Annotated in this window: 82 protein-coding genes, 2 pseudogenes and 1 riboswitch; of the genes and pseudogenes, 41 read left to right on the top strand and 43 right to left on the bottom strand. The window is 64.6% G+C overall.

What is annotated here, in order from left to right; all coding sequences use genetic code 11:
- Window positions 1–121: 121 nt before the first annotated feature.
- The 5 genes from DU490_RS09855 (at window position 122) to DU490_RS09830 (ending at window position 5182) form a co-directional block, all read left to right on the top strand.
- Entirely contained in the window at window positions 122–1693 is a 1572-nt protein-coding gene (locus DU490_RS09855) for a DUF2235 domain-containing protein (protein WP_258801570.1), read from the top strand.
- Window positions 1694–1941: 248 nt separating this feature from the next.
- The gene (locus tag DU490_RS17180; RefSeq protein WP_181870007.1) at window positions 1942–2634 is read left to right on the top strand and encodes a hypothetical protein; all 693 of its coding nucleotides are present in this window, start codon (window positions 1942–1944) and stop codon (window positions 2632–2634) included.
- A gap of 300 nt (window positions 2635–2934) precedes the next feature.
- Window positions 2935–4119 carry a Fic family protein gene (locus tag DU490_RS09840; RefSeq protein WP_114574121.1) on the top strand — a complete coding sequence of 395 codons (1185 nt, stop codon included), beginning with the start codon at window positions 2935–2937 and terminating at the stop codon, window positions 4117–4119.
- 18 nt (window positions 4120–4137) lie between these two features.
- On the top strand, window positions 4138–4479 hold the full coding sequence (locus DU490_RS09835) for a cupin domain-containing protein (protein ID WP_220270478.1): 342 nt from the start codon (window positions 4138–4140) through the stop codon (window positions 4477–4479).
- A 163-nt stretch (window positions 4480–4642) separates the two neighbouring features.
- Window positions 4643–5182: a superoxide dismutase family protein gene (locus DU490_RS09830; RefSeq protein WP_220270477.1), complete on the top strand. Its 540-nt coding sequence runs from the start codon at window positions 4643–4645 to the stop codon at window positions 5180–5182.
- Window positions 5183–5191: 9 nt separating this feature from the next.
- Here the strand turns inward: DU490_RS09830 and DU490_RS09825 are convergent, their stop codons facing one another.
- A complete protein-coding gene (locus DU490_RS09825; RefSeq protein ID WP_114574119.1) occupies window positions 5192–5845 on the bottom strand; it encodes a 5'-methylthioadenosine/S-adenosylhomocysteine nucleosidase in 654 nt (217 codons plus the stop codon).
- Window positions 5846–5866: 21 nt separating this feature from the next.
- Window positions 5867–6199: an antibiotic biosynthesis monooxygenase gene (locus tag DU490_RS09820; RefSeq protein WP_066444243.1), complete on the bottom strand. Its 333-nt coding sequence runs from the start codon at window positions 6197–6199 to the stop codon at window positions 5867–5869.
- A gap of 152 nt (window positions 6200–6351) precedes the next feature.
- Between DU490_RS09820 and DU490_RS09815 the strand changes: the two genes are divergently transcribed.
- The gene (locus DU490_RS09815; protein ID WP_181870006.1) at window positions 6352–6549 is read left to right on the top strand and encodes a GFA family protein; all 198 of its coding nucleotides are present in this window, start codon (window positions 6352–6354) and stop codon (window positions 6547–6549) included.
- A gap of 132 nt (window positions 6550–6681) precedes the next feature.
- On the opposite strand, the gene DU490_RS17625 is transcribed toward DU490_RS09815, so the two are convergent.
- The 6 genes from DU490_RS17625 to recC form a co-directional block, all read right to left on the bottom strand.
- Entirely contained in the window at window positions 6682–6771 is a 90-nt protein-coding gene (locus DU490_RS17625; RefSeq protein WP_404872843.1) for a hypothetical protein, read from the bottom strand.
- Entirely contained in the window at window positions 6768–7130 is a 363-nt protein-coding gene (locus DU490_RS09805) for a type II toxin-antitoxin system HicB family antitoxin (protein WP_114574118.1), read from the bottom strand. The genes DU490_RS17625 and DU490_RS09805 overlap by 4 nt, the downstream gene beginning before the upstream one ends.
- Window positions 7127–7381, bottom strand: a complete 255-nt coding sequence (locus DU490_RS09800) for a type II toxin-antitoxin system HicA family toxin (RefSeq protein WP_066444310.1) — start codon at window positions 7379–7381, stop codon at window positions 7127–7129. The genes DU490_RS09805 and DU490_RS09800 overlap by 4 nt, the downstream gene beginning before the upstream one ends.
- Before the next feature lie 107 nt (window positions 7382–7488).
- Window positions 7489–9954 carry an exodeoxyribonuclease V subunit alpha gene (gene recD / locus DU490_RS09795; RefSeq protein ID WP_114574117.1) on the bottom strand — a complete coding sequence of 822 codons (2466 nt, stop codon included), beginning with the start codon at window positions 9952–9954 and terminating at the stop codon, window positions 7489–7491.
- The gene (recB, locus tag DU490_RS09790) at window positions 9951–13985 is read right to left on the bottom strand and encodes an exodeoxyribonuclease V subunit beta (protein ID WP_114574116.1); all 4035 of its coding nucleotides are present in this window, start codon (window positions 13983–13985) and stop codon (window positions 9951–9953) included. Before recB ends, recD begins: the two co-directional genes overlap by 4 nt.
- Window positions 13982–17755: an exodeoxyribonuclease V subunit gamma gene (gene recC, locus DU490_RS09785; protein WP_114574115.1), complete on the bottom strand. Its 3774-nt coding sequence runs from the start codon at window positions 17753–17755 to the stop codon at window positions 13982–13984. Before recC ends, recB begins: the two co-directional genes overlap by 4 nt.
- A 168-nt stretch (window positions 17756–17923) precedes the next feature.
- On the opposite strand from recC, the gene DU490_RS09780 reads away from it, so the two are divergent.
- The gene (locus tag DU490_RS09780; RefSeq protein WP_114574114.1) at window positions 17924–18538 is read left to right on the top strand and encodes a flavin reductase family protein; all 615 of its coding nucleotides are present in this window, start codon (window positions 17924–17926) and stop codon (window positions 18536–18538) included.
- Between the two features lie 253 nt (window positions 18539–18791).
- On the top strand, window positions 18792–20219 hold the full coding sequence (locus DU490_RS09775; protein WP_114574113.1) for an amidase: 1428 nt from the start codon (window positions 18792–18794) through the stop codon (window positions 20217–20219).
- 22 nt (window positions 20220–20241) lie between these two features.
- On the opposite strand, the gene DU490_RS09770 is transcribed toward DU490_RS09775, so the two are convergent.
- The 7 genes from DU490_RS09770 to dctP all read right to left on the bottom strand — a co-directional run bounded on the left by DU490_RS09770 (window position 20242) and on the right by dctP (window position 27314).
- Window positions 20242–20829: an SHOCT domain-containing protein gene (locus DU490_RS09770; RefSeq protein ID WP_114574112.1), complete on the bottom strand. Its 588-nt coding sequence runs from the start codon at window positions 20827–20829 to the stop codon at window positions 20242–20244.
- A gap of 11 nt (window positions 20830–20840) precedes the next feature.
- A complete protein-coding gene (locus DU490_RS09765; protein WP_114574111.1) occupies window positions 20841–21443 on the bottom strand; it encodes a 2-hydroxychromene-2-carboxylate isomerase in 603 nt (200 codons plus the stop codon).
- A 35-nt stretch (window positions 21444–21478) separates the two neighbouring features.
- Window positions 21479–22996 carry a malonyl-CoA synthase gene (locus tag DU490_RS09760; protein WP_114574110.1) on the bottom strand — a complete coding sequence of 506 codons (1518 nt, stop codon included), beginning with the start codon at window positions 22994–22996 and terminating at the stop codon, window positions 21479–21481.
- Window positions 22993–24369 (bottom strand): malonyl-CoA decarboxylase, encoded by a 1377-nt coding sequence (locus tag DU490_RS09755; protein ID WP_114574109.1) that lies wholly within the window; start codon window positions 24367–24369, stop codon window positions 22993–22995. The genes DU490_RS09760 and DU490_RS09755 overlap by 4 nt, the downstream gene beginning before the upstream one ends.
- Window positions 24370–24382: 13 nt before the next feature.
- Window positions 24383–25717: a TRAP transporter large permease gene (locus DU490_RS09750; RefSeq protein WP_114574108.1), complete on the bottom strand. Its 1335-nt coding sequence runs from the start codon at window positions 25715–25717 to the stop codon at window positions 24383–24385.
- A gap of 2 nt (window positions 25718–25719) precedes the next feature.
- Window positions 25720–26235: a TRAP transporter small permease subunit gene (locus tag DU490_RS09745; protein ID WP_114574107.1), complete on the bottom strand. Its 516-nt coding sequence runs from the start codon at window positions 26233–26235 to the stop codon at window positions 25720–25722.
- Between the two features lie 77 nt (window positions 26236–26312).
- Complete coding sequence (dctP, locus tag DU490_RS09740; RefSeq protein WP_114574106.1) at window positions 26313–27314, bottom strand: TRAP transporter substrate-binding protein DctP; 1002 nt, start codon at window positions 27312–27314, stop codon at window positions 26313–26315.
- Window positions 27315–27514: 200 nt separating this feature from the next.
- Between dctP and DU490_RS09735 the strand changes: the two genes are divergently transcribed.
- Both DU490_RS09735 and DU490_RS09730 read left to right on the top strand, forming a co-directional pair.
- A complete protein-coding gene (locus tag DU490_RS09735) occupies window positions 27515–28222 on the top strand; it encodes a GntR family transcriptional regulator (RefSeq protein ID WP_114574105.1) in 708 nt (235 codons plus the stop codon).
- Window position 28223: 1 nt separating this feature from the next.
- Entirely contained in the window at window positions 28224–28874 is a 651-nt protein-coding gene (locus tag DU490_RS09730; protein WP_114574104.1) for a flavin reductase family protein, read from the top strand.
- 79 nt (window positions 28875–28953) lie between these two features.
- Here DU490_RS09730 and DU490_RS09725 read toward each other — a convergent pair whose 3' ends face one another.
- Window positions 28954–29901, bottom strand: coding sequence for a D-2-hydroxyacid dehydrogenase family protein (locus tag DU490_RS09725; RefSeq protein ID WP_114574103.1), 948 nt, complete (start codon window positions 29899–29901; stop codon window positions 28954–28956).
- 27 nt (window positions 29902–29928) lie between these two features.
- Window positions 29929–30690 carry a haloacid dehalogenase type II gene (locus DU490_RS09720; protein ID WP_114574102.1) on the bottom strand — a complete coding sequence of 254 codons (762 nt, stop codon included), beginning with the start codon at window positions 30688–30690 and terminating at the stop codon, window positions 29929–29931.
- Between the two features lie 194 nt (window positions 30691–30884).
- Between DU490_RS09720 and DU490_RS09715 the strand changes: the two genes are divergently transcribed.
- Complete coding sequence (locus DU490_RS09715) at window positions 30885–32363, top strand: YdiU family protein (RefSeq protein WP_114574101.1); 1479 nt, start codon at window positions 30885–30887, stop codon at window positions 32361–32363.
- A gap of 29 nt (window positions 32364–32392) precedes the next feature.
- On the opposite strand, the gene DU490_RS09710 is transcribed toward DU490_RS09715, so the two are convergent.
- On the bottom strand, window positions 32393–33376 hold the full coding sequence (locus tag DU490_RS09710) for a LysR family transcriptional regulator (protein WP_114574100.1): 984 nt from the start codon (window positions 33374–33376) through the stop codon (window positions 32393–32395).
- A gap of 236 nt (window positions 33377–33612) precedes the next feature.
- Between DU490_RS09710 and DU490_RS09705 the strand changes: the two genes are divergently transcribed.
- The 3 genes from DU490_RS09705 (at window position 33613) to DU490_RS09695 (ending at window position 37781) form a co-directional block, all read left to right on the top strand.
- Window positions 33613–35112: a CoA-acylating methylmalonate-semialdehyde dehydrogenase gene (locus DU490_RS09705; RefSeq protein ID WP_114574099.1), complete on the top strand. Its 1500-nt coding sequence runs from the start codon at window positions 33613–33615 to the stop codon at window positions 35110–35112.
- Between the two features lie 145 nt (window positions 35113–35257).
- Window positions 35258–37114, top strand: coding sequence for a diguanylate cyclase (locus DU490_RS09700; protein WP_114574098.1), 1857 nt, complete (start codon window positions 35258–35260; stop codon window positions 37112–37114).
- A 76-nt stretch (window positions 37115–37190) separates the two neighbouring features.
- Window positions 37191–37781, top strand: coding sequence for a peroxidase-related enzyme (locus DU490_RS09695; RefSeq protein ID WP_114574097.1), 591 nt, complete (start codon window positions 37191–37193; stop codon window positions 37779–37781).
- 46 nt (window positions 37782–37827) lie between these two features.
- On the opposite strand, the gene DU490_RS09690 is transcribed toward DU490_RS09695, so the two are convergent.
- Window positions 37828–38508 carry a hypothetical protein gene (locus DU490_RS09690; protein WP_114574096.1) on the bottom strand — a complete coding sequence of 227 codons (681 nt, stop codon included), beginning with the start codon at window positions 38506–38508 and terminating at the stop codon, window positions 37828–37830.
- 131 nt (window positions 38509–38639) lie between these two features.
- Window positions 38640–38766, top strand: a riboswitch (TPP riboswitch).
- On the opposite strand from DU490_RS09690, the gene DU490_RS09685 reads away from it, so the two are divergent.
- Both DU490_RS09685 and DU490_RS09680 read left to right on the top strand, forming a co-directional pair.
- On the top strand, window positions 38756–40159 hold the full coding sequence (locus tag DU490_RS09685; RefSeq protein WP_114574095.1) for a sodium:solute symporter family transporter: 1404 nt from the start codon (window positions 38756–38758) through the stop codon (window positions 40157–40159). (Overlaps the previous riboswitch by 11 nt.)
- The gene (locus DU490_RS09680) at window positions 40159–40854 is read left to right on the top strand and encodes a TenA family protein (RefSeq protein ID WP_114574094.1); all 696 of its coding nucleotides are present in this window, start codon (window positions 40159–40161) and stop codon (window positions 40852–40854) included. The genes DU490_RS09685 and DU490_RS09680 overlap by 1 nt, the downstream gene beginning before the upstream one ends.
- A gap of 61 nt (window positions 40855–40915) precedes the next feature.
- Here DU490_RS09680 and DU490_RS09675 read toward each other — a convergent pair whose 3' ends face one another.
- The gene (locus DU490_RS09675) at window positions 40916–41320 is read right to left on the bottom strand and encodes a type II toxin-antitoxin system HigA family antitoxin (RefSeq protein ID WP_114574093.1); all 405 of its coding nucleotides are present in this window, start codon (window positions 41318–41320) and stop codon (window positions 40916–40918) included.
- A 2-nt stretch (window positions 41321–41322) separates the two neighbouring features.
- A complete protein-coding gene (locus DU490_RS09670; RefSeq protein ID WP_114574092.1) occupies window positions 41323–41610 on the bottom strand; it encodes a type II toxin-antitoxin system HigB family toxin in 288 nt (95 codons plus the stop codon).
- Between the two features lie 144 nt (window positions 41611–41754).
- On the opposite strand from DU490_RS09670, the gene ilvD reads away from it, so the two are divergent.
- Window positions 41755–43443 carry a dihydroxy-acid dehydratase gene (ilvD, locus tag DU490_RS09665; RefSeq protein ID WP_114574091.1) on the top strand — a complete coding sequence of 563 codons (1689 nt, stop codon included), beginning with the start codon at window positions 41755–41757 and terminating at the stop codon, window positions 43441–43443.
- 85 nt (window positions 43444–43528) lie between these two features.
- Here the strand turns inward: ilvD and DU490_RS09660 are convergent, their stop codons facing one another.
- From DU490_RS09660 to senA, 4 genes are all read right to left on the bottom strand, one after another.
- Window positions 43529–45016 (bottom strand): ABC transporter permease, encoded by a 1488-nt coding sequence (locus DU490_RS09660; protein WP_114574090.1) that lies wholly within the window; start codon window positions 45014–45016, stop codon window positions 43529–43531.
- Complete coding sequence (locus DU490_RS09655) at window positions 45016–45669, bottom strand: ATP-binding cassette domain-containing protein (protein ID WP_114574089.1); 654 nt, start codon at window positions 45667–45669, stop codon at window positions 45016–45018. The genes DU490_RS09660 and DU490_RS09655 overlap by 1 nt, the downstream gene beginning before the upstream one ends.
- Window positions 45669–46541, bottom strand: coding sequence for a putative selenate ABC transporter substrate-binding protein (locus DU490_RS09650; protein WP_114574088.1), 873 nt, complete (start codon window positions 46539–46541; stop codon window positions 45669–45671). The genes DU490_RS09655 and DU490_RS09650 overlap by 1 nt, the downstream gene beginning before the upstream one ends.
- Window positions 46542–46654: 113 nt before the next feature.
- Window positions 46655–48004: a selenoneine synthase SenA gene (gene senA, locus DU490_RS09645; protein ID WP_114574087.1), complete on the bottom strand. Its 1350-nt coding sequence runs from the start codon at window positions 48002–48004 to the stop codon at window positions 46655–46657.
- A 125-nt stretch (window positions 48005–48129) separates the two neighbouring features.
- On the opposite strand from senA, the gene senB reads away from it, so the two are divergent.
- Window positions 48130–49125: a selenoneine biosynthesis selenosugar synthase SenB gene (gene senB / locus DU490_RS09640; protein WP_220270476.1), complete on the top strand. Its 996-nt coding sequence runs from the start codon at window positions 48130–48132 to the stop codon at window positions 49123–49125.
- A gap of 149 nt (window positions 49126–49274) precedes the next feature.
- Here the strand turns inward: senB and selD are convergent, their stop codons facing one another.
- Window positions 49275–51584, bottom strand: coding sequence for a selenide, water dikinase SelD (gene selD / locus DU490_RS09635; RefSeq protein WP_114574086.1), 2310 nt, complete (start codon window positions 51582–51584; stop codon window positions 49275–49277).
- A gap of 149 nt (window positions 51585–51733) precedes the next feature.
- On the opposite strand from selD, the gene egtD reads away from it, so the two are divergent.
- Complete coding sequence (gene egtD, locus DU490_RS09630; protein WP_114574085.1) at window positions 51734–52696, top strand: L-histidine N(alpha)-methyltransferase; 963 nt, start codon at window positions 51734–51736, stop codon at window positions 52694–52696.
- Between the two features lie 152 nt (window positions 52697–52848).
- On the opposite strand, the gene DU490_RS09625 is transcribed toward egtD, so the two are convergent.
- Window positions 52849–53127 (bottom strand): XRE family transcriptional regulator, encoded by a 279-nt coding sequence (locus tag DU490_RS09625; protein ID WP_114574084.1) that lies wholly within the window; start codon window positions 53125–53127, stop codon window positions 52849–52851.
- Between the two features lie 308 nt (window positions 53128–53435).
- On the opposite strand from DU490_RS09625, the gene DU490_RS09620 reads away from it, so the two are divergent.
- The 5 genes from DU490_RS09620 (at window position 53436) to DU490_RS09600 (ending at window position 58727) form a co-directional block, all read left to right on the top strand.
- Window positions 53436–54398, top strand: coding sequence for a TAXI family TRAP transporter solute-binding subunit (locus DU490_RS09620; protein ID WP_114574083.1), 963 nt, complete (start codon window positions 53436–53438; stop codon window positions 54396–54398).
- 34 nt (window positions 54399–54432) lie between these two features.
- Window positions 54433–54954: a DUF1850 domain-containing protein gene (locus tag DU490_RS09615; protein WP_258801563.1), complete on the top strand. Its 522-nt coding sequence runs from the start codon at window positions 54433–54435 to the stop codon at window positions 54952–54954.
- Window positions 54955–54961: 7 nt separating this feature from the next.
- Window positions 54962–56983: a TRAP transporter permease gene (locus DU490_RS09610; protein WP_114574081.1), complete on the top strand. Its 2022-nt coding sequence runs from the start codon at window positions 54962–54964 to the stop codon at window positions 56981–56983.
- A gap of 105 nt (window positions 56984–57088) precedes the next feature.
- Window positions 57089–57592 carry a 5-(carboxyamino)imidazole ribonucleotide mutase gene (purE, locus tag DU490_RS09605; protein WP_114574080.1) on the top strand — a complete coding sequence of 168 codons (504 nt, stop codon included), beginning with the start codon at window positions 57089–57091 and terminating at the stop codon, window positions 57590–57592.
- A gap of 22 nt (window positions 57593–57614) precedes the next feature.
- Window positions 57615–58727, top strand: a complete 1113-nt coding sequence (locus DU490_RS09600; protein WP_114574079.1) for a 5-(carboxyamino)imidazole ribonucleotide synthase — start codon at window positions 57615–57617, stop codon at window positions 58725–58727.
- Window positions 58728–58828: 101 nt separating this feature from the next.
- Here the strand turns inward: DU490_RS09600 and DU490_RS09595 are convergent, their stop codons facing one another.
- Together DU490_RS09595 and DU490_RS09590 are read right to left on the bottom strand one after the other, a co-directional pair.
- Entirely contained in the window at window positions 58829–59380 is a 552-nt protein-coding gene (locus DU490_RS09595) for a heme ABC transporter permease (RefSeq protein WP_114574078.1), read from the bottom strand.
- Entirely contained in the window at window positions 59377–60771 is a 1395-nt protein-coding gene (locus DU490_RS09590; protein ID WP_114574077.1) for an ethylbenzene dehydrogenase-related protein, read from the bottom strand. Before DU490_RS09590 ends, DU490_RS09595 begins: the two co-directional genes overlap by 4 nt.
- 165 nt (window positions 60772–60936) lie before the next feature.
- Between DU490_RS09590 and DU490_RS09585 the strand changes: the two genes are divergently transcribed.
- From DU490_RS09585 to DU490_RS09575, 3 genes are all read left to right on the top strand, one after another.
- Window positions 60937–62235 carry a ferredoxin reductase family protein gene (locus DU490_RS09585; RefSeq protein ID WP_258801561.1) on the top strand — a complete coding sequence of 433 codons (1299 nt, stop codon included), beginning with the start codon at window positions 60937–60939 and terminating at the stop codon, window positions 62233–62235.
- Complete coding sequence (locus DU490_RS09580; protein WP_114574076.1) at window positions 62232–63071, top strand: cytochrome b5 domain-containing protein; 840 nt, start codon at window positions 62232–62234, stop codon at window positions 63069–63071. Before DU490_RS09585 ends, DU490_RS09580 begins: the two co-directional genes overlap by 4 nt.
- A 136-nt stretch (window positions 63072–63207) precedes the next feature.
- Window positions 63208–63939 carry a glutamine amidotransferase-related protein gene (locus DU490_RS09575; RefSeq protein ID WP_114574075.1) on the top strand — a complete coding sequence of 244 codons (732 nt, stop codon included), beginning with the start codon at window positions 63208–63210 and terminating at the stop codon, window positions 63937–63939.
- Between the two features lie 183 nt (window positions 63940–64122).
- Here the strand turns inward: DU490_RS09575 and DU490_RS09570 are convergent, their stop codons facing one another.
- From DU490_RS09570 to DU490_RS09550, 5 genes are all read right to left on the bottom strand, one after another.
- Window positions 64123–64890, bottom strand: a complete 768-nt coding sequence (locus tag DU490_RS09570) for a transporter substrate-binding domain-containing protein (RefSeq protein ID WP_114574074.1) — start codon at window positions 64888–64890, stop codon at window positions 64123–64125.
- Window positions 64891–65014: 124 nt separating this feature from the next.
- The gene (locus DU490_RS09565; RefSeq protein WP_114574073.1) at window positions 65015–65734 is read right to left on the bottom strand and encodes an ABC transporter permease; all 720 of its coding nucleotides are present in this window, start codon (window positions 65732–65734) and stop codon (window positions 65015–65017) included.
- A 1-nt stretch (window position 65735) separates the two neighbouring features.
- On the bottom strand, window positions 65736–66437 hold the full coding sequence (locus DU490_RS09560) for an ABC transporter permease (protein ID WP_114574072.1): 702 nt from the start codon (window positions 66435–66437) through the stop codon (window positions 65736–65738).
- A gap of 12 nt (window positions 66438–66449) precedes the next feature.
- Complete coding sequence (locus DU490_RS09555; protein ID WP_114574071.1) at window positions 66450–67220, bottom strand: ABC transporter ATP-binding protein; 771 nt, start codon at window positions 67218–67220, stop codon at window positions 66450–66452.
- 244 nt (window positions 67221–67464) lie between these two features.
- Window positions 67465–68451, bottom strand: a complete 987-nt coding sequence (locus DU490_RS09550; protein WP_114574126.1) for a succinylglutamate desuccinylase — start codon at window positions 68449–68451, stop codon at window positions 67465–67467.
- A gap of 249 nt (window positions 68452–68700) precedes the next feature.
- Between DU490_RS09550 and DU490_RS09545 the strand changes: the two genes are divergently transcribed.
- The gene (locus DU490_RS09545; protein ID WP_114574070.1) at window positions 68701–69594 is read left to right on the top strand and encodes a class I SAM-dependent methyltransferase; all 894 of its coding nucleotides are present in this window, start codon (window positions 68701–68703) and stop codon (window positions 69592–69594) included.
- Between the two features lie 109 nt (window positions 69595–69703).
- Here the strand turns inward: DU490_RS09545 and DU490_RS09540 are convergent, their stop codons facing one another.
- The 3 genes from DU490_RS09540 to DU490_RS09530 all read right to left on the bottom strand — a co-directional run bounded on the left by DU490_RS09540 (window position 69704) and on the right by DU490_RS09530 (window position 72620).
- Window positions 69704–70492, bottom strand: coding sequence for a PRC-barrel domain-containing protein (locus DU490_RS09540; protein WP_181870005.1), 789 nt, complete (start codon window positions 70490–70492; stop codon window positions 69704–69706).
- Window positions 70493–70645: 153 nt separating this feature from the next.
- Window positions 70646–71728, bottom strand: coding sequence for a tartrate dehydrogenase (locus tag DU490_RS09535; RefSeq protein WP_114574068.1), 1083 nt, complete (start codon window positions 71726–71728; stop codon window positions 70646–70648).
- A 10-nt stretch (window positions 71729–71738) separates the two neighbouring features.
- Window positions 71739–72620, bottom strand: a complete 882-nt coding sequence (locus DU490_RS09530; protein ID WP_114574067.1) for an alpha/beta fold hydrolase — start codon at window positions 72618–72620, stop codon at window positions 71739–71741.
- A gap of 98 nt (window positions 72621–72718) precedes the next feature.
- On the opposite strand from DU490_RS09530, the pseudogene DU490_RS09525 reads away from it, so the two are divergent.
- Window positions 72719–72880: pseudogene (locus DU490_RS09525) on the top strand (LysR family transcriptional regulator); the annotation flags it as partial.
- A gap of 55 nt (window positions 72881–72935) precedes the next feature.
- Here DU490_RS09525 and DU490_RS09520 read toward each other — a convergent pair.
- Window positions 72936–73619: a TVP38/TMEM64 family protein gene (locus tag DU490_RS09520; protein WP_114574066.1), complete on the bottom strand. Its 684-nt coding sequence runs from the start codon at window positions 73617–73619 to the stop codon at window positions 72936–72938.
- Window positions 73620–73700: 81 nt separating this feature from the next.
- Entirely contained in the window at window positions 73701–74732 is a 1032-nt protein-coding gene (locus tag DU490_RS09515; protein WP_114574065.1) for a LacI family DNA-binding transcriptional regulator, read from the bottom strand.
- A 184-nt stretch (window positions 74733–74916) separates the two neighbouring features.
- Here DU490_RS09515 and ltnD point away from each other — a divergent pair, with 184 nt between their 5' ends.
- From ltnD to DU490_RS09460, 11 genes are all read left to right on the top strand, one after another.
- Entirely contained in the window at window positions 74917–75852 is a 936-nt protein-coding gene (gene ltnD, locus DU490_RS09510) for an L-threonate dehydrogenase (RefSeq protein ID WP_258801560.1), read from the top strand.
- A 2-nt stretch (window positions 75853–75854) separates the two neighbouring features.
- Window positions 75855–77165, top strand: coding sequence for a 3-oxo-tetronate kinase (otnK, locus tag DU490_RS09505; protein WP_114574064.1), 1311 nt, complete (start codon window positions 75855–75857; stop codon window positions 77163–77165).
- Window positions 77162–77809 carry a 3-oxo-tetronate 4-phosphate decarboxylase gene (gene otnC, locus DU490_RS09500; RefSeq protein WP_114476985.1) on the top strand — a complete coding sequence of 216 codons (648 nt, stop codon included), beginning with the start codon at window positions 77162–77164 and terminating at the stop codon, window positions 77807–77809. The genes otnK and otnC overlap by 4 nt, the downstream gene beginning before the upstream one ends.
- Window positions 77810–77858: 49 nt before the next feature.
- Window positions 77859–78659, top strand: coding sequence for a 2-oxo-tetronate isomerase (gene otnI / locus DU490_RS09495; RefSeq protein ID WP_114574063.1), 801 nt, complete (start codon window positions 77859–77861; stop codon window positions 78657–78659).
- Window positions 78660–78890: 231 nt separating this feature from the next.
- Complete coding sequence (denD, locus tag DU490_RS09490; RefSeq protein ID WP_114574062.1) at window positions 78891–79853, top strand: D-erythronate dehydrogenase; 963 nt, start codon at window positions 78891–78893, stop codon at window positions 79851–79853.
- Window positions 79854–79923: 70 nt separating this feature from the next.
- Window positions 79924–80931 carry a TRAP transporter substrate-binding protein gene (locus DU490_RS09485; protein ID WP_114574061.1) on the top strand — a complete coding sequence of 336 codons (1008 nt, stop codon included), beginning with the start codon at window positions 79924–79926 and terminating at the stop codon, window positions 80929–80931.
- Between the two features lie 61 nt (window positions 80932–80992).
- The gene (locus DU490_RS09480) at window positions 80993–81595 is read left to right on the top strand and encodes a TRAP transporter small permease (protein WP_114574060.1); all 603 of its coding nucleotides are present in this window, start codon (window positions 80993–80995) and stop codon (window positions 81593–81595) included.
- Complete coding sequence (locus DU490_RS09475) at window positions 81592–82866, top strand: TRAP transporter large permease (RefSeq protein WP_114574059.1); 1275 nt, start codon at window positions 81592–81594, stop codon at window positions 82864–82866. Before DU490_RS09480 ends, DU490_RS09475 begins: the two co-directional genes overlap by 4 nt.
- 27 nt (window positions 82867–82893) lie before the next feature.
- Entirely contained in the window at window positions 82894–84354 is a 1461-nt protein-coding gene (locus DU490_RS09470; RefSeq protein ID WP_114574058.1) for an aldehyde dehydrogenase family protein, read from the top strand.
- A gap of 66 nt (window positions 84355–84420) precedes the next feature.
- Window positions 84421–85308 carry an NAD(P)-dependent oxidoreductase gene (locus DU490_RS09465; RefSeq protein ID WP_114574057.1) on the top strand — a complete coding sequence of 296 codons (888 nt, stop codon included), beginning with the start codon at window positions 84421–84423 and terminating at the stop codon, window positions 85306–85308.
- A gap of 79 nt (window positions 85309–85387) precedes the next feature.
- Window positions 85388–86155, top strand: a complete 768-nt coding sequence (locus DU490_RS09460; protein WP_114574056.1) for a 2-keto-4-pentenoate hydratase — start codon at window positions 85388–85390, stop codon at window positions 86153–86155.
- An 80-nt stretch (window positions 86156–86235) separates the two neighbouring features.
- On the opposite strand, the gene DU490_RS09455 is transcribed toward DU490_RS09460, so the two are convergent.
- From DU490_RS09455 to DU490_RS17580, 3 genes and pseudogenes are all read right to left on the bottom strand, one after another.
- A complete protein-coding gene (locus DU490_RS09455) occupies window positions 86236–87060 on the bottom strand; it encodes a zinc-dependent peptidase (RefSeq protein WP_114574055.1) in 825 nt (274 codons plus the stop codon).
- A gap of 4 nt (window positions 87061–87064) precedes the next feature.
- Window positions 87065–88648 carry a bifunctional GNAT family N-acetyltransferase/carbon-nitrogen hydrolase family protein gene (locus DU490_RS09450; RefSeq protein WP_114574054.1) on the bottom strand — a complete coding sequence of 528 codons (1584 nt, stop codon included), beginning with the start codon at window positions 88646–88648 and terminating at the stop codon, window positions 87065–87067.
- A gap of 110 nt (window positions 88649–88758) precedes the next feature.
- A pseudogene (locus DU490_RS17580) lies at window positions 88759–88836 on the bottom strand (carbohydrate ABC transporter permease); the annotation flags it as partial.
- A 131-nt stretch (window positions 88837–88967) separates the two neighbouring features.
- Between DU490_RS17580 and DU490_RS09440 the strand changes: the two are divergent.
- Window positions 88968–89735, top strand: coding sequence for a MauE/DoxX family redox-associated membrane protein (locus DU490_RS09440; protein WP_220270475.1), 768 nt, complete (start codon window positions 88968–88970; stop codon window positions 89733–89735).
- 65 nt (window positions 89736–89800) lie between these two features.
- Here the strand turns inward: DU490_RS09440 and DU490_RS09435 are convergent, their stop codons facing one another.
- The gene (locus DU490_RS09435; protein WP_114574053.1) at window positions 89801–90355 is read right to left on the bottom strand and encodes a hypothetical protein; all 555 of its coding nucleotides are present in this window, start codon (window positions 90353–90355) and stop codon (window positions 89801–89803) included.
- Between the last annotated feature and the right edge of the window lie 80 nt (window positions 90356–90435).

The following is a 90435-nucleotide window of genomic DNA, read 5'->3' as shown; positions in this document are numbered from 1 at the left end:
CGTAAGTCAGATGAGGAATAGATTGCCTGGTGATCAAGCGGCTCGATGACGTTGCAGTGGATCGGTGTCGGCAACACCTCGGTTCAGCCCCCGCATTCGACACCCTGATGAATTAGGAGGGATGATGGGTGCCGTCCATCGCACCCCTAGCGAGGCAGAGACTACCCGGGATGGCCAGCTGCGGGATAGCGCAGTCGAAGCAGCCAAAGACGTTGCTTCCGGAAGCCAAAAAGGCCGTTGGTGGGAAGTATTCGGCCGCTCGTTCAAGGTCTCAATCACTCGCCCTTGGAACTGGTTCAAGCAGGCACGAGACTCAGCGGTGCGCACTGGAGCCGAAGCCTTCGCGCCCATCCGAGATAACTCTATCATTGCCAGCCTGTTGATGAGCGGTTCCCATACGCGCCAGTCGACCGCCATTCGCGACTTTCAACAAAGCGTCAACGACGTCAAGCAGGGAAGCCAATTACCTCTGGCTCAGATTAGAGTATCCGTCTTCGGCTTCGACTTCGGCGCTGCTATGGCCAAGGCCTTTGTGCGCGAGCTGCTGGAAGACGTGTGCGAGAAGGTGGGGAGCGGCTATCGCTATGGAGATGCCGAGGTCAAGGTGGTGTTCGTCGGCTTGCTCGACTGCGTGGACCGTACCCATCCTGAGATGGGGCCGTTGGACTGGTTCCACCCATTGACTCCGGTACTCGACGACAGCGGCCCCTTGCATCCGGGGTGCCGACGCGCCCTGCACCTGATCGCTGCCCATGAGCGACGCTTTTATCGCCGCTGTCGTCCCTTGGGCGGACAGAACGCCAACTGGCGTGAAGAGCTCTGTCCTGGAATCAGCGAAGATATCGGCGGCGGCCTGGTTGCTGATGAACAAAAGGCCAGCGCCGAGCTGTCGCGAGCCGCGCTCCATCGCATGTATCGACAAGCGACTAGAGCGGGAGTGCCATTTCCCCCTCTGGATAGCCTTGCAACACGCGGCCGGCAATTTGCTCGCATGTTCGAGCTCAATGACCGGATCGAAGGCTACTCGCTAATTACAATGGCCAGACATTACCAACGGCAGACTTCGAACTACCGAAACCCGACAGCGGAGAGTTTTCGCTTCCATACGCTGATCTACCTGGCCTGGTTGGCTCAGCGATATCGTGATTACCGAGAGGCGTTGGCAATACTAGAAAATCGGGAGGATGCGCTGCCCAACCGCTACTACAATCGCACTTTGGGGGCAGTAACGGCCTCTCTCACTGAGAGTCGCGAGCAATGGGAGCTGGAAGAATCGGAGCGTGACGACATCAAGGCTGGGCTCGCCGATTTGAATGCGGCATGGGGATGGCTCGAGCAGGTAGATCGCGAAGCCCAGCACATACGCAATCGCTTCACGTCGCCTCACAATGACACGCGGCGTCATGCCCGAGCCGTGCTGCGTGAAAACCTCATTTTGGCTGAAAACTGGCACCGATGGACTCGAGAAGAATCCCCACCCGCACTTCCCGAGCCTATCGAGTTGCTATTCGCGTATGGACTGCACGACAAGCAGCCAGAGGAAATGAACTACCGTAATCGTCAACCCAGCCAGATTAGTGGTGGATACCGGTTCATGACGTATCGTGGTATTGACCAGCCGGGGGAGGAATCCATCACTCAGGTAACGGAGCCACACCCCCGCGAGCAGATGCCCGCCTGGACCATGCGCTAGACCATGCAAAGCATCAAGGCGTACTTCGCCAACCTTTCACAGCGATTCGGCTTGGCCGACGAGCTGATTGTGCTCGACACCGTCGCCAAGGGCTTCGCCGGCGCCAGCCTGGCGCTGGTCATTAAAATGGGGTTTTCCTTCGATAGGATGGGCTTAGCGTTTCCGGCATCGACTGGGTCAAGCGCGAAGCGACAGGCGCTACCCTCGAGGCCTACGCCGCCGGGGTGCGCCTTGCGCTACGAGCTGCATTGGGAGCCGCCGAGAACCTGCAGCCCACTATCCCTTACGGGCTGCAATGGCCAGCATGGGCAGGGCAAGTCAATGGCCGCGGCTGGTTGGCTGTTCGCCATATTGCTCCTGATGAAGAGGGACGAGGCTTATGTCACTCAGTACCAGACCTTGAGCCAGAAAAAGGGTGGGCTATCTTACTTGCCATCCATCAAGCAGTATCCGGTAGTTTTTTCGAAAATACACTGAATTACATTTTGATTTTAATCAAAAATCACGAGGTGGAAATGGAAATTATTAGTTCATACAAAGCCAAGTCTATCGATCGATATATCCAACCAGTCGGCAGCGTGGTTTTGATTATTTACGCACTGCTGATGTCTGCCATGTCGGCAGAGATGCGATTCTTTCTTATCGTGATTGGCGCTATCGCAATAGTGTTTGGACTTCTTAATCACTTTCACCGTGCATACAAATTTTACGAAGATTTTTTAGAAATGCAAAAGACGCCTATTTCATCCACCCATCGGTTCCATTACTCGAATATTGAGTGCATGGAAAAAAACGGGAGTGCCAAGCTCTCTATCCAGTATAGGCGCAAGGGAGAGATCAATAATCACACGCTTTATCTTGGGATGTTAAGTAAAAGTGACCGCGAAAAAATTACAGCAGAACTAGAGTCGAGAACATCATCACCCTCGCTTAAAGAATAAGTAATTTCTGATATTGCTTATCACTTTCAGCTCTACTCACAGCGCAGCGCTTGTCCGTGGCCGAGCCAGCAAGAGAGCGAAGCGTCGGTACCAGATGTTCACGGCGAGTGGCTGGCGGTGAGGTTCGGGCGGTGCAAGCCGAGGCCGCGCTCGCGGCGACGGTCGGTGGAAGCGGTCCTTGTCCTGACAACTCCGGCAAATGGCCTCGCTTGACCCGTGAGCCGAATCGGCTGAAAATTCGGCTCATATAATGAGCCGAATAATTCGGTTATTCGGCTCACCGAACACTCAGGTATCGCGATGAATGCTTCCACGACGCGGCCGACCTGGATCTGGCAGCAGCCCGACTGGCCCACTTTTCAGTGGCGGGCCGCCGTGATACAGCCTCGCCTTCAGGAAGCGTGGCGATCTCTCGGGATGCTGCTGGGCAGGGTAGATTCCCTCCCGGCCGACGATGATCCGGCTGTAACGCTGGATACGCTGTTGCAGAACATCATTACCTCTTCGGCCATCGAAGGAGAACGCTTGAATGCCGCCTCGGTACGCTCCTCCCTGGCACGACGCCTCGGTGTGGAGGGTGTGGCGACGGCTGTTTCATCGCGTTCGGAAGGCCTGGCCGACATGATGATGGATGCCATCGGCTCGCCGGATACGGCACTGACCCGCGAGCGGCTCTTCCAGTGGCATCGTTGGCTATTCCCTGATGCCGATGCCTCGTTGGTCAAGCTGCGGGTAGGCGAGTGGCGGGGCGAGGAGCCGATGCAGGTTGTCTCTGGCCGTCTCGACAAGCCGAAGGTGCATTTCGAGGCCCCGCCTCGCCAGGTGCTGGAGAACGAAATGGGCGCCTTCCTGGCGTGGTTCGAGGCGAGCCGCCACGATCCAGCCCTGGACCCCTTGCTGCGTGCCGGTATCGCTCACTTCTGGTTCGTCACCCTGCATCCCTTCGAGGACGGTAACGGTCGTCTGGCCCGTGCCATTGCCGATCGGGCCTTGGCCCAGACAGACCAACAAAGCATTCGCCTCTATACCATGTCCGCCGCAATCCTGGCCGAGCGCCAGGACTACTACCGGGTGCTCGAAGCCAGCCATCGCGGCTCAACGGATCTCAGCGACTGGCTGGTCTGGTTTCTCGATATCCTGGTGCAGACTTTGGCGGATGCCCAAGCCGGCATCGAGCGTACCCTGGCCAAAACACGCTTCTGGCAGCGCTTCGCCGAGGCTGGCCTGTTGCCGGAGCAGATCAAGGTGCTCAATCGGTTGCTGGATGGGGGAGAACAGAACTTCGAGAATGGTTTCGAAGGTGGCATCAGTGCTGCCCAGTACCAAAAGTTCGCCAAGGTCAGCAAGGCCACTGCGACCCGCCATCTTTCCGATCTACTGGCCAAGGGTTGCTTGGAGAAACTGCCGGGGGGAGGGCGAAGCACGCGCTACCGAGTGGTGGGCTCCGGCCTGCCGCCTGCCCTGGGGGCGGACATAGACCTTTAAACCTACTGAGGAGAGACCATGATGGGGCGCCTGATCCCATCGGCGGCATTGAAGACGCTGCAGGACAATAACGGTGCGCCCTTTGCCGAGGTATTCCGACACGGCTCGCTCCAGGTCGAGGTCTACAAGCCGGAAGGTGTGGATCGCCAAATGCCCCATACCCGAGACGAGGTGTACGTCGTCATCTCCGGCTCGGGCCATTTCGTCAACGGAGACACCCGGCAGCCCTTCGAGGCCGGTGAGGTACTGTTTGTGCCAGCGGGCGTCGTCCACCGCTTCGAAGACTTCACCGATGACTTCGCCACTTGGGTGTTCTTCTACGGCCCGGAAGGTGGCGAAGCCGTGTCGAACACTCCCTGATCCGGCAACCCCGAGCGTCAGCGCGCCAACAGGCCCTCGGCAAGCGCCTCCAGCGAAATTGGGTGGGATTTCACGCACCTTACCATCCCCAGGTCGTAATTTGCTGTCTGCATACTATGCTGGGGGGGCCAACAAGGGTCGTTCAATCTATATGGAGGATTTGATGAAAAAGGGACATGCAGTAATGATTGGTTTGGCACTCGGGGCTTTTTCCCTTTCGAGCATGGCCGAGGAGGGCAACGGCCCGACGGCCAGCGTTGAATTCATCGATAACGACGGTGAGGTGGTGGGGGAAGGCACGATCAATCAGGGCCCGGCCGGGGTGCTGATCAACTTCAGCATCGATGGCCTGGACGAGGGCTGGAAGGCCATTCACATCCATAGCGTCGGTACTTGCGAGGATCACGAGGAGGGGTTCCAGGCCTCGGGTGGCCACCTCAATCCCGATGACTCAGAGCATGGTTTCCTCAATCCAGAAGGCCCGGATGCCGGCGACCTGCCCAACTTCTATGTCCACAGCGACGGCAGCGCGATGGTGGAAATGTTCAATGAACGGGCAAGCCTCGACGGTAGCGTCGGTGGCAACATGCTCGATGATGACGGCAGCGCGCTGGTCATCCACGAAAACCCCGATGACCACATGAGTCAGCCCATCGGCGGCGCCGGCGATCGTGTTGCCTGCGGGGTCGTGCAGGCAGACTGACTCCAGCCGTCAGCGCGCCAACAGGCCCTCGGCTATCGCCTCGCCGAGGCGGTCGACGGCGGCGGCCAGCTTCTCGTCGATGACATGCAGATACTCCGTCCAGTCGTCGACGTGATGCAGCTCCGCCTTGCCGTCCGAAATGCCGCGCAGCACGACCAGCGGCACGTCGAAGCGCATGCAGGCGCGCAGGCAGGCGTAGCTCTCCATGTCCACCATCTCGGCGGCGATGGCGTCATAGGCCGAGCCCGAGACGATATTGGCGCCGGTCGAGAGCGTGGCCTCGCGAATGCCGGGAATGCGCAGCGGCAGCGGAAGGGTCGCCGGCAGGTCGAGAAAGGGCGTGGCGCCCTTCTCGAAGCCCAGCGGCGTGGCGTCCATGTCGCGGTAGGACACAGAAGTCGCCTGATAGATCTCGGCCTGCTCCAGCACCCGGCTGCCCGCCGAGCCCAGCGACACCACCAGATCCGGCAGGCGGCTGTGCAGTGCCAGGGCGGCAAGGGCAGTGGTAAGCTCGACGGCCGCCTCGACAGGGCCAACGCCGGTCATGAACGAGGTAAAACGCTGCTTGAGATGCGGGCCGTATTCGGCGTCGGCAGCCATCGCGAAGAGGACGTTGTGGCCGCCCAGTTGCGTCAGTGGCGGCGTGTGCTGAGCCGTGCTCATGCTTCGATCCTCATCTGTGCCTCAGGCATCGCTCGCGTTGCCGACCGTCTGGATAACCTCGAACCCTTCGAAGTTCGGCGGGCCCAGGTAGAGCCCCTCGCGCTTGCTCTGACCGGCGTTGGCGTGTGCTGCGCGGAACGCCTCGGAGTGCGTCCAGGCCTCGAAGTCCTCGCGCGAGCGCCAGATGGTGTGAGAGGCGTAGAGCACGTGGTCCTCCTTCTCGGGGCCGCGCAGCATATGGAACTCGACGAAACCGGGCAGGCCTTGCAGGTGGCTCTCCCGCTCCAGCCAGATCTGCTCGAACTCCTCCACTCTCTCGGGGTTGACCCGAAAACGGTTCATGGCGATGAACACGATAATGCTCCTTGCGGTCAGGCGGCTGATGGTGACCGTTTGACGATGACACCGACGTCGACAGGGGGCAAGGGCATCGGCATTCACCGCGAAAGTAGCGCTCGATACCGAAACGGGTATCGTAAGCGAAAGCCACCGGGGAGAAGAGGCCGATGCTCAAGGGAAGCTGCCTGTGCGGCAGTCCGCTCTACAGCGCCCGAGACGACCGGCCCGAAGCCAAGCGGCTGCGGCTGGGCACCCTGGATACGCCCGTATCGCCGAGCAAGCGCTACCACGCCTGGGTCTCGGCCAAGGCCGAGTGGTTCGAGCTTGCCGATGAGTTGCCCAGGTTTTCCGGGTTTGCCCGCTAAACGGTCAACGTCCAACACACACAAGAAGGGCGATAGAGTGAAGCGCAGGAGAAACCGCATGGCGTATGTGGGAGTGGCCGCTGGCCACTCACCATAGAAATATTTGATCCCGCCATGGTCGAAGGCCTGCCCTTACCCGCTCCTGCGGCTCTCGTTGACATCATCCGCAAGCCAGGCCTTGATCAAGGATTGATAGGGCATGTCGCGCTTGTTGGCTTCTATCTTGATGCGGTCGAGTAACTATTGTCGACCGAGAGTTCGTGCTCGATGGCGGTGGCCACGAACTGATTGAGGCTCTGCCCCTTGGCCATGGCGGCATCGACGGCGCTTTTGTGCAGCTCCTCAGGCAGGCGCACCTGGAACTTGCCGGAATAGGACTTGGTGGGCTCGATGCCACGCTCCCGGCATTCCTCGAGGAAGACCCGCAGCGACACCTGGCCTTCCTCACGCAGCTTGGCCACGCTGTCGGCGTAGAAGTCGGCACCGCCGTTCAGTCCGGTGAACTCGCCGCGGAACAGCTCGATATCCGGGTCGTACTGAATGACGGCGCGATAGCCATCGATGATCATGATGTTGTTCACGGTGTCTCTCCGTTCTCTTCCAACCACTTGCGGATGCTGGCCACCGCGCCCTTATCGGTATCCGGTGAAGGGTGGGGCCGATGGAACACACGCACCTCGCCAAACAGCACCACGGCGATACGCGAGCCCTCCCGCTCCTGGATGTCAGCGCCCAGCGCCCTAAACAGCGATTCGATGTCGCTCCAGGGGATCGATCCCGGCGTGGGTCGGCTGAAGATGGCGGCCAGCGTCTTGGCGTGTTTTCGTTTCATGCTCAAACGGTACTATATTTTAGTATCACAAGCCAGGATGCGCCAACCGGCTGGCCCATGGCGGGGCGATGGTGCGCGGAGCGGCAAAATCATGATTATGGCGCTAATCATGCCTGTCTTAAGCCTCCCAACCCACTCACCCTAACCACCGCCCTTGTCACCGCCTCATCCAGCATCCCGCGGCCCGTCTCCACCAGCGTGAGCCAGTCCCTTGCGCGGGTGATGCCGGTGTAGACCAGCTCGCGGGTGAGGATGGGGTTGGGGGCGTCGGGGAGCAGCAGGGCGGTGTGGGTGAATTCCGAGCCCTGGGATTTGTGTACGGTCATGGCGAAGACGGTTTCCACCGCCTGCAGGCGGCTGGGCAGCACCCACTTGATGTCGCCGCTGCCATCGCTTGCCGGGAAGGCGACGCGCAGCAGCGTACGACCGGGCGTTTCGGTGTTACTGCGGGCCTCGGGTACGGCGAGAGTGATGCCGATATCGCCATTCATCAGCCCCAGGCCATAGTCGTTGCGGGTGACGAGCACCGGGCGGCCTTCGAACCAGCCCTGTTCCAACTCCAGGTCGCTGGCCTTGAGCCAGCCGGCGCGGCGCAGCGAGCGACCGATGCGCGGGTTCAGTCCTTCAATGCCCCAGGTGCCTTTCCTGAGGGCGCACAGTAACTGGAAGTGGCCATGGGCGGCGAGTACCTGGCGGGCCCAGTCGTCATAGGGCTGGCGCGCTTCGCCTTCGCCGAAGAAGGGCTGCGCGGGGCGCGCTGATTTCATTACTTCAAGGTAGTGGCCGTAGCCGACCGGCGGCTCGATGGGCTCGCCATGGCGGTCGTGGCGGCCTTCGCCGCTGTTGGTGAAGCCGGCCGGGTTGCCGTTCACTACCAGGCGATCCAGCGCCGGGTCGTCGGCGTCCGTCAGGGCGAGGCGGGCGATATCGGCGTAGCCCTGCTGAAATATCTCGCGCACGGCGCGTTTCTTTGCCTTCTGATCATGTTCGGGACCAAGCGGGCGGTTGACAGCTTCGGCGAGCTGGCCGATGCCGCTTTTCGCGTCGAAGCGATGGCTTACCCGCAGCATGGCAATGGCCTGGTCCAGCGGCTGGCCGCCTGCGTCCCGGTACCGTTCAGGAATCGGCGTGCCGACCACCCGCTCCAGCCAGTCGCAGGTGGCCGGGGTGTAGTGGCCGCCTTCGGCGCGCTGGCACAGGTCGCCGAGCACGGCGCCGGCTTCCACCGAGGCGAGCTGGTCCTTGTCGCCGAGCAGGATCAGCCGCGCCCTGGGCGGCAGGGCGGTGAGCACGGCGGCCATCATCTCGATATCCACCATCGAGGCTTCGTCGATCACCAGGGCGTCCAGCGCCAGCGGGTTGCCGGCGTGGTGGCGGAAGTGGCGCGTGTCCGGCCGCGAGCCCAGCAGGCGATGCAGCGTGGTCACTTCCGTCGAGATGCTGTCGCGCAGGGTTGAGATGTCCACACCCTGTTGGCCCACGGCGGCGGCCAGTTCCACCAGCGAAAGCCCCTGCACCTGCTTGGCGATGGATTCGTTGAGCCGCGCGGCGGCCTTGCCGGTGGGGGCGGCCAGGCGAATGCGCAGCGGGCGCGGAGCGCCTGAGCCTGCTTGTACAGGCTCGCCCAGGGCTAGCGCCTGGAGCAGGGCGAGCAATTTAACCACGGTGGTGGTCTTGCCGGTGCCGGGGCCGCCGGTGATGACGGCGAAGTGGGCCTGGGCGGCGAGGGCACAGGCGATTTTTTGCCAGTCGATGTCCACGCTGCTGGGGAAGAGGGAATCAAGAGCAGTGGCGAAGCGGTTAGTGTCGGTGGCTGTATCGGGGCGCCTGGCGGCGCCAGTCGTGAGCTGAAGCTTCCTCCTACAGATTTTATCGCTTGTGTTGGAGGGTAGGACATCGTCGCTTGTGCTGGAGGGTAAGGCGTCGCCGATTGTGCCCAGTCTTGCTGAGATGTGGTGGCGGATATGCTGCTCGTACTGCCAGTAGCGGCGCAGGTAGAGCCGCACGTTATCGTCGCGCGCGCTGCGCACCAGCGGCGTATTGCCTGGGATTGAGCCTGGGCCACTACCGTCCGCCACCAGGGCGGGATGGTTCAGGGCGTCGCGCCAGTTGGCGAGTTCGAGCCCTTCCAGCACGTCGCTGGGCAGCGGCGGCGGGTCGCTCAGGTCGTCGCCTTCCGGCGGCAGCGAGAGTGCCAGGTCGGGGGCGGCCAGGGTCTGGGCGAGGTCGAGGCACACGTGGCCGCGGCCGAGCTGGTGGCTGGCAAGGGCGGCTGCGAGCAGCAGCAGGGGAGGGGCGTCGCTCACCTCGCGCTGGAAGAAGCTGGCGAGCGCCCGGTCCAGCGCGCGCAGCCAGCCGCGCTCCACCCAGCGGTCGAGCAGGGCGAACAGCGCCTGGGTGTCGTTGAGCGCGGCCTTGGGCGTTTCCGGCCTGGTGGGTTCGCTCTTGCCTGGTGCGTCGCTAATGCCTGCTTCGTTGCCAATACCGACTTCGTTATCGGCGCCTGATTCCTCGCCGAGATCGGCGAACAGGTCCGGGGTGGCGTCGTCGTGGTTCTTGCTGCGCTTGCTCATGCCGGCGCCTCCGTTGCCTGGGTGGCGGCGCTTGCCGCTTGGGTATCGCCCTGGAACAGCGCATCCATCGCTTCGATCAGTTGGCGCGGGGGGCGCTCGGCGTGTACGCCGCGGCTCTCCGCATTGGTGCCCCTGAGAAAGACGGTGAGCGAGCCGCCGATGTGTTGGTCGTAGTCGTAGCCCGGCAAGCGCGCCTTGAGCAGCCGGTGCAGGGCCAGCAGGTAGAGCGCGTACTGCAGGTCGTAGCGCTTCTCGGCGATGGCAAGCTGCATGGCCTGGGGGGCATAGGCGCTGTCGTCCGGCCCCAGGTGGTTCGACTTCCAGTCGGCCACGTAGTAGCGCCCTTCATGCTCGAACACCAGGTCGATGAAGCCCTTGAGCATGCCGTTGAGGGTGTCGGCATCCAACGCGAGGCGCGGATGGTTCGCGCCTGGTCTGTCATCTGGGTTGGGGAGTGTGTAAGCACTTACGAGGGCGTCCAGTCGGCGGGTGTCGACTTTGCTGGCGGCGAACCAGAACTCCATTTCCACCTGGTAGCTCGTCAGCGTTTCGAGCGTAAGGCTGCCCGCGCCATTGGGCAGCGGCAGCGGGGCGGCGAGCATTGTGCCGAACCATGAGTGCAGGGTGGGCAGCCACTGCTGCCAACCGCGCACCTGGCAGCGCCGGGCCAGGGTCTCCTCGCGGAGTGCCGGGTCGCGGGCCACGCGGGCGAAGCCCAACTCCCCCGCCCATTCGAGAATGCCGTGTAGGAAGGTGCCGGGGCCAGGGCCACGGGGGAAGCGATGCAGGGAAGGTAAACGCTCGCTGGTACCGCTGTCATGCGGTTCGCTAATTACTTCCAGCGCGGTGGCTTCCATTGCGGTGGCCGGCTCGGCGAGCGGGGCGCCGGTTGTTCCAGTGGGCGAGGGAGTCTGTGTGCTAAATGGTAAGTCTGTGCTTACTGGGGCGGTCGTAGTTTCAATGGACAGGATGTCCCCCGAGAGGCGCAGCGCCGAGTAGCTGGCGATCCACCAGTGCTCGCGGGCGGGGCGCGTGGGCGTGCGTGCTTCGCCCAGGCTTTCGTCGCGCTCGGTCTGGCTGATGATCTGGGCGTGGGCCGGCGGCGCCGGGGCGATCTCGATGGCCGCGCAGTCGCCCTTGAGCCGCTTCAGCACCTCTCCAAATACGCTGGGTCCGATCGGTTCGCCGTTGGCCAGCAGTTGGCCGATGGCGCCGCCTTCGCCGCCCTTGAGCGGGGCCATGCCTAGCCAGGTGGCGTGGCGCGCGCGGGTCAGCGCCACGTAGAGTTTGCGCAGGTCTTCGCCCAGGCGCTCGCGGTCGACGGTGGCCAGGGTCTCCTCGTCGGCCTCCAGGCTGATGCGCAGGCGCCCCTCGGCGTCATGCCAGCGCAGTGGCGAGTCGTCTTTCTTCGTCGGGCGATGGCTACAGATGAAGGGCAGGAACACCAGCGGGTACTCCAGCCCCTTGGACTTGTGAATGGTGATGACCTGCACCAGGTCGGCGTCGCTCTCCAGGCGCAGCTTGTGGGTGTCGCCCTGGCCTTCGGGATGAGCGATGGATTCGGCGAGAAAGCGGATCAGCGCGTGTTCGCCGTCGAGCTCCTGGCTGGCGTGCTGCAGCAATTCCCCCAAGTGCAGCAGATCCGTTAGGAAGCGCTCACCCTCGCTGGCGGGCCCGCTCGAAAGCAGCCGCGTCGCCACGTCGAAATCGTGGATGATCTTGCGCACCAGCGGCAGCACGCCCTGGCGTTGCCACAGGCGGTGGTAGTCACGGAACTGCAGCACCCGGCTTTCCCAGGCCAACTCATCCTCGTTCAAACTATCCAGCGTGGCGATATCGAGCCCCAGTACCGGGGTGGCCAGGGCGGTGCGCAGCAGCCGGTCGTCTTCGGGCGCCGCACAGGCGCGCAGCCAGGCGTCGAGCTGGGGGGCGACCGGCGAGGCGAACACCTTGTCCTTGTCGGAGAGGTAGACGCTCTTCACGCCGCGCCGGGCCAGCGCCTGGCGGATCGCCCGCGCCTCGCCCAGGCCGTTGACCAGCACTGCCATATCGGAGGGCTTGAGCGGCTGCAAGCGCTCGCCTTCCTGGAAGCCTGCTTGGCCGCTTTGACCCTCGTTGAGCAGCTCGACCATATAGGAGGCGCAGCGCTCGGCCATCACGCCGTGGTAGGCGGTCTTGGAAAGCGGCTCGTCGCTGTCGAGCTGCCACAGGGTCATGGCTGGCAGCGGCTGACCCTGGCGGGTAAGTGAGTCCTTGCGTCCCTTGGCGGCAACCGCATTGAAAGGAACGGGGTTCCCCTCGGGGGAATTGAACAGGAAGGCACCGGGCGGGTGCGCTTCGGCGAATTCGAAGCAGCGGTTCACCGACTCGACCATCGCCTCGCTGGAGCGGAAGTTGGTGCCCAAGGTGACGTGGCGGCCTTGGGTGTCGCGGCGTGCGCGCAGGTAGGTATGGATGTCGGCGCCGCGGAAGGCGTAGATCGCCTGCTTGGGGTCGCCGATCAGGAATACTCCACTCTCGCGGCGGTTCTCGCGGATGCGGTACACGCAGTCGAAGATGCGGTACTGCACCGGGTCGGTGTCCTGGAATTCGTCGACCAGGGCGACCGGGAACTGGCGGCGGATCTGCGCGCCGAGTGTCTCGCAGTTGGGGCCGGCCAACGCCCGGTCAAGATGGGTCAGCAGCTCGTTGGGGCCCATCTGGGCGCGGCGCTCCTGCTCGCGGTCGAGCCGCGCGCGGCACCAGTGCACGGCGTGGGTGAGCAGGTCGGCGTAGGGATCGGGCAGGGCGTTGAGTTCGTCCTGGAGCGCTTCCAGTGCGGCCAGTGCCGGGTGGTCTGGCGGCTCGCCCTTGAGCCAGATATCGGCCATGCCCTGGGGCGTGAGACGCTTCCAGGCGGCATCGGTCAGGCCGGGCCAGGTGGCATCCCCCTGGGACCAGTCGCGCAGTGCGCCGAGCCAGCTGGCACGGCTTCGGGCATTGAAGCTCTGGCCCTTGAAGGCCTTCTGCTGGGCGGCCTCTTCGAACACATCGCGCAATTGCTCGATCCACGTGGCCCACGGCGCTTTGAGCTGGGCGAGGCACTCGGCGGTCTCGCGTTGGGCGTTGGCGACCGTTTCGGCCGGGGGCGGGGCGCCTTTGTCGAGCGCATCACATTCGGGCATCAGCCCGCGCACGGCAGCGTGCAGTTGCTTGGGCGTGCTCCAGTGGCGTACCACGCTTGCCAGTTCGTCGGTGTTGAGCGGGTAGTAGAAGCTTCGCCAGTAGTCGCGAACCACTTCGAGCTCCAGCTCGGTCTGGTCGTTTTCCAGGTCGAGGGAGAACAGGCTGCCGCTGTCGAAGGCGTGCTCGCGCAGCATGCGGTAGCACCAGCTGTGGATGGTGGAGACGGCGGCCTCGTCCATCCACTCTGCGGCGAGCTGCAGGCGACGGGCGCAGGCGGGCCAGGTGGCGGGATCGTATTCATTGCGGAGGGCGATGAGCAGCGGATCTGCTTGGCTCTTCGTAGCCGGGGCTGATCCGGCGTCAGGCCTGCGAGGAGGCGCTGTGAACCCATCCCTGGGCGCTACCGATTCCTTCCCTGGAATCGGACCTCCTCTTCGGCCTGACCCCGGCGCCCCGTGTTCAGCTTCGTCAGCAGAACTCCGCGGAGGCGCTGTAAACCCGTTCCTGGGCGCTACATTCTGCATCCCTGCAGAATGACCTCCGCTATGTTCTGCTCCCGAAGCGTCGGGAATCTCGGACGCGGTTTCGGGCGTTTGTAAAAAGACTTCTGCTGCTTCCACCAGCCGCGCACGAATACGCTCGCGCAGCTCCTGGGTGGCGGCGTTGGTGAAGGTCAGCACCAGGATTTCCGGCGGCGTCAGCGGGCGCTTGAAGGTGGCCTCGTCGGTTTCCGAGCGGGCACCGAGCACCAGGCGCACGTAGAGCAGAGCGATGGTGAAGGTCTTGCCGGTGCCCGCGCTGGCTTCGATTAAGCGGCTGCCGTGCAGGGGAAAGTCGAGCGGATTTAACTGCGTGACCTCGCTCATGCCTTGCCCCCCGCTTTCTTCTCATCTGTCTTCTTCCCGCCCTCTTTCTTGTCCCCTTTGACGGCCAGGTGCACCGGGGCGAGTAGCCGTTCGGTGAGTTCCGCAAAACCGAGTCTGTCCTGGCGGGCTTCGTAGAGCCGGGTGAAGGTTGGCCAGCGATGGGCGAGGTAGGCGTTGCGGCCCACTTCGCCGGCGTTGTAGTCGTCACCCTCGTAGGTCTTGCGGGCAGCGTGCCAGGCGTCGCTGTCGCGCTCACTCTCTGGTGGGTGTTGTGAAGAGCCAAGCTTGCTCAGCCAGACGAAGGCGGTGTCGCAGGCCAGTGGCAGCGGCTCGCGCATGCCGGCCTGCCAGGATTTGACGATCTCGCGCAGGTGGCCGCGGGCGAGTTCCGGGTCGAGGGGCGGCAGTGTCACGTGGCCCGCCTTGGAGAGTAACCGTGTGGTCAAAGGGTGGCCTTCCAGATGACCGGCCAGGTGCGCCACCCAGTGGCGCAGGATGTGCTGCCAGTGGTACTTGCCCTTCTTGATCAAGCTGCTGCTGACCAGCACCAGGCGGCAGCGGTTGCCCTCTGAGTCGCGGCGCAGCTCGTCGAGCCAGTCTTCAATAGGCGGTGCGCCGGGCACGTTGAGCTGCACCGGCTCCGGCTCTTCGATGGCGTGGGGCCACTCGTCCAGCGCGGCTTCATAGGCTTCGAACAGTTCCGGCATCGGTTCGGTGAGCTGCTCGCGCATGCGCTCGCCGAAGGCGCCCATGGCCAGCACGCCCTGGCCCTGCAGGCGGTCGAGGGTGTCGAGCATGGCGGGCATGCGCTCGCGGCCTTCGTCCACGGCGCGGCGTTGCTCGCGGATCAGCCGGTCCTGCAGCTGCCAGTTAGCGAGGCCGTCCAGGTCGAAGGGCTCGTGATCGAGGCTGACGATGTCCTCGCGTTCCAGGAAGACCTTGAGCCGGGTAGTAAAGAAGGCGCGGGCCGGGTCGCGCAGGAAGTTGCCGAGCTGGGCCAGTGTAAGCGGCGTGTCCTGCTTATATGGTGCCAAAGCTACTGCGCTCGACGATACGGCGTTAAAGCCCTTCTCAAACTGCTCATTTACAGCTCGTAAACTCCGCGTTTTCGGCGGGCTTTGCCTTGTCTCGTCTTCGCTCGTGACGCTTTGGGTTCTTGCTGATCCTTCGTTTTCTGTGTGCACCTCGCGCCACTCATGGGCGTAGGTGAACAGCCGCCGGGCCGATACGTCGCGCTCGGCCTGCTGTGCCTCGGTGGGGAAGTAGGTGCGGCTGAAAGGCTGCAGCGGGTGCGCGGTGGTGAGGGCGTCGAGCAAGTAACTGCCGTCGTTTTCGCCCTTGTCGGAAAGGCACCAGCCGGCCTGGAGGTGGTCGCGCAGTTGGCCGACCAGCACCGAGGGCGGTTTCTCGGCGTTGTCGACGATGCTGCGGCCCACCCAGCTCACATAGAGCTGTTCGCGGGCGGAGAGCAGCGCTTCGAGGAACAGGTAGCGGTCGTCCTCGCGGCGCGAGCGGTCGCCGGGGCGGTAGTCGCCGTTCATCAGGTCGAAGTCCATCGGTGGCTGGCTGCGCGGGTAGTCGCCGTCGTTCATGCCCAGCAGGCAGACGCGCTTGAAGGGGATGGCGCGCATCGGCATCAGGGTGGCGAAGTTCACCGCGCCGGCCATGAAGCGCTGCGACAGGCTCGATTCGTCGATCTGGCCCAGCCAGTGCTCGCGCACCACGGAGAGAGGCAGCTCGCGGGTCAGTCCGGCCTCCTCGGCGCCCTCCTGCCACGCCTGCAACTTCTGTTCGAGCTGGGCCAGCATCAGGCTGTCTTCGGGGGCGTCGGCGAGAAAGCTCGCTTCCAGCAGGGCGCGCAGGCGCTGCACCCAGCCGGCCACGTCGGTGGGTTCGCGCAGGGTGCGCCACTGTTGCTCCAGGGTTTCCAGCAGGGCGGCCAAGGGGCCGGCCAGCGCCGCTTCCAGCCCGCCGATATCGTCGAAGGGTTCGATGCCTTGCCACGGGCCGCTGGCGGCTTCGCCCACGGCGTAGCCCAGCAGCAGCCGGCGCAGGCCGAAGGCCCAGGTGTTCTGTTCCATGCCGGCGGGCAGGTCGAGGCTGCCGCGCTGGCCGGCGTTGAGCCCCCAGCGGATGCCGGCACCCTCGATCCAGCGGCGCAGGGTGGGTACGTCGTCTTCCTGGATGCCGAAGCGTGCACGCAGGGCGGGCACGTCGAGCAGGTCGAGCAGGTCGCTCACCGAGAGGCGTAGTTCCGGCAGGCGCAGCAGTTTCTCCAGTGCGATCAGCAGCGGCAGGCGGTGGCGGCTGCCCTGGTCGGAGAGCGTGAAGGGGATGTAGCGCGGGTCGTCGCGTTCCAGTTGGCCCCTCGCATACTGACCAAAGACCGCCTGCACGTGGGGCGCGTAGTGGTCGATGTCCGGCACCATCACGATCACGTCGCGGGGCTTGAGGCTGGGGTCGGCGCTGAAGGCGGCGAGCAGCTGGTCGTGCAGGATCTCCACCTCGCGCTGGGGGCTGTGGGCGGCGTGGAAGACGAGGGAGTCGTCGCGGCTGGGGTCCACCGCCGGCCAGGTGTCGCAGGTCTCGTGCAGCGGGCGCAGTTCGCGGATGTCGTCCTGCAATTGCTGCAGCAGCCGGCCGTCCCCCTCGCGCACGAAGGGTTCGAACAGGTCGATGCGCAGCGAGTCGGCGGCGAACAGGCGCTCGTACTGCTGGGCGTCGTCGTGCTCGTCGAGCAGGCGCAGGTAGTCGCGGCCCTGCTTGCCCCAGGCGGCCAGCAGCGGCTGGGCGTGCAGGTGCAGGCTTTCCGCTCCGTCGCCATTAGCGTCAGCGTCGCCAAGGCCGAGCACGTCGAGCCGCGCCGGCATGCCGGCCTTGCGCTGCTGTCGGTAGCGCTGGGCGCGGAGCAGGTCCTTGTGTTCGATGATGTCGGCCCAGTAGTGCTGGCAGGGGTTGTGCACGCACAGCACCACCTGGCTGCAGCGGGCGATAGCAGCCAGCGCTTCCAGCGATTGCTGCGGCAGCGAGGAGATGCCGAACACCATCACCCGCCTTGGAAGACCAACGGGGCGATTGTTGCCGTCGAGCTGGCGCGCCGCCTCGAGGAAGCGGCGGTGCACCATGGCACGGCTGGAGGCCACACCGTCGTCGCCTACGTCTTCGATGAGTGCGCGCCAGAGGGCGGGCTGCCAGCGCTGGGTGTCGGGAAGCGCCTGGGCCTGGCCGCGGGCGGAGATCAGCACGTCCTCGCCGCGGCCCCAGGCGTCGAGCCAGTCGGCGCGGTAGACCTGGTACTGGTCGAACAGGTCGGCCAGGCGCTCGGCGAGCTGGTGTTGCTTGCGCAGGTCGTTGTCGCCTTCGAGGAAGCGGCGCAGCGGGGCGAATTCGTCTCGCGGCATCAGCTCGGGCAGCAGGCGCAGCAGCCGCCAGATCAGGTGCGACTTGTCGAAGGGTGAGGTGGCCGGCACCGAGTTGGGGTCGCCTTCCACGTGGTTGAGGACCGCACGGTAGGCCTGCCACAGAAAGCGCGCCGGCAGGGAGACGTCCACCGCGGCGGCGATGCCGCTGCCGCCATCGGCCTCGTCGGCGGCCAGCGCCAGCTTCATCCACTGGCCGATACCGTTGCTCTGCACCAGGATCGTTTCGTTCTCCAGCGGCGCCAGCGGGTGGCGCTTCATCCACTCCACCGCCACGCCGCGCAGGTCCTCCAGGCGGTTGCCGTGAACGACCATGAAGCCGGGGGTGAGGGGCGTGGTGGCGAACGGCATGGCGGGTTTTTTCCTAAGAGCGATGGACCCTGCCATGGTGCCATAAATGCAGTTTTACAGCTTCATGGGACCGCGCTTGAGACGCCATATGTACCAAGCCTTCTGTTCTGTCATAGGTGTGGTTTGTAAGAGTACTATGGTGCTTCTTGACTGCAGCAAGGGCTAGCCATGAGCGACTATCTGCTGGAAGAGGCGCCGCTGAGCAGTGGTGCCATCTATCGTCTGTTCTGCGGGACGATCTGCCCGCGCCCTATCGCCTGGGTGTCGACCCGGGATCGTGACGGTAATACCAACCTGGCGCCGTTCTCCTTCTTCAACGTGGTGAGCGTGGCGCCGCCGGTGCTGGGCTTTTCGCCGCTGATCAACGGCGAGGGCCAGCCCAAGGACACCATCCGCAACCTGGAGCAGGTGCCCGAGTGCGTGGTGCACATCAGCGGCGAGGCGCTGGTGGAGGCGATGAACGTCACCAGCGCCAGCCTGCCGGCGGGGGAAGACGAGTTCGCCCTGGCGGGGTTGGAGAAGGTGATCATGTCGGGGCTGTCGGTGCCGCGGGTGGCGGCTGCCCCGGTGGCCTTCGGCTGCCGGCTGCGCGAGATCGTGCGCTTCGGCGACCAGCCCATGGCGGGCTGCCTGGTGCTGGCGGAGGTCGTGTCGATCCATATCGACGATGCGATATGGAATGGCCGTCATGTCTCGGTAGAAGCGCTCAGGCCCATCGGGCGCATGGCGGGCAGCGACTATGCCCGCACGAGTGACCTATTCGGGTTGGAAAGGCCGGCGTGAGGCGGTGGCGTCTCGCGCGTTAGGTAGGTCGGCGGCTGGATTCACAGCCCGCCGGTGAGGTGCTTTTCACCGCCTGAAGAGAATTCGCTATGAGCGACTATCCTGCTAGATAGGCACCACTGAGCAGATCGCCATCTATCCTCTCTATCTGCGGGACGATTCGCCCGTGCCGATGCTCCCCTCTTGATGATGCAGGATCGCATCGCCGTGCCGCCTCCGTTAGGGGTGTCACGTCCACAAAGGAAGTGAAACCATGAGAAAGCGCGCTTCTCCCAAGCCCCCGAATGGTTCGCAGGAACTCTGGCGCCAGTCCGCGACGACATTGGCGGCACTTATCAGGTCCGGGGAAGTATCGAGCCGCGAGGTGGTCGATGCGCACCTGGCGCGGATCGAGGCGGTCAACCCGACACTCAATGCCGTCACTATCATGCTGCGCACATCGGCCCAAGAGGCGGCGGACGCCGCGGATGCCCATCTCAAACAGGCGGGCAAGCGCGATCTGCCGCCCCTGCACGGGGTGCCGATCACCGTGAAGGAGAATATCGATTGCGTAGGTACCCCGACCACCTTGGGCCTGGCCGCGAACGCCAAGGCATTGCCGGAACAGGATGCGCCGGTGGTCGAACGGATGCGTACCGCTGGCGCCATTCCCATCGGGCGCACCAACATGCCGGAAATGGGCCTGCGGATCTCCACCAGTAACCCGTTCAGAGGACTGACGCGCAATCCGTGGAACGCACAGCTGACCGCCGGGGGCAGCAGCGGTGGCGAAGGCTCGGCCGTGGCGTCCGGCATGTCGCCGCTGGGAATCGGCAACGACATCGGCGGATCACTGAGGAATCCGGCGTTCTGCTGCGGTGTCGCGGCATTGAAGCCCACCCAGGGGCGCGTGCCTTACGGTAGTGCCGGCGATGGCTTCCTGAGTGCCCAGGTGATGCTGACAGATGGCCCCATTGCCCGCAGTGTGGCTGATCTCAGGCTCGTTCTGGAGCAGGTTCATGGGCAGCACGTGCGCGACCCTCGCTCGGTCACGGTGGTGCTGGAAGGCCCGCGAGTCCCGCGTCGTGTGGCCATGGTGACATCGTTGCCCGGCAGTGTGGTTGACCCGGCCATTGTCGCCAGCGTCCGGGCGGCAGGCGAGGCGCTTGCCGCCGGCGGTTACCAGGTGGAGGAGGGGATACCGCCGGAAATCGAGCTGATCAACCATCTCTGGACGCAATTCCAGATGTCCGACCTGAGCCTCACGGCCGAGTCGATACGGCCCACGCTCAGCCTGGAGGCCGCCATGCTCATGGATGCCCTGATCGCCAGGATCGATCCCTCGGTGACGCATGCCGCGCTGCATCAGGAGCGTTCGCGTCTCGGCCGGGCCTGGTCGGCGTTCTTTGCGGAATATCCGTTAATCCTGGGGCCCGTCTGGCCTTCGGCACCGTTCGTGCACGATGCCGATGTCGCCTCGCCAGCCGGCAGCGAGTTGATGCTGGGCATGCAGTGGTTCGTGACCCCCGGCAATCTGCTCGGCTTCCCCGCCGTCGTGCTACCGACCCGGCCGATCGACAACGCACCGATGACCGTCCAGTTGTACGCCGACCGCTTTCGCGACGACCTGGTGCTGGAGGCTGCCGAGGTCATCGAGGCCGCGTTTGGGCCGTGCACGCCGGTAGATCCCTTTGTAGCCTGAGGAAACAGAACGCTTCCTAGCTCTACGGCTGTTTTCTGCTGGATACGACCGGCAGGCTCGCGAGGTCGACGTCGCCGTGCTGGCTGGTAACCGTCAATCGGCTCTGGCTTCCCTGCTGCTGGGCAAAGCCATGGATGCGATGGTCCAGGGTGTCATAGACGCGGAGGGTATCTTCGGTTTGTACGACGAGGCGCCGAGCCTGGGCAAAGTAGGCGTAGCGCAAACCGTTCTGTTCGCCGGTCGCGTTGGGTGCGCCGAGTTCCGCCGGCCACCAGGCGGTGTTATCTTCCGCGACGAGCCAAGCTGGCTGTTGGGCAGCTATTTCACCCGCTATCCCTTCACCAGCCATCCCACCAACCCTCTCACCAATTTCGTGGCACAGCGCATCCACGCGGGCGTTCAAAGCATGGTTGAGAGGGTCGCTCAGCATCAGCATGCCACCCTGCATCCATTGGCCGGGACCGCCGAACTCCGGGTGCGAAAACATCGCCATCTGGCCATCACCGTCGGCCACGGCCAATACCATGTGCGCAATGGCGTCGCGACTGAAATCGTGACGCTCGGCGAGCTCGTCGACGATGGCGAGCCCCCGGGGGCTGAGTGAATGCATGCCGGTTTGACTCACGGTTCGCCGGCCAGTTTCTTCTCGACCAGATCGAGCCTGTCTTGCCCCCAGAAGGGCTCACCGTCGATGTCGTACCACGGGGAGCCGAAGCAGCCTGCCGCGACGGCCTGTTCACAGGCCTCATTGAGGCGCTGCTGCCCCACGTCCGATTCCGACTCCTCCAGCAGTGCCTGGCCGTCCAGGCCGCAGGCGTCGGCGATCTCGCGCAGCGTGTCGAGGTCGGCGACATCACGCTCCTCGACCCAGCAGGCCTTGAGTATGGCCAGCGAAAGTTCGGCGATGTCGTGGCCATGGGCCTTGGCGGTCAGTGCCAGGCGCGCCGCCGGGCGGTCGTCGGTGGGGAAGTGCTTGGGTTGCCGGTTGAGGGGAATGCCAAGCTCCTGCGGCCAGCGCTTCAGCTCGGCCATGCGGTAGGCCTGGCGCTCGGGCGCCCGCTTGGGCAGCGGCAGCCCGCCGGTCCTGGGGAATACTGCGCTGAGCGTGATCGGCACATAGTCGATGGTGGCGCCGTGGCGGGCGGCGATCTCGCCGAGCCGGGCATGGCCCAGGTAGGTCCAGGGCGATACCTGGCTGAAGTAGTAGGTGATGCGCTTGGGCATGTTGGTCGTTGCCTCTTCTGTCTCGTCGGTGTTTCCTAACGATAGATGTCCTGGTAATTCTTGCGCAGTTCATTCTTCTGGACCTTGCCCATGGTGTTGTACGGCAGCCCGTCGACGAAGAGCACCCGCTTGGGCTGCTTGTACTTCGCCAGCCGGTCCTTGAGGAAGTCGATGACATCCCGCTCGTCGAGCCGGGCGCCGGCTTCCGGTACCACCACGGCGGTAACGCCTTCGCCGAAGTCCGGGTGGGGCACGCCGATCACGGCGGACTCCTTCACCCCCTCCAGTTCGTCGATGATCTGCTCGACCTCCTTGGGGTAGACGTTGTAGCCCCCGGAAATGACCATGTCCTTGTCGCGGCCGACGATATGGACATAGCCGCGTTCGTCGACCATGGCCAGGTCGCCGGTGACGAAGAAGCCATCCTCCAGAAGCTCCTCGCGGGTCTTCTCGGGCATCCGCCAGTAGCCGATGAAGACGTTGGGGCCGCGAATCTCGAGCATGCCGATCTCGCCATTGGGGAGCGGCTCATGGGTTTCGCGGTCGGTGATGCGGTACTCCACGCCCGGCAGCGGCATGCCCACGGTGCCGGCGCGACGATCGCCGTCGTAGGGGTTGGAGAGGTTCATGTTGGTTTCGGTCATGCCGTAGCGCTCGAGGATGGCATGGCCGCTCTTCTGTTCGAACTCCCGGTGGGTCTCGGCGGTGAGCGGGGCCGAGCCGGAGACGAACAGCCGCATGTTGGCGGTGACTTCGGGGGTCAGGCGCGGATCCTGGATCAGCCGCGTATAGAAGGTCGGCACCCCCATCATCACGCTGCCGCGAGGCAGCTCCTCGAAGATCACGTCGGCGTCGAAGCTCGGCAGGAACAGCATGCTCGAGCCGGCCATCAGGGTGACGTTGCAGCCGACGAACAGCCCGTGGGTGTGGAAGATCGGCAGGGCATGAATCAGGCGGTCCTCGGCGGTAAAGCGCCAGGCCTCGACCAGGGTGGCGGCATTGGAGCCCAGGTTGCGGTGGGTCAGCATGGCGCCCTTGGAGCGCCCGGTGGTGCCCGAGGTATAGAGGATCGCGGCCAGGTCGTTCTCCTCACGCGGCTCGATGGTGTCGTGCGGCGTGGCCCGCTCGGCGGCCTCCATCAGGCTGCCGTCGCCATCGGTGCCCAGGGTTTCCACCGCCGGGCAGCCGGTCTCGCTGGCCACCGCCCGGGCCTGGTCCAGGGCGGCCGGACGGCAGACGAACAGGGCCGGTTCGGCGTCGGCCAGGAAGTAGCGGATCTCGTCGGCGGTATAGCCGGTGTTGAGCGGCAGGTAGACGCCGCCGATCCGCAGGCAGGCGAGATAGAGCAGGATCGCCTCGGGGCTCTTGTCGACCTGCACGGCGACCCGGTCGCCGGGGGCGACACCCAGCGCGGCCAGGGCACCGGCCAGCCGGGCGCTGGCGGCCAGGGCAGCGGCGTGGCTGTAGCGGCGGCCGTCACGGGTAGTGATGAAATCGGCATCGCCGCGTTCCTGCATGCGGGCGGCGAAGGTTTCGAAAAGATTCTGGCTCATTTGACGTTCTCTCCCTTGGCCATTTTCCTGGCGCGGCGAACGAGGTCGCGGACCTCGTTCGAGTGGGCCACCTTGGCGTTGGCGATGTAATTTTCGTGATTTCGCTCGATGTCGTCGAGTACGTAGAGATAGTTGACCATGAGTCCCTCGGCCTGTTTCAGGCCCTTGGGCGAGACATCGCCAAGCCAGTTGATGCGCTTCAGTTCGGCGCCGTTACCCAGGTGGAAGCGGGCCACCGGGTTGAGCGGCAGGCCGCGGGCATTCTTCTCCTCCACCAGGTAGCGTGCGGCCAGGGGCTTGATGATGGCCTTCAGGCGATCGCTCTGCTCCGGGTCGCGATGCCAGTCGGGGTTGTCGAGCCCTTCCAGGGTGCGGCGCAGTTCGGCCGGCAGGCTCTCGTCGGTGCGGCAGCCCGCGAGCCACTGGCTGAAGCCGGGCACCGGCGAGAGGGTCACGAAGTGCTTGAGCTGGGGCAGCTCCTGCTTGAGTTCCTGGACCACCTGCTTGATCAGGAAGTTGCCGAAGGAGATGCCGCGCAGGCCGGTCTGGCAGTTGCTGATGCCGAAGAAGGCGGCGGCATCGGCGGCCTCGGGGTCGTCGATGTCTCGTTCGCCGGCACTCTCCCCCGAGAGTATCGGCTGGATCCTGTCCGGGAGGCCCTTGCACAGGGCCACCTCGACGAAGATCAGCGGTTCGTCGCCGATCGCCGGGTGGAAGAAGGCGAAGCAGCGCCGGTCGCGGGCGTCGAGCCGGCGACGCAGGTCGTCCCAGTCGCGGATCTCGTGCACCGCCTCGTAGCGAATGATCTTCTCCAGGATCGATGCCGGCGTGTTCCAGTCGATACGCTTGAGCATCAGGAAGCCGCGGTTGAACCAGGAGCCGAACAGGTGGGCGAAGTCGGCGTCGATGGCATTGAGCTCTTTCCCGTCCGAGCGGGGCTCGCGCAGCAGCCCCAGCAGGTCCTCGCGCATGCGCACCAGCTCGTAAGTGCCGTTGCTGGCCAGGTTGAGCCGCCGGAACAGCTCCTGCCGGCGCGGTTCGCAGGCATCGAACAGCGTCTGCAGGTTGGCGTTGTTGCGCGCTTCCCGGTAGGCCGCATAGGCCCTGTCGATGTCCGTTGGCTCGGCGGCGAACTCGGTTTCCAGGCATTCGAAGAAGCGCCGCCGCTCCTCCTCGTCCAACTGGCGATACATGGCCAGGGCCCGGCTGGCCAGGGCGATGCTCGACGCCTCTCCATCGCTTTCCAGCAGGGCGTGGCAGGCCTTGATCAGCTGAGCATGGTCCGGCGCGACGATCTCCCCCTGGCGACGCCGCAGCAGGGCGTCGCGCTGGGTGATGCTGTTGAACAGCTCCTGCAGGAAGGTCATGTTCATGGATAGAGCCTCCTTAGCCCATGATCAGGTTGGGTAGCCACAGGGCGATACCCGGGAAGAAGCAGAGCAGCAGGATGCCCAGCACCATGCACAGCGCGTAGGGCAGGCTGCCCAGCAGGATATCGCGCAGCGAGATGTCCGGGGCGATGCCCTTGATGATGAACAGGTTCAGGCCCACCGGCGGCGTGATCAGGCCGATCTCCAGGTTGATGGTCAGGATCACCGCGAACCAGTACGGATCGAAGTTGGCGGCCAGGATGATCGGCAGCAGGATCGGCGCGGTCATCACGATCACCGCCACCGGCGGCAGGAAGAAACCGGCGACCAGCAGGAACAGGTTGATGATGCCCATCAGCACCCAGCGATTGACGTCGAGATCGCTGATGGCTGCCGCGATGGTCTGGGTGATGAACATCGAGGAGAGCGCGTAGGCGAACACCTCGGCGGTGGCGATGATCAGCATGATCATCACGCTTTCGCGCAGCGAGTCGCGCATGATCAGCTTGATCGGCCCCACCTGCCACATGCGGTAGATGATCACTGCCAGGGCCACGCACAGGAAAGCCCCGACGCCGGCGGCTTCCGAGGGCGTGGCGACCCCGCCATAGAGGGCGAACAGGATGCCCGCGACCACGGCCAGGAACGGCAGTACGCGGATCAACGCCTTGAGGTTGGCGTCGACGTTCTCCTTGATGGACTGCTTCACCCGCGCAGCGGACTGCGCCATGGGGTTGTTGTAGCCCCCGGCCAGGCGGCAGGCGATCATGGTCCAGATCATGAACAGGCCGGCCAGCATGAAGCCGGGGACCACGCCGGCCATGAACAGGCGGCCGATCGAGGTCTCAGTGGAGATGCCGTAGATGATCATGGTCACCGAGGGCGGGATGAGGATGCCCAGGGTACCGCCTGCGGCGATGCAGCCGGCCGCCACGCCATCCGGATAGCCGCGTACGCGCATCTCTGGAATGCCCATCTTGCCGATGGCGGCGCAGGTGGCCGGCGAGGAGCCGGAGAGCGCGGAGAAGATCGTGCAGGCGCCGATGTTGGAGACCGCCAGGCCGCCGGGCAGGCGCCCCATCCATAGGTCCAGCGAGCGATAGAGGTCGCGCCCGGTGGGTGAGGACGCCACGGCGGCACCCATCAGGATGAACATCGGGATGGCCACGAAGCCGAACTCGGCGATGCGGTCGAAGAAGGTCTCGCCGAAGTAGGTCAGTTCGGGGAGCCCGCGATCATAGATCAGGGCCACCAGTGAGACTCCGCCCAGGGCGAAGGCGATGGGGGTGCCGATCGCCATCAGCAAGATCAGGGCGATGGCGACGATGATTCCCATGGTAATCGGGTCCATGCTCAGTTCTCCCCGCGCAGAATTTCAGCGATGTATTGCAGCGACAGCAGCGTCGCTCCCACGGCCATCGGCAGCAGGGCCGGCCATAGCGGGGGGTTCCATACGGTGCCGGTGGTCCAGCCGCCTTCCCAGGCCTCCCAGACATAGACCCAGGCGCCGTAGGCCAGCGCAGCACAGAAGGCCAGCCCGATCAGGGAGGCTGCGAGTCGCATGAGCTTCTGGGGCAGGCCGCCCAGGGCGTCCGGCAGGATGGTGATGGCGACATGGCCGCCGGTCATCAGCACATAGGGGCTGCCAAGCAGCATGGCGGCGGTGACCGAGAAGACCGTGAATTCGGTCTGCCAACTGGTGCTCATGCCGAGGATGTAGCGGATGAAGACCATCTGGCAGATCACCAGCACACCGGCGATGAACAGCGCGGCGGCAAGGTAGGCGGTGATTCGAGACAGGACGTCCATCGTGCGGATGAAGCCGCCGACGACGCCGGATCGTTGAGCAAGGGACTGAGAGTGGGCCATGGCAAGGATTTCCTCCCGAGTGAAAGGGCGCCGGCCTCCCGGGCGGGTGGCCGGCGCGGGTCTCAAGTGGTCAGGGCTCACTCCACGGCCAGGGCGGCATCGATGATCGCCTGGCCATTGGGCACGTTCTCGGCAAAGTTCTTGTAGGAGGTCTCCTGGGCGAGTTCGAGCCAGGCGTTGTAGTCCTCTTCGCTCATGCTGACGACCTCCACGCCGTTCTCGCGATAGACCTCTACCATCTTCTCGTCGATGGCCGCGGCCTCGGCAGCGAAGAACTCCTCCGCGGCCTTGCCGGCCTCCATCAGGGCGGCCTGCTGCTCCTCGTTGAGACCCTGCCAGACCTGGTCGGAGATCAGCACCGGCTCGTACATGAACCACAGCGCGAAGTCGCCAGGCTCGGTCAGGCACTCGACCTGTTCGTAGAGACGGAAGGAGATGAACGACATCGAGGAGGTGTTGGCGGCCTCGAGCACGCCCGTTTGCATGGCGGTGTAGACCTCGGAGGAGGGCATCGAGGCGATCGAGGCGCCGGCGGCCTGCAGCATCTGCTCGAAGGCCGGTCCGGCGGCCCGGATGTTCTGGCCGCGCACGGTATCCGGTGAGGTGATGCACTGCTCGCTGGAGGCGAAGCCCCCCGACAGCCAGGTGTCGGCGAGTACCCGGGCGCCCCCTTCCTCGATGACCGAGTGGATCATCGCCATGTATTCGGAGTCATTCAGGCGCTTGGCATGCTCATGGTTGCGCACCAGGCCGGGCATCAGGGTGGCGGAAAATTCGGGATGGCGTCCGCTGGCATAGTCCAGCGGCAGCAGGGTGAGGTCCAGGCGACCGCGGACCAGGGCGCCCCACTGCTCGTTGGCCTTGAACAGCGACTGCCCGGGGTAGACTTGTATGCTGAGGCCCACATCCGCCTCGGCGACGTGGCGTGCCATCATCTGCACCATTTCGTCGCGAACATCTCCCTGGCCACCGGGGAACTGGTGGGAGGCACGAAGGACGGTGTCGGCCGAGGCGATGCCGCTGAAGGCGATGGCGAGTCCGAGGGCTGCGGTAGCGGCAGGCTTGATTTGGCGTGTCATCTTGAGGCTCCAGAATTTGTTTTTGTGTATGGTTGTTACTGCGGCTAGTGTTTATCAGGCGAGCTGATGTATACATCAATAGACCTCATATATACTGTTGTCAACATTTGCCGGTCTGAATCGCCAGCAGGTAAAACCGCAGGCAAAGTAGGGGAGCGGCGTGGTGGTCATGTCATGAAGGTGTGTCGTGGAGGTGACAGGTGAGCAGTGTTAAACGTTCGAGCGCACAACGACTCAGGGATGCTCTGGAGGATGACATCATCAACGGTCGGCTGACGCCGGGAGAGCGGCTCGATCCGGAGGCCCTGGGCCGGGAGTTCAGTGTTTCGCGCACCCCCGTTCGCGAGGCGATCCAGCAACTGGTGGCCAGCGGCCTGGTCACGGTGTCGCCCAAGAAGGGCACCTTCGTCGCCCGGATCGGCATCGACCAGTTGATCGAGATGTTCGAGGTGATGGCGGAGCTGGAGGGCATGTGCGGGCGCCTGGCGGCACGGCGTATCAGCGAGGAGGAACTCGCCGCACTGCGCGAGGCCCTGGCCCGCTGTGAAGCGGCGGCCGAGGCGGGCGATACCGACGAGTACTACTACGAAAACGAGACCTTTCACGACTGCATCTACACAGCCAGCCACAATGGCTTCCTGGCGCAGGAGGCGCGGCAGCTGAAGCAGCGGCTCAAGCCCTACCGCCGGCTGCAGCTTCAGGTACGCCAGCGCATGGGCGGCTCCCTTGCCGAGCATCGCAAGATTGTCGCCGCCATCGAGCAAGGCGAGGCGGAGCTTGCGGAGCAGACGCTGCGCGAGCATGTGTTGATCCAGGGCGAGCGGTTCAGCGATTTCATCGCCAGCGTCAAGAAGCTGGATGCGTCGGCGACCCGCCTGGACGCCCCCCATGACCGTACAAGGGCCTGACATGAGCGACTATCTGCTGGAGGAGGCCTCGCTGAGCATCGGGGCCATCTACCGTCTCTTCTCGGGCAGCGTCTGCCCGCGCCCCATCGCCTGGGTGTCGACGCTCGATCGCAACGGCAACGCCAACCTGGCGCCGTTCTCTTTCTTCAATGTGGTGAGTGTAGCGCCGCCGGTGCTGGGATTCTCGCCGCTGCTCGATGGCGAGGGACAACCCAAGGACACCATTCGCAACCTGGAACAGGTGAGGGAGTGCGTGATCCATATCAGCGGCGAGGGCCTGGTGGAGGAGATGAACGCCACCAGCGCTGGACTTCCTCACCACGAGGATGAATTTGCCCTGGCGGGACTGGAGAAACTGCCGATGCCCGGGGTCTCTGTGCCCCGGGTGGCGGGTGCGCCGGTGGCCTTCGGCTGCCGGCTTCGCGAGATCATCCGTTTCGGTGACCAGCCCCTGGCCGGCAACCTGGTACTGGCGGAGGTGGTATCGATCCATGTGGACGACGCGGTGTGGAACGGCCGGCACGTATCCATCGACGCGCTACGACCCATCGGGCGCATGGCCGGAAACGACTACGCCCGAACCAGCGACCTGTTCGTGGTCGAGCGGCCGGCGTCGGGCAGCGCCATGAGCCGCCCGGCACGGGGCGGCTGACGCCAGGCCGTTCGGGTCGAGGCTCGCTTCACGTGCGCTCATTGGCTTCTCTCCATGCTGTCCATGCTGCGGCGTCGATTCACTCGGCCAGGTTGGTGACCGGGCGTCCCGCGGCGAAGGCGAGCAGATTGTCGAAGGCGTCGCCGAAGTAGAGCTCGTAGCTGTTCTTCTCCACATAGCCGAGGTGGGGCGTGGCGAGGAAGTTGGGCAGCTCGAGCAGCGGGTGATGGGTTACCGGCTCCTCGTCGAATACATCCACGGCGGCCAGGCCAGGCCGCCCCGCGCGCAGTGCCGCCTCCAGGGCGCCGGCCTCGACCAGCGGGGCGCGGCTGGTATTGACCACCAATGCGGTGGACTTCATGCGGGCGAGGTCCTCGGCGGTGACGATGCCGCGGGTCTCGGCGTTCAATCGCAGGTGCAGGCTCAGCACGTCGCTGCGCTCGAACAGCGCCTCCTTGCTGCCGGCCACGTCGAGCCCCGCCTCGGCGGCTCGCGCCCGGGTGCCCTCACGACCCCATACCAGCACGTTCATTCCGAAGGCCTGGCCGTAACGGGCCATCAGCTGGCCGATCTTGCCGTAGCCGAAGATGCCCAGGGTGCGACCCTTGAGGCCGGTGCCCAGGGTGCGCTGCCAGCGTCCGGCCTTGAGGTTCTCGAACTCCTGGGGAATATGGCGCATGGCGGCCATGACCAGCCCCCAGGTGAGCTCGGCGGCGGCATGGGGCGAGCCGGTGCCGGCCATGACCGTGACGCCCTGGCGGCGACAGGCGTCCATGTCCACATGGGCCGCGCCGCCACCGGTCTGGCTGATCACCCTGAGGTTGGGCAGGCGGGTCAGCAGCTCGGCGGAGATCGGCGTGCGTTCGCGGATCAGCACCAGCGCCTCGGCATCGCGGAAGCGTTCGGCCAGGGCATCCAGGTCGGTCAGCGTGTCGTTGTGGATGGTGACGTCCTGGCCTTCCAGTTTGCCGAAGGCATCGAGCGTGCGCACGCAGTCCTGGTAGTCATCGGGTATCACGATCTTCATCGGGCGGGTTCCTTGCCGGGTGCCTGGCTATTTCAAGGCCAACGCTGGATACGACACCGAGCGGCTCAGAAGCTGGTCTGCCAGGTCGTGGAAATCGCTGGCTACGTAGTCGAAGATCGGATCCACGGTCAGGTCGGGCCTGGCTTGTGGCCCGAACTCCAGCGGGCGCATCACGAAGGCGGTGTGCAGCCCCTCGCTGTGTGCGGCCTTGAGGTCGTCCTGGTGGGCGGCCACCATCATGATCTGCTGCGGGCTCAGGTCCAGCAGCCGGGCTGCCATGCGGTAGACCTCGGGGTCACGCTTGTAGTGCCTTGCCAGCTCGGCCGAGAGGACGCAGTCCCACGGCAGGCAGGCCTGCTTCGCCATGTTGACCAGTAGCGACATGTTGCCGTTGGAGAGCGGGGTCAGGATGAACCGCTCGCGCAGGCGGTGCATGCCGTTCACGGCATCCGGCCAGGGCTTGAGTCGGTGCCAGGCGCGATTGAAGTTGGCCTTGTCGGCTTCCGACAGCTCGGTGATGCCGAACTCCTCGAGCAGCCGGTCCAGCGTCATGCGATGCAGTTGGTCCAGCGAGGTCCATGAGAGGCGCCCTTGGCGAACCCGATTCATCGAAGGGGCATAGCCCGCACGCCAGGCATCGGCAAAGGCTGCCCAGTCGACTTCCAGTCCACGGGCACGCCCGAGCGACTCGCCTTCGCGAATGATGCTGCTGCGCCAGTCAACCACCGTGCCGAAGACATCAAAGGCCAGGCAGCGGATGTCGGCGAGTTGTGGGGGGGTAAGGCTCATGCCGTCACTTCCTTGTTAGACGCTAGTCGACATTATAATTGTATGCAATTCGACTCGATTTTCGCCAAATGTAGGCCTACAGTGCTCCCCATGCAAATAGCTGTGCACTTTCCTTTGACGGAATGTTGACCATCCGGCCTTGTCATAGCAGGTGAATCTACTCTTCCCGTGCCCAGTCGCTATTCGGAGCCGCCATGTTTCCCCCGTTCACCCTTCGCTATGCGCGATTTCCCGAACGCTTCTACGCGCGCTTCGATCCCGTTCCCGTGGCTTCGCCGCGGCTGGTGGCCTTCAACCGTTCCCTGGCCGACGAGTTGGGCTTTGACCTGGCGACCTTCGAGAGTGACGAGGCAACAGTCTGGTTTGCCGGCAACGTGGTGCCGCCCGGGGCCGAACCGTTGGCGCAGGCCTACGCCGGCCACCAGTTCGGCGGCTTCGTGCCTCGGCTTGGCGATGGCCGTGCCGTGCTGCTGGGTGAGGTGACAGACAGGGAAGGCAGGTTGCGCGATATTCAGCTCAAGGGGGCCGGGTGTACGCCCTTTTCCCGCGGCGGCGACGGTCGCGCGCCGCTGGGGCCGGTGCTGAGGGAGTACCTGGTCAGCGAGGCCATGCACGCCATGGGCATTCCCACCACCCGGGCCCTGGCAGCGGTGACCACCGGCGAGCGGGTGGTTCGTGGCATTCCCGAGCCGGGAGCGATCCTCACCCGCGTGGCCACCAGCCATATCCGTGTCGGCACCTTCCAGTACTTTGCCGCCCGCGGCGATGCCGATGCCATTCGCGAGCTGGCCGATCATGTGGTCGAGCGTCATTACCCCGAGTTGGGAAGGCTGTCCGGCCATGAGCGCTACATGGCGTTGATCGAGGCGATCCAGGCGCGACAGGCGACCTTGGTAGCAAAGTGGGTGGGGGTGGGTTTCATCCATGGCGTGATGAACACCGACAACACCACGGTCTCGGGTGAGACCATCGACTACGGCCCCTGCGCCTTCATGGAGACCTACGATCCGAAGAGTGTCTTCAGCGCCATCGACGAGGGCGGGCGTTACGCCTACACCAATCAGCCCTGGATCGCCCAGTGGAACCTGGCGCGGCTGGCCGAGACCCTGCTGCCGCTGATCGACAGCGACCAGGAGCGGGCGGTGGAACGTGCCACCGAGCTGATCGAGGCCTACCCGGAGCAGTACGAGAGTGAATGGCTTGCCGTCATGCGAGCCAAGCTGGGCCTGACTCGTGAAGTGGCGGGCGACCAGGCGCTGGCCGAGGCGCTGCTGGAAACCATGCAGCAGGGGCGGGCCGACTTCACCCTGACCTTCCGTCAGCTCTGCGAGGCGGCCGAATCCGGCGAAGCGGACAGCGCCCTCGGCGACCTGTTCGAGCGCCCGGAGATCATCGAGGCCTGGCTTGAACGCTGGCGCGAACGGCTGACCCTGGAGCTTGCGCCGCCCGCCGAGCGGGCCAGGCAGATGCGGCTCGTCAATCCGGCCTATATTCCCCGCAACCACCGGGTCCAGCAGGCGCTGACCTCAGCCATCGACGAGGACAACTTCACTCCCTTCGAAGAGTTGCTCTCGGTGGTCACACGGCCATTCGAGGCGCAGCCCGGCCGTGAGGATTACAGCCTGCCGGCATCACCACGCGAACGGGTCTTTCGCACCTTCTGCGGCACATGAGTGCCGCTGCCAGTACCGGCTTCCATCGATCATTCCCGGCAGCCTGGTGGCGATGGTCGGGACGGAATTGGCTCCGAATCGGGTAACACGAGCTTGCGACTCTCGCCCATCAGGAAGGCGCGGTTGACCTCCAGTGCCTCGCGCAGGAAGTCCCACAGCAACCGCACCCGGGCCAGGCGCCGCTGCTCCTGGCGCGCGGTGATCCAGAACTGGCGCACGATCTCTACCTCGTCGTCCAGCACGCTGTCGAGCGTGTCGCTGGTCTCGGCCATGAAGCAGGGCAGCACGGCAAGACCGGCACCGCTCAACGTGGCGGCATGCTGGGTTGTCACGCTGGTGCTGCGTATCGAGAAGTGCGGCCCTGGCTGGCCGACCACGGCGGGGTCGAGCAGTGGCTCCAGATAGCTGAGCTGCTCGCTGAAGATCAGGTCGTCCACATAGCCGATCAGACGGTGGCGGCCGAGTTCCGCAAGCCCAGTCGGCGTGCCATGGCGCGCCAGATAGTCGCGGCTGCCGTACAGCCGCAACCGGTAGTCGCACAGCCGAGAGGTCACCATGCCTGGGCTGACTGGGCGCTCTACGGTGATGGCCAGGTCCGCTTCATGGCGGCTCAGGTTGACCACGCGGGGCAGCGCCAGCAGGTCCAGGGTGATGCCGGGGTGGCGTTCGCAGAAGAGTGAGAGCAGCGGGGCGACCACCCAGGTGCCGAAGCCCTCGGTGACCCCCAGGCGTATCTGGCCGCTGAGCTGGTGGTTCTTGTCGGTGAGGCTTTCGCCGGCTTCGAAGGCATGGCGGGCCATCTCCTCGGCATGGGCCAGCAACTGCTGGCCGGCTTCGGTCAGATGATAGCCATGAGTGCTACGCTCGAAGAGCTGGGTGTTGAGTTTTTGCTCGAAGCGGCGGGTGCGTCGCGATAGGGTGGAGTGGTCAAGGCCCAGGCGTCGGGCGGCATCGGTCAGCCGTTGGCTGCGGGCCACTTCCAGAAAGATCTGTATGTCCTGCCAGTCGAGCATGATGGTCTCCCGGGGCGCGGCGTGGTTGTGCAACAGCGCACAAGCAATGTGCCCGAGTGCCCGTTGTCAGGCAATCCGACCTCTGGCTAGACTCATGGCATTCCATTCCGTGTGCTAATACACACAAAGTCTAATATCTGCCTTGCTTCGAGAAGGCCATCACAACGATAAGCAGGCTGCGCAAGCAGACAAGAGCAAGCAGACAAGCCAGAAGACAAGAGAGAGGAGCACGCACCATGTCAGTCCGCGAAATCCCCATGTACATCGACGGCCAACCCTTGCAGTCCAAGAGCCAGGAGTGGCGCGATGTGGTCAATCCGGCGACCCAGGAAGTGGTCGCCCGGGTGCCGTTCTGCACTGCCGAGGAAGTGGAGCAGGCCGTGGCCAGCGCCAAGGAAGCCTTCAAGACCTGGCGCAAGGTGCCGCTGGGCAAGCGCATGCGCATCATGCTCAAGCTGCAGGCGCTGGTGCGCGATAACACCGCCGAGCTGGCCGCGCTGATCACCGAGGAGCACGGCAAGACGCTACCCGACGCCGAGGGCGAGGTGGGCCGAGGCCTGGAAGTGATCGAGCACGCCTGCTCGATCACTTCGCTGCAGCTTGGCGAGCTGGCAGAGAACGCTGGTACCGAGATCGATGTCTACACCCTCAACCAACCACTGGGGGTGGGTGCCGGTATCACCGCCTTCAACTTCCCCATCATGCTACCGTGCTTCATGTTCCCGCTGGCCATCGCCACCGGCAACACCTTCGTGCTCAAGCCATCCGAGCAGGATCCGAGCTCCACCATGCGCCTGGTGGAGCTGGCCCACGAGGCCGGGGTGCCGGCTGGTGTGCTTAACGTGGTTCACGGCGGCCCGGACGTGGCCAATCAGATTGCTGACCATGCCGACATCAAGGCGCTCTCCTTCATCGGCTCGAGCCACGTGGGTTCGTTGCTCTACAACCGCGCCGCTGCCGCCGGCAAGCGCATGCAGGCGATGATGGGCGCCAAGAACCACTGCGTCGTCATGCCCGACGCCAACCGCAGCCAGGCCATCAACAACCTGCTGGGTTCCGCCTTCGGCGCCGCGGGACAACGCTGCATGGCCAACTCCGTGGTAGTGCTGGTGGGTGAGGCCCAGGCGTGGCTTGACGATATCGTCGACGGCGCCCGTAACATGAAAGTGGGTCCTGGCACCCAGCGCGACGCCGACCTCGGCCCGCTGGTCTCCCCGGCCGCCCGCGACCGCGTGATTCGCCTGATCGATGCCGGCGAGAAGGAGGGCGCCAAGCTGCTGGTGGATGGCCGCGACTTTGAAGTGTCGGGTTACGAGCATGGCAACTTCGTCGGCCCCACCGTGTTCGCCGACGTGACCGCCGAAATGACCATCTACCGCGAGGAGATCTTCGGGCCGGTGCTCTGCGTGGTCAGCGTCGATACCCTGGATGAGGCGATCGAATTCATCAACGCCAACCCCAACGGCAACGGTACCTCGATCTTCACCAACTCCGGCTGGGTGGCACGCCGTTTCGAGAGCGACATCGACGTCGGCCAGGTGGGCATCAACGTGCCGATTCCGGTTCCGGTGGCCTACTTCAGCTTCACCGGTTCACGCGGCTCCAAGCTCGGCGACCTCGGCCCCAACGGCAAGCAGGCCATTGCCTTCTGGACCCAGACCAAGACCGTCACGGCTCGCTGGTTCGAGCCCGAGAACGTCTCCAGCGGCATCAACAGCACCATCTCGCTGAGTTGACCTCGCTGATCTGACGCCAGTGGCGAAAGCGCTGAAATCAAGGACGGCCCTGCCTGGCGGTGGGGCCGTCCTTTCTTTCAATGGACGCCAAGCCGGTATTTGCTGATACAGTAGGCGCATCATCGTATGCCAGCGTGGAGCTCACGTGACCAGGCGTCTCTCGTTTCCCTTGCCGACCTTCGTGGCATTTCGCTGGCTGGCAATGCTGCTGTTACTGCTGCCAAGTCAAGCCCTGGCTGCTATCGACGTCGGCGCCTTGCAAGGGAAGCTGAACCTCGGCCGGAACGTACTGTTGCTGGAAGACAAGCATCGTGAGTTCGATATCGAGCAGCTGATCAGTCGTGGTGAAACCTTTGAATGGGGCGCCTCACGCGAGGAAACCATCAACTTCAGTTTTTCCGACGCAGCCTGGTGGGTGCAGCTGCGGGTCGAGAACGATTCCTCGGCCCCTGTGCGCCGGCTGCTGGAGCTGGCCATGCCGCTGCACGACTACCTCGATGGCTATGTGGTGAACCCGCAGGGCGAGATCCTTCGCCAGTGGCATACCGGTAACCGGAGAAATTTCGACTCCCGCCCGGTCGCCCACCGTACCTTCGTGTTGCCCATCCATGTCCCGGCTGGCGAGTCGCTGCAGGTCTTCTTGCGTCTGGATACCCACGACGGGCTGTACGATGCCACGCCCCTCTATCTCATGGACTATGCCAGCTTCCTGGCCAAGGCCCAGCGGGAGTTGATGGCCTTCAGTCTCTACTTCGGTGCCCTGCTGGCCCTTTTGATCTACAACCTGCTGCTTTACATTGCCACCCGTGAGCGTCCCCTGCTGCACTACGTTGCCTACCTCGGGACCTTCTTCATCCTGATGTTTTCGTCGCGCGGTTTCGCCTTCCAGTATTGGTGGCCGGACATGCCGACGTTCAACAACCAGATGGTACCGCTCAACATCGGTTTGTTCGCCGTTACCCTCGCGTTCTTCAGTGACAGCTACCTGAACCTGCGCCAGCACGCCCCCCGCTTGACCCAGGCGCTCTACGGGCTGGCCGGCCTGTGCCTGGTGAGCGCGTTGCCGGCGCTGTTCGGTCACTATGCACCGGTATTCCACCTGTTGATTCCGGGCGCCATTCTGCTCTCGTGCCTGTTGCTCGGTGTGGCGGCGTGGCGGGGTCTTTGTGGCGACACGCTAGCTCGGATCTACCTGGTGGCCTGGAGCGTGCTGCTGATCGGCATCACGCTTTACTTTCTGCGAGTAGCGGGGGTGCTGCCCTACAACATCGTCACCGAGTACGCCGTCCTGCTAGGTTCGGGGATCGAGTTCCTGCTGCTCTCCCTGGGGCTGGCTTGGAAGATCAACCAGTTCAAGACTGATAAGCTTGCCGCCGAACGCGCCACGTCCGACTTGCAACGCTCCCTCAACGAACGCCTGGAAGGCGAGGTGCAACAGCGTACCCGGCAGTTGGAACGCGCCAACCGACAGCTCACGATCATGGCGCGTACCGACCCGCTGACCGGTTTGTTGAATCGTCGACAGTTCCAGGAGCTGGTCGAGGACGAAGTGAATCGACGGCGACGCAATGGCCAACCGCTGCTGTTTGCGGTGATGGATATCGACGACTTCAAGCTCTACAACGACACCTATGGCCACCAAGCCGGCGATGAAGTACTGATACGGATATCCACTCTGCTGCTCGATCACTTCCGCCGCGCCGGTGATCGGATCTTTCGCCTGGGGGGGGAGGAGTTCGGCCTGCTGCTGGCCGTCGATTCGCTGGAAGAGGGTCAGCAAGTGCTGGAACGGTTCCGCCAGGCCCTCCAGGAACTGCATATTCCCCATGAGGCTTCCACGCATGGGGTGATCACGGCCTCCTTCGGTTTGGTGGCGTGCCAGGGATGCGGCGCTGTACGTGACGTGGAGTCGCTCTATCGCCTCGCCGACAAGGCCATGTACGAAGCCAAAGCGAGCGACCGCAATCGGGTGGTGACGTGTTCGATGATAGCGAAAGGCTGAATGCGTGTGGGCATGGACAATGACTTTACGTTGACGTTAACTGACTGTGACCTTTAGATCCCACCAGGAGCCCGCCATGTCTACGCCCATCAGCCGCTTTCCGATTCCCGAGTCGATCGAAGACATGCCCGGGGATATCCGCGACGCCATGCTGGCGGTGCAGGAGAAGGCCGGCTTCGTGCCCAATGTCTTCCTGATGCTGGCCCACCGCCCGGACGAGTTCCGCGCCTTCTTCGCCTACCACGATGCCCTGATGGAGCGGGAGTCGGACACGCTGACCAAGGCCGAGAAAGAGATGATCGTGGTGGCCACCAGCGCGCGCAACCACTGCCTCTATTGCGTGGTGGCCCACGGTGCCCTGGTACGCATCTACAGCAAGGACCCGCTGCTGGCTGACCAGGTTGCCATCAACCATCGCACGGCACCGCTGAGCGAGCGCCATCGGCTCATGCTCGACTTCGCCTTTCACTGTGGCCTGGATGTGGGCGAGCTCACCGACGAATGGCAGACCCGCTTGCTGGACGCCGGCTTCACCCAGGACGACATCTGGGACATCGGTGCCATCACCGCCTTCTTCGGCCTCTCCAACCGCCTGGTCACGCTGACCGGAACGCCACCCAACGACGAGTTCTACCTGATGGGCAGGGTGCCGCGGGAGAAGACATAACGATCAGGGGCGATCGAGATCACCGAAAGCGTGTGATGAAGCTCCCTCAGGCGCTGTCCCGGCACCCTTCCAATAGCTGCAGCATCGGCACCAGTTGGCTTTCATGCAGGACCAGTATCGTTTCGGCTGTGGTGTCCTCCTCGGTGGGGGAGACCACGGCGAATTCGCCCTCTTCGAGGTGGAATTCATGCACTTCGCGGTGGCCTGCGGGGGTCATGCAGGAGATGGAACGGTAGGTCTCATCCTCGCCGTAGGTGAGGCGGTGGTAGACCTTGAAGAAGGTGTAGAGGTAGAGCCCCTGGTCGAAGGCGGGCCAGCGGGCGGGGATGGTGCGGGTCTCCTCGTCGAGCGCCTGGCCGTTGGCTTCGGCCCGAATGATGGCGTGCTCGAGCGGGCGGGCCAGCAGTGAGGCGTCGTCCTGCGGGAAGGGGTGCGAAGCCTCGAAGGCCTGGTGGTAGCGTTCGGCCGCGCTGCGCAGATCGTCGAGGGAGCCGATGCGATGGTCGCTATGTGCCAGGTCGGTGGGTTCGAAGCCGCCATTTTCCCAGCCGTGAATTACCCTCAGCAGGAGCTGGCCCCGGGACATGGGCGCCAGCACCAGGGTCTCCAGGGCAATGCGCAGGTGGAGCTGCCGCTCGATCACCTGATTGCCGAAGGCGCTGTAGGGGTCGGCGAAGATGGCGTGCAACTGGCCGGGGGCGTGTTCCTTGGCTTCGGTAAACGGCATCGGTAGTCTCGGCGAGAGTGGTCGTTCGCATGTAGCGACTGTTGTATCATCGCTCGTTATAACATTCATGGACGTGAGATGCTGATATCGGCCATTCCGTCCATAACTTGAATTAATCCCAACAATTCATTCACTGTCGCCAGGGGAGTCCCGCTTGCCGGCTCGAAACGGAGCCGCCAGGGGGCTGAGAGGGCCTAGCGCTGACCCTGGAACCTGATCCGGTTCATACCGGCGGAGGAAGTGCGACATGCCTTACCTGACGTCTGCCGTGCTCGGCGCGGCGCTGCTCTGCTTTGCTTTTCTGGGTCTGCGGGCCCGCCGTGCCGATGGCCTCCTCGATGACTATGTGACCGCGCGCAACTCCCAGGGCGCCCAGGCTATCGGCCTGTCGTTCCTGGCCTCCAGCATGGGTGCCTGGATCCTCTTCGCGCCGCCGGAGATCGGTGCCTTTGTCGGCCCGGTGGCGCTGGCCGGCTACGCCATCGGCTCGTCGCTGCCGTTTCTGATACTGGGGCTCTACGGCCCTGCCATCCGACGCCACCTGCCGCAAGGGCGCAGCATCGGTGAGTTCGCCGAGGCCTGCTATGGCGGCGGGGTGCGGCGCTGGGTCTCCTTCGTTTCCGTGGCCTACATGGCCATCTTCCTGGCCGCCGAGCTGACCGCCATCGGCGCCATCGCCGCGCTGCTCTCCGATGTGCCGCCTTCGCTGGTGATCCTCGGCGTGGCGGTGGTCACACTGGTCTACACCACCCTGGGCGGCTTGAGGGCGAGCCTGGCCACTGATCGCTGGCAGGCCTGGTTGCTGCTGGCCCTGCTGGTGCTGGTCGGCGGCGTGGCCTGGTGGTGGCTGCCGCCCATGCCGGCCGGGGCCGTGATGCCGTCCATTCCCATCGGCAGCGCGCTCTCGGTGTCGCTGACCCTGGTGATCGCGGTCACCGCGGCCAACCTCTTCCACCAGGGCTACTGGCAGCGCATCTGGGCGGCCGAGGACGACCGTGCGCTGGGCCGCGGGGCGCTGCTGGGCGGGGCCAGCAGCCTGCTGGTGGTGATGGCCATCGGCGGGTTGGGCATCCTGGCGGCCATGCACGCCCTGCCGCTGGGCGAGCCGCCGATTCCTTTCTTCGCGCTGCTCTCCGCCGCGCCGGCCTGGCTGGGCCTGCCGGCTTTGGTGCTGGCGGTAACGCTGGTGGCCTCCAGCGTGGATACTCTGCAGAACGCGATCGCCTCCATGGCGGTGGCCAGCTCCGGGCGGCGTGGGCTCTCGGTACGCGCGGCGCGGCTGGTTACGGTGGCGCTGATGGCGCCGGTGGTATGGGTGGCCCTTCAGGGCTTCTCGGTGCTGCGGCTGTTCCTGATTGCCGACCTGCTCTGCGCCGCCATCGTGGTGCCGGTGCTGCTGGGCCTGTGGCGGCGCATGAGTCCGCTGGCGGCGGTCGCCGGCGGCGTGGCGGGCCTGCTCGGCGCGGTGCTGCCGGGCTGGATCGCGCAGGGCAGCCTGGCCGCCGGCGTGCTGGCGGCGAGCTTCCCCGACAGCATTCCGACCCTGGCGCCCTTCCTCGGTGCGCTGCTCGCTTCCACCCTGGCCAGCCTGCTGATCGCCTGGCTGCGCCCCGGGGCGAAATTTCACCTGGCAAGCAAGGGAGGCGCCTGATGACCACCCGTTCAGACTGGAACGCCTGGGCCGCCGGCCGTAAATCGGCGCACATCACCGACTGGCTGCGCGAGATCAGCGAGCCGGACTGGTCAGCGACCGTGAATCACCCGCTGTTCGACGCCCTGGCCGAGGGGCGGCTCGCGGGTGACGACTTTGCTGCCTATATGGTGCAGGACTACGGCTTCGTCGACCCCTTCACTGCGCTGATCGGCCACGCCATCGGCCAGGCGCCGAGCATGGCCGACCGCGTGGTGCTGGGGCAGTTCATGGGCATGCTGACCAGCGACGAGAACAGCACCTTCCAGCGCACCTTCGAGGCCTTCGATGTACCTGCGTCCCAGCGCGAGGCGCCGGATTATCTGCCGCAGACCCGGGCATTTCGCAAGCTGCTGCACGACACCGGCCAGGGCGGCGACTACGCCGAGATCCTGGCGGTGCTGGTGGTCACCGAGTGGGTCTATCTCGAGTGGGCGCTGCGCGTGACCCGTGTAGACGGGCTGCACCCGTTGATGGGGGAGTGGATCGATCTGCACGACAACCCCGCCTTTCAGGAGTTCGTGGCCTGGCTGCGCCAGCGCCTGGACGAGGAGGCGGCGGCGCTCGATGACACCGCCTTCGCCCGCATGGCCGAGCGTTTCCGCGATACCGTGGCGAAGGAGCGCGCCTTCCACGACGCCGTGCAGCCGCGCTGAGGCAGAGCGATCGCCGGGTGCACCTGCCTCCGCGGGGAGATCGGCGAGGGCAAGTCGAAGCTCAGTCGAGGAAAAGGTCGGCAGGCAGTCCGAAGTGCTGTGTCAGGGCCTTGATCTGGCGGACGTTCAGGTGCCGCTTGCCGGCAAGGATCTCGGAGATCACCGACTGGGTGCCGACCTCCGGCAGGCTCGACTGGTCGAGGCCATGCCACTGCATCAGGTGGCGGAGCATGTCGGTTCCCCTGACCTCCGGCATCGGACGGTGAGCGTCGTCGTACTCCTCGATGAGGTCGCCCATGTGTGAGGCGAGGCTCGCCAGGGGGTGCTCCTCGTCGTCTCCGATCAGTTCCAGCAGCTCATCGAGTGCCGCGACCAGGGCGTCGTAATCGTCTTCCGACTCCGGGGCATTGAGCAGGGGGGCCACGAAGCGCCAATGGGCTGCTGCCTGTTGGACAATGCTGGTCATGTTCACTCCTTCCAGTGGCCCTTGTCATATTCGGCGTGATCTAGGACGTGCTGGATGTAGATCTTCTTGAATCGGTAGTGCACCACGGCGATCAGGCGAATCTTGTTGCCGCCGATATCGAACACATGTTGCCTACCGATCTTGTCAGTGGCCGGGAACAGCGACTTCATCTCAGCGAAGCTACCGGGTTCACTCGACTTCATCAGTCGATACCAAGCATCCAGTGCCGATGTGGCCTGTGGCCATCTTTGCTTGGCTTCCCAGATGCGTTTCTGGGTAATGATATGCATGGGCAACCTTGTATCGCAACTTGCGATACAGCATAGCCGCCGCCTCGTCTTGTGGCAAGACATGGCGGTTTGGCATGGACAGCCGTCCTGTCTGCGGTCCACCCTCTCTCTATTACCCCCCTGAACAACGATAGAGGAAGCATCATGAGCGATACGCCCGAGGATCCGCGCCGCCGTTATTCCGCCCCGGTAGTGGATGGGGTCGGCAAGTCCGCCAGCCGCGCCATGCTGCGTGCGGTGGGCTTTACCGACGAGGATTTCAAGAAGCCCCAGGTGGGTATCGCCTCTACCTGGAGTAATCTCACGCCCTGCAACAGCCATATCCATACCCTTGCCGAGCGGGCCAGCGACGGCGCCGACGCGGCCGGCGGCAAGGGGGTGATCTTCAACACCATCACTATCTCCGACGGCATCGCCAACGGCACCGAGGGCATGAAGTACTCGCTGGTATCGCGGGAGGTGATCGCCGACTCCATCGAGACCGTGGCCGGCTGCGAGGGCTTCGATGGCCTGGTGGCCATCGGCGGCTGCGACAAGAACATGCCGGGCTGCCTGATGGGGCTGGCACGGCTCGACCGGCCCAGCGTGTTCGTCTACGGCGGCACCATTCTGCCCGGCGAGGGGCACACCGACATCGTCTCGGTGTTCGAGGCCGTGGGTGCCTACACCCGCGGAGACCTGGACCTGATCGAGGTGAAGCAGATCGAGGAGAAGGCGATTCCCGGCCCCGGCTCCTGCGGCGGCATGTACACCGCCAACACCATGGCGTCGGCCATCGAGGCGCTGGGCATGAGCCTGCCGGGCAGCTCGGTGCAGAATGCGGTGTCCCAGGAGAAGCGCGACGACTGCGAGGCCGCCGGTGCCGCGGTACTGGAACTGCTGGCGCGGGATATCAAGCCCTCGGACATCATGACCGGTGACGCCTTCGAGAACGCCATCACCGTGGTCATTGCCCTGGGGGGCTCCACCAATGCGGTGCTGCACCTGATCGCCATGGCCAACACCGTGGGGGTGCCGCTCTCGCTCGAGGACTTCACCGAAATCGGCAAGCGGGTGCCGGTGCTCGCCGACCTGCGCCCCAGCGGCCACTACATGATGAGCGAGCTGGTGGCGATCGGCGGCATCCAGCCGCTGATGAAGATGCTGCTCGATGCCGGGCTGCTGCATGGCGATTGCCTGACGGTCACCGGCCGGACGCTGGCCGAGAACCTGGCCGACGTGGCGCCCTATGCCGAGGGGCAGTCGATCATCGCACCGCTGTCGGCGCCACTGAAGGCCGAGAGCCACCTGCGGATCCTCTACGGCAACCTGGCGCCCGAAGGGGCCGTGGCCAAGATCACCGGCAAGGAGGGCACGCGCTTTACCGGCAGTGCGCGGGTGTTCGGCTCGGAGGAGGAGGCCCAGGCACGCATCAACGACGGCACCGTGGTGGCCGGTGACGTGGTGGTGATTCGCTACGAGGGGCCGAAGGGCGGACCCGGCATGCGCGAGATGCTCACCCCGACCTCGGCGATCATGGGCCGGGGGCTCGGCAACGACGTAGCGCTGATCACCGACGGGCGCTTCTCCGGCGGCAGCCATGGCTTCGTGGTGGGCCACGTGTCGCCCGAGGCCTTCGATGGCGGGCCGCTGGCGCTGGTCGAGAACGGCGACACCATCACCATCGATGCCGAGGCCAATACCATCGAGGTAGCGGTCGATGACGGCGAGATGCAGCGGCGTCGGGCCGCCTGGCGGCAGCCGGCACCGCGCTACACCCGCGGCGTATTGGCCAAGTACGCCAGGACGGTCAGCTCCGCCTCCACCGGCGCGGTGACCGACCTGGCGGAGTGAGCGTCTGGCTGTTGGAAGGCATCATCTGACAGCGCCCCCGCCGGTCTTCCGGCGGGGGCGCTTGCCCTTCGGGGTGGCAGGCCCATTACGGCTCGCTGCGGGCGGTGTGGCTCAGGTGCAGGTGGGCGCGCAGCCGACGGGCGAGGATATCCACCCCGATGTTGAGCAGCGCGGTGATCACGATCAGTACCATGGCGCGGTCGAAGCGTAGCTCCTGAATGGCGCTGTCGACGTAGAAGCCCAGGGTGGCGATGCCGAGAATCCCCAGTATCGCCGTCTCGCGCATGATGATCTCCCAGCGGTAGAAGAGCAGCGCCAGGAAGGGGCCGTAGACCCGTGGCGCCACCTCGTAGGCGTAGCGGTTCATGCCGGCCGGTGCGTCCTGGCGCAGGTGGATCTCATTGCTGCGGCGTCCGACCAGGTGGCCGATGATGCCGCCGTTGTGCAGTGCCAGGGCGACCACCGCCGGCAGCATCGAGGGCCCCCAGAGCTGCAGCAGGATGAAGGCCAGCAGGTACTCGGGGGTGGAGCGCATGACCACCAGCACGCCATGCCCCAGGGCACCGCGTACCCGGCCGGTGACGTGGCGCCCCGTGAAATGATGAGAGATCAGCGGGAACAGCGTCATCGCCAGCACGCCGGTGAGCACCAGGGCGATCTGGGTCAGCAGCAGCGTATTCCAGATGCCGGGCAGGGCTTGGCCCAGCAGCAGATCGCCGAACCAGGGCCAGAGGCCCTCCAGGCCCTCGCCGTTGCGCAGGGGGGCGGGCACGATGTCCTCGGTGAAGAAGCGCGAGACATTGCTCCACATGATCGGCAGCCCGGTACCCAGCAGGAAGGGGGAAGCCACCAGGTAGAGGGGCAGCAGCCGTGGCCGCGCCCACAGCCGCAGGCTGGCGATCAGGGCGTAGAAGAGCAACAGCAACGCGCCCACCGTGCCGTAGTGGCCCTGGGCGAAGGCGCCAGCCAGGTGAAACCCCAGGGTCGGCATGCCGACGAAGCCGATCACCGCACTGGAGCGCAGGCCGCACTCGAGCCGATAGGCGGTATAGCTGACCAGATGCGGCCAGGCCTGGCTGATGCGGGTATAGACCAGCGCCGAGAGCCGCCCGGCGCGCTGCGGCAGGGTGCGTTCCGGCTGCGGGTCGCATTCGTCGAGGATCTCGGCATAGACCTTGGCGAAGGTGCCGGCGTAGGGAATGGCGATGGCCAGTACGCCGGTGATCGGATGCAGGCCGAAGCTCTGCAGAAAGATCAGCGCCCAGAACAGCTCGTGGATGGCGCGGATGAAGGCGCAGAAGGTGCGCACCCAGACATGTTGGAAGAGCAGGGCCAGCAGCATGCCCGCCGCCGAGCCGAGCCCCACACCGACGAAGGCGAAGGCCACCGTGCGCAGCAGGGCCTCGCCAAGGAAGTCGACCCGGGAGAAGTCGGGCTGGATAAGCCCCATGAACAGACGCCCGAGCGCGTGCCAGGGGTCGTGGGTACTGATCTCGAAGTCGCCGAACAACAGGCACACCGCGGCCAGCAGGACCAGCCCCAGGGTAACGCGGCGTGTGGCGGTCAACGGCATCAGTAGAGCGGCAGCAGGTCGGTGGCGGCCAGGCGCTGGCTGGGCTGGTCGATGGCAATGGCGCCATCCTGGATGCCGATCACCCGCGTGCAGTAGCGCAGCGCCAGGTCCACGTCGTGCATGGCCAGTACCGCGGTGGGGTAGGCGTCGGTCAGGGCGGTCAGGGTTGCCTCGGAGAGAGGCCCGTCGAGTGCCGAGACTGGCTCATCGGCGAGCAGAATACCACCGCCCTGATGGATGACCCGCGCCACGGCGACGCGCTGTCGCTGCCCGCCGGAGAGTTCGCCGCAGGGCGTCCAGAGCTTGTCGTCCAGGCCGAGCCGGGCGAGCAGGGTGCGGACGTCCGTCACGTCACCTGGCCGCGGGCGCACCAGGGTCAGCAGGTTGCGCCACCAGGGGTGGCGGTCGAGTCGGCCCATATAGACGTTGTGGAACACCGAGAGTGTCGCCACGAGCCCCAGGTCCTGAGGCATCAGGGCGGCTTCCTGGTCGCGCCATCGGTCATACATCACCGACAGCAGCGTCGACTTGCCGGCACCGCTGCGACCCACCAGCGCCACGCGTTCGCCGGGTGCCAGCGTCAGGCTCACTGGCCCGAGCACGCGCACCTCGCCATAGGTGGCGACGGCATCCTGCAGCGCCAGCGTGGTCATCAGTCGAGCAGCCCCAGGGATTGCGCGACCTCGAGAATTTCCTGGTAGTCCTCATTCACGGCCGGGATGAAGCCCGCGCGGGGAAAGCTGGCCAGCAGGTCGGGGTCATCCATGTCGAGCAGCGCTTGCTGCAGGCGTTCGGTGAAACCATCACCGAATCGCTCATCGACGTCGCCACGTACGGTCCACTGATAGTCGGGGTAGGGCGGGGTCTCCCAGATCACCTGGACCCGGTCGGGGTCGATGTTGCCCGCCTCGAGCTCGTTCTCCCACGCCTTGTAGCTGACTACGCCGGCCTGGTAGGCGCCGGATTGCACCACCGAGATGGTACGGCTGTGGTTGCCGCTGAAGCCGACCCGGGTAAACAGCTCGTTGGGCGAGGCGCCGAGGTGCTCGCGCAGGAAATACTCCGGCAGCAGGCGCCCGGAGGTCGAACTCTGGGAGCCGAAGCTGAAGGTCAGGTCGCGCAGCCCCTCGGGGGCGGTGTCGCTGTCGTGGGGTTCGAGGCCGGTGGCCTGATTGGCGATGAAGTAGCTCTTGTACTCGGGGTCCTCCACGCCCTGGGCGATGGCGCGGGAGCCCGGCACCAGCTGGCGTGCCTGCACGCCGGTGAAACCGCCGAACCAGGCCAGCTGCACCTGGTTGTTGCGAAAGGCGGTGACCGAGGCGGCGTAGGAGGTGACCGGAATGAAGCGCACCTCGACGTCGAGCGTCTCGGCGAGGTAGTCGGCCACGGCCTGGAAGCGCTGCTGTAGCCGTGTCTCATCCTCGTCGGGGATGGCGGTGAAGACCAGGGTCTGGGCCACGGCCAGGGAGGGCGTGACGAGCGTGACGAGTAGCAGGGCAAAAGCAGGCAACAGGCGTTGGAACATTGTGGGGCGTCCTTGTAGGGGAGTGGCCAACCGAGAATACCTTGGCTTGTAGAGCATAGAGCCCGGGTAACCGGAACGGGGCATGATACCGAAAATCTGCCTTTTATCTCTTCTCAGAGCGCACAGGTACGAAACCCCGCCAGGATGTCCCGGCGCTCCGGGGTGAAGAAATTACGGTAGCCGTTATGGATCAGCCGCCCCCGGGTGGCCCAGGCCCCGCCACGCAGCACGTAGCGGCCCTCCTTGAACCAGGGCGCCGAGTAGTCGTGATAGAGCTCGGGCTCGAAGCCCGGGAAGGGAGCGAAAGGCGAGGCCGTCCATTCCCAGACGTTGCCCAGCATCTGACGGCAGCCGAAGGCGCTGTCGCCATCGGGCAGTGCCGCCACCTCCAGCGGTGCCAAGCACCAGCCGTCCAGGTTGGCAAGCCGGGCATCCGGCAGCGTGTCGCCCCAGGGGAAGCGCCGCTTGTCTGGGGCGAGTGACGCACCGTTGGCTGATGGCTCGCGGCTGGCGGCGACCTCCCATTCGGCTTCGCTGGGCAGGCGACGACCGGCCCAGCGACACCAGGCCTCGGCCTCGAACCAGCTCACATGCACCACCGGCTGATGGGCGGCCTGCGGCAGCCAGCGGTCGAAGCGGCGCTCCTCCCAGCGGCCGTTGGCGTCCCGACGCCAGTAGACGGGCGCCTGCCGCTCCTGTTGTTGGCACCATCGCCAGCCGGCCTCGCTCCACAGCTCGCGTCGCGTATAGCCGCCGTCGTCGACAAAGGGGGCGAACTCGGCGTTGGTCACCGCCGCCTTGGCGATCGAGAAGGGTGCTACCTCGACATCCATGGGCGGCTTCTCGTTGTCGAACCGGAAGGGAATGCTTTCGTCGGAGCCGAGCAGATGGCGACCGCCGGGGATGGCGGCATCGCCTGGCAGCGCACCGGCAGGAGGCCCGGTGCCGGGCGCAGCGGTGGCATCGCCATCTGGTGGCGTGCCCAGGTCGGGGGCCGGGTCGCCAAGGGTCTGGCGGGTGTAGAGGAAGGCCTCGCCGTGCATGTCCTCGTGCAGGGTGGTGAGCTGGTAGACATAGCTCTGGGCCGAGCTGGCCTCGCCGTCGGGCAGGCGTTCGAGCATGGCCTGCTGGACCCGCGACAGGTACGCCAGGGTCTGCTCCCGTGACGGAAGCGGTAGCGACCAACGGTCGTCATGGGCGATGCTGCTGGAATCGAACAGCCGCTCGGCCTCGGCGAGCTGGTAGTCGGGCAGGCCAAAGAGGCCGCGCAGGGCGAAATGGTCGTGGAAGTAGCCCAGGTGGCCCAGCTCCCACAGCGGTGGATTGACGATCGCCAGCCGCGGGCCGAGTTCGCGGGCCTCCAGGGTGTCCTGCATCAGCGCCAGGCTGCGCTCGCGGGCATCGGTGAGCATCACCGCCAGCGCATCGGCGGGTTGCGGGGGTGTCGAAGGCGTCTGGATCATGCCGACCTCGTCGAAGTGGAGCGTTCAGGGAGCAAGGATAGTAGTTAGTGCGGATAGTGAAGAAAGGATAGTGGAGTACGGGCAGTGGGGTATGGATAGTGGGGCATGGATAGGGAGTCGAAATAGTGTTGAAGGTAGCGCTGATCACGCCGGCGCGTCGAGGTTCTCATGCCGGCAACCGGACCACGGCCACCCGCTGGGCGGGGCTGCTGCACGAACTGGGCTGTCGCGTGCGCATTGCACAGTCCGACGTGGAAGCCGATGGCTGTCGCCTGGACGGCCAGCCGCCGGATCTGGTGCTGGCACTGCATGCGGTGCGCAGCCACGCCGCTATTCGCGCCTGTCGTGCCGCCTTTCCGGCATGCCCGCTGGTGGTGGTGCTGACGGGAACCGACGTCTACCGCTTCCAGCATAGCGACCCCGAGGTGTTTCTCGACAGCCTCGCCGCCAGCGACGCCCTTATCGGCCTGCATGACTGCCTGGCCGAGGACCTGCCGCCGCGCTTCCTGTCGCGCCTGCATGTCGTCCACCAGTCGGCCCTGCCCCTGCCGCCCCGTGCCCCGGGGCCCATCCGTCGCCGTTTCGAGGTGCTGGTCGCCGGGCACCTGCGCGAGGAGAAGGACTCGCTGCGCGCGGCCCTGGCCGTGCGTGACCTCCCGGCGGAATCGCGGTTGCGTGTGGTGCAGCTCGGTGGCGCCCATAGCCCCGACTGGGCCGAGGCCGCCCGCGAGGAGATGGCCTGCAACGAGCGTTACCGCTGGCTCGGCGACCTGCCCCGCTGGCGGGTGCGCCAGTGGATGGCCCGGGCACGGCTGATGGTGATCAGCTCCCGCATGGAAGGGGGCGCCAATGTGGTCAGCGAGGCCTGCGTGGCCGGCCTGTCGGTGGTGGCCTCCGATATTCCAGGAAACCGTGGGCTGCTGGGGGACGACTACGTCGGCCATTTCCCGGTGGCCGACACCGCGGCCCTGAGGACCCTGTTGCGCCGCGCCGAGGCCGAACCGGCCTTCGTCGACCGGCTGCGCCGGCAGGTGCTGGCGCGGGCGCCGCTGTTCAGCCCCGCGGCCGAGCGGGAGGCGCTGGCGCGGGTCATTACCGCCTGCGGGCTAAACGTCGTCTGACTGGTGTTCTCCCGGGGCAGGCCTTCGCAAAGGCGCTGTGAACCCTTCCCTGGGCGCTACATTCGCCATCCATGGCGAATGACCTTTGCTGCGACCTGCCCCGGTAGAGTCTCCGCCCACTGACGGGGGTGTAAAACATGCGCTTGCCCTCACCCCTTTAGATGGATGGGTTCCAGGGCGGCGCCGGGCTCGAGGACGCGGCCGATGATGGCGGCCCGGTCGTAGCCCTGGGCGTGCAGGGCCGCGAGGCAGGACTCGGCGCGTTCGGCGGGCACGCTGGCCAGCAGGCCGCCGGCGGTCTGGGGGTCGAACAGCAGCGGATAGCGGGGGTGGTCGACCCAGGCGGCCTGGTCGTGGATGGCTCGGCGCAGGCGCACGTTGGCGGGCTGCAGGGAGCTCAGGATGCCGGCGGCGACGGTCTCCTCGGCGCCCTCGAGCAGTGGCAGCGCCGTCAGGTCGAGTTCGGCATCCATCTCCGATGGGCGTGTCATCTCGACCAGGTGCCCCAGCAGGCCGAAACCGGTGAGGTCGGTGCAGGCGGTGGCGCCGTGCTCGCGCAGGCAGCTCGCCCCCTGCCGGTTGGACTGGCACATGCTCTCCAGGGCGGCATCGATCCAGCGCCCACGGGCACCGAGCCGGGCATGGGCGGCGAACAGGGTGCCGGTGCCGATGGGCTTGGTCAGGATCAGCACCTGGCCCGGTTGCAGGCCGCCTTTCGTCAGGGCGCTATCGGCACCTGCGTCGATCAGGCCGTTGACGGCAAACCCCAGGGCCAGCTCGCTGCCCTCGCCGGTGTGCCCTCCGACCAGGGCGCAGCCGGCCTCGTTGAGTACCTCAACGGCGCCACGCATCATCTGGTAGACGGTGTCCTCGACCTTGGACTCGAGCCCCTGGGGCACCGTGGCCACGGCGGTGGCGGTCTGGGCCTCGGCGCCCATGGCGAAGATATCGCCCAGGGCGTGATTGGCGGCGACCTTGCCGAACACATAGGGGTCGTCGATGAAGGCGCGGAAGAAGTCGACGGTATGCACCACGTCCTTGCCCGGCGGTACCCGTACCACGGCGGCATCGTCCGGGGCGTGAAGGCCCACCAGCACCTCGTCCCGCTCCACCGGCTGCAGGGTCGAGAGGGCACGTGAGAGCACCGAGGCGCCGACCTTGGCGCCACAGCCGCCGCAGCGCATGGCGATGGCCGAGATCGCCTGGGCGTTCTCCTCCTCGTTCAGCGCCACGCGGCTGGCCCGGGGCGCCCGCATAGCGCCTTCTTCCATCGGCGGCAAGTCGTTGAACTTGGACATGAAACGCCGATCGATGCCGTCCTTCCAGCGCCACACCCAGTCGCCGGCGAGAAAGAGCCCGCCGCGGGAGGCCACGGCATGGCGGTCGCCGGTGCTGATCAGCGCCAGCCACTTGGCCTGGGGGCGGTAAGGCGACAGGGTGCGGCCGGTCACGGCGGCGCGCAGGTTGTCGGCTAGTGGTCGCCCCTGGCGCACGGCGAAGACCCCGGCCTTCTCGCGGGGATGGTTGACCTGGCTGGCGATATCGCCAGCGGCGAAGATGCGCGGGTCGGAGAGTGACTGCAGGGTGTCGCCGACCTGGATGAAGCCGTCGTCGTCGAGTGCCAGGCGGGTGTCGCGCAGCCAGGCGGCCCCGCCGGCATTGGTGACCCAGACGATCTCGTCGGCGGCGTGCCAGTTGCCGTCGGCGGTCTGCAGCCGGCCCGCCTCGACAGCGACCACGTCGGTGGCGGTGTGCACCTCGACGCCGCGGTTCTTGAGGGTGGCCTGGAAGTGGGTGCGCACCCGTGGGTTGTGGGTCGGCAGGATCTGCGCGCCACGGGTGAAGAGGGAAAAGCGCAGCTCGTTCGGGTCGCGGTCCAGGGCGGTGAGTTCGTTACTCAGCCGGTACTGCATGGCCAGCAGCAGTTCGACGCCGCCGGCGCCGCCGCCGACCACCGCGACACGGGTCTGGCCGGGGTGGTGCCCGGTGTGTGGGTGCGAGAGACGCTCGAGCAGCATCTGCCAGCGGTCGTTGAACTGATGGATCGGCTTGACCGGGACCGCATGCTCGCCGGCACCGCTGACCGAATTCACGCTGGGAGTCGAGCCGATATTGATCGACATCCAGTCATAGGGTACCGGAGGGCGTGAGCGGCAGAGGACGGTCTGCGCATCGTGGTCGATGCCGATGCCCTCGTCGCGGAAGAAGCGTGCCCCGGCGTATTCCGCCAGTCGCCGCAGGTCGATATGCACGTCATCGTAGCGATAGTGGCCGGCAACGTAGCCCGGCAGCATGCCCGAGTAGGGCGTATGGGTGTCGCGGCAGATCATGGTGAGCCTGACGCCAGGTTCGGGTTTCATGGCGAAGCGCTTCAGCACCCCCACGTGGGTGTGCCCACCGCCGACGAGGACGATATCCCGTAACACTGGTAACCCCAGGGTCTGCTGCGGTTGCTGCATGGTCAGGCTCGCTCTAGATTGAAGAGGCAGTGGGGATGAGGCAACGGCGTAGCCGCCACAGTCTAAAGGCAAATCGATGGTACAACGCCATCCCCGAGGTCGGCGTGTTGTCGAGCCCTGCCAAAACCGTTCGCCAGCGAGGGTAAGCGATGTCCACTGCAGTGCGTTTCCACGACCAGCATGTCGACGAGACAGGGCCGTCGTTTCGCGACGACGTGATCGCCGGGCTGGGCCGCTCTCCCAAGGCCTTGTCACCCAAGTATTTCTACGATGAGCAGGGTTCCCTGCTGTTCGAGTCGATCTGCCGCCAGCCCGAGTACTACCTGACCCGCACCGAGGAGGGCATCCTGGCCGCGGCCGCCGAGGAGATCGCGGCACTGGTAGGGCCGGAGTCGCTGCTGGTCGAGCTGGGCAGCGGGGCCAGCCGCAAGGTGCGCCTGCTGCTCGAGGCGATGCGTCCGACTCGTTACCTGGGGGTGGATATCTCCCGCGATTTCCTGCTCCAGAGCACCCGCCGCCTGGCGGCCGACTACCCCTGGCTCGAGGTGCATGCCGCCTGGGCAGATTTTTCCGAGCACCTGCGCTTGCCGGCAGGTGTCGAGGGGAGGCGGGTGGTGGCCTTCTTTCCCGGCTCGAGCATCGGCAATTTTGCACCGGCCGAGGCCGAAGCCTTTCTCGCTGAGCTGCGCCGGGCGTTGCCCAGGGGCAGCGGGGTTCTGATCGGCGTCGACCTGGTCAAGGATCACGATCTCCTCGAAGCGGCCTACAACGATGCCGCCGGGGTTACGGCGGCCTTCAACCTCAACCTGCTGGAGCGCATGCGCCGGGAACTGGGCGCCACGGTGGAGCCGGGCAACTTCCGTCATCGGGCCTTCTTCGATGTCGAAGTATCGCGCATCGAGATGCATCTGGTCAGCGAGAGTCGGCAGGCATTCATCGTTGACGACCACCACTTCGAGTTCGCGCCGGACGAGACGCTGCATACCGAGAATTCCTATAAGTACAGCCGCGAGGGCTTCCGGGCGTTGGCCAGGCGAGCCGGGTATCGGCCGGACGCGGCCTGGTGTGATGCCGAGGGACTGTTCAGCGTGCACTATCTGTCGCATGACTGACGCTGCGAATGACGGAACGGCCTGTGTGCATCTCGCCCTGCCGCCAATGAGCCTGTCTTTAGACGACAACGCCATATACGACAACGCCATATACGACAACGCCCGGTCGTGGTGACCGGGCGTTGCGAAGTGCGTTCTGGGTAGGGCGCTGGTTAGTGCGGGGCGCCTTCCGGGTTGATGGTGCGATAGAGAAGGCGCAGCTCATCCAGTGAAAGGTGCTCCAGACGCCCAGCCAGCAAATCACTGATTTTCTGTGTCGGCAACCCGGCTCGGCGAGCTATCTCGCGGCAACCCAAGTCTGATACGGCGATCAGCCGAGTCACGATGCGCATGAGGCGCGTACGTCTTTCCAAATCCCTGACGTCGAGGTCAGGGCAACTTCGCGGAGGGTCGAGAAAGTCCGCGCCTGTCGTGCGATATGCCGTACTCATGATGCTCCAATGGGCGATTGCGACAGGTACATCATGGGGGCTTTTTAGGGTTTTTGCCAGTCTCGTTTCGATGGGTATTTTTCATGTCAGTCGAGGGAGCGTAGAGCACCGTTCATGGAGGAGAGCAGGGGGACTTTCCGTAGGACTATCTTGGAGGAATTGAAGAAACTTTGCCGGAACGTAGAAAGTAGAGAGTGGCTACCCTATAGGTGGCGTGCTAGCTTTCTGATGTGCCTGGTTTCGTCGGGCAGCGCGTTTGCGCAGGTTCAACAATCACAAGCAGTCCGGTTTCAGGACGGAGGAATTCCATGCGAGCACTCAAGTATGCAGTGGCAGCCTCGCTGCTGGTCACAGCACCCATGTCAGTAGCCCAGCAGCTTTCTATCGCCACTGGTGGTACCGGTGGTACGTACTATCCCTATGGTGGTGGCTTGGCAGAGCTGATCAACAATCATATCGAGGGCGCTAGCGCCGTAGCCGAGGTGACGGGTGCTTCCGTGGAGAACATGGGACTGGTATGGCGTGGCGACTCCGATGTTGCACTGGCCCTGGCCGATACCGTCTTCCAGGCCTATAGCGGTACCGGGGACTTCGAGGGCCGCCAGCTCGAAAATATTCGCGCCCTGGCTTCGATTTACCCCAACGCGGTGCAGTTGGTTACGCTGGCCGACTCCGATGTGCATACACTGGCCGATCTCGAGGGTAAGCGAGTCTCTGTGGGTGCCCCGGGCAGCGGTACCGAGCTCAATGCTCGCGCCCTCCTGGAAGCCAACGGCATCAGCTACGATGACTTCACACCCCAGCGCCTCAATTTCAATGAGACCGCCGATGCCATCCGCGATGGCGACATCGATGCCGGTTTCTGGAGCGTGGGCCCGCCCACCAGCTCGATCCTCAACTTGGCGACCACGCGTGACATTCGCCTGGTCGGTTTCTCCGACGAAGAAATCGAGAATGCGCGTGAAGCCGAGCCGACTTTTGCGGCCTACGAGCTTCGGGCCGGTCTCTACGAGGGCATGGACGAGGCAGTCCAGACCATCAGCATCCCCAACGTGCTCGCTGTGAGCAGCGAACTGGATGATGAGATGGCCTATCAGATCACCAAGGTGCTGTTCGAGCGCACTGACGAGCTGATCGCCGTCCATCCGGCAGCCAACGACACCACCATCGAGTTCAGCGTCAACTCTACGCCGATTGCTTTCCACCCTGGTGCACTGCGCTACTACGAGGAAGCCGGTGCCGAGGTAGCAGACCACCAGCGGCCTGAATGACGCATCCTGTCGGGCACTGACGATGTGTGTCTCGATGACCCTCGAAAGTCGCCGTGCCCCCGGGCCGGCGACTTTCCGTACGTTGGTTCTTGGCCTGGCAGTGGCGACAATATCGATAACGGCTATGGCCGCTACCGACGAGCGGGCACGTCTCGAGGTGCGAGGCGAAGACGGTCGTCCTATCCTGGTGCTACCCATGCCGGAGGGCGAGCGCTGGTGCCTGGAGTGGAACCACTCCGTGACCGGCATTCGCGTACAGGACTGTTATCGCCACCTGGCAGGGAAGATGGTGCTCGAGCGAAGTCATCAGCCTGACTTTGCTGCAGGGCTGGGCCATGTGCCGGGAAGGGGGCGCCAGGTGTCTGATGGCCAGGGTGGCTATTGGATCGAAGATATCGACGAACCGGTACCCGGGAACCGTTATCGCCTTCGGGTCGGATCCCCGCAGGTAAACCATCGTCTGCTTTATGAGGAGCGTCGGCTGAGTATCAGTGACCAGGCCGCCGGCGAACGGGTGATCATTCACCTGCATTCCCCAACAATTCCTCCCTATTGAGGCGTGCATGAGCGACTCCAGTAATCCCCCCGTCACCACGCCCGGTGGCAGTGCCATCCAGCCACGACCGATACTCTGGCTGATTACGCTGGTGGCCGTGGCTCTCTCCCTGTTCCAGCTCTACTCTGCCGGCATTCAGCCGTTGGGACTGTTCTATCAGCGCACCATCCACCTGATGCTGATCATGCTGCTGGCGTTTTTGATCTTTCCGGTGTTCGGTCCCAGGCGCAAGCGCGGTGTGCTGGGCTGGATCATCGATGTGCTTTTCCTGGGCGGGGCATTGTTGACCGGCGGCTATCTGGTGCTCTTTCTCGACGAGATCATTTCCCGAGCCGGGTTCTGGAGCCAGACCGATATCCTTGTCGGCTGCATCGCCACTGTCACCGTGCTCGAGGCGAGCCGACGGGCGGTAGGGCTGGGCATGACCATCATCGGTCTCGTTGCTATTCTCTATGCCTTCGCCGGGCCACGCGGTGAGTTGCCTTGGCTGGGCCAGTTCCTGCCCGGCATTCTTGAACACCGTGGCTACAATATCGATCGGGTGGTGGGCCAGCTCTATCTCGGGCAGGAGGGTATCTTCGGCCTGCCGCTGGGTGTGGCGGCGACCTTCATCTTCGTTTTCGTGCTGTTTGGTGCCTTCCTGGAAAGCACCGGCGCCGGCAAGTTCTTCATCGATATGGCGTATGCTGCCACCGGACGTCAGCGGGGCGGACCGGCCAAGGCCGCGGTCATCGCCTCCGCCGGGATGGGGTCGATATCGGGCAGCGCCATCGCCAACGTGGTGACCACCGGGGCCTTCACCATCCCGCTGATGAAGCGCCTGGGCTACAAGCCGCACCAGGCCGGCGGCATCGAGGCCGCCGCTTCCACCGGTGGTCAGATCATGCCGCCGCTGATGGGCGCGGGGGCCTTTCTGATTGCCGAGTACACAGGAGTTCCCTACCTCGACGTGGTCAAGGTCAGCGTGCTGCCGGCCATCATGTACTTCGCCACCGTCTATCTCTTCGTGCATATCATCGCGCTGAAGCAGGGTATGCAGGGCATGCCACGCTCCGAGCTGCCGCAGATGCGTCAGGTGATGCGCGACGGCTGGCACTTCCTGCTACCACTTGGCGTGCTGGTCTGGCTGCTGGTGATGAACATGTCACCGATGCGAGTGGGCTTCTATGCGGTGATCACCATGGTCGTGGTGGCGGTGCTGCGCTACGCGGTGTGGTTCTTCTTCGTTGCCCCTCAGCAAGGCCAGAACGTCACCCTGGCGAGTACCGGGTTCATGATATGGGCTGGCTTCGTCAAGTTGATCGAGGGGCTGGAGCTGGGTGCACGCAATGCCGTGGCGGTGTCCATGGCCTGTGCCGTGGCGGGTATCATCGTCGGTATCGTGGGGCTCACCGGGCTGGGCCTGAAGTTTTCGGCAATGATGATGGCCTTCTCCGGTGGCAACCTGGTGCTGGCGCTGCTGATGGTGCTGCTGGCCAGCCTGGTGCTGGGCATGGGGCTGCCGGTCACCGCCAGCTATATCGTGCTGATCGTGCTGGTCGGCCCGGCGCTTACCGCCGAGTTCGGCGTGCCGCTGCTGATCGCCCACCTGGTGGTGTTCTGGTACTCCCAGGACTCCAACGTGACGCCACCCATCGCCCTGGCGGGCTTCGCCGGGGCGGCCATCGCCGGTAGCAAGCCGATGGAAACCGGCTTCCAGGCGTGGAAGTTCGCCAAGGGGCTCTACCTGATCCCGCTGTTCATGGTGTTCAACCCGGAGATCATCGTCGGCGGCCCGGTGCCGGTGGTGATATGGAACGGAGTGATCGCGATCCTGGCGCTGTGTGCCTTTGCCGCGGCACTGGAAGGGTATCTCTTCACACGCATGTCGTGGCTGACGCGCCTGGCCATCGTGCCGGCCATCGTGGCGGTGTTCTATCCCGACCTGAGCGCCGAGATTGCGGGCGTGGTGGTCATGGCACTTGCCATCGGTGGCAACTGGGTCGCCAATCGGCGGGAGTCGGCTGCCGCCGGTGTCCGCAGCGGTTGAGGGGCGCGGGCAGCCTGTTGTTCGAATGGTCAAGATGACGGCGCCTGCGGGCGCCGTTAGAATACCTGCCCTTCGCATTCCAGCACCATTTTTCGGGAGCCGCACATGCAGTCCAACGAGCAGCCACGCGTAGGCGTGATCATGGGGTCGACGTCCGACTGGCCGGTCATGGAGCACGCCGTGGCGATGCTCGAACGTCTGGGCGTGCCTTACGAGACCCGCGTGGTTTCCGCGCATCGTACGCCGGACCTGCTGTTCGACTACGCCAAGGGTGCAGCCGAGCGTGGCCTGCAGGTCATCGTCGCTGGCGCCGGCGGTGCGGCACACCTGCCGGGCATGGTGGCTTCGCAGACGGCGCTGCCGGTGCTTGGCGTGCCGGTGGAGTCCAAAGCGCTCAAGGGCCTGGATTCGCTGCTCTCCATCGCGCAGATGCCGGGCGGTATCGCCGTGGGGACCCTAGCCATCGGTAAGGCAGGCGCCACCAACGCCGGCCTGCTGGCGGCCCAGATCATCGGGCTACAGGACGAGACGGTGCGTGCCGCCGTCGAAGCCTTCCGCGCCGAGCAGACCCAGACAGTACTCGACAACCCCGACCCTCGCTCCGAATGAATCAGCGAGAGGAGAAATCGACATGAACATCGGCGTGCTTGGTGCCGGCCAACTCGGCCGCATGCTGGCCCTGGCTGGCTACCCGCTGGCCAACCGCTTCACCTTCCTCGATACCACCGGCCACCCCAGCGCGGGTATCGGCGAGGTGATGGTGTATACGGATCAGCACCATCTCGACGATTTCCTGGCCAAGGTGGACCTGGTCACCTATGAATTCGAACACCTGCCGGTGGCGCTGGTCCAGGCCATCGAGGAGGTCAGGCCGGTCTATCCTTCGAGCGAGGCGATCCGGGTCTGCCAGAACCGTGCCGAGGAGAAGGCGCTGTTCGACCGGCTCGGCATTCCCACCCCGGCCTATCGCCTGGTGGAGCATGCCGACGAGCTGGAGGCGGCGGCCCGGGAACTGGGCTGCCCGGTGGTGGCCAAATCGGTCACCGAAGGCTACGACGGCAAGGGACAGGCGGTGATTCGCGCCCCCGCCGAAGCCCATGACGCCTGGCGCTCGATCAACCACCCGAAACTTATCGTCGAGGCCTTCGTCGACTTCGTGCGCGAGGTGTCGATCATCGCCGTGCGCGGCCGCGACGGCGAAGTGGTCTTCTATCCTATGGCCGAAAACCTGCACGTGGACGGCATCCTGCGCTATTCGTTGGCGCCGATGCCGGACCTGGACGACAGTGTGCAGCAGACCGCGGATGGCTATATCCGCGCGCTGCTGGACGAGCTCGACTATGTGGGCGTGCTGACCCTGGAGCTGTTCCAGACCCGTGACGGTGAGCTGCTGGCCAACGAGATGGCGCCTCGCGTGCACAACTCCGGTCACTGGAGCATGAACGGTGCCGTGACCAGCCAGTTCGAGAACCACCTGCGTGCTATCCAGGGCCTGCCGCTGGGAGATACCGCCGCGCGCATGCCCACCTGCATGGTCAACGTGATCGGTCAGGAAGGTGACCCGGCGGCGATACTCGCCATTGGTGATGCTCACCTGCATCGCTACGACAAGAGCGAGCGCCCCGGGCGCAAGCTTGGCCACGTCAACCTGGTGGCGCCGACCCATGGCGCACTGATGGAGAAGGTGCGCACCTGCGCTGCATTGCTGCCTGACGCAGCGGAGCCACGCTTCAGCTTCGAGTAAGGGCGCGGTTCGGCACCACCGTTCGCCCATGCAGGCGGCCCCGCCAGATGGCAGGGCCGCTTGCGTTTTGCTTGCGTTTTGGTGGGGAGGTGGCGCGGATGTCAGCCGGTCTTGCGCTGGCTAATGATGCCGATCGCCCCCAGGGCGAGGCCGATGATCACCATTACAGCGATGACCCACAGCGGGCTGTAGAAGGTGGTATAGACCTCCCACCCCATCAGGCCGAGCACTGCGGAGAAGGCCGTGGTGGCGCCCACCAGATGGCCGCCCAGGGTGCCGGTGGCGGCGAACAGCAACCCCCCCACCAGCGCCAGGATCACCAGCACCCAGCGCCGGGCACCATCGAAGGCGGCATCACCGGCCCGCCATACCAGTGTGGTGAGCATGGTGAAGATGCCCAGCGACCAGAGCGCCATCAGAATATGGTTGCGCGCCAAGGGGCTTGCCAGGTTGGCCGCCATAGGCCAGATCAGGAAGCCGATGGTCAGGGTGGCCAGGGCGCCCAGCAGGCTCAGGACCAGTACCGGCAGTAGGGCGGCGCGGGAGAGTTCGGCGAGCCGGCCGGACAAGAAAGCGCCGACCAGAATCATCAGGGTGGCCAGCGCCCAGAACCCGATTGGGAAGTGAGAAAGCATGGCGTGAGTGCCGGTCATGAGCGGTCTCCTTGGCGAACCGGGCGGAAGGTGGGCAGCAGGGCGAGGGTCACGCCGAGCATGGCGATGAGGCCGGCGAGCAGGGTCATCCACCAGCGGGTAGTGATGGCGTCGTTGAATTCCATCTCCACCCCGTACAAGGCCAGTTGCTTCTCGCTGTGGCGGGGGCGCACCGGCTTGCCGGCGACGATGTCCTCGGCCCCGGCATGGGCGCGGCTGACCAGCAGCGGCCAATCGACCTGGCCGGGGTAGAAGAGCGTCATCTCGAACCAGTCGTCGGACCACTCGGGCGAGTTGCCTTGGAAGCGCGTGGCAGTGAGGTCGGCGTCGTCGCGTCCCATGCCCAGGGAGTAAGGGTGCGAGACCTTGTGCCAGCGCCCGCCGGTGGCGTCGCGGTGCACCGCGAAGGCCACCGAGTAGAGGCCCTGGTCGCGCAGGATCTTGTCATCCAGCGGGCTGCCGGTGTCCAGAGCCCTGGCCAGGGTCACGTCCCAGTAGCCGTCTGCCCAGCGGCCCTCGCCATGCACCCGGATGTCGCCGCGGGAGTCGGCCGGCTCCCGCAGCAGGCGCCGAGGGATCACGTCGCCTTCCTGCCAGTCATGGTCCGGGTCGAAGGGAACCGCGAAGGCCTCGGCCAGATAGTACTGGCTATCGAAGTCCAGAGCGCCGGACTCGATGTCTTCCCAGCGCATGGCGACACTGTCGGCGAGCTCCGGCGAGAACATCCACAGCGGCTCGCCGGCATCGCCGTCCCAGTTGGTGGAGTAGGAGCTACGGCCCTCATCGCCGCTGCGCGCTTCGCCGACCCACTGATCGTCGGAAACATCCAACGGGTTGGAGCGGTGGGCGCGCCAGTGCCAGAGGTCGAGGAAGTAGCCGGCCTCACGCTGGGCCTGGAGGGTTTCCGGCGCCTGGCGGCTGGCCCAGTCGCCCAGGTCCATGCGGGTCGCCGGTATCGATTTGGTAACCTCCTCCGGTGCTTCGTCGGTGAAGCCGGCGGCGCCGGCACCCACGGTCATGTAGCCACCGTAGCGGGCGAACTGCGGGACGCTGCCGTCGTCCATCAGCATTGCCACCCGGTCCTCGTGGAAGCCATCCGGATTGGGGCCCGGCATTCCGCTGCCCTTGCGGACCCACTGGTCGCCCTCACGCACCAGCACGTCGTGGAGGATGTGTGGTCGCTCGGCTGGCCAACGGTATCGGAAATAGACTTCATCGTCGCTGAAGGCGGCTTGCACCTGCAGCGGCATGGTCAGTTCGTCGGGAATCCAGATGTTGCGCTCGGGATCGTTCTCTACCACCCCGTTGCCCTGGGTGACCCAGGCCAGCCCGAGGGCAAACGGTAATCCGAGGACCAGCCAGTGGCCAGCGCCTTTGTCATGACTCACCATGTGATCTCCTGCATCATGAGGTAATTAGATGTTTCCTTGTGTCAGTGTGAATCACACACAAATTAACGACCTGACACAGATCAATTAAGGCATGACAATCCTTTTAATCGGTTGAATATGCCTATCGATTCGCAACAATGATCAGCAGGCGAGTGACGAGAGGGAATGATGCGGCGACTACTGAGATCGGGCGATATCGCCTTGATGGTGCTGCTGATGCTACCGCTCGCGGCGGCATTGCCACGTCTGGGCGGGTTCGGCGGGCCACCAGAACTGTGGCTTACCTGGGTCGGTCGGGTAGCTGGCATCCTGGGGCTGGCAATGATGTTGCTGGCAGCAGCGGTCAGCCTGCGGCTGCCGGGCTTCGATCGTCCCTTCGGCGGGCTGGCGCGGCTCTGGCGACTTCACCATTGGTTGGGCTTTGGGGCATTCATTATGGTGATGGTGCATGCCCTGGCATTGGGGCTGGCGGCGGTGCCGGTCTCCCTGGATGCGGCGGTGGCGACACTTTTTCCGCCGCTTTCCCATGGCGCGACCTGGCTGGGTTGGCTGGCCTGGCTGGCCATGGTGATCTTCCTGGCGCCCACCTTTGCCTTCTTTGGCCAGCCCCACTATCAGCGCTGGAAACGCCTGCACCTGGTGTCGGCGGCGGCGCTGCTGCTGGGGTTGTGGCATGCTTTCTTGCTGGTCGCGGGAACAGCTCTCTGGTGGCTGCTGGGGCTGGCCGGCCTTGGTGCCATCGTCTGGCGCAAGCTGGTATCGCCACGGTTGGCGCGACACCCCTACCGTGTCGAGGCGGTGGAACGGCTGGCACGCGGCGTGGTGGAGCTGGTATTGCGCCCCGAGAGCCGGCGCATGGCCTTCGAGGCGGGGCAGTTCGTCTACCTCACGCCGCTGGATGAAACGCTTTCCGCTGGCCGCGGCGAGGAGCATCCCTATACCATCGCCTCGGCGACATCGGACGACTGCCTGCGTATCGGCATCAAGGACCTGGGCGATGCCAGCCATGCCCTGCAGACGGTAACGCTCGGGTCACGGGTGCTGATCGAGGGCCCCTATGGTGAATTCTATGGCCGGCGCTTTCCTGAGCGTGATCAGCTGTGGATCGGTGGTGGTATCGGCATTACCCCCTTCGTGGGTGGGGCTCGCGACATTGCCGAACGCGGGCTGACCAATGGGCGGGTCCACCTGTTCTATCTCGCCAACAGCCCGGATCGCGCCTACTATCGGGAGGAACTCGAGAGAATTGCCGAGGCCCACGCTTCCTTCGCCTTCACTCAGCACTATTCCCGAGAGCGGGGGCGGCTGGATGAGGCCTATCTGCGTGAACACTGCCCCGACTTCACCGAACGGGAGATCTATATCTGTGGTCCTCCCGCCATGAATGCCCACCTGCAGCGGCTGCTGACCGGGCAGGGGATTCCCGCCTCACGCATTCACAGCGAGGTCTTCGATTTCCTATGACGATCCAAAGGATTGCCTACTCCGCTTTCGTCGCCTTCCTCGCCAGTCTGCTGACACTGGTGTCGGTCAGTGCGCTCTCCAGCAGCGATCGCGACGAGTCCGCCGACGATGACCTGGACCCCATCACCCTGGAGGCGCTGGCCGAGCATGACGGCGCCGAGAGCTGCTGGAAGGCCATTCACGGAAGGGTCTACGACATCACTGACTACCTGCCCAACCACCCCACCGCGGAGGAAGTGATCCTCGAATGGTGCGGCCGGGACGCCACCGAGGGCTGGGATAACAAGCGTCCTGGCGTGCCTCATAGCCCGCGGGCCGAATCGCGGCTTGAATCCTATTTGGTGGGACGATTGGCCGAGAAAGACGGCCAGTCTGCAAGGCGGGACGACACGGCCGAAAAGCCCGGCGAGGCGGTAGCCGATACCGCCCGGGCACTTTCTCCAGCGGAAGACGAGCGCCTCCACCGTGCCATGCTTGGCCTGCCGCTGGATGGCCGCTACCGCGGCGTATTTGGCGACGGCGGCGAGATGCAGGTCAGCGTACAGTTCGACCTGCGCGATGGCCGGCTGTCGAGCATCAGCTTCCGCCACCTGGCCTACCGTGGGGTAGACTACCTGGTGCTGGAGGAGGACGATGCGTTCTACCCCGTCAGAGTGCAGTACGCCCAGATAGCCGAGCGGCTCGAGGGCGAGCCCATGACGCGCATCTTCGCGCTCTACGAGCCCGAACGCATTGTCGATGACGTCGACAGCTTCAGCGGCGCCACGCTGCGCGGTAACAAAGTCATCTCTGCGATCCGCAATGGCCTGAATCGGGGTGTCTACTCCTGGCCTTGATCATGGCAGGGAGTCGCCCAGGCGCCTTGCGTTGAGGGCGGCTCTCGCTAAACCGCTGGCCTGCGTATTCCGGCGATCGTAAACCAGGAAGGACGACGATAAGCAGAGTGGCCGTAACCCACAGGGAGACTGAGTAATGCGTATAGGGCTCCTGCAGTGCGATGATGTGGCGCCTGAGCTGCGCGGGGCGCATGGCAATTATCCCGAGATGTTCGCCGCGCTCTTCCAGCGTGTCGATCCGGCGCTCCAATTCGTCGTCTGGCGCTGCCAGGATGGTGAGATTCCCCATGATATCGATGCAGTCGATGCCTGGCTGACTACCGGCTCCAAGCACGGCGTCAACGATGGCCTGGCCTGGGTCGACGACCTTTGTGGTTTCGTGCGGCGACTGTGGGAGGCCGGCAAGCCGCTGGTGGGCATCTGTTTCGGTCATCAGTTGATGGCCAAGGCACTGGGCGGCGAGGTAGTGAAGAGCCCCAAGGGCTGGGGTGTGGGCATGTCGTTCAATCGTGTCGAGACACGAGCCAAGTGGATGGAACCCTGGCAGCCGAGCCTGGATTTGCTGGTCAGCCACCAGGATCAGGTCAGCGAATTGCCCTCGCAAACCCGGGTGCTCGCCGGCAGCGAATTCTGCCCCTTCTACCTGGTCCAGATCGGTGAGCACTTCCTCGGCGTTCAGGGGCATCCGGAGTTCGCCAAGCCCTATTCGCGAGACCTGATGACGCTGCGCTGCGGACTGGTGGGCGAAGAGCGTGTACGCGAGGGACAGGCATCACTCTCAGCGCCAGTGGACGATACTCTGATGGTGCGATGGATACTCAACTTCATGAAGCGTGCCCGGCAGTGCGGCGCACACCGGGGTGGTTGATCACTGCTGCTGGAAGGTCCGCCTGGCCAGGGCCCAGACCTCGTCGAACATCCAGCCGTTGCCGGTGAGTACCAGCAGGTTGGTATCGCTGCCCGCCTGGGCTCGCGGGCGGTAAGTAATTTGGGGTGAGGCAGGAGGAGGGCGGGATGACGCTCCCGACGATGTCGGGAGCGTCGGACGGGCTTACTCTTCGCCGAAGTAGCGTTCAAATATTTCGTCGTAAGTACCATCTTCCTGAAGAGTGGCCAGCGCTTCGTTGAAGCGTTCGGCGAGCGCTTCGTCACGCTGACGGAAGGCGATGCCAAAGCCGTCGCCGAAATACTCCTTGGGCTCGGTGATCGTCTCGCCCACTACCTTGTAATCGCGGCTCTCGCTGTCGAGCAGGGTCGATTTGCCTACCGGGAAGTCGAGGAAGACGATATCCAGGCGCTGGGCCTGCATGTCGAGCACCATGTCGTCGGCCGTGGAGTAGCGGCTGATGCTGGCCACGTCACCGTACATGTCGGTGACGTAGTTGTCCTGCAGGGTGCCGCGCTGCACGCCGATGGTCTTGCCGTCCAGCGTATCCTTGGTGGTCTCATCCAGGCTGCTGTCGGCCGGGGCGAACCAGGCGGAAGGCGGGGTGATGTACGGGTCGGAGAAGAGAACGGTTTCGCGGCGCTCGTCGTTGATGGTCATGGAGGACATGATGGCATCGTAGTTGCGTGACAGCAGGCCGGGAATGATGCCGTCCCACTCCTGCTCGATCCACTCGCAGGTAATGCCGATTTCTGCGCACAGGGCATTGCCCAGATCGATGTCGAACCCTGTCAGTTCGCCTTCCGGCGTGCGGTACTCCATCGGCTCGTAAGGAACGTCCACACCGAAGCGCACGTGGTCGTAGTCACGTGCCTGGGCGCTGCCGGCGGCAATGGCCAGGCCCAGGATGGAGACAGTCAGTAGTTTTTTCATGATGGTTTCCTTGTTGTCATTTCGTGCACCGTTTCGGTGACGTCGCGCCTGAATTTAGCGCAGCCACGCCAGGGCCGAAAGCCCCCGAGCGTGAATTTTCCAACGCCTGTTTGACGTTGCCTCATCAGCCGCTCTGGGGCCTGAGATGGGCGAGCAGACGTTTTTCCAGATAGCGGAAGAAGAACAGGATGGCAAAGGTCAGGCAAAGATAGACCGCCGCGGCAAACAGGAACGCCTCGAACGGTGCGTAGTAACGCGCATAGACGAAGCGGGCCGCACCGGTGAGGTCCATCAGGGTGACCACGCTGGCGATGGCACTGGCATGCAGCATGAAGATCACCTCGTTGCCGTAGGCTGGCAGCGCCCGACGGAAGGCGCTGGGCAGGATGATGCGTCGCATCGTCAGGCCCGGCGACATGCCGTAGGCCCTGGCCGCCTCGATTTCTCCCCGGGCCGTGGACTTGATGGCGCCATGGAATATCTCGGTGGTATAGGCAGCAGTATTCAGTGTGAAGGCAATCAGTGCCGGGTAGAACGCCTCTCTCAGCATCGGCCAGAGAAAGGTCTCCTGGATGCCATCGAAGAAGACCACACCGTAGTAGATGATATAGAGCTGGATCAGCAGCGGCGTGCCACGAAACACATAGGTAAAGGCATAGATCGGTAGCTTGATCCATTTGTGCTTAGAGCCACGCAGGATGGCCAGTGGCAACGCCAGCACCAGCCCCACCAGCAGTGACAGGAACACCAATTGGGTGGTGGTTACCAGGCCCTCCCAATAGAAGCCGATGGTGTTGGGGGTGAAAATACGATTGCCGGCAAGTAGCGCATTGAACCATTCCATATCAGTGCTCCCCGAAGCCGACGTTGTAGCGTTTCTGCAGGCGGGCGAACAGCCACTCCGAGACGCTGGCGATCAACAGGTAGATGGCCGCGACCGGCAGCAGGAAGGTGAACGGTTCATGAGTGGCACGGGAGGCTTCGGCGGCCACGCGCACCATATCCGTCAGGCCGATCACCGACACCAGTGCGGTGGTCTTGAGCAACACCATCCAGTTGTTGGAAAGCCCCGGTAGGGCATGGCGCATCATCAGTGGAAAGCGGATTCTCCGGAACACCAGCCAGGGGCTCATGCCGTAGGCCTTGCCGGCCTCGATCTGGCCATGGTCCACCGCCATGAAGGCGCCGCGGAAGGTTTCTCCCATGTAGGCGCCGAAGATGAAACCGATGGTGAGCACCCCGGCGGCAAATGCATTGAGATTGACGTACCAGTCCACGCCGTAGCGGTCGTAGAGCATGTCGGTGAGTACGTTCAGTCCCATCTGGCCGCCGAAGAACAGCAGCATCATCAGCACCAGATCGGGTACGCCGCGAATCACCGTGGTATAGAGCGTGGCAACTTTGTGCAGCAGCCAGTTGCGCGACATCTTGGCACTGGCAGTCAGCAGTCCCAGCACGATGGCCAGGATCAGCGACAGCACCGCCAGTTGGATGGTGACGCCGGCGCCTTCCAGTAGCCTGGGCCCGTAGCCGTGTAGATCGAGCATGATGGAATGTCCTCAGTACTTCGGCGCAAGGAACTGCTTCAACCGCGGCGAGGTGGGGTTGACCAGCACGTCCTGTGGCGGGCCAGCCTCTTCCACAAGGCCTTGGTGCAGGTAGATCACCTGGCTGGAGACATCACGGGCGAAACCCATTTCGTGAGTGACCACCACCATGGTGCGACCCTCGTCGGCCAGACCATGCATGACCTTGAGCACATCACCGACCAGTTCCGGGTCCAGCGCCGAGGTCGGCTCATCGAACAGCATCACCTCCGGGTCCATGGCCAGAGCACGGGCGATGGCGCCGCGCTGCTGCTGGCCGCCGGACATCTGGGCCGGGTAGGCATCGGCCCGCTCGGTCAGTCCGACCCGCTCCAGCAGGGTATGGCCATGCTCGATGGCCTCTTTCTTCGACTTGCCGAGTACATGGATCGGTGCCTCGATGACATTTTCGAGCAGTGTCATGTGGGCCCACAGGTTGAAGCTCTGGAAAACCATCGACAGCTTGGCCCGCATCCGCACCACCTGCTTCCAGTCGGCCGGTTCGCGGCCATGCCGGGTCTGCTTGAACTGCACTGTTTCCCCGTGGACGATCAGGTCGCCTTCGTCGGGTTGCTCGAGCAGGTTCATGCAGCGCAGGAAGGTACTCTTGCCGGAGCCGGAGGCCCCGATCAGGGTGATGACGTCACCTTTCCTGGCCTGCAACGAAAGGCCTTTGAGCACTTCGGTATCGCCGAAGCGCTTCTTGATGTTGCGCACTTCGAGAGGAATCGGGTTATCGGCCATGGGTGGACTCCAGGTCGGGACGAGTCGCCAGGGGCGACGGGCCGGTTAAGCGTGCAGGCACGAAAATGGGGCGATTCTATCAGGCCAGGGCGCTTTGGCCAGGCTGGTCTAGGATGGAGCCCATTCGACCTTGGTGGAGTATGTGGGTGAGGTTGGTCATGAAATTGCTCCAGATTGTTGTTGTGTGTAAGGTTTTTTTGCTATAAAAAATGCTTTGAAGAGGCGTTCCGGGCTGCGCCATTCGTCAGCTGGGTGGTTCGGCTCGTGTCGCCAGCAGTGCTGCCCTGGCGCCCAGCTCGACCCCGGCGTTGGGAAACACCACGCTCAGCGGGTTCTCACCGACGATAAAGGGTCCTGCCTCGGCGTCCTCGGCCAAGCGTGTGCCGGGGGCGAACTCGGTAAAATTGGGCGTATCATCGGAAAAGCAGAGCCGGAACGACTCGGATTCACGCATCAGCTCATGGGCGACCTTGAAGAAGGCCATCTGCGCCGCTGGTGCCCGGGCTGGCTCGCGTCCTGCCACCAAATCTTGCAGTATCTGGCTCATCGGGGCGAGGGCCGTCAGGTCGTTGTGCCCGAAGGGCAGGGCACGGCCCAGCTCAAGGGTAAAGGCCTGGGCTTGGTGATAGTGTTTCGAGTAGTGGGAGAAGGTCCAGCTGTGGCGGTGCTGGTGCAGTACCGCCTGGATATCCGCCGCGGCCAGCCATGCCCATTGCTCGGGACGAGTGGTCGTCTCGGCGAAAGGCTCGACCACGAAACGCGGGTAACCGCTTTCACGGATTGCCGTATGCAGGTCGTAGTGCAAGCGTGGCAGCCCGGCATGGCGGGTGAAGAAAGCATCGGCGGCGCGCATCAGCTCTCGTGCCCGCTCGGGTTCCATGCCCTCTTCATCCAAGTCTCGACGAAACAGCCGGTTGAGGTTGGTTTCCACATAGCGCTCGCCACGGCGAATCGATTCCAGGTTGCCGAGTATTACCAGTACCGGAGCCCCCAGAGTGAGCAGCCCTGCCTCGAGCCGGGCCAGACAACTGCCTAGCAGTTCGATGGGAGCGGTTTCGTTGCCGTGGACCCCCGCGGAAAGGAGGCAGGCCTGGGCGGCTTTGCCAGGGGTATCAGGAATCAGTTCGAGTATGCCCGGCGCGTGAAGCAGAAAACGGCCACCCGCCATGCGTCCTGCATGCCCGGTGGGTATCGTCCCTTCCAGACTCAGCTCGATCCATTCCGCCAGCATGGCCCTACCCTGATCGTGTCGTGAATTCTGGGCTACCTTCCCGTCCATGAACGTTTCCCACAAGCCCCGGCGTCGGGCTGGTGAAAGCCTGGGTGCGATATTGAAACTGCCCTTCAGCGCCAAAGCGTACAGCGCTCGCCTCGGGTTCTTCTGTCGAGGCGGGCGTTGCAGACCTTCGGCCAATGGGAACGAGGGCGGGCGAGGTCTAGGCTGGCAGATTGTCTTTATCCTGACGGCGAGGACCCAACAATGCCAAGCGCTCAATTCGACGTTGCCTTCGACCATGTCCGTCAGCTCAACGACCATTACGATGCCGCGACTACCAGTGAAGGCCAGCCCCTGCGGGTTCGGCTGAAAAAGGCGTTCCTGGCCGTGGGCTGTGACCCTGATAGCTTGAACCTCGACGACCTGGCCGGTATCGACCAGCTCCATCTCGGCGGACGTAGCGCCAGTCGCGCGCTGGCGGCAATGGGTGAGTTGAATGGTGGCGAGCGGGTGCTCGATGTCGGCTGCGGCACCGGTGGTGCCAGCCGGCTGCTGGCAGCTGAGTATGATTGTGACGTGGTGGGGGTGGACATTACTTCCGCCTTCGTCGAAGTGGCGACTTGGCTCAGCAAGGCAGCGGGGCTTGATGCACGGACCCGCTTTCTAAAGGCCGATGCGGCGGTGGTTCCGCTCGAATCCGACTCATTCGATGTTATCTGGTGCCAGCATGCGTTGATGAACATGCCTGATGCCCATCGGGTTCTGGCCGAGTGGCGACGTCTACTGTCGCCGGGGGGGCGTGTGCTGATTCATGAAGTGGTCGCTGGCGATAATCGAGAACCGCTGGCGTTCCCGGTGCCCTGGGCCCGGACAGCCGGCACCAGCCACCTGCGCGACGGCGAACAGTTGCAGCGCCTCTTCGCACTGGCTGGCTTCGAGTTGGATGCATTGGAGGATGTCACCGAGTCGGCGCTGGCCTGGCGACGTGAGCGCAGCCGACGTGAGAGTGCCGGTGAGTCCGCTCCAGGGCCTGTCGTTTCGCTGCCGGGGCCGGAGCAGATTTTCGGTGAGGTATTTTTCACCATGGGCCGTAACCTGCGTGACAACCTGGCTGCGGGAAAGGTGCGTATTCTCGAGGCCGTCTGGCGTTTAAACTGACACAGACACCTGACACAGACACCTGACACAGACACAAGGAAGGTGCGGCTAAGCCGCGCCTTCCTTGCTACGGTCCATGGGATCAGCGGGACCATGAGAGACTAGCCAATCAGTTCATGTGATTGACATCGATACGCACGTCTCCATCCAGCTTCTCGTAGTTGTCGTCGTCGAACTCGTCGGCTGAACGTTCGCCGCTCTGCGACTGGAGAACGACTTCGCCATCGGAGCGAATCTCGAGGTTCTCGATGGGATAGGCCATTTCATCCTCGCCGAAGCCGAGGAAGCCGCCTTCCGTGACAATCACGTAGATGTCACCGCTCTGGGTGTCGCGCACCACACGCTCGATGTCGCCGAGCTCTTCACCGTCCTGATTGATGAGATCGCGATTCTCCAGCTCGCTTACCTGAATGCCCCGGTCCCGAGCGTCACGTTCCTGGTCCCGGTCTGCTTCGTCCTGAGCGGCACGATCCTGACCGTTCTGATCAGCGAACATCTCTTCGTCATCGCGCTGGTCGCGATCCTCGTCGCGCTGTTCAGTGTCTCGCATCTCAGCGGAAGCCTCGTCGGCGCTTTCGACACGCACCTCGGCCTCGCCCTGCTGCACGACAGTGACCTCCGGCTCGGCCTGATCGATTTCGACATTCGGATCGGGTTGCTCAATAGTGACCTCAGGGGCTTGTTGTTCAACGGTCACATCGGGGGCTTCTTGCCGAACCTCGATCTCGGCCGGCTCCTGCTCCACCCGAATGTCGGTGTCCCCATCTGTGCCCTGGGCGTTCTCTTCAGTCATCTGCTGTTTTTCGCCCAGCTGTGCATCCTCGTCCTGGGCAATCACGCCATAAGAGAGTCCGGTACTCAGTGCGCCGACTGCGATAGCGATTGCTGTCCTTTTCATGTCGTTACTCCTTCGTTGCACTTCGCTCTGCTGAGCGGGCATATGTCAGGCTAGACGACGAATCGGTAGTAACCGAGGATCTTTACCTAATCATGGCTATTTCAATCAAAGCGTGACATGGTAGAGCGTGTGTTGCGTTTCTTTACTGTAAAGTCATGCCTTGCTTTCTGCGATGTGCTCCGCAATGGCCCGCCCTAGTGACTCTGTGGTTCCCTGGCCGCGAATATCGGGCGTAAGCAGTGTCGAATCACCTTCGGCCAGTACCGCTTCGAAGGCATCGATCATGGCCTTGGCGGCCTCAGCGTGGCCCAGATGCTCGAGCATCATCGCCCCGGACCAGATCTGGCCGATGGGGTTGGCGATGCCCTTGCCGGCGATATCCGGGGCGCTGCCATGGACCGGTTCGAACAGGCTGGGGAACTTGCCTTCCGGGTTGATGTTGGCTGAGGGCGCCACGCCGATGGTGCCGGTGCAGGCCGGGCCCAGGTCGGAGAGGATGTCGCCGAACAGGTTGCTGCCCACCACCACGTCGAACCAGTCGGGATGCAGGACGAAATTGGCGGTCAGGATATCGATGTGAAACTTGTCGACGCTGACGTCCGAATAGTTGCCGGACATGGCCTCCACGCGTTCGTCCCACCAGGGCATGGTGATGGCGATGCCGTTGGACTTGGTGGCCGAGGTGAGCTTCTTCCGCGGGCGGCTCTGGGCCAGCTCGAAGGCGTACTTCAGCACCCGGTCGACGCCGTGGCGGCTCATCACCGTCTCCTGGATCACCACCTCACGGTCGGTGCCCTCGAACATCTTGCCGCCGACGCTGGAGTACTCGCCCTCGGTGTTCTCGCGCACCACGTAGAAGTCGATGTCGCCGGGATTGCGGTCGGCAAGCGGGCTTTTGATACCCGGCAACAGCTTGCAGGGACGCAGGTTGATGTACTGGTCGAACTGGCGGCGGAACTGCAGCAGCGACCCCCACAGAGAGACATGGTCCGGCACGGTTTCCGGCCAGCCCACGGCACCGTAGAAGATCGCATCGAAGTCCTTGAGCTGGTCGAACCAGTCGTCCGGCATCATCTGGCCGTGCTTCGCATAGTAGTCGCAGCAGGCGAAATCGAAATGCTCGAAAGATAGGTCGATGCCGAACCGCTTGGCGGCGGCTTCCAGAGCTCGCAGGCCTTCGGGCATCACTTCGGTGCCGATGCCATCACCGGGGATGACGGCGATACGCTGGGTCATGGTCAGTTCCTCATGCAGTTTTCATGAATTGAAGGATATGGTCGTGCAGCGCACTCGGCACTTCCTCGGGAATATAGTGGCCACAGGGCAACGCCTCGCCCTCGACCCGCTCGGCAACGGCGCGCCATTCCGCCAGTGGATCGAAGCAGCGCTCGATAATGCCGTGCTGCCCCCATAGTACCCTCACGGGGCAGGCGATGCGGCGCCCGGCCTCTCGGTCGGTGCCGTCGTGTTCCAGGTCGATGGTATTCGATGCGCGATAATCCTCGCAAAGCGCATGGGCGGCACCGGGCTGGGCCAGGCAACGCTGGTACTCTGCGATGGCGGCCGGGTCGAAGGCATCGAGGTTGGCGTGACGTCCGCCCATGGTGCGTGTGATGTAGTCGGCCGGCGATGCCTCGATCAGAGTTTCCGGCAATGGTGCCGGCTGGATCAGGAAGAACCAGTGGAAGTAGGCGGTGGCGAAGGTACGGTCGGTCTTCTCGTACATTGCCAGGGTGGGAGCGATATCCAGCAGCATCAGCTTCTCCACCGCCTCGGGATGATCCATCACCAGGCGGTGGGCCACCCGGCCGCCGCGGTCGTGACCGCAGAGGAAGAAGCGCTCGAAGCCCAGATCATGCATCACCGCAACCTGGTCGGCGGCCATGGCCCGCTTGCTGTAGCTGGCGTGGTCCGGTTCGCCGGCCGGCTTGGAGGAATCGCCGTAGCCACGCAGGTCGGTGGCTACCACTGTGTAATGCAGTGCCAGCGAATCGGCCAGGCGATGCCATATCAGATGAGTCTGGGGATGGCCATGCAGCAGCAATAATGGTGGCCCCGAGCCGCCGATGCGACCGTGGATGCGGATGTCGCCGTAGGCTATATCGAACGTACGGTATCCCTCGAACATGAGATTTCCTCCGGTATTTCTGCCCAGTCTAGCTCTTGGAGATAGGATGATAATCGGGCTAAATCGAAAGGCATTGTTGATTTTAAGTGGAGAGTTGCATGGCTCAGCTTGATGATCTTGCTTTTTTCCAGCGGTTGGCACGCGCAGGCAGCCTGACCGCTACGGCTTGCGAGCTGGGACTTTCACTGTCGGCGGTGAGCAAGCGGCTCGAGGCACGCCTTGTCGTGGGACTGGCCAGCCGCACCACGCGACGGCTCACCCCAGCCTGATTCTGCGCGATAACGACAACGACTATGCGGTGTGGTGCATCCAGTATCAGCCTCGGCGCCGCTGGCGGGCGTCGGCATAGCGCTTGAGACCGTACAGTAAGGCCAGGCCCGCGACGATACCGCCTCCCGCCCAAGCGAGCTCCTGACGGTCCTCAGCGGACAGCAGCGAGCCGAGCTGACTGCTGAGTAGAATGATGGCGGCCAACCCTGGCGTGGCACCGATCAAGGTGCCCAGCAGGTAGTCGCGAAAACGGATGTGAAAGGCACCGGCGAGCAGATTGGTCAGCGTGTACGGTGCCAGGGGCAAGAGGTTGAGCAGAGTTATGGTGCGCACGCCGCGCCCGGCCAGGTATCGCGACAGCCCTAGCAGCCGCTTGCCGCCGTAGCGCAGCAGGGCGTCGCGCCCCAGCCAGCGCCCCAGCCAGAAAGTGGCAATCGCACCCAGGAGCGTACCGATGAACGAATAGACGAACCCCCACACCGGACCAAATATCAGGCCCGCCAGTACGACCAGAACGCTTAACGGGAAAAGCACCACTGAGGCGGCCAGGAAGACCGCAACCACCACCGCTCCGGCCCAGGGCTGATCGCGCCAGGCCAGCGACTCCTGTAACAGGGAGAACAGAGTGTTGGCATCGAACAGGTCTCGAGCTGTCAGCCACTGCCACAGCAGCCCTAGCAGGACGAGAGCCGCAAGAGAAACCAGGATAAGCAGGACCGAACGCGGCATCGGTACGCTCTGTGCAAGGATAAGGCTAAAGCATAGGTGGCTCGCGCCGGGAGGCCAAATGGTTCGGCTGGTGGCGGTGCCTCAGGTACTGTCACCGATCAGCAGTTCAAAGCCCACGTCGTGCCGTCGACGCGTCACCCGCTTGGCGTCGAGTCGTTTCAATACCTCCTCTGCCGCCAGCCTTCCCATGTTCTCCCGTGGCGAGCGGATGGTGGTCAACCGGGGAGTGACGTGCTGGCCCAGGGGCAGTCCGTTGAAGCCGGCGATGGCGATGTCACGCGGTATGGTCATGCCCAGGCGCTGCGCCCTCAGCAGCGCACCGGTGGCCAGGTCATCGTTGGCAAAATGGATGGCCTCGGCGTCGGGGTACTGCGCCAGCACTCGCTCGAATCCGGCGGCGCCGGCGTCGAGGCTGCCCAACTGGTCCAGCTCGATCAACGGCGCCTCCAACCCTGCGGTATGCAACACCTCGCGATGCCCTTCGAACCGCATCCTGGCCCGGTAATCCCGATCCAGGCAGGCACCTACATAGACGACGGACCGGTAGTGGCGACCCAACAGGTGCCTCGCCATGCAGCGCCCGGCTTCATGATGGTCAAGGCCCACATTCAGGTCGAGGGCGTCACCCAATTCCATGACCTCCATGATCGGATTGTCCCAGTGCGCGAGCAGGCTTCGGCAGGCTTCGCTGTGACGCAGGCCGGCGGTAACCAGAGCCGAGCAGGACCAGCCGAGGAAGGTGCGAATCAGTTGATATTCACGCTCGATGTCGTAGTCGGTGTTGCCGAGCAGGATCTGATAGCCCTCGCGCTCGAAGGTCTCCTGTAGCCCATGGATGACCTCGATGAAGACGGCGTTGGCCAGTGACGGCACGATCACCGCGATAAAGCGCGAGCGCGACGAGGCGAGGCTACCGGCTACCAGGTTAGGTACATAGCCGAGGCGTTCGACGGTGGCGAGTACCTTGAGCCTGGTCGCGGCATTGACCCGTTCGGGTGCGTTCAGCGCTCGCGATACCGTAATGGCCGAGACGCCGGCGGCATCCGCCACCTGCTGCAGGGTGGGCTGTTCCGAACCACGGCGGCGGCGTGTTGACTCTCTCTTGTTCGACATTGGTCGCACTCCTAGGCACTTCGCTTGCTGCTGCACTGGTGATCATCTAAAACTATGTTAACGCTAACATGGTAGCGCTAACACAATGCCGCTGATAGACAGCCAAATAGACAGAAAGTCGGCAAGCAAGAAGCACACATACGACACTGCATGGCACTGACGGCAAGCGGACAGGAGACGACAGGTGAACGACAAGTCGGCAGGCGGATCACGAGTCGGTGTCATTGGGCTCGGGGCCATGGGCATGGGAGTGGCGCTGACCCTTCTGGAGAAGGGGAGCGCTGTCATCGGCTGCGATGTGAGCGAGCCGGCGCGTCAGCGCTTCGAGTCGAGCGGTGGCCTTGGCGTTGCGACGCCCGCTGAACTGGCTGAGCGCTGCGATGTGGTGCTGGTGGTCGTGGTCAATGCGGACCAGGTCGAGCAGGTTCTGTTCGGTGAGCAGGGGCTGGTGGGCCGCATGGCACCGGGGGGCCTGGTGATCCAGTGTGCCACCGTGGCGCCGAGCGTGGCTCGCCGCCTGGGCGAGCGCCTGGCGGCCGAGGGGCTCGAGATGCTCGATGCACCGATCAGCGGTGGCGCGGTCAAGGCCCGTTCCGGTCAGCTCTCGGTGATGGCGTCGGGGTCCGCAGCGGCATTCGCCAAGGCCGAGCCGGTACTCGAGGCCGTGGCGGCTACCGTCTACCGCCTGGGTGATGCAGCGGGGGTCGGCTCGAGCATGAAACTGGTCAACCAGCTGCTGGCCGGCGTACATATCGCCGCGGCGGCTGAGGCCGTGGCCCTGGGTATCCGCATGGGGCTCGACCCCGAAACCGTTCATGAAGTCATCACCCACTCGGCAGGCAATTCCTGGATGTTCGAGAATCGTGTGCCGCACATCCTGGCCGGCGACTATACCCCGCTGTCGGCCGTCGACATCTTCGTCAAGGATCTCAACATCGTTCATGACACGGGGCGTGAGCTGGCCATGGCGACACCGGTGGCGGCCAGCGCCCTGCAGCAGTTCACCGCCGCCAAGGGGGCCGGCTTCGGACGAGAGGACGATGCGGCGGTGATCAAGGTGTACCAGCGGCTGTCGGGCATCACCCTGCCCGGGGCGGCCGGCGACGCGGAGGAGATCTGACCGTGGCTATCGTGCTGGGCGCCATCGCCGACGACTTCACCGGGGCCACCGACCTGGCCAACAACCTGGTGCGCGGCGGCATGCGCTGCGTGCAGCTGAACGGTGTACCCGAGCTTCCGCTCGAAGCGCTGGTGGATACCTCCCGGGGTGTCGATGCCGTCGTCATCGCCTTGAAGTCCCGCTCCTGCCCGGTCGACAAGGCGGTTGCCGACTCGCTGGCGGCGCTGGCGTGGCTGCAGGCCCAAGGGGTGCGTCAGCTCTTCTTCAAGTACTGCTCCACCTTCGACTCCACCGATGAGGGCAACATCGGCCCGGTCAGCGATGCCCTGGCCGAGCGTCTTGGCGCTCGCCAGACGGTGATGGTGCCGGCCTTTCCGACCAACGGGCGAACGGTCTATCAGGGTCACCTGTTCGTCGGCGACCGGCTGCTCAACGAGTGCGGCATGCAGCACCACCCGCTCACCCCGATGCGCGATGCCGACCTGGTCCGGGTATTGGCGCGGCAGACTTCTCAGCCCGTCGGCCTGGTGCCGCGCTCGGTGATCGCACAGGGCAGCGAGGCGACTCGCCGACATCTCGACGAGCTGGCGCAGCAGGGCGTTAGCCGGGCGGTCTGCGACACCCTGGACGAAGGCGACCTGGCCACCCTGGCGGCTGCCGTGGCGGACTTTGCCCTGGTTACCGGCGGCTCCGGGCTGGGCCAGATGCTGCCGGCGCAGTATCGGCAGCGTGGCTGGCTCGATGAGCTGACAGACCCCGGGCAGCTGGCGCCCGCCTCGGGCAGTGCCCTGGTGCTGTCGGGGAGCTGTTCGACGGCAACGCTGGCCCAGGTCGATCACTTCCTGGCGCGACACCCCGGTTTCGCCCTGGACCCCCAGGCCCTGGCCGAGGGCGACGCCCACCTGGGCGAGGCGCTGGCCTTTGCCCGCCGGGCGCTGGCTGGCGGTGGCCCGGTGCTGCTCTACGCCTCTGCCGATGCCGAGCGGGTCCGGCGGGCGCAGCAGGCGCTGGGCGTCGAGCGTGCCGGCGAGCTGGTCGAGGCGGCGCTGAGCACACTTGCCAGCAGCCTGGTCGCCGAAGGGGTAGGGCGGCTGGTGGTGGCAGGTGGCGAAACGGCGGGGGCGGTGGTCTCGGCCCTGGGAGTGCGCGCCATGCGCATCGGCGAGCAGATCGCCCCGGGTGTCCCCTGGACCCAGGCCACCCTGGCCGGGCGCGAGGCGCCGCTGTCACTGGCGCTCAAGTCCGGGAACTTCGGCGACACCGATTTCTTCACCCGCGCCTTCGAGGTACTGACGACGGAGGGCGCGCCATGAGCGTGCACGACGAGAACGGCCTGCGCGAGCAGATCGCGACCCTCGGCGAATCGCTCTTCTCGCGAGGGCTGACCATGGGGTCCAGCGGCAATATCAGCGTACGGTTGGACGATGGCGGCTGGCTGATGACGCCGACCAATGCCTGCCTGGGGCGGCTCGATCCCGCCCGTATCTCGAGGCTCGACGGGCAAGGCCGGCTGCTGAGCGGCGACCGGCCCACCAAGGAGAGCTTCCTGCACATGGCGATGTATGAGGAGCGGCCCCGCTCCGGTGCCATCGTGCACCTGCACTCGACCCATTCGGTGGCGGTCTCCTGCCTGCCGCAGATCGACCCCTGCGACTGCATCCCGCCGCTGACCGCCTACTACGTGATGCGGGTGGGCAAGCTGCCCCTGGTGCCCTACCACCTACCCGGCGACCCCGCGCTGGGTGACGCGGTGCGCGGACTGGCAGGCCAGCACAGCGCGGTGCTGCTGGCCAACCATGGCCCTGTGGTGGCCGGCAAGACGCTGGAGGCGGCGGTTTACGCCACCGAGGAACTGGAAGAGACCGCCAGGCTGTTCCTGCTGCTGCGCGGGGAGAACCCGCGCTGCCTGACGCCGGAGCAGGTGGCCGAACTCGAAGCGCGCTTTCCCCGCGACTGACACGAATCCCGAGAGACGAATCCAGAATCATGAACCAGAGACACTAGCGATGACCCGACTGGCCGCCAACCTCAGCATGCTGTTTTCCGAACACGGCTTTCTCGACCGCTTCGAGGCCGCCGCCCAAGCCGGTTTTCGCGGTGTCGAGTACCTGTTTCCCTACGATCACCAACCCCAGGTGCTGGTGAGCGCACTGCGCGAGGCCGGCGTGGAGCAGGTGCTCTTCAACCTCCCCCCCGGGGATTGGGAGGCGGGGGAGCGCGGGCTGGCGAGCCTGCCGGGGCGGGAGGCGGAATTCCGCGATGCGGTCAGCGAGGCGCTGCACTACGCCGAGGTGCTGGACTGCCCGCGGGTACACGCCATGGCAGGCCTGCTGCCGGTGGATGCCGATGCCGCTACCCGGGCCCATCATCAGGCGACCTATGTGGCGAACCTGCGCTTCGCCGCCGGGGAAGCCGCCAAGGCGGGGCGGCAGGTGCTGATCGAGCCGATCAATACCCGCGACATACCGGGCTACTTCCTGTCGCGCCAGGCCCAGGCCATGGCGGTGCTCGAAGCGGTGGGGGCCGACAACCTTCACCTGCAGTTCGATCTCTATCACTGCCAGGTCATGGAGGGCGACCTGATTCGCCATCTGGAGCGGCAATTCCCGGCCATCGGCCATGTTCAGATCGCCGGTGTGCCGCAGCGCCATGAGCCCGACGTGGGCGAAGTCCATTACCCGGCGATCCTGTCGCGTCTCGAGGCGCTCGGCTACGACGGCTGGGTGGGCTGCGAGTATCGCCCCGCCGCCGGCACTCGCCAGGGGCTGGGGTGGGGGCGGGCCCACGGCCTGAAACCCGATCAATAAGGAAGCGCTGAACAAATCGCCGAGCGAGATGAAGCGCAAGGCGCACGGAGCACAGAACCGAGCGAAGCGACAAACATCCGGAGGATGGCCCCGAAGGGGCGAGAAACCGGAGGTTTCGAGTCAACCGGAGCATATGGGGTATATGTGAGGATTCCGCGCACCGCGCAACGCAGCGATTCGCTCGTGTAGGCATTTGCGCAGTGTTTCCCTAACAATGAATGCGAGGCTCATATGCATATAGCGATTACCGGCGCCGCCGGCTTTCTCGGCCAGCGGCTCGTGGCGCGGCTGCTGTCCCGTGGCACGCTGGCTGATCAGGCCATTCGCCGCCTGACGCTCATCGACATTACCGAGCCGCCGGTGGCGGCCGCCGACAGCGTCGAGGTAACGCGCCTGGCGCTGGATATCACTGAGCCGGGCGGGCTAGACCCGGTGCTGGCCACCAAGCCGGATGTGATCTATCACCTGGCGGCCGTCGTCAGCGCCGCCGCCGAGGCGGATCTGGCGCTTGGCATGCGGGTCAACTTCGATGCCACCCGGGTGTTGCTGGAGGGATGCCACGCCCACGGCCTTGCCGGGACACGCCTGGTCATGGCCAGTTCGGTGGCCGCCTACGGTGGCGAACTGCCCGAAGTGGTCGACGACATGACCGCGCTGCAGCCGCAGAACTCCTACGGTGCCCAGAAGGCCATGAGCGAGCTGCTGATCAACGACTACAGTCGACGTGGCCTGGTGGACGGCCGGGTGCTGCGCCTACCGACCATCATCATTCGACCAGGGCGCCCCAACGCGGCGGCGTCGAGCTTCGCCTCCAGCATCCTGCGCGAGCCGTTGAATGGCGAAGAGGCCGTCTGCCCGGTGCCCACTGATCTGTCGATGTTCGTGATGTCACCGCAGAAGGTGGTCGAGGCCCTGATACATGGTGCCGAGGTGCCCGGCAACGCCCTGGGTCGATTCCGCGCCTTCATGCTTCCGGGCATCACGGTGAGCGTGGCGGAGGTGCTCGAGACGCTGCGCCAGGTGGCGGGCGACGAGGCGCTCGCCCTGGTGCGCCATGAGCCCGACCCGCGCATTGTGGCCATCGTGTCCGCCTGGCCCTCCCGTTTCACCACGCGTCGCGCCCGGGAACTGGGTTTCCGGGGTGACGGCGACCTGCGTGAAATCGTCGATGCCTACCTGAAAGCGGAGGCGTGACAGCGCGCCCGTCCGAGACGGGCGCACCAGTAAACCCAACGGTGTACCACGAAGAAGAGGTAACAAAACAATGAAAACGCTATTCGCACGCCGCACTCTCTCAACCGCGATCGGAACCGTCACCGCGGCAGCATTGGCCGGCATGGCCGTCCAGGCACAGGCGGCACAGGTAATCACACTCGGCCATACGCTCTCTGCCACCTCGCACTATGCCGTCGGGGCACAGGCCTTCAAGGAGCGACTGGAGGAGCTGAGCGACGGGGCCTTTACCGTCAACGAGCATACCTCCGGCTCCCTGGGCGGCGAGCGGGAGATGATCGAGGGCCTTCAGATCGGCACCGTGGACCTGGTCATCACCTCCACCGGCCCGTTGGGTAACTTCGTGCCGGAAACCTATGTGCTGGACCTGCCCTTCCTGTTCGAGAACTACGACCAGGCGCGTTGCGTGCTCGATGGTGAGCTGGGCGACGAGCTGCTCGGCAAGATAGGGGAGCACGACCTGGTGGGCCTGGCCTGGACCGAGAACGGCTTTCGTCACCTGACCAACAGCCGGCGCGAGGTGCTCTCACCGTCGGACGCCGAGGGGCTGCGGGTTCGCACCATGGAGAACGAGGTCCATCAGGAAGCCTTTCGCCAGCTGGGCGCACGGCCCACTCCGATGGCCTTCCCGGAGCTGTTCACCGCGCTTCAGCAGGGCACCGTCGATGGCCAGGAGAACCCCATCACCGTGATCGTGGCGACCAACTTCTGGGAAGTGCAGGACCACCTGTCGCTGACCGGCCATGTCTACTCGCCGGCGATCATGCTGGGCTCGCCGATCATGTTCGACGGCCTGAGCGAGGAGGAGCAGGAGTGGTTCCGCGAGGCGGCTCGTGCTTCTGCCGAAGCCACCCGTGGCGAGGTGTCGCGCCTCGAGGAGGAGGGTGTCGCCCTGCTGGAGGAGAACGGCATGACGGTGCAGACCGACATCGATATCGGCCCTTTCCAGGAAGCGGTCCAGCCCGCCTACGAGATCTTCACGTCCCAGCACGGCAGCGAGATGCTGGAGCGCATCCAGGCCGAAGCCGGCAACTGCTGACCTTTCCCACCCCGGGCTTCCGGCATGACGCCGGGAGCCCTCTGGTCATGGTGATTTTCCAATGGTCTCGCTGTTTCTTCGCCTTGAGCGCCAGTTGACGCGCCTGGCCATGCTGGTCGCGGTGGCCATGCTGGTCGTGTCGGTGACCCTGGGGTTCTATCAGGTGCTGACCCGGTTCCTGTTCAACGCCCCCTCCACCTGGTCGGAAGTCGCCTCCAGGACGGCCATGATCTGGTGCGTATTCATGGCGGCGGCCGCCACCTTCCGGGGTGGCTACATGATGGCCGTCGAAGCCATCTACAAGATCGTGCCGCAGCGGCTGATGCTGCTGCTGGAAATCGCTATCGTCTGCTGCTGCCTGCTGGTGCTGGCGGTGCTGATCCATTTCGGCATCCAGATGACGATGCGCGTCAGCAACCAGACGATGTCGGGCATGAACATTTCCATGTCCTGGGCCTATGCGGCCATTCCCACCGGTGCCGGCTTCGCCATCGTCGCGGTGGTGGCACGCATCCTCGCCCAGATCACCGGTCGCGAGATGATCGGCCCCGAGGGGCGCGAAGCCAGCCCCGAGCTGGAGTCCCCCGGTGTGCAAAAGGCCCGGAAGGTCGTCGGCTCCGAGATGACGCCAGATGGCTCCCGCCCGGAAGGACCCCAGCCATGAATCTGGTCATCGGGCTGTCGCTGATCATTCTCTTCGCCTTCGGCGTGCCGATCGCGGTCTCCATCGTCCTGGCCTCGATCATCGGCATCGAGTTCTTCTCCCGGCTGCCGCTGCTGCTGGTACCCCAGCAGATGTTCATCGGCATCGACAAGTTCCCGCTGATGGCGATCCCGTTCTTCATCCTGGCGGGTAACCTGATGGCGGCGGGCGGCATCTCCCGGCGCCTGGTGGACCTGGCCAAGTCCATCGTCGGCGGCATCCAGGGTGGCCTGGCCATGACCTGCGTGCTGACCTGCATGATGTTTGCCGCGGTGTCGGGTTCCAGCGTCGCCACCACCTTCGCCATCGGCGCGATCCTGATACCGGCGATGGTCAGGCATGGCTACCCCAAGCCCCTGGCGGCCTCGATCCAGGCCTCCTCCGCGGAGCTTGGCGTGCTGATACCGCCATCGATTCCCCTGATCCTGTTCGGCGTCAGCACCGACACCTCCATCGGCCAGCTGTTCCTCGCCGGCATCGGCCCCGGCATCCTGATCGGCTGCGCCTTGATCCTGTTCCTCTACCTGTTCTGCAAGGTGCGGGGCTACGGCCTCGATGACCACAAGGACAGCACCAGTTTCATGATCTCGTTCAAGCGTGCCTGGGCGGCACTGCTGATGCCGGTGGTGGTGATCGGCGGCATCTACGGCGGGGTGTTCACCCCCACCGAGGCGTCGGCGGTGGCGGTGTTCTATGCGCTGATCGTCGGTGGTTTCTACTACCGCGAGCTGAAGCTGGACGACCTGTGGCCGATCCTGCGGCAGAGCGTCATCTCCACCGCGGCGGTGATGCTGATCATTGCGGCGGCCTCGCTGTTCAGCTTCCTGCTCAGCCGCACCGGCCTGCCGTCCCAGATCGCCGGCTGGGTGACCGAGGTGTTCGACAGCCCCATGGCGTTTCTGCTGGCAGTCAATGTACTGCTGCTGCTGGTGGGCATGTTCATCGAGACCTCGGCGGCCATCCTGGTGCTGGCGCCCATCCTGACGCCCATTGCCATCCAGTTCGGGGTTCATCCCGTGCACTTCGGCTTGATCATGGTGGTGAACCTGGCCCTGGGGATGATCACGCCGCCGCTGGGGGTGAACCTGTTTGCCGCCTGCGCGGTGGCCAGGATCACCATCGACGAGATGCTGCCCTGGCTGGTGCGCTTCGTGCTGGTGGTGCTCGCCTGCCTGGTGGCGATCACCTACATGCCCTGGATCTCCATGGGACTGGTACGGCTGGTCTATTGAATAGCGAACAACAACAAGGAAATCGTGATGTCATTCTTACCTGTCATGCCCCCCAGCGATGCGCTTATTGCCGGTGAATGGGTCGCCACGAGAGAGCGGCTGGACGTACAGGCCCCCTCCAGCGGCGAGGTGATCGCAGAGATTGCCCGCAGTCAGTCGTGGGAGGTCGAGACAGCGGTCGTCGCCGCCCGCGGCGCCTTTGTCGGCGAGCTGGGCGATTGGGCCTCCTGGACGGCCCGACGACGCAGTGAATGGCTGCTCGCCTTCGCCGCGGTGATCGAGGCCGATCACGCCAATCTGGCGGCACTCGAGTGCGCCGATACCGGCAAGCCGATGACCCAGGCCCGGGGCGATATCACGGCCTGCGCCCGCTACTTCCGCTTCTATGGCGGGGCAGCCGACAAGCTGCACGGCGAGACCATTCCCTTCGAGAACGACTTTGCGGTGATGACCCTGCGCGAACCCTATGGGGTCTGCGCGCAGATCATTCCCTGGAACTATCCCGCCCAGATCTTCGGGCGCTGCGTGGCGGCGGCACTGGCGGCCGGCAATACCGTGGTGCTCAAGCCGGCCGAGGATGCCTGCCTCAGCGGCCTGCGCCTGGCTCAGCTGGCCTACGAGAACGGACTGCCGCCCGGGGTGCTCAATGTGGTGCCCGGGCTTGGCCGGGAGGCGGGTGCCGCCCTGGCGGCTCACCCCGGCATCGACCACCTTTCCTTTACCGGCTCGCCGGAAACGGGAACCCAGGTGGCCCAGGCCGCCGCCGTTCATCATGTGCCGGTGACCATGGAGTTGGGCGGCAAGTCGCCGCAGGTCGTCTTCGCCGATGCCGACATGGAGGCCGCGCTGGAGGCGGTGGTGCGCGGCATCGTCCAGAACGCCGGCCAGACCTGCTCGGCGGGCAGTCGCCTGCTGGTGGAGGCGAGCTGCGCCGAGGCCGTGCTGGGCGCGCTGGTCGAACGCTTCTCGGCGCTGCGCTGCGACGCCGGCGAGGCGGATGCCGACTGCGGCCCGTTGATCAACGCCCGCCAGAAGGCGAAGCTGGAGGCACGGCTGGCGGCGGCGGCCGAGGACGGTATCCGCGTGGCGGCGAAGGGGCAGCTGGCCGCTGGCGCCCCGGATGGCGGCCATTTCGTGGTACCGCAAATCCTCGCGGAGATTCCCCACGGCCATGAGGTACTCCGGGAGGAGCTGTTCGGCCCGGTGCTGGCGGTGCAGACCTTTGCCGACGAGGCCGAGGCGCTACGGCTGGCCAATGCCACCGACTTCGGCCTCTGTGCCGGCATCTGGACAGGCGACGGCGGACGACAGCTGCGCCTGGCCAGGGGGATCCGCAGCGGCCAGGTATTCATCAACAACTACGGCGCGGGGGGTGGCATCGAGCTGCCCTTCGGCGGTGTCGGTCGCTCCGGGCATGGCCGGGAGAAGGGATTCGAAGGCCTGAAGAGCTACACCCGGCTCAAGACCGTGGCTATCAAGCACGGCTGAATCAAGCACGGCTGAGCGAGCCGCCGGTCCGCGATTCACGGTGAGATGAACCAGAGGAGCAATAGGATGAGTCAGCTATTTCGAGTCGGCCTGGTGGGCGTGGGCCTGATGGGCCACGGTATCGCCGCGAACATCCTGAAAAGAGGGCATACGCTCTGCTTTCTCGACCACCCCGGCAACCAGCCCGTGGACGACCTGCGCGCCGCCGGGGCCACCGCGAAGGCTAGCGGCCGCGAGGTGGCCGAGGCCGCTGATGTGGTCATTCTCTGCGTGACCGGCTCGCCCCAGGTGGAAGCGGTGCTGTTCGAGCCCGGCGGGGTGCTGGAAGGGCTGCGGGCGGGCTGCGTGGTTGTCGACTGCTCCACGGCGCTGCCCAGCTCCACCGAGCGAGTGGCCGCCCGGGTGGAGGCGGCCGGCGGGCGCTTCATGGATGCCGCCATGACCCGCACCCCCAAGGAGGCGGAGGAGGGCCGGTTGAACCTCATCGTCGGCGCACCGGAGGCGCTGTTCCAGGAGGTGCAACCGCTGCTCGAGTGCTTTGCCGAGAACATCGCCCATGCCGGCCAGGTTGGCGCCGGCCATACCCTCAAGCTGCTGCACAACTTCGTCTCGCTGGGCTTCACCGCGGTGCTGGCCGAGGCCGCCGCGGCGTCACGGCGGGCCGGTATCGACGACGCTGCCTTCCTCGACGTGCTGGGCAAGGGCGGCGGTGGCGGAGTGATCCTGGAGCGCCTGCGGCCCTACATCGCCGATGGCGACGCCTCCGGTTTTCGCTTCAGCGTGGCCAACGGCCTCAAGGATATCGGCTACTACCGCACCATGACCGAAGACCTCGACGCCCAGTGCGGCGTGGCCGATGCGGTGCTGGCGCTCTACCAGTCGATCAGCGATGCTGGCCATGGCGACCTGCCTGTGCCGGAACTGGTTGGCCTGCTGGGGCAGTCACAGGGCTGATAACTTCAAGTACAAGGCCGATGCCGCCAGAGCGACTTTGCTTGCAACTGGGGCTGAACAGCATGAGACCAAATGAACCATGACACAAAATGATGATGTAACCGAGCGTGCGTCCAGCCTGCTCGAACAAGCCTGGCTCAGTGGGGTAGCCCTCGATGGCCTGCCGGATTCATGCCGACCAGCCGAACAGGGGCAGGCCTACCGTATTCAACAACGGTTGGTTGAACGACTTGGCGAGCGGGGCGGCTGGAAGGTCGGTGCGCCATCTCCGGATGGCCTTGCACATTACTCGGCACTCCCTGCGCGATTCATTCTTGATGATAATTCGCGTTGTCGTCTGGATGACTTCAACCATGGCAATCTCGAGGTAGAGCTGGCTTTCCTGCTTGGTCGAGATCTACCCGCTCGTGATACCGCTTATACCCGTGAAGAGGTGATCGATGCCGTGGCATCCGTGCATGCGGTGATCGAGATTGTCGATTCACGGTTTCGTGATTGGCCAAACGGTGCCGACAAGCTCAGCCAACTCGCCGATCTGCAGAACTTTGGCCGGTTGATCGTTGGTGAGGGAGTAAGGCAGTGGAAGGCGCTGGACCTACCGTGCTTGCCGGTTTCGCTCAGCCTGGATGAAGAGCGGGTGATCTCTGTCAATGGCGGTAATCCGGCCGACGACCCTTTGGCACTGCTGGTCTGGCTGGCCAATGACCTGCCGGCGAAGGGGCAATCGCTTTACTCCGGCGACATCGTCACCTGTGGTTCCTGTACTGGCAAGAGGTCGGTAAACAAGGCGGTAAGGGTCACGGGACATTTCGAGGGAGTCGGAAAAGTTAAGGTCAATCTGTGTTGAATCGTTGGTAATCGCCATGGCCCAGCGGGCCGTCGACAATGTCTGTCAAACCTTGAGCGGGCAGGAGCCCGTGAGCCCGATTAATCTGGCCGCGTGGCGTCGTTAGCGCCAGTTCCATGACGCGCCAGCGGCTGCTGACGGAAGTAGCGTGTCAGCAGATCGTACAGGGCCGGGTAGGCCTCGTGGAGGATATCGGGCGCGGTAAAGAAGTACTCGCAGCACACAGCGAAGCACTCCCCGGGGTGGCTGGCGGCGTAGTCGTCGATGGGCGTGGGCTCCTCGCGTTCGAGGTGCGCCTGCAGGTCGTCCCATACGCCAATAAAGACGCGGTGCCACTCCTTCGAGTCGATGTCCCGGGGCAGCGGCGGGAAGCCGTCGACGTCCAGCGAGTTGCCCAGGTCGAGCTTGTGGGCGAGCTCATGGATCACCACGTTGAAGCCGTCGAGTCCGCCGCTCTCCATCAGGTCGGGAAAGGCGAGCACCACCGGCCCTTGGGACGAGGTCTCGCCGGCTCGCTCGTCCACGTACTCGTGCATCACGCCGAACTCGTCCATTTCTTCCACATGGCGGCGGAACGACTCGGGCAGGATCAACAGTTCGTGAACCCCACTGAAGGCGTCGACGTGGTCGTCGAAAGGCCAGCCCAGGGTCAGCAGGCAGGCCTGGGCGGCGAGTGCCAGCTGCGCCGGCAGGTCGAACGGTGTCTGCCCGGCTAGCTCGGGGTGCAGGCTCAGCCGCTTGAGGTGCAGGAAGTGCCAGGCGCGCCGGCCCAGGCGTTCGGCCTCGTCATCGCCCAGCGCCGCCAGCAGCGGTAGGCGTGAACGGGCCTCGGCCCACGCCGCTTCGGGGAAGGGATAGCGCGAGGCGAAGCGCTCGGCTCGCCAGCGGCGAAGGCGACCGAACATGGCCTCAGTTCTCCTCGGGGTTGCCCGGGGTCAGGCTGCCGGACTTCCACGACCAGTCGCGCCAGCGCAGGTCGAACAGGTCCTTGCGCCGATCCTTGAGGTTGGTTACCGAACCTTCGGCGCGCACCACGGTGAGCCGGGTCAGGTCCAGGTCCGAGAACATGATCATCTCGGTATTGGGGGTGGTCTCGGAGAGCACCGCATCGTGGGGAAAGGCGAAGTCGGAGGGCGAGAAGACCGACGACTGGGCGTACTGGATGTCGAGGTTCTTGATGGAAGGGACGTTGCCCACGCTTCCACACAGAACGACGTAGCACTCGTTCTCGATGGCCCGGGCCTGGGCGCAGTGTCGCACCCGCAGGTAACCGTTCTTGGTATCGGTCCAGAAGGGCACGAAGAGGATGTCCATATCCTGGTCGGCCAGCAGTCGGCCAAGCTCGGGGAACTCCACGTCATAGCAGATCAGGATGCCCACCCGGCCGGCATCGGTCTCGAAAACGCGCAGCTCGTCGCCGCCCTCGATCACCCAGTCGCGCCGCTCCTGAGGAGTGATGTGCAGCTTGGCCTGGCGCTCAACGTCCCCGTCCCGATGGAAAAGGTAGGCGATGTTGTAGAGCCGGTCGTCCTCGCCGACTTCGATCATCGAGCCGCCGACGATATTGATGTTGTAGGAAACCGCCATGCGCGAAAGCTCGGTCTTGAAGCGCTCGGTGAAACCGGCCAGGAAGCGAACTGCGACCATCTGGTCGAGTTGGGCGGCGCGATCCTGCAGCCCCATCAGCGGGGCGGTGAAGAGCTCGGGAAAGACCGCGAAGTCGCTCTGGTAGCTGGAGAGGGCATCGACGAAGTACTCGATCTGCTGCAGCACCGCCTCTACCGAGGACAACTCGCGCATCTGCCATTGCACCGCGCCTACCCGCACTTGGGTGGGGCGGCTCTCGAGCACCCTGTCTGCCGGCTCGAAAAGGATATTGTTCCACTCGAGCAAGGTGGCGTAGCCCAAGGATTTCTCGTCCTCGGGCAGGTACTTGCGCAGCAAGCGTTTGACCAGGAAGTCGTTGGCCAGTTGGAACGACAGGATCGAGTCGTGGATCTCCTTGCGCGCCACCTTATCGAGGTACTCCGCCGGGGAAAGCTCCTTGGCGTGGGCTTGATACTGGGGGATGCGCCCGCCGGCGAGAATCGCGCGTAGGTTGAGCGAGCGACACAGCTCCTTGCGCGCCTCGTAGAGGCGGCGTCCCAGGCGATAGCCGCGATAGTCGGGATGGATCAGCACGTCGAGCCCGTACATGGCGTCGCCTTCCGGCTCGTTGAGGATGGTTTCGCGCTTGCCGATCAGGTCATCGTACTTGTGCGGATTGGAGAAGGTGTCGTAATCCACCAAGGCGGTCAGGGCCACGCCGACGATGGTCTCGTCATCCTCGATGACGATCTGACCGTCGGGAAACTCCTTGATCAACTTGTTGATGGTGGCCTTAGGCCAGGCGCCGCCGATGTCGTCATAGACCCGGTCCATCAGTGTCTTGAGCTGTGGATAGTCGTTCTGCGTCAGGTTGCGCAGGTTCAGATGCAAGTCGTCTAGGGACATGGCGCGTCGGATCCTGTCAGGGTGAAAGACGAAGTCTAGCATGGTCCTGGCGTCAGCCGCGGCCGGCGCCGGCAGCGGGCTCGAAGGCAAGCCCGATGGTCAGCCACGATGGCGATGCTGAGCAAGATAGCGGCGCTGACGGTGGCCCAGTTGACGCCGGTTTCGGGCGCCGAGAAGATGCCGAGCCCACTTGCCCCGCTACTGGTCGCCTTCCTGCTGTTCCAGCGCCAGTTCGTGCAGTCGTTCCTGCGGGCGGGCATTCGCTGAGCGCGTCGAGCGACTACACTCGGCGTGAGTCCATCAGCGAAGGAGGAGAGCCATGAGTCAGGGACGCACGGACGAGAGTGGCAAGACCGCTCGGCTTTACCGCATGGTCATGGAAGAGCACCTGTGCCCATTCGGGCTTAAAAGCAAGGACCTGCTGGAGCGCAAGGGATACGATCTCGAAGATCATCACCTGACCACGCGGGAGGAAACGGATGCCTTCAAGGAGGAGCACGGCGTTGGCACGACCCCCCAGGCCTTCATCGATGGCCAGCGCATCGGCGGTTACGACGAGCTGCGCGAGTACTTCGGCCTGGATTCACCAGGCGAGGACGAGAGCACCTATCAACCGGTGATCGCGCTTTTTATCACGGCCCTGCTGATGGGGCTTGCCGTCAGTTGGACCGCGACAGGCTCCCTGCTTAGCCCCAGGATGCCGGAATATTTCGTGGCCATCGCCATGGCCCTGCTGGGGCTACAGAAGCTCAAGGATGTGGAGAGCTTCAGCACGATGTTTCTCAACTACGACCTGCTGGCCCAGCGCCATGTGCGCTATGGCTATGTCTATCCTTATGCCGAGACGCTGGCGGGCATCCTGATGCTGGCGGGTGCCTTGGTATGGTTCGCTGCCCCATTGGCGCTGTTCGTCGGTACGGTGGGCGCCGTCTCGGTGTTCAAGGCGGTCTATGTCGACAAGCGAGAGCTCAAGTGTGCCTGCGTGGGCGGCGACAGCAACGTGCCGCTGGGCTTCGTGTCGTTGACCGAAAACCTGATCATGGTCGGCATGGGTATCTGGATGCCGTTGCGGATGTATGTTCTTTAGTGAAACTCTGCTGTGTATAGGTACCAAGGGGAGCGCCGAAAGGCGGGCCGTTTTCAATCAGTACTTCAACGCATAGCCCAGCGTTCCATGCTCTCCCTGGGGTACTGGGTGGAGCGTTCCGTCGGCGACTCCTCGCTTGGCATGTCCACGCCACGCCAGGCGAAAAAGCGGTAATGCCGGCTACCCACGCTGGCGTTCGCGCCCCCGGCCTGGAAACTCAGCGCCTGATCATCATCATGACGATCATGAATGCCATAGCGGAACAGATACGCCACGCCGGGGCTGTGCTCGAACGTCGCTTCCATCGCGTGACGCGCCGACTCTCCGCTGACGCGGGCCATCCACAGCTCCGCCCACTTACCCTCGGTCGCCAGGTGCCGCTGGGCATGTCGGGCAATTTCGTTGGCACCCGCATGGTGTTGGCCGTTGAGAGCCCGAGCTTCACGGTCGACCTCCTTCAGCCAGCCCCACTGTGCTTCCAGATCCCCCAGTGCCTGCTCTGCCTCTTCGGCGGTGGCGACGATATCCCCCCAGTCGGCCGCTCGGGTCAACGAGGCAGAGGGAACACCCAGCACACCGCTCGGCGTAGGCCCCGGCCAGCGAAGGCAGCGTATGGCCATCTATCACATCGTCGATTTCAAAGTATTGAGCGTTCAAAATATCGCGTTCACGCAGTGATTCCAGGCTGGGCACCGGCACG

The organism is Halomonas sp. DQ26W (assembly GCF_003339685.1).
GTDB lineage: Bacteria > Pseudomonadota > Gammaproteobacteria > Pseudomonadales > Halomonadaceae > Halomonas.
The sequence above is the reverse complement of the archived record's forward strand: the minus strand, read 5'-3'. Positions and strand labels throughout refer to the sequence as shown.

What these genes read in the sequence shown, in the direction of transcription:
- denD (WP_114574062.1), top strand. Translation starts at nt 78,891, where the DNA reads ATGCATATAGCGATTACCGGCGCCGCCGGCTTTCTCGGCCAGCGGCTC.
- DU490_RS09685 (WP_114574095.1), top strand. Translation starts at nt 38,756, where the DNA reads ATGCCTTACCTGACGTCTGCCGTGCTCGGCGCGGCGCTGCTCTGCTTT.
- DU490_RS09695 (WP_114574097.1), top strand. Translation starts at nt 37,191, where the DNA reads ATGTCTACGCCCATCAGCCGCTTTCCGATTCCCGAGTCGATCGAAGAC.
- DU490_RS09830 (WP_220270477.1), top strand. Translation starts at nt 4,643, where the DNA reads ATGAAAAAGGGACATGCAGTAATGATTGGTTTGGCACTCGGGGCTTTT.
- otnC (WP_114476985.1), top strand. Translation starts at nt 77,162, where the DNA reads ATGAGCGTGCACGACGAGAACGGCCTGCGCGAGCAGATCGCGACCCTC.
- DU490_RS09585 (WP_258801561.1), top strand. Translation starts at nt 60,937, where the DNA reads ATGATGCGGCGACTACTGAGATCGGGCGATATCGCCTTGATGGTGCTG.
- DU490_RS09520 (WP_114574066.1), bottom strand. Translation starts at nt 73,619, where the DNA reads ATGCCGCGTTCGGTCCTGCTTATCCTGGTTTCTCTTGCGGCTCTCGTC.
- DU490_RS09750 (WP_114574108.1), bottom strand. Translation starts at nt 25,717, where the DNA reads ATGGACCCGATTACCATGGGAATCATCGTCGCCATCGCCCTGATCTTG.
- DU490_RS09515 (WP_114574065.1), bottom strand. Translation starts at nt 74,732, where the DNA reads ATGTCGAACAAGAGAGAGTCAACACGCCGCCGCCGTGGTTCGGAACAG.
- DU490_RS09555 (WP_114574071.1), bottom strand. Translation starts at nt 67,220, where the DNA reads ATGGCCGATAACCCGATTCCTCTCGAAGTGCGCAACATCAAGAAGCGC.
- DU490_RS09450 (WP_114574054.1), bottom strand. Translation starts at nt 88,648, where the DNA reads ATGTCCCTAGACGACTTGCATCTGAACCTGCGCAACCTGACGCAGAAC.
- DU490_RS09765 (WP_114574111.1), bottom strand. Translation starts at nt 21,443, where the DNA reads ATGCCCAAGCGCATCACCTACTACTTCAGCCAGGTATCGCCCTGGACC.
- DU490_RS09835 (WP_220270478.1), top strand. Translation starts at nt 4,138, where the DNA reads ATGATGGGGCGCCTGATCCCATCGGCGGCATTGAAGACGCTGCAGGAC.
- DU490_RS09815 (WP_181870006.1), top strand. Translation starts at nt 6,352, where the DNA reads ATGCTCAAGGGAAGCTGCCTGTGCGGCAGTCCGCTCTACAGCGCCCGA.
- DU490_RS09800 (WP_066444310.1), bottom strand. Translation starts at nt 7,381, where the DNA reads ATGAAACGAAAACACGCCAAGACGCTGGCCGCCATCTTCAGCCGACCC.
- DU490_RS09545 (WP_114574070.1), top strand. Translation starts at nt 68,701, where the DNA reads ATGCCAAGCGCTCAATTCGACGTTGCCTTCGACCATGTCCGTCAGCTC.
- DU490_RS09705 (WP_114574099.1), top strand. Translation starts at nt 33,613, where the DNA reads ATGTCAGTCCGCGAAATCCCCATGTACATCGACGGCCAACCCTTGCAG.
- DU490_RS09625 (WP_114574084.1), bottom strand. Translation starts at nt 53,127, where the DNA reads ATGAGTACGGCATATCGCACGACAGGCGCGGACTTTCTCGACCCTCCG.
- DU490_RS09615 (WP_258801563.1), top strand. Translation starts at nt 54,433, where the DNA reads ATGACCCTCGAAAGTCGCCGTGCCCCCGGGCCGGCGACTTTCCGTACG.
- DU490_RS09600 (WP_114574079.1), top strand. Translation starts at nt 57,615, where the DNA reads ATGAACATCGGCGTGCTTGGTGCCGGCCAACTCGGCCGCATGCTGGCC.
- DU490_RS09675 (WP_114574093.1), bottom strand. Translation starts at nt 41,320, where the DNA reads ATGACCAGCATTGTCCAACAGGCAGCAGCCCATTGGCGCTTCGTGGCC.
- DU490_RS09465 (WP_114574057.1), top strand. Translation starts at nt 84,421, where the DNA reads ATGAGTCAGCTATTTCGAGTCGGCCTGGTGGGCGTGGGCCTGATGGGC.
- DU490_RS09730 (WP_114574104.1), top strand. Translation starts at nt 28,224, where the DNA reads ATGAGCGACTATCTGCTGGAGGAGGCCTCGCTGAGCATCGGGGCCATC.
- DU490_RS09540 (WP_181870005.1), bottom strand. Translation starts at nt 70,492, where the DNA reads ATGAAAAGGACAGCAATCGCTATCGCAGTCGGCGCACTGAGTACCGGA.
- DU490_RS09435 (WP_114574053.1), bottom strand. Translation starts at nt 90,355, where the DNA reads ATGGCCATACGCTGCCTTCGCTGGCCGGGGCCTACGCCGAGCGGTGTG.
- DU490_RS09440 (WP_220270475.1), top strand. Translation starts at nt 88,968, where the DNA reads ATGAGTCAGGGACGCACGGACGAGAGTGGCAAGACCGCTCGGCTTTAC.
- DU490_RS09710 (WP_114574100.1), bottom strand. Translation starts at nt 33,376, where the DNA reads ATGCTCGACTGGCAGGACATACAGATCTTTCTGGAAGTGGCCCGCAGC.
- otnI (WP_114574063.1), top strand. Translation starts at nt 77,859, where the DNA reads ATGACCCGACTGGCCGCCAACCTCAGCATGCTGTTTTCCGAACACGGC.
- recD (WP_114574117.1), bottom strand. Translation starts at nt 9,954, where the DNA reads ATGAGCAAGCGCAGCAAGAACCACGACGACGCCACCCCGGACCTGTTC.
- DU490_RS09570 (WP_114574074.1), bottom strand. Translation starts at nt 64,890, where the DNA reads ATGAAAAAACTACTGACTGTCTCCATCCTGGGCCTGGCCATTGCCGCC.
- DU490_RS09530 (WP_114574067.1), bottom strand. Translation starts at nt 72,620, where the DNA reads ATGTTCGAGGGATACCGTACGTTCGATATAGCCTACGGCGACATCCGC.
- dctP (WP_114574106.1), bottom strand. Translation starts at nt 27,314, where the DNA reads ATGACACGCCAAATCAAGCCTGCCGCTACCGCAGCCCTCGGACTCGCC.
- DU490_RS09575 (WP_114574075.1), top strand. Translation starts at nt 63,208, where the DNA reads ATGCGTATAGGGCTCCTGCAGTGCGATGATGTGGCGCCTGAGCTGCGC.
- DU490_RS09715 (WP_114574101.1), top strand. Translation starts at nt 30,885, where the DNA reads ATGTTTCCCCCGTTCACCCTTCGCTATGCGCGATTTCCCGAACGCTTC.
- DU490_RS09460 (WP_114574056.1), top strand. Translation starts at nt 85,388, where the DNA reads ATGACACAAAATGATGATGTAACCGAGCGTGCGTCCAGCCTGCTCGAA.
- DU490_RS09780 (WP_114574114.1), top strand. Translation starts at nt 17,924, where the DNA reads ATGAGCGACTATCTGCTGGAAGAGGCGCCGCTGAGCAGTGGTGCCATC.
- DU490_RS09550 (WP_114574126.1), bottom strand. Translation starts at nt 68,451, where the DNA reads ATGCTGGCGGAATGGATCGAGCTGAGTCTGGAAGGGACGATACCCACC.
- DU490_RS09565 (WP_114574073.1), bottom strand. Translation starts at nt 65,734, where the DNA reads ATGGAATGGTTCAATGCGCTACTTGCCGGCAATCGTATTTTCACCCCC.
- DU490_RS09760 (WP_114574110.1), bottom strand. Translation starts at nt 22,996, where the DNA reads ATGAGCCAGAATCTTTTCGAAACCTTCGCCGCCCGCATGCAGGAACGC.
- egtD (WP_114574085.1), top strand. Translation starts at nt 51,734, where the DNA reads ATGTCCACTGCAGTGCGTTTCCACGACCAGCATGTCGACGAGACAGGG.
- DU490_RS09595 (WP_114574078.1), bottom strand. Translation starts at nt 59,380, where the DNA reads ATGACCGGCACTCACGCCATGCTTTCTCACTTCCCAATCGGGTTCTGG.
- DU490_RS09690 (WP_114574096.1), bottom strand. Translation starts at nt 38,508, where the DNA reads ATGCCGTTTACCGAAGCCAAGGAACACGCCCCCGGCCAGTTGCACGCC.
- DU490_RS09455 (WP_114574055.1), bottom strand. Translation starts at nt 87,060, where the DNA reads ATGTTCGGTCGCCTTCGCCGCTGGCGAGCCGAGCGCTTCGCCTCGCGC.
- DU490_RS09775 (WP_114574113.1), top strand. Translation starts at nt 18,792, where the DNA reads ATGAGAAAGCGCGCTTCTCCCAAGCCCCCGAATGGTTCGCAGGAACTC.
- DU490_RS09855 (WP_258801570.1), top strand. Translation starts at nt 122, where the DNA reads ATGATGGGTGCCGTCCATCGCACCCCTAGCGAGGCAGAGACTACCCGG.
- ilvD (WP_114574091.1), top strand. Translation starts at nt 41,755, where the DNA reads ATGAGCGATACGCCCGAGGATCCGCGCCGCCGTTATTCCGCCCCGGTA.
- DU490_RS09485 (WP_114574061.1), top strand. Translation starts at nt 79,924, where the DNA reads ATGAAAACGCTATTCGCACGCCGCACTCTCTCAACCGCGATCGGAACC.
- DU490_RS09620 (WP_114574083.1), top strand. Translation starts at nt 53,436, where the DNA reads ATGCGAGCACTCAAGTATGCAGTGGCAGCCTCGCTGCTGGTCACAGCA.
- DU490_RS09535 (WP_114574068.1), bottom strand. Translation starts at nt 71,728, where the DNA reads ATGACCCAGCGTATCGCCGTCATCCCCGGTGATGGCATCGGCACCGAA.
- DU490_RS09590 (WP_114574077.1), bottom strand. Translation starts at nt 60,771, where the DNA reads ATGGTGAGTCATGACAAAGGCGCTGGCCACTGGCTGGTCCTCGGATTA.
- DU490_RS09560 (WP_114574072.1), bottom strand. Translation starts at nt 66,437, where the DNA reads ATGCTCGATCTACACGGCTACGGGCCCAGGCTACTGGAAGGCGCCGGC.
- DU490_RS09680 (WP_114574094.1), top strand. Translation starts at nt 40,159, where the DNA reads ATGACCACCCGTTCAGACTGGAACGCCTGGGCCGCCGGCCGTAAATCG.
- DU490_RS09745 (WP_114574107.1), bottom strand. Translation starts at nt 26,235, where the DNA reads ATGGCCCACTCTCAGTCCCTTGCTCAACGATCCGGCGTCGTCGGCGGC.
- DU490_RS09470 (WP_114574058.1), top strand. Translation starts at nt 82,894, where the DNA reads ATGTCATTCTTACCTGTCATGCCCCCCAGCGATGCGCTTATTGCCGGT.
- DU490_RS09825 (WP_114574119.1), bottom strand. Translation starts at nt 5,845, where the DNA reads ATGAGCACGGCTCAGCACACGCCGCCACTGACGCAACTGGGCGGCCAC.
- senA (WP_114574087.1), bottom strand. Translation starts at nt 48,004, where the DNA reads ATGATCCAGACGCCTTCGACACCCCCGCAACCCGCCGATGCGCTGGCG.
- DU490_RS09770 (WP_114574112.1), bottom strand. Translation starts at nt 20,829, where the DNA reads ATGCATTCACTCAGCCCCCGGGGGCTCGCCATCGTCGACGAGCTCGCC.
- recB (WP_114574116.1), bottom strand. Translation starts at nt 13,985, where the DNA reads ATGAGCGAGGTCACGCAGTTAAATCCGCTCGACTTTCCCCTGCACGGC.
- DU490_RS09670 (WP_114574092.1), bottom strand. Translation starts at nt 41,610, where the DNA reads ATGCATATCATTACCCAGAAACGCATCTGGGAAGCCAAGCAAAGATGG.
- DU490_RS09580 (WP_114574076.1), top strand. Translation starts at nt 62,232, where the DNA reads ATGACGATCCAAAGGATTGCCTACTCCGCTTTCGTCGCCTTCCTCGCC.
- DU490_RS09720 (WP_114574102.1), bottom strand. Translation starts at nt 30,690, where the DNA reads ATGAGCCTTACCCCCCCACAACTCGCCGACATCCGCTGCCTGGCCTTT.
- DU490_RS09755 (WP_114574109.1), bottom strand. Translation starts at nt 24,369, where the DNA reads ATGAACATGACCTTCCTGCAGGAGCTGTTCAACAGCATCACCCAGCGC.
- DU490_RS09610 (WP_114574081.1), top strand. Translation starts at nt 54,962, where the DNA reads ATGAGCGACTCCAGTAATCCCCCCGTCACCACGCCCGGTGGCAGTGCC.
- selD (WP_114574086.1), bottom strand. Translation starts at nt 51,584, where the DNA reads ATGCAGCAACCGCAGCAGACCCTGGGGTTACCAGTGTTACGGGATATC.
- DU490_RS09650 (WP_114574088.1), bottom strand. Translation starts at nt 46,541, where the DNA reads ATGTTCCAACGCCTGTTGCCTGCTTTTGCCCTGCTACTCGTCACGCTC.
- DU490_RS09480 (WP_114574060.1), top strand. Translation starts at nt 80,993, where the DNA reads ATGGTCTCGCTGTTTCTTCGCCTTGAGCGCCAGTTGACGCGCCTGGCC.
- DU490_RS09660 (WP_114574090.1), bottom strand. Translation starts at nt 45,016, where the DNA reads ATGCCGTTGACCGCCACACGCCGCGTTACCCTGGGGCTGGTCCTGCTG.
- DU490_RS09840 (WP_114574121.1), top strand. Translation starts at nt 2,935, where the DNA reads ATGAATGCTTCCACGACGCGGCCGACCTGGATCTGGCAGCAGCCCGAC.
- purE (WP_114574080.1), top strand. Translation starts at nt 57,089, where the DNA reads ATGCAGTCCAACGAGCAGCCACGCGTAGGCGTGATCATGGGGTCGACG.
- DU490_RS09655 (WP_114574089.1), bottom strand. Translation starts at nt 45,669, where the DNA reads ATGACCACGCTGGCGCTGCAGGATGCCGTCGCCACCTATGGCGAGGTG.
- DU490_RS09725 (WP_114574103.1), bottom strand. Translation starts at nt 29,901, where the DNA reads ATGAAGATCGTGATACCCGATGACTACCAGGACTGCGTGCGCACGCTC.
- recC (WP_114574115.1), bottom strand. Translation starts at nt 17,755, where the DNA reads ATGCCGTTCGCCACCACGCCCCTCACCCCCGGCTTCATGGTCGTTCAC.
- DU490_RS09475 (WP_114574059.1), top strand. Translation starts at nt 81,592, where the DNA reads ATGAATCTGGTCATCGGGCTGTCGCTGATCATTCTCTTCGCCTTCGGC.